The 115,343-nt window shown below is 38.2% G+C and carries 101 protein-coding genes, 6 pseudogenes, 1 CRISPR repeat array and 1 riboswitch (2 of these 109 only partly in view); of the genes and pseudogenes, 71 read left to right on the forward strand and 36 right to left on the reverse strand.

Features of this window, described 5'->3' with window-relative positions; genetic code table 11:
• The 6 genes from MUA90_RS01975 to MUA90_RS02000 all read left to right on the forward strand — a co-directional run.
• Positions 1-137, forward strand: the 3' end of a protein-coding gene (locus MUA90_RS01975; protein ID WP_262587987.1) for a glycosyltransferase. Its footprint begins 2,362 nt before the window's first position; 137 of the gene's 2,499 nt are visible here — the last part of the coding sequence; the start codon falls outside the window, past its left edge; its stop codon occupies positions 135-137.
• A gap of 242 nt (positions 138-379) precedes the next feature.
• Positions 380-1,480, forward strand: a complete 1,101-nt coding sequence (locus tag MUA90_RS01980; RefSeq protein ID WP_262587989.1) for an acyltransferase family protein — start codon at positions 380-382, stop codon at positions 1,478-1,480.
• A 523-nt stretch (positions 1,481-2,003) separates the two neighbouring features.
• The gene (locus tag MUA90_RS01985; protein WP_262587991.1) at positions 2,004-3,332 is read left to right on the forward strand and encodes an APC family permease; all 1,329 of its coding nucleotides are present in this window, start codon (positions 2,004-2,006) and stop codon (positions 3,330-3,332) included.
• A gap of 157 nt (positions 3,333-3,489) precedes the next feature.
• A complete protein-coding gene (locus tag MUA90_RS01990; RefSeq protein ID WP_262587993.1) occupies positions 3,490-4,422 on the forward strand; it encodes a ketopantoate reductase family protein in 933 nt (310 codons plus the stop codon).
• Positions 4,423-4,630: 208 nt separating this feature from the next.
• On the forward strand, positions 4,631-6,118 hold the full coding sequence (locus MUA90_RS01995; protein ID WP_262587994.1) for an aldehyde dehydrogenase family protein: 1,488 nt from the start codon (positions 4,631-4,633) through the stop codon (positions 6,116-6,118).
• Between the two features lie 322 nt (positions 6,119-6,440).
• Complete coding sequence (locus MUA90_RS02000) at positions 6,441-7,586, forward strand: glycosyltransferase family 2 protein (RefSeq protein ID WP_114604453.1); 1,146 nt, start codon at positions 6,441-6,443, stop codon at positions 7,584-7,586.
• A 56-nt stretch (positions 7,587-7,642) separates the two neighbouring features.
• On the opposite strand, the gene MUA90_RS02005 is transcribed toward MUA90_RS02000, so the two are convergent.
• Both MUA90_RS02005 and MUA90_RS02010 read right to left on the reverse strand, forming a co-directional pair.
• Positions 7,643-7,900, reverse strand: coding sequence for a hypothetical protein (locus tag MUA90_RS02005; RefSeq protein ID WP_262587997.1), 258 nt, complete (start codon positions 7,898-7,900; stop codon positions 7,643-7,645).
• 422 nt (positions 7,901-8,322) lie between these two features.
• On the reverse strand, positions 8,323-8,580 hold the full coding sequence (locus tag MUA90_RS02010; protein WP_114604456.1) for a hypothetical protein: 258 nt from the start codon (positions 8,578-8,580) through the stop codon (positions 8,323-8,325).
• A 166-nt stretch (positions 8,581-8,746) separates the two neighbouring features.
• Between MUA90_RS02010 and MUA90_RS02015 the strand changes: the two genes are divergently transcribed.
• From MUA90_RS02015 to MUA90_RS02035, 5 genes and pseudogenes are all read left to right on the forward strand, one after another.
• The gene (locus MUA90_RS02015; RefSeq protein WP_398577364.1) at positions 8,747-9,487 is read left to right on the forward strand and encodes an ABC transporter ATP-binding protein; all 741 of its coding nucleotides are present in this window, start codon (positions 8,747-8,749) and stop codon (positions 9,485-9,487) included.
• Positions 9,477-10,592, forward strand: coding sequence for an ABC transporter permease (locus MUA90_RS02020; protein WP_262588001.1), 1,116 nt, complete (start codon positions 9,477-9,479; stop codon positions 10,590-10,592). Before MUA90_RS02015 ends, MUA90_RS02020 begins: the two co-directional genes overlap by 11 nt.
• A 269-nt stretch (positions 10,593-10,861) precedes the next feature.
• Positions 10,862-12,472, forward strand: a complete 1,611-nt coding sequence (locus tag MUA90_RS02025) for a xylulokinase (protein WP_262588003.1) — start codon at positions 10,862-10,864, stop codon at positions 12,470-12,472.
• Positions 12,473-13,741, forward strand: a pseudogene (locus MUA90_RS02030) (MFS transporter).
• A gap of 17 nt (positions 13,742-13,758) precedes the next feature.
• Positions 13,759-14,538 (forward strand): glucose 1-dehydrogenase, encoded by a 780-nt coding sequence (locus MUA90_RS02035; RefSeq protein WP_262588004.1) that lies wholly within the window; start codon positions 13,759-13,761, stop codon positions 14,536-14,538.
• Between the two features lie 103 nt (positions 14,539-14,641).
• Here MUA90_RS02035 and MUA90_RS13945 read toward each other — a convergent pair whose 3' ends face one another.
• From MUA90_RS13945 to MUA90_RS02055, 5 genes and pseudogenes are all read right to left on the reverse strand, one after another.
• Complete coding sequence (locus MUA90_RS13945) at positions 14,642-15,649, reverse strand: LPXTG cell wall anchor domain-containing protein (RefSeq protein ID WP_398577378.1); 1,008 nt, start codon at positions 15,647-15,649, stop codon at positions 14,642-14,644.
• Positions 15,632-15,754: pseudogene (locus MUA90_RS14025) on the reverse strand (hypothetical protein); the annotation flags it as partial. The gene MUA90_RS13945 and the pseudogene MUA90_RS14025, both read right to left, overlap by 18 nt.
• 14 nt (positions 15,755-15,768) lie before the next feature.
• Positions 15,769-16,650, reverse strand: a complete 882-nt coding sequence (locus tag MUA90_RS02045) for an MSCRAMM family adhesin SdrC (protein WP_262588006.1) — start codon at positions 16,648-16,650, stop codon at positions 15,769-15,771.
• 315 nt (positions 16,651-16,965) lie between these two features.
• Positions 16,966-18,237: a YSIRK-type signal peptide-containing protein gene (locus MUA90_RS02050; protein WP_262588008.1), complete on the reverse strand. Its 1,272-nt coding sequence runs from the start codon at positions 18,235-18,237 to the stop codon at positions 16,966-16,968.
• Positions 18,238-18,573: 336 nt separating this feature from the next.
• Positions 18,574-19,458: a helix-turn-helix transcriptional regulator gene (locus MUA90_RS02055; RefSeq protein ID WP_262588010.1), complete on the reverse strand. Its 885-nt coding sequence runs from the start codon at positions 19,456-19,458 to the stop codon at positions 18,574-18,576.
• A gap of 270 nt (positions 19,459-19,728) precedes the next feature.
• Between MUA90_RS02055 and MUA90_RS02060 the strand changes: the two genes are divergently transcribed.
• The 6 genes from MUA90_RS02060 to MUA90_RS02085 all read left to right on the forward strand — a co-directional run bounded on the left by MUA90_RS02060 (position 19,729) and on the right by MUA90_RS02085 (position 27,240).
• Positions 19,729-21,105 (forward strand): AMP-binding protein, encoded by a 1,377-nt coding sequence (locus tag MUA90_RS02060; protein ID WP_262588011.1) that lies wholly within the window; start codon positions 19,729-19,731, stop codon positions 21,103-21,105.
• On the forward strand, positions 21,105-22,256 hold the full coding sequence (locus MUA90_RS02065) for a thiolase family protein (protein ID WP_262588012.1): 1,152 nt from the start codon (positions 21,105-21,107) through the stop codon (positions 22,254-22,256). Before MUA90_RS02060 ends, MUA90_RS02065 begins: the two co-directional genes overlap by 1 nt.
• Entirely contained in the window at positions 22,257-22,943 is a 687-nt protein-coding gene (locus MUA90_RS02070) for a hypothetical protein (protein ID WP_262588014.1), read from the forward strand.
• A 482-nt stretch (positions 22,944-23,425) separates the two neighbouring features.
• Positions 23,426-24,661: an arginine deiminase gene (gene arcA, locus MUA90_RS02075; RefSeq protein ID WP_262588016.1), complete on the forward strand. Its 1,236-nt coding sequence runs from the start codon at positions 23,426-23,428 to the stop codon at positions 24,659-24,661.
• 273 nt (positions 24,662-24,934) lie between these two features.
• Positions 24,935-26,359, forward strand: a complete 1,425-nt coding sequence (arcD, locus tag MUA90_RS02080; protein ID WP_398577365.1) for an arginine-ornithine antiporter — start codon at positions 24,935-24,937, stop codon at positions 26,357-26,359.
• A 209-nt stretch (positions 26,360-26,568) separates the two neighbouring features.
• Positions 26,569-27,240, forward strand: coding sequence for a Crp/Fnr family transcriptional regulator (locus MUA90_RS02085; RefSeq protein WP_105994171.1), 672 nt, complete (start codon positions 26,569-26,571; stop codon positions 27,238-27,240).
• 90 nt (positions 27,241-27,330) lie between these two features.
• Here MUA90_RS02085 and MUA90_RS02090 read toward each other — a convergent pair whose 3' ends face one another.
• The gene (locus MUA90_RS02090; RefSeq protein ID WP_262588020.1) at positions 27,331-27,783 is read right to left on the reverse strand and encodes an arginine repressor; all 453 of its coding nucleotides are present in this window, start codon (positions 27,781-27,783) and stop codon (positions 27,331-27,333) included.
• 190 nt (positions 27,784-27,973) lie between these two features.
• Here MUA90_RS02090 and MUA90_RS02095 point away from each other — a divergent pair, with 190 nt between their 5' ends.
• Positions 27,974-29,293: an ISL3 family transposase gene (locus tag MUA90_RS02095; RefSeq protein ID WP_262586250.1), complete on the forward strand. Its 1,320-nt coding sequence runs from the start codon at positions 27,974-27,976 to the stop codon at positions 29,291-29,293.
• Between the two features lie 261 nt (positions 29,294-29,554).
• Here the strand turns inward: MUA90_RS02095 and MUA90_RS02100 are convergent, their stop codons facing one another.
• The 8 genes from MUA90_RS02100 to panB form a co-directional block, all read right to left on the reverse strand.
• A complete protein-coding gene (locus MUA90_RS02100; RefSeq protein ID WP_262588021.1) occupies positions 29,555-30,583 on the reverse strand; it encodes a ThiF family adenylyltransferase in 1,029 nt (342 codons plus the stop codon).
• Positions 30,583-31,350 carry a thiazole synthase gene (locus MUA90_RS02105; RefSeq protein ID WP_262588023.1) on the reverse strand — a complete coding sequence of 256 codons (768 nt, stop codon included), beginning with the start codon at positions 31,348-31,350 and terminating at the stop codon, positions 30,583-30,585. The genes MUA90_RS02100 and MUA90_RS02105 overlap by 1 nt, the downstream gene beginning before the upstream one ends.
• 1 nt (position 31,351) lies before the next feature.
• Positions 31,352-31,552: a sulfur carrier protein ThiS gene (thiS, locus tag MUA90_RS02110; protein WP_262588025.1), complete on the reverse strand. Its 201-nt coding sequence runs from the start codon at positions 31,550-31,552 to the stop codon at positions 31,352-31,354.
• Positions 31,536-32,666, reverse strand: a complete 1,131-nt coding sequence (locus MUA90_RS02115; protein WP_262588027.1) for an NAD(P)/FAD-dependent oxidoreductase — start codon at positions 32,664-32,666, stop codon at positions 31,536-31,538. The genes thiS and MUA90_RS02115 overlap by 17 nt, the downstream gene beginning before the upstream one ends.
• 2 nt (positions 32,667-32,668) lie before the next feature.
• The gene (locus tag MUA90_RS02120; RefSeq protein ID WP_262588029.1) at positions 32,669-33,232 is read right to left on the reverse strand and encodes a thiamine phosphate synthase; all 564 of its coding nucleotides are present in this window, start codon (positions 33,230-33,232) and stop codon (positions 32,669-32,671) included.
• Positions 33,233-33,315: 83 nt separating this feature from the next.
• Positions 33,316-33,427: riboswitch (TPP riboswitch) on the reverse strand.
• 260 nt (positions 33,428-33,687) lie between these two features.
• The gene (gene panD, locus MUA90_RS02125; protein ID WP_105994179.1) at positions 33,688-34,071 is read right to left on the reverse strand and encodes an aspartate 1-decarboxylase; all 384 of its coding nucleotides are present in this window, start codon (positions 34,069-34,071) and stop codon (positions 33,688-33,690) included.
• 1 nt (position 34,072) lies between these two features.
• Positions 34,073-34,927 (reverse strand): pantoate--beta-alanine ligase, encoded by an 855-nt coding sequence (panC, locus tag MUA90_RS02130; RefSeq protein ID WP_262588031.1) that lies wholly within the window; start codon positions 34,925-34,927, stop codon positions 34,073-34,075.
• A complete protein-coding gene (gene panB / locus MUA90_RS02135; RefSeq protein WP_262588033.1) occupies positions 34,927-35,736 on the reverse strand; it encodes a 3-methyl-2-oxobutanoate hydroxymethyltransferase in 810 nt (269 codons plus the stop codon). Before panB ends, panC begins: the two co-directional genes overlap by 1 nt.
• Before the next feature lie 67 nt (positions 35,737-35,803).
• Between panB and MUA90_RS02140 the strand changes: the two genes are divergently transcribed.
• The 6 genes from MUA90_RS02140 to MUA90_RS02165 all read left to right on the forward strand — a co-directional run bounded on the left by MUA90_RS02140 (position 35,804) and on the right by MUA90_RS02165 (position 42,081).
• Positions 35,804-36,661, forward strand: coding sequence for an oxidoreductase (locus tag MUA90_RS02140; RefSeq protein WP_262588035.1), 858 nt, complete (start codon positions 35,804-35,806; stop codon positions 36,659-36,661).
• Between the two features lie 236 nt (positions 36,662-36,897).
• Entirely contained in the window at positions 36,898-37,410 is a 513-nt protein-coding gene (locus tag MUA90_RS02145) for a hypothetical protein (RefSeq protein WP_262588037.1), read from the forward strand.
• Between the two features lie 36 nt (positions 37,411-37,446).
• Entirely contained in the window at positions 37,447-37,818 is a 372-nt protein-coding gene (locus MUA90_RS02150; RefSeq protein WP_262588039.1) for a coiled-coil domain-containing protein, read from the forward strand.
• A 147-nt stretch (positions 37,819-37,965) separates the two neighbouring features.
• Entirely contained in the window at positions 37,966-39,129 is a 1,164-nt protein-coding gene (gene nagA, locus MUA90_RS02155; protein WP_262588041.1) for an N-acetylglucosamine-6-phosphate deacetylase, read from the forward strand.
• A 368-nt stretch (positions 39,130-39,497) separates the two neighbouring features.
• Positions 39,498-41,294, forward strand: a complete 1,797-nt coding sequence (locus MUA90_RS02160; RefSeq protein ID WP_262588789.1) for a purple acid phosphatase family protein — start codon at positions 39,498-39,500, stop codon at positions 41,292-41,294.
• 94 nt (positions 41,295-41,388) lie between these two features.
• Positions 41,389-42,081, forward strand: coding sequence for a hypothetical protein (locus MUA90_RS02165; RefSeq protein ID WP_262588043.1), 693 nt, complete (start codon positions 41,389-41,391; stop codon positions 42,079-42,081).
• Between the two features lie 87 nt (positions 42,082-42,168).
• Here the strand turns inward: MUA90_RS02165 and MUA90_RS02170 are convergent, their stop codons facing one another.
• The 3 genes from MUA90_RS02170 to MUA90_RS02180 all read right to left on the reverse strand — a co-directional run bounded on the left by MUA90_RS02170 (position 42,169) and on the right by MUA90_RS02180 (position 46,210).
• Positions 42,169-43,332 (reverse strand): cupin domain-containing protein, encoded by a 1,164-nt coding sequence (locus MUA90_RS02170; protein ID WP_262588045.1) that lies wholly within the window; start codon positions 43,330-43,332, stop codon positions 42,169-42,171.
• Between the two features lie 37 nt (positions 43,333-43,369).
• Complete coding sequence (gene ggt, locus MUA90_RS02175; protein WP_262588047.1) at positions 43,370-44,983, reverse strand: gamma-glutamyltransferase; 1,614 nt, start codon at positions 44,981-44,983, stop codon at positions 43,370-43,372.
• A 294-nt stretch (positions 44,984-45,277) separates the two neighbouring features.
• On the reverse strand, positions 45,278-46,210 hold the full coding sequence (locus tag MUA90_RS02180; protein ID WP_262588049.1) for an NAD-dependent epimerase/dehydratase family protein: 933 nt from the start codon (positions 46,208-46,210) through the stop codon (positions 45,278-45,280).
• A gap of 279 nt (positions 46,211-46,489) precedes the next feature.
• On the opposite strand from MUA90_RS02180, the gene MUA90_RS02185 reads away from it, so the two are divergent.
• On the forward strand, positions 46,490-47,200 hold the full coding sequence (locus tag MUA90_RS02185; RefSeq protein WP_262588051.1) for a MerR family transcriptional regulator: 711 nt from the start codon (positions 46,490-46,492) through the stop codon (positions 47,198-47,200).
• Positions 47,201-47,283: 83 nt separating this feature from the next.
• Here MUA90_RS02185 and MUA90_RS02190 read toward each other — a convergent pair whose 3' ends face one another.
• Entirely contained in the window at positions 47,284-48,528 is a 1,245-nt protein-coding gene (locus MUA90_RS02190; protein WP_262588052.1) for a M20 family metallo-hydrolase, read from the reverse strand.
• Positions 48,529-48,622: 94 nt separating this feature from the next.
• Positions 48,623-50,248, reverse strand: coding sequence for a PucR family transcriptional regulator (locus tag MUA90_RS02195; RefSeq protein WP_262588054.1), 1,626 nt, complete (start codon positions 50,246-50,248; stop codon positions 48,623-48,625).
• Between the two features lie 192 nt (positions 50,249-50,440).
• Between MUA90_RS02195 and MUA90_RS02200 the strand changes: the two are divergent.
• Positions 50,441-51,934, forward strand: a pseudogene (locus tag MUA90_RS02200) (putative allantoin permease).
• Positions 51,924-53,285: an allantoinase AllB gene (gene allB, locus MUA90_RS02205; protein WP_262588056.1), complete on the forward strand. Its 1,362-nt coding sequence runs from the start codon at positions 51,924-51,926 to the stop codon at positions 53,283-53,285. Before MUA90_RS02200 ends, allB begins: the two are co-directional and overlap by 11 nt.
• Positions 53,286-53,342: 57 nt before the next feature.
• Here allB and MUA90_RS02210 read toward each other — a convergent pair whose 3' ends face one another.
• Entirely contained in the window at positions 53,343-54,158 is an 816-nt protein-coding gene (locus MUA90_RS02210) for an alpha/beta hydrolase (RefSeq protein ID WP_262588058.1), read from the reverse strand.
• 190 nt (positions 54,159-54,348) lie between these two features.
• Here MUA90_RS02210 and allC point away from each other — a divergent pair.
• From allC to MUA90_RS02260, 10 genes and pseudogenes are all read left to right on the forward strand, one after another.
• Positions 54,349-55,581, forward strand: a pseudogene (gene allC, locus MUA90_RS02215) (allantoate deiminase).
• Positions 55,582-55,605: 24 nt separating this feature from the next.
• Entirely contained in the window at positions 55,606-56,394 is a 789-nt protein-coding gene (allE, locus tag MUA90_RS02220) for a (S)-ureidoglycine aminohydrolase (RefSeq protein ID WP_105994681.1), read from the forward strand.
• A gap of 17 nt (positions 56,395-56,411) precedes the next feature.
• Positions 56,412-57,442 (forward strand): annotated as a pseudogene (gene allD / locus MUA90_RS02225) (ureidoglycolate dehydrogenase).
• A 108-nt stretch (positions 57,443-57,550) separates the two neighbouring features.
• Positions 57,551-58,600, forward strand: coding sequence for an ureidoglycolate dehydrogenase (gene allD, locus MUA90_RS02230; protein ID WP_262588061.1), 1,050 nt, complete (start codon positions 57,551-57,553; stop codon positions 58,598-58,600).
• Positions 58,601-58,615: 15 nt separating this feature from the next.
• Positions 58,616-60,367 carry an acyl-CoA synthetase FdrA gene (locus tag MUA90_RS02235; RefSeq protein WP_262588062.1) on the forward strand — a complete coding sequence of 584 codons (1,752 nt, stop codon included), beginning with the start codon at positions 58,616-58,618 and terminating at the stop codon, positions 60,365-60,367.
• Entirely contained in the window at positions 60,367-61,632 is a 1,266-nt protein-coding gene (locus MUA90_RS02240; RefSeq protein WP_262588063.1) for a YlbE family protein, read from the forward strand. Before MUA90_RS02235 ends, MUA90_RS02240 begins: the two co-directional genes overlap by 1 nt.
• Positions 61,629-62,402 carry an oxamate carbamoyltransferase subunit AllH family protein gene (locus tag MUA90_RS02245; RefSeq protein ID WP_262588065.1) on the forward strand — a complete coding sequence of 258 codons (774 nt, stop codon included), beginning with the start codon at positions 61,629-61,631 and terminating at the stop codon, positions 62,400-62,402. The genes MUA90_RS02240 and MUA90_RS02245 overlap by 4 nt, the downstream gene beginning before the upstream one ends.
• Before the next feature lie 7 nt (positions 62,403-62,409).
• Positions 62,410-63,348 carry a carbamate kinase gene (arcC, locus tag MUA90_RS02250; RefSeq protein WP_262588066.1) on the forward strand — a complete coding sequence of 313 codons (939 nt, stop codon included), beginning with the start codon at positions 62,410-62,412 and terminating at the stop codon, positions 63,346-63,348.
• A 138-nt stretch (positions 63,349-63,486) separates the two neighbouring features.
• Positions 63,487-64,707 (forward strand): CynX/NimT family MFS transporter, encoded by a 1,221-nt coding sequence (locus MUA90_RS02255; protein WP_262588067.1) that lies wholly within the window; start codon positions 63,487-63,489, stop codon positions 64,705-64,707.
• A 159-nt stretch (positions 64,708-64,866) separates the two neighbouring features.
• Positions 64,867-65,244 carry an iron chaperone gene (locus MUA90_RS02260; protein WP_232167902.1) on the forward strand — a complete coding sequence of 126 codons (378 nt, stop codon included), beginning with the start codon at positions 64,867-64,869 and terminating at the stop codon, positions 65,242-65,244.
• A 250-nt stretch (positions 65,245-65,494) separates the two neighbouring features.
• Here MUA90_RS02260 and MUA90_RS02265 read toward each other — a convergent pair whose 3' ends face one another.
• On the reverse strand, positions 65,495-66,850 hold the full coding sequence (locus MUA90_RS02265; protein WP_262588070.1) for a PepSY-associated TM helix domain-containing protein: 1,356 nt from the start codon (positions 66,848-66,850) through the stop codon (positions 65,495-65,497).
• Between the two features lie 307 nt (positions 66,851-67,157).
• Here MUA90_RS02265 and MUA90_RS02270 point away from each other — a divergent pair, with 307 nt between their 5' ends.
• The 15 genes and pseudogenes from MUA90_RS02270 (at position 67,158) to xylB (ending at position 84,363) form a co-directional block, all read left to right on the forward strand.
• Entirely contained in the window at positions 67,158-67,778 is a 621-nt protein-coding gene (locus MUA90_RS02270; protein WP_262588071.1) for an MFS transporter, read from the forward strand.
• A 219-nt stretch (positions 67,779-67,997) separates the two neighbouring features.
• The gene (gene cas9 / locus MUA90_RS02275; RefSeq protein ID WP_262588072.1) at positions 67,998-71,159 is read left to right on the forward strand and encodes a type II CRISPR RNA-guided endonuclease Cas9; all 3,162 of its coding nucleotides are present in this window, start codon (positions 67,998-68,000) and stop codon (positions 71,157-71,159) included.
• 7 nt (positions 71,160-71,166) lie between these two features.
• Positions 71,167-71,481, forward strand: a complete 315-nt coding sequence (locus MUA90_RS02280) for a CRISPR-associated endonuclease Cas1 (protein WP_262588074.1) — start codon at positions 71,167-71,169, stop codon at positions 71,479-71,481.
• 119 nt (positions 71,482-71,600) lie between these two features.
• A pseudogene (locus tag MUA90_RS14030) lies at positions 71,601-71,903 on the forward strand (CRISPR-associated endonuclease Cas1); the annotation flags it as partial.
• A gap of 59 nt (positions 71,904-71,962) precedes the next feature.
• Positions 71,963-72,188: direct repeats of the CRISPR family, unit length 29 nt; unit sequence GTTTTAGTACACTGCAATTTTAGGTATGA.
• Positions 72,189-72,338: 150 nt separating this feature from the next.
• Positions 72,339-72,797 (forward strand): LPXTG cell wall anchor domain-containing protein, encoded by a 459-nt coding sequence (locus tag MUA90_RS02285; protein WP_232167889.1) that lies wholly within the window; start codon positions 72,339-72,341, stop codon positions 72,795-72,797.
• 217 nt (positions 72,798-73,014) lie between these two features.
• Complete coding sequence (locus tag MUA90_RS02290; protein WP_262588076.1) at positions 73,015-74,088, forward strand: PTS sugar transporter subunit IIC; 1,074 nt, start codon at positions 73,015-73,017, stop codon at positions 74,086-74,088.
• 58 nt (positions 74,089-74,146) lie between these two features.
• Positions 74,147-75,217, forward strand: coding sequence for a PTS sugar transporter subunit IIC (locus MUA90_RS02295; protein ID WP_262588077.1), 1,071 nt, complete (start codon positions 74,147-74,149; stop codon positions 75,215-75,217).
• A 240-nt stretch (positions 75,218-75,457) separates the two neighbouring features.
• Positions 75,458-76,531 (forward strand): PTS sugar transporter subunit IIC, encoded by a 1,074-nt coding sequence (locus MUA90_RS02300; protein ID WP_398577366.1) that lies wholly within the window; start codon positions 75,458-75,460, stop codon positions 76,529-76,531.
• A gap of 556 nt (positions 76,532-77,087) precedes the next feature.
• Positions 77,088-77,819, forward strand: a complete 732-nt coding sequence (pxpB, locus tag MUA90_RS02305; protein ID WP_262588078.1) for a 5-oxoprolinase subunit PxpB — start codon at positions 77,088-77,090, stop codon at positions 77,817-77,819.
• The gene (locus tag MUA90_RS02310) at positions 77,809-78,819 is read left to right on the forward strand and encodes a 5-oxoprolinase subunit C family protein (protein ID WP_262588079.1); all 1,011 of its coding nucleotides are present in this window, start codon (positions 77,809-77,811) and stop codon (positions 78,817-78,819) included. The genes pxpB and MUA90_RS02310 overlap by 11 nt, the downstream gene beginning before the upstream one ends.
• Positions 78,816-79,262 (forward strand): acetyl-CoA carboxylase biotin carboxyl carrier protein, encoded by a 447-nt coding sequence (gene accB / locus MUA90_RS02315; RefSeq protein WP_262588080.1) that lies wholly within the window; start codon positions 78,816-78,818, stop codon positions 79,260-79,262. Before MUA90_RS02310 ends, accB begins: the two co-directional genes overlap by 4 nt.
• Positions 79,263-79,279: 17 nt before the next feature.
• Positions 79,280-80,638: an acetyl-CoA carboxylase biotin carboxylase subunit gene (locus MUA90_RS02320; protein WP_262588081.1), complete on the forward strand. Its 1,359-nt coding sequence runs from the start codon at positions 79,280-79,282 to the stop codon at positions 80,636-80,638.
• Position 80,639: 1 nt separating this feature from the next.
• Positions 80,640-81,398: a 5-oxoprolinase subunit PxpA gene (gene pxpA, locus MUA90_RS02325; RefSeq protein ID WP_262588083.1), complete on the forward strand. Its 759-nt coding sequence runs from the start codon at positions 80,640-80,642 to the stop codon at positions 81,396-81,398.
• 3 nt (positions 81,399-81,401) lie between these two features.
• Positions 81,402-82,631 carry an NRAMP family divalent metal transporter gene (locus MUA90_RS02330; protein ID WP_262588084.1) on the forward strand — a complete coding sequence of 410 codons (1,230 nt, stop codon included), beginning with the start codon at positions 81,402-81,404 and terminating at the stop codon, positions 82,629-82,631.
• Positions 82,632-82,866: 235 nt separating this feature from the next.
• Positions 82,867-84,363: a xylulokinase gene (xylB, locus tag MUA90_RS02335; protein ID WP_262588085.1), complete on the forward strand. Its 1,497-nt coding sequence runs from the start codon at positions 82,867-82,869 to the stop codon at positions 84,361-84,363.
• Positions 84,364-84,573: 210 nt separating this feature from the next.
• On the opposite strand, the gene MUA90_RS02340 is transcribed toward xylB, so the two are convergent.
• Positions 84,574-84,753 carry a VraH family peptide resistance protein gene (locus MUA90_RS02340; protein ID WP_105994660.1) on the reverse strand — a complete coding sequence of 60 codons (180 nt, stop codon included), beginning with the start codon at positions 84,751-84,753 and terminating at the stop codon, positions 84,574-84,576.
• 115 nt (positions 84,754-84,868) lie between these two features.
• Here MUA90_RS02340 and MUA90_RS02345 point away from each other — a divergent pair, with 115 nt between their 5' ends.
• On the forward strand, positions 84,869-85,444 hold the full coding sequence (locus MUA90_RS02345) for a GNAT family N-acetyltransferase (protein ID WP_262588086.1): 576 nt from the start codon (positions 84,869-84,871) through the stop codon (positions 85,442-85,444).
• A 112-nt stretch (positions 85,445-85,556) separates the two neighbouring features.
• Positions 85,557-86,165 (forward strand): metallophosphoesterase, encoded by a 609-nt coding sequence (locus MUA90_RS02350; protein WP_262588088.1) that lies wholly within the window; start codon positions 85,557-85,559, stop codon positions 86,163-86,165.
• Between the two features lie 64 nt (positions 86,166-86,229).
• On the opposite strand, the gene MUA90_RS02355 is transcribed toward MUA90_RS02350, so the two are convergent.
• The 5 genes from MUA90_RS02355 to MUA90_RS02375 all read right to left on the reverse strand — a co-directional run bounded on the left by MUA90_RS02355 (position 86,230) and on the right by MUA90_RS02375 (position 89,879).
• Entirely contained in the window at positions 86,230-86,991 is a 762-nt protein-coding gene (locus MUA90_RS02355) for a hypothetical protein (protein WP_262588089.1), read from the reverse strand.
• The gene (locus tag MUA90_RS02360; protein WP_114604511.1) at positions 86,981-87,319 is read right to left on the reverse strand and encodes a PadR family transcriptional regulator; all 339 of its coding nucleotides are present in this window, start codon (positions 87,317-87,319) and stop codon (positions 86,981-86,983) included. The genes MUA90_RS02355 and MUA90_RS02360 overlap by 11 nt, the downstream gene beginning before the upstream one ends.
• Before the next feature lie 147 nt (positions 87,320-87,466).
• Positions 87,467-87,643, reverse strand: a complete 177-nt coding sequence (locus MUA90_RS02365) for a FeoB-associated Cys-rich membrane protein (protein WP_105994655.1) — start codon at positions 87,641-87,643, stop codon at positions 87,467-87,469.
• Between the two features lie 12 nt (positions 87,644-87,655).
• On the reverse strand, positions 87,656-89,650 hold the full coding sequence (gene feoB, locus MUA90_RS02370) for a ferrous iron transport protein B (protein ID WP_262588091.1): 1,995 nt from the start codon (positions 89,648-89,650) through the stop codon (positions 87,656-87,658).
• The gene (locus tag MUA90_RS02375) at positions 89,643-89,879 is read right to left on the reverse strand and encodes a FeoA family protein (protein ID WP_105994653.1); all 237 of its coding nucleotides are present in this window, start codon (positions 89,877-89,879) and stop codon (positions 89,643-89,645) included. Before MUA90_RS02375 ends, feoB begins: the two co-directional genes overlap by 8 nt.
• Positions 89,880-90,636: 757 nt before the next feature.
• On the opposite strand from MUA90_RS02375, the gene MUA90_RS02380 reads away from it, so the two are divergent.
• The 6 genes from MUA90_RS02380 (at position 90,637) to MUA90_RS02405 (ending at position 96,882) form a co-directional block, all read left to right on the forward strand.
• Entirely contained in the window at positions 90,637-91,341 is a 705-nt protein-coding gene (locus MUA90_RS02380; protein WP_105994652.1) for a YveK family protein, read from the forward strand.
• Between the two features lie 140 nt (positions 91,342-91,481).
• Positions 91,482-93,365 carry a polysaccharide biosynthesis protein gene (locus MUA90_RS02385; protein WP_262588093.1) on the forward strand — a complete coding sequence of 628 codons (1,884 nt, stop codon included), beginning with the start codon at positions 91,482-91,484 and terminating at the stop codon, positions 93,363-93,365.
• A 226-nt stretch (positions 93,366-93,591) separates the two neighbouring features.
• Positions 93,592-94,458 (forward strand): UTP--glucose-1-phosphate uridylyltransferase GalU, encoded by an 867-nt coding sequence (gene galU / locus MUA90_RS02390; protein WP_262588095.1) that lies wholly within the window; start codon positions 93,592-93,594, stop codon positions 94,456-94,458.
• 144 nt (positions 94,459-94,602) lie between these two features.
• Complete coding sequence (locus MUA90_RS02395) at positions 94,603-95,025, forward strand: universal stress protein (RefSeq protein ID WP_114604515.1); 423 nt, start codon at positions 94,603-94,605, stop codon at positions 95,023-95,025.
• Between the two features lie 129 nt (positions 95,026-95,154).
• Complete coding sequence (locus MUA90_RS02400; RefSeq protein ID WP_262588097.1) at positions 95,155-96,072, forward strand: DUF5996 family protein; 918 nt, start codon at positions 95,155-95,157, stop codon at positions 96,070-96,072.
• Positions 96,073-96,141: 69 nt separating this feature from the next.
• Positions 96,142-96,882: an epoxyqueuosine reductase QueH gene (locus MUA90_RS02405; RefSeq protein ID WP_114604517.1), complete on the forward strand. Its 741-nt coding sequence runs from the start codon at positions 96,142-96,144 to the stop codon at positions 96,880-96,882.
• Positions 96,883-96,909: 27 nt separating this feature from the next.
• Here MUA90_RS02405 and MUA90_RS02410 read toward each other — a convergent pair whose 3' ends face one another.
• Both MUA90_RS02410 and MUA90_RS02415 read right to left on the reverse strand, forming a co-directional pair.
• Positions 96,910-97,368 carry a DUF3021 domain-containing protein gene (locus MUA90_RS02410; protein WP_262588100.1) on the reverse strand — a complete coding sequence of 153 codons (459 nt, stop codon included), beginning with the start codon at positions 97,366-97,368 and terminating at the stop codon, positions 96,910-96,912.
• A complete protein-coding gene (locus MUA90_RS02415; protein WP_262588102.1) occupies positions 97,365-97,805 on the reverse strand; it encodes a LytTR family DNA-binding domain-containing protein in 441 nt (146 codons plus the stop codon). Before MUA90_RS02415 ends, MUA90_RS02410 begins: the two co-directional genes overlap by 4 nt.
• 1,264 nt (positions 97,806-99,069) lie before the next feature.
• On the opposite strand from MUA90_RS02415, the gene MUA90_RS02420 reads away from it, so the two are divergent.
• From MUA90_RS02420 to MUA90_RS02435, 4 genes are all read left to right on the forward strand, one after another.
• Positions 99,070-99,441, forward strand: a complete 372-nt coding sequence (locus tag MUA90_RS02420; protein ID WP_262588104.1) for a DUF488 domain-containing protein — start codon at positions 99,070-99,072, stop codon at positions 99,439-99,441.
• 317 nt (positions 99,442-99,758) lie between these two features.
• Positions 99,759-102,008, forward strand: coding sequence for a formate C-acetyltransferase (gene pflB / locus MUA90_RS02425; protein WP_262588106.1), 2,250 nt, complete (start codon positions 99,759-99,761; stop codon positions 102,006-102,008).
• An 87-nt stretch (positions 102,009-102,095) separates the two neighbouring features.
• A complete protein-coding gene (gene pflA, locus MUA90_RS02430) occupies positions 102,096-102,851 on the forward strand; it encodes a pyruvate formate-lyase-activating protein (protein ID WP_262588791.1) in 756 nt (251 codons plus the stop codon).
• 203 nt (positions 102,852-103,054) lie between these two features.
• Complete coding sequence (locus MUA90_RS02435) at positions 103,055-103,456, forward strand: sporulation protein (protein ID WP_262588108.1); 402 nt, start codon at positions 103,055-103,057, stop codon at positions 103,454-103,456.
• Positions 103,457-103,537: 81 nt separating this feature from the next.
• On the opposite strand, the gene MUA90_RS02440 is transcribed toward MUA90_RS02435, so the two are convergent.
• Positions 103,538-104,548: an NADP-dependent oxidoreductase gene (locus MUA90_RS02440; protein WP_262588110.1), complete on the reverse strand. Its 1,011-nt coding sequence runs from the start codon at positions 104,546-104,548 to the stop codon at positions 103,538-103,540.
• 173 nt (positions 104,549-104,721) lie between these two features.
• Between MUA90_RS02440 and MUA90_RS02445 the strand changes: the two genes are divergently transcribed.
• Entirely contained in the window at positions 104,722-106,023 is a 1,302-nt protein-coding gene (locus MUA90_RS02445; protein WP_262588112.1) for a pyrimidine-nucleoside phosphorylase, read from the forward strand.
• A gap of 35 nt (positions 106,024-106,058) precedes the next feature.
• Complete coding sequence (gene deoB, locus MUA90_RS02450; protein WP_262588114.1) at positions 106,059-107,252, forward strand: phosphopentomutase; 1,194 nt, start codon at positions 106,059-106,061, stop codon at positions 107,250-107,252.
• 109 nt (positions 107,253-107,361) lie between these two features.
• Here deoB and MUA90_RS02455 read toward each other — a convergent pair whose 3' ends face one another.
• Positions 107,362-108,384 carry a PTS sugar transporter subunit IIC gene (locus tag MUA90_RS02455; protein WP_262588116.1) on the reverse strand — a complete coding sequence of 341 codons (1,023 nt, stop codon included), beginning with the start codon at positions 108,382-108,384 and terminating at the stop codon, positions 107,362-107,364.
• Between the two features lie 204 nt (positions 108,385-108,588).
• Between MUA90_RS02455 and MUA90_RS02460 the strand changes: the two genes are divergently transcribed.
• The 3 genes from MUA90_RS02460 (at position 108,589) to MUA90_RS02470 (ending at position 112,084) form a co-directional block, all read left to right on the forward strand.
• The gene (locus tag MUA90_RS02460; protein WP_262588118.1) at positions 108,589-109,458 is read left to right on the forward strand and encodes a fructosamine kinase family protein; all 870 of its coding nucleotides are present in this window, start codon (positions 108,589-108,591) and stop codon (positions 109,456-109,458) included.
• Positions 109,459-109,609: 151 nt separating this feature from the next.
• The gene (locus MUA90_RS02465) at positions 109,610-111,040 is read left to right on the forward strand and encodes a phosphate--AMP phosphotransferase (protein ID WP_262588120.1); all 1,431 of its coding nucleotides are present in this window, start codon (positions 109,610-109,612) and stop codon (positions 111,038-111,040) included.
• A gap of 84 nt (positions 111,041-111,124) precedes the next feature.
• Positions 111,125-112,084 (forward strand): cation diffusion facilitator family transporter, encoded by a 960-nt coding sequence (locus MUA90_RS02470; protein ID WP_262588123.1) that lies wholly within the window; start codon positions 111,125-111,127, stop codon positions 112,082-112,084.
• A 255-nt stretch (positions 112,085-112,339) separates the two neighbouring features.
• Here MUA90_RS02470 and MUA90_RS02475 read toward each other — a convergent pair whose 3' ends face one another.
• On the reverse strand, positions 112,340-112,966 hold the full coding sequence (locus tag MUA90_RS02475) for an FMN-dependent NADH-azoreductase (protein ID WP_114604528.1): 627 nt from the start codon (positions 112,964-112,966) through the stop codon (positions 112,340-112,342).
• Positions 112,967-113,166: 200 nt separating this feature from the next.
• On the opposite strand from MUA90_RS02475, the gene MUA90_RS02480 reads away from it, so the two are divergent.
• Positions 113,167-113,466, forward strand: coding sequence for a hypothetical protein (locus MUA90_RS02480; protein ID WP_114604529.1), 300 nt, complete (start codon positions 113,167-113,169; stop codon positions 113,464-113,466).
• Between the two features lie 49 nt (positions 113,467-113,515).
• Here the strand turns inward: MUA90_RS02480 and MUA90_RS02485 are convergent, their stop codons facing one another.
• Positions 113,516-113,752, reverse strand: coding sequence for a hypothetical protein (locus MUA90_RS02485; RefSeq protein ID WP_114604530.1), 237 nt, complete (start codon positions 113,750-113,752; stop codon positions 113,516-113,518).
• Between the two features lie 149 nt (positions 113,753-113,901).
• On the opposite strand from MUA90_RS02485, the gene srtA reads away from it, so the two are divergent.
• Positions 113,902-114,510, forward strand: coding sequence for a class A sortase SrtA (gene srtA / locus MUA90_RS02490; protein ID WP_262588125.1), 609 nt, complete (start codon positions 113,902-113,904; stop codon positions 114,508-114,510).
• Between the two features lie 61 nt (positions 114,511-114,571).
• Here srtA and bioB read toward each other — a convergent pair whose 3' ends face one another.
• Positions 114,572-115,343: the 3' portion of a biotin synthase BioB gene (gene bioB / locus MUA90_RS02495; RefSeq protein WP_262588127.1), read on the reverse strand. The gene runs 242 nt beyond the window's last position; only the last 772 of its 1,014 coding nucleotides appear in the window; its start codon lies off the right edge, out of view — the gene reads right to left on this strand; the stop codon is at positions 114,572-114,574.

Here is a 115,343-nt window from a genome sequence, read left to right on the forward strand (position 1 = left end):
TGCTGACGGAGAATACACCGACAGCTGTAGGTGAAAGTATTAAGAGCTTTATGAATGGTCAAATTCCGCCATATGAAACATTTAAAGGTCAAAAGCACAATGAAATTGCGCTGCAAGAATTATATGATTTACTATAAATTTTTCTAAAAGGTTTGTACGTGAGTGCAAGCCTTTTTTAATGCGCTTTAAAAATCGAAGAGAACTTAATAATATTGCGATTTATATTGCGGAAACTTTGATTTTTACATACAATAAAGAGGATTATGTACATTTGATAGAAGTAAGCACCTTTTAAATATTTCATTGGAGATATTTAAAGGCTTTTTTATGTGCTGAAATAAGAAAGCGTTTTAAAAATTTGAAAGAAGGAGTCGTCAAAGTGAAGAAGAAAATAGAACTGACTTATGCACGGACCATTTTCTGTGTGATTATTGTAATTGTGCATGCGATGACCGGCTTTATCAATGATCCGCATATTTCTGAATTCCAAAAGAAAGCCGTTAGTTATACTCAAGTAATTTTGTTAAGTGCAACACCATGTTTCATCATGCTATCTGAGATGCTGCTGGGTATGCGCTACTCTAATTCCATACCCAAGAACTTTTTGACCAAACGCATCAAGTTTATTTTAGTGCCTTATCTTTGTTTTGCATTGTTTGTCATCTTTGAAATTTATTTTGACCCGAGCAAGCATTTCACACTGAAATATTTGTTGATTAACATATTGCTGGAAGGAAAATTCTTCGGATGGTTTGTGTTGGTTATCTTCCAATTCTTTGTTTTGCACATGTTATTTTACAAAGTTCTAAACAAGATGAAACCATTACTTCCGATAGTGATATCGCTGATTATCAGTTTTACTCATGCAGTATTAATGTATTACAGTACAGCGTATTTGCATTTTTGGGATCAGTTTTATCCGCCGTATAATCGTACGATTATTTTAAACTGGCTCTTTTATTTTGTTGTCGGCTTTTATTTAGGAAAGTACTACGATACAGTGATGGCCTATGTCAAAGCTAAAATTTGGTATGTTGTTTTAATACTCGTGCTCAGCGCGTTAGTGATTGCGTTTGACTTCTTCTATTTGGAAATTAAATTAAACGAGTCGAATCGTGCGGACTTATTTATCTTTACAGTCGCATTCTTCTTGCTTGTGGTTGCTTTATCGAAAATGCTGGGTCGCTTCCACTTAACAGCGTTTTATATGATCAGTGAGATATCGTTTTTCATTTACTTGTCGCATCAGATTATTGTAGAACATATTTCAAGAGGCTTAGCATCATTTGTAAAATATCCAGTGCTCTTCTTCCCGCTGACAACTATTTTTACGTTAGGCTTTTGTGTGGGACTTGCGATTGTCTTGTCTTTCTTCCCTTATATCAGAATTATTGTCGGAAGAAATACTTTATACCCAATGGTATTGAATAACTATGCGGTGAAAGAAGAAAAAGCTGCGACTTTAGAAAATAAAATATAACTGAAAATGAAGGTATCCAATTGCTTGTACAGCAGAGGGTGCCTTCATTTTATATGTGTGAAATAAAAATTTTTGTGATTAATATGTCGTGATAAGTGGAAATACAACCTGTGTAAGAAATTTGAAAAGCCGTCAATTTTAAAAGGAGATGCAAAATAACAAATAAAATGGATGGCGATATAGTATTAAGATGTTAATGATATGTGATTGAAATAGGTTTAAACATATTGTTATTGCCGTTTATACTGGCGTACGTTAAACTGTAAAAGAATGCGTTGTTCACACATTATAGAAGGGGAAAAAGTAACCAGAGACAAATAGGAGTTATTTTTCAGTATAACAGCGAATTCAACGGGGTTAGTAAAATGAGCGGCTGTGTAACACAACAGATGGTATCGATCTTATTTCATCGGATAGAAGTTGTGCGAGCGGTCTTTTATTTTTGCTGCGACATACTGTCTTAATAATGTAAGGCGTCTCTCTAGTTGCTTATCATGCATGAGTAAATGGAGGATAGATAGAAATGAGTAATCAGAATGAGCTAAAACGAAATTTAGGTTTTTTCTCAGCGATTTCTATAGTAATGGGAACTGTAATAGGCGCAGGCGTCTTCTTCAAAGTTTCCAGTGTAGCCGAAGCGACAGGCTCAACAAGTATGGCAATGTTTGTATGGCTGCTGGGTGGTTTGGTGACCATTTGTGCAGGTTTAACAGCAGCTGAATTAGCAGCCGCAATCCCAGAAACAGGCGGACTTGTCAAATACATCGAGTATACTTACGGCAACTTCTGGGGTTATTTATCAGGCTGGGCGCAAGCATTTATTTATTTCCCGGCCAATATTGCAGCATTAGCAATCGTCTTTGCGACACAATTTGTAAACTTGTTTGATATGAAAGACAGTTTAATTGTTCCTGTCGCAATGTTGACGGCGTTATCGATTTATTTCATTAACTGCTTAGGTTCAAAGGCTGGCGGAATGCTTCAGTCTATTACGCTCATAATCAAATTGATTCCGATTATCTTGATTGTAGCCGTAGGCTTCTTCCAAGATACGACAGTTGAATTCTCGCTCTTCCCTATTGATTCAGGTCAGCATCAAGGCTTCTTTACAGCGTTAGGTGCAGGCTTGCTTGCAACAATGTTCGCTTATGACGGCTGGATGCACGTCGGAACAATTGCAGGAGAGTTGAAGAATCCTAAACGCGACTTGCCGGGTGCGATTACAATCGGACTAGGGGCAGTAATGGTTGTTTATCTATTAATCAATGCTGTCTTCTTAATGACGTTGCCGGTATCAGAAATCAGCGGCAACTTAAACGCTGCAAGCGAAGCATCAAGAATGATCTTCGGTGACGGCGGAGGCAAGATTGTCACAATCGGTATTATGGTGTCAGTTTATGGTGCGCTTAACGGTTATTTAATGACAGGTATGCGTGTACCGTATGCAATGGCTGAACGTAATGGATTGCCGTTCAAAAACTTCTTCTTAAAATTAACACCAGGCCAAGCACCTTGGGCCAGTGGTTTAGTACAATTGATTATTGCTTATATTATGATGTCATTAGGTGCGTTCGATACAATTACGAATATGTTGATTTTCGTAATCTGGACATTCTACACAATGGCATTCGTGGCAGTCATTTTGTTGAGAAGAAGAGAACCTGAAATGGAACGTCCTTACAAAGTACCGCTTTATCCGATTGTACCTTTAATCGCAATTGTTTCCGGTATCTTTGTGTTAATTAATACATTGTTCACACAAACATTACTTGCGATGATCGGTATTGTGATTACATTATTAGGTATTCCAATCTATTATTATACGAAGAAGAAAGAACAAAATAACTCATAAATAGTAGGGTTAAGCCGGCAAAATGCCGGCTTATTTTTAACTTGTAGTTGTCATAAAATTCTAACAAAGTAAAATGATTGTGCTAAAATGTAAATGAACACCATTAGATTCGATAGAAATGTTTCTATCGAAATAACAAAATAAGGAGCAGATTCAAATGAAAATTGCAGTTGCCGGAGCAGGCGCTATGGGTGGCCGTGTAGGGACACAAATTCAACAAGCAGGTTATGATGTTACATTTATCGATGATTGGAAACCACATGTAGAAGCTGTTCAAAAAAACGGCTTTGAAATTCAAACAGAAACAGATACGTATACTGTAGATGCCAATATGATTACACCTGATGATGTTAAACATTCATATGACTTAGTGATTATCTTAACAAAAGCGATGCATTCAATTGAAATGTTAACGCAATTAAAAGACAAAGGTGCCATTACAAAAGATACAGCAGTCTTAACAATGATGAACGGTTTAGGACATGACGAACGCTTTTCAAAAGTAGTACCGCCAGAACAAATCTACCTTGCAGTAACAATGTGGACTGCCGGATTAAGAGGACCGGGCCAATTGTTATTAGAAGGTACAGGTACAATTGATTTCCAACGTATCGACGGCAAAGAAAGCGAACGTACACATGAAATCAATAAAGTCTTTGAAGATGCAGGTTTGAATCCTAAAGTCAGTCAGCAAGTGATGCAGTCAGTATGGTATAAAGCAGCATTGAACTGTGTATTGAATCCGCTTTGCACGATTTTAGATAAAAATCTGATCGAGTTTGCGCAATACAAAGCATCAAGAGAAATGGTTCAACTAGTTGTAAGTGAAATTGTTGCGGTCGCAAAAGCCAAAGGTATTGAACTTGATAACGATACGATTATCCATAAAATCGAAGGTGCGTATCCAGCTGATAAACAAGGTTTGCATCATCCGTCAATGCACCAAGATTTATACAGCGGCCGTCTTACAGAGGTAGATTACCTTAACGGTCAAATCGAAGCTTATGGCGAACAAGTCGGTATTCCGACACCAACAAATGCGATGTTGAAACATCTTGTGCATCAATTAGAATTAACACATGTTAAATAATCTGATCGACACTTTTAAACTCTGCTGTTGCGGCAGAGTTTTTTCGTTGTATTTCAGTTTGTAAGCACTTTATATGACGAACATATTTAGTTATGTGATAATTAAAATACAACGAAAAACGAATTACCCACGGTTTTAACAAGGTGAATGTCTTATTTCTATCGCCTTGAGCTATAAATCAATCAACTTTATGAGGAGGATTTCAATCATGAGTGTAAATGTTAGAGATTATATCCAAGACAGTTATGATTTATTTATTAATGGTGATTTTGTACCAAGTGATTCAGGAAGTACAATTGAAGTATCCAATCCAGCAACAGGTGAAGTTTTAACAAAAGTTGCGAAAGCATCTGAAAAAGATGTAGATAAAGCAGTAAAAGCTGCACAAACAGCTTTTGACAGCTGGAGTAAAACACCAAAAGAAGAACGTGTAACATTATTGCGTCAAATCGCATATAAATTACGCGAACAAAAAGACCGTTTCGCAATGATTGAAACATTAAATAACGGTAAACCGATCCGTGAAACATCAACAATCGATATTCCATTAGCAGCACGCCACTTCGAATACTTCGCAAGTGTCATCGATACAGATGAAGGAACAGTCAATGATATGAGCGAGGATGTCATGAGTATTGTACGCCATGAACCTATCGGTGTTGTAGGTGCAGTAGTTGCATGGAACTTCCCAATGTTATTAGCAGCATGGAAGTTGGCACCAGCACTTGCGGCAGGTAATACAGTTGTAATTCAACCATCATCTTCTACACCGCTCAGCTTAATTGAATTAGCTAAAATCTTCCAAGAAGTATTACCGAACGGTGTTGTGAACGTCTTAACTGGTAAAGGTTCTGAATCTGGTAATGCAATCTTCAACCATGAAGGTGTCGACAAATTATCATTCACTGGTTCAACAGATGTCGGCTATCAAGTTGCGGATGCAGCAGCAAAACGTCTTGTTCCTGCAACATTAGAACTTGGCGGTAAATCAGCCAACATTATTTTAGACGATGCAAACTTAGATGTTGCTGTTGAAGGTATCCAATTAGGTATCTTATTCAACCAAGGCGAAGTCTGCAGTGCAGGTTCAAGATTACTTGTACAAGAAGGCATCTATGATAAATTAATGGATCGTCTTAAAGATGCATTCGCACGTATTAAAGTCGGCGACCCATTAGATGAAAGTATCCAAATGGGTTCTCAAACAGGTAAAGCACAAATGGATAAAATCCAAAGCTATGTAGATTACGCAAAAGAATCAGGTGCTGAAATCTTAGTCGGCGGCAATCGTAAAACAGAAGGCGAATTAGCGAACGGCTACTTCTTCGAACCAACAATCATTGCTGTAGACAATAACGATAACAAATTAGCACAAGAAGAAATCTTCGGGCCTGTTTTAACAGTAATTAAAGTAAAAGACGAAGAAGAAGCAATTAAAGTCGCGAACGATTCAGAATATGGTCTTGCCGGCGGTGTATTCACAGAAAACATCAACCGTGCATTAAAAGTTGCGCGCGCAGTAAGAACAGGCCGTATGTGGGTCAACACTTACAACCAAGTACCTGAAGGCGCACCATTCGGCGGCTACAAAAAATCAGGTATCGGCCGTGAAACTTACAAAGCAGCTATCCAAAACTATCAACAAGTTAAAAATATCTATATCGATACAAGCAACCAAACAAAAGGCTTATATTAAGAGCCTGTCATCCTTTGAAAAGGTAGATTTTCAGCCTGAAGGCAAACGGTACAGCCCTTGCCTTCGGGCTTTTTTTATGCTTTTCTATCTTAATTCTAAGGCTATTATTTCAATGAGATTAATAATATTTAGTTTCTGTAAAAATGTAAGGTTTTATTAGAAAAAACCTAGAGCTATCACGTATAATGTGAATCAAAATCATAGATATGCATTGAAAAGCAGGAGATGTTTAAATTTAATGTTCAAAAGCGGGTATAGTATGAAATAACCCATAATGATGTATATTAAGTGGCGACATTTTAAAATAGAACGGAGCTATAGAATGGTTAAAGTAAGAATGTTAATCCCATGTTTTAATGAGGAAGATGTTATCAATTACACATACAAAGAACTAAGAAAAGTATTAGACCAAGATTCTAAAGCGAAACATTACGATTACGATCTGCTCTTTGTGGATGACGGCAGTAAAGATCGTACGATTGAAATGGTGAAAGATTATAGTAAGTATGATTCACATGTAAAATATATCGAATTCAGCCGAAACTTCGGCAAAGAAGCAGCAATGTATGCTGGTTTGGAACAAAGCCAAGATGTAGATGCGGTCATTATCTTAGACGGTGATTTGCAGCACCCGCCTGAATTGATTCCGCAAATGATTGAAAAGTATTTAGAAAATGGTACAGACCAAGTTATCGCAAAACGCAACAGAGAAGGCGAAAAAGCGACGCGTAAATTGATGACGCATTGTTATTATAAATTGATTAACCGCTTTGTAGATGTACCGATTGAAGACGGTGTCGGAGATTTCCGCTTGCTTAGCCAGCGTGTTGTCAAAACATTGGCTGAATTAGATGAAACACAGCGTTTCTCTAAAGGATTATTCTCTTGGGTCGGTTATAAAACCGAAACAATTGAATATGAAAACCAAGAGCGTATTGCAGGGGATTCTAAGTGGTCCTTCTTTAAACTATTAGATTACGGCGTAGACGGTATTATTTCATTTAACAATAAGCCGCTGCGTACGATTATGTATTTCGGTATTGGTATCTTTGGTATCAGTATCATTTATCTATTAATCAACTTCTTGTTAATCCTATTTAACGGCATTAAAGCACCAGGTTACTTCACAACTATTTTTGCGATTCTATTCTTAGGCAGTATTCAATTAATTTCACTCGGTGTTATGGGAGAATATATCGGACGTATTTATTATGAAGTGAAGAACCGTCCGAAATATCTTCAGCAAGATTCTAATCTAAATGAAGCATCAGAAGAAAAGAAACGCAGAGAACATTTCTATGCGGTCAACAGCAGAGATAAACGCCATCGCAATATTGAACCGCTGCATCACGCAATGGCTAAACCAGAAGAGCCGGTATCCTATAAAACGAATTTGCAAGAGCGTGAACAAAGAGAAGCAGATGAAAAGACAGAACAAGCACATAGAATTAAACAAATGAATTTTTAAAGATTTGATAAACAAAGGAGAAGCAGCACAATGTATGTGTCGCTTCTCCTTTGTTTTTAGGCGGTTTCATCATGTGAACGGTCGGATTTATAACCTTGCGATACGATAAAGAATTCGCCCAATACGATCAAAATGATTGTTGAAGAAAGTGATGAGAGATGGGCAATATAAAAGCCAATCATCACAATTAAATAAATGACAGGAACGATAAATTTCCAATTGCCTCCGAGTTTGGATGCGACCAGCTTTTGTAAAATGACCGCAATGATAAGTGCCAAAATCGGAATAATCCAGTGCATAACACTATCTGACATAATTAAGATGCTCCTTTATTTAAGATCTGATTTCTCGTTATGTTCTTTCTTCTTAGCCAAAGCTTTATTTTGTTTATTACGTTTGAGTTGCTGTTCTAAACCAAAAAGCTGCAAGGCACCTATTACTGAGAAAATGATAAAAGTAGAAAACGTAATGATTTTTGTTAAAAGCAAGACCAGCATAATTATCAAGAAGAGTATGGGGACCACAAACTTATATTTTTTGTTAGTATGCTGGATAATATAATTCTGTCAAAAGAATGCCGCTAGATACAATACAACAACACCTACAAGACTAAACGCAAGACGCATGATGCTACCCTCCTTTACCGCTTTTACTATGATTATCGTATCATAATTCACCAGACAGTCTGAAATGCATAAAAAAACATACCCAATTTGATTGGATATGTTGAAGAGATTTAGCGCTGAAATCCTTTAAACCCTTTGACTGTACCGTCTGATAAGTTATATACAAAGAAAGCACTGACAATAATAAAGAGTATAAAGAATGGAATATTCAATACATTTGTGATAAACAGACCTGTCATTAATAAGACTGCAATGACTGGAACGATTAAGTTAAAGTCGCCTTTAATGCGTTTCATTAGTGTCGCTTCGGCACCGATAACAATCGCAAAAATGATAAGTGAAACAATCCAACTTAACACTGGAGACATGGATACATCCTCCTTTCATAATGTGCTTTAACACTTATATTCATTGTAAAGCCAGATTATAGGTTAAGCAAATCAATCAGATTTTAATACAATGCACATAAGCATTTCGTTTATGTACAAATCTATTATAATGAAGGTAAGAGATGCAAAGTAAAGAAATGAGGGGATGCAATTGGATAAAGTTGTAGCACAGTTAGCGCATGCACATAAAGCTTTTGGTAAACAAAAAGTACTTGAAGATATATCGATTGCTTTAAAGAAAGGTCAAATTATGGGACTAATCGGTCCAAGCGGATCAGGTAAAACGACCGCAATTAAATGCTGGCTGGGTATGGAAGCTTTGGATAAAGGGGAAGCTGAAATCTATGACCAGCCTATGCCGAATCGAAAGGTATTGAGCCATGTCGGTTATATGGGACAGACCCTTGCTCTTTATGAAAATTTAAGCGCAAAAGAGAATTTAGTGTTCTTTGGGAATCTGAAAGGTTTGTCAGGACAAAAGCTCAATGATGAAATCAAGCGTTATATGCAGTTGGTGGATTTAGAAGATAAATTGACGCAAATTGTCCATCAGTTTTCAGACGGTATGAAACGCAGACTCTCTTTAGCGGTCACATTATTAGGTCATCCGGATTTGTTGATTTTAGATGAACCGACTGTAGGGATTGACCCGAGTCTGCGTCAAAAAATCTGGCATGAATTGCGCCAACTCGCAAAACAAGGTCAAACCATACTGATGACTACACATGTTATGGACGAAGCGGAACGATGCGACCAAGTCGGATTGTTAGTGGATGGCGAAATCTTTGCCTTAGGCTCTCCAAAAGACTTGAAACAAAAATTCAATGCACAAAGTATCGAAGAAGTGTTCTTAAAAGCAGAGGAGGCGAAAGGGCATGAGATTTAAAGCGATATTAAAACGTGTTATTACAGACTTAATCCGTGATAAAAGAACATTGGCACTGATGTTTCTTGTCCCTTTAGTCATCCTTACGATTATGTTCTTCTTGTTTAACAGCGATAATGAAGAACAATTAGAAATCGGTTTTGCGAAAGACGTACCGCATTCGCTTGTTAATGCTTTGCCTGATGATAAAGCACATACACATACGTACCAAAAGACCAACAAGGTACAAGATGTAATCGAACAACATCATTTAGATGCTTATGTGGAGAAGAAAGGTGACCAGCTAGTAGTTACTTATACCAACGAAAATCCAAGTAAAACGTCGGCTGTAAAACAATTACTCGCAAGTGCGCTTCAAAAAGAGAAAATGCAGACAGTCGAACATCAAATGAAATCTATCCAAACAAAAATGTCTCAAATGCCTGGAGACAAGCCTAAACAATCAACAGCACAATCTGAGATGCCGTCATTAAAAGCACATTATTTATACGGTGATCAAGACAGCAGTTATTTTGATAAAATGTTCCCAATCTTAATGGGGTTCTTTGTATTCTTATTTGTCTTCTTGATTTCAGGTATTGCTTTATTAAGAGAGCGTACTTCAGGGACACTAGAACGTATCCTTGCGACATCTGTTAAGCGCAGCGAGATTGTCTTTGGTTATCTTGCAGGCTATGGTATCTTTGCGGTCGTACAAACATTGATTATTGTCTTATTCTCAATATACTTATTGAAAGTCGAGATGGCAGGCAATTTATTATGGGTACTGTTGATTAACATACTTATCGCCTTCGCCGCATTATCTATGGGATTATTCATATCTACATTTGCAAATTCAGAATTTCAAATGCTGCAATTCATTCCGATAATTGTAGTTCCGCAAGTTTTATTCTCGGGTATTATTCCGCTCGATAATGTGAACCGCTTTATCGCAAGTATCGGATATTTATTCCCATTACGTTATGCAGGAGATGCTTTGACTAAAATCATGATTAAAGCACAAGGTATCGGAGACTTCTGGTTTGATGTGGGAATGCTGCTGCTGTTTATTCTCGTCTTTACTACACTGAACATTGTAGGATTAAAACGCTATAGAAAAGTATAAGGTAAATCAGGTCTGCTTCTTTGATGGGGGCAGACCATTTTTTCTATTATCCTCATTAATTTGTGGTCACTCTAAATAAAAAAACAAAACAAGTGATTATAACTTAAATATGCACACAAAATATAAAGTAACTAGAAAGTTATTGTGTAAATATATACACTGGAGTGTGATTATATTGACAACGCTTACTTGTTACTCTAATATTTATGCAAACGCTAACATATACATAGAGTTTGCCTTAAATTGATAATTAAGAGTAGGTGGATACAGTGAATACTATCAAACAACAAATTGAAGCAGGCAATATCAGTGTGGGGATTGAATTAGGTTCGACACGTATTAAAACAGTCGCAGTAAACGAAGCATGTGAAACAATAGCGACGGGATCGTTTGAATGGGAGAACGTGTTTAAAGATGGATTTTGGACCTATTCATTAAATGATGTATGGAATGGCCTGCAGATCAGCTACAGTGCCATGACAGATGCGATTAAAGCAGAATATGGTACAACGGTTAAACAAATTCAATCATTGGGTATCAGCGGTATGATGCATGGTTATCTTGCATTTGATGAAAAGGATGATTTACTCGTTCCGTTTCGTACTTGGAGAAATAATAATGCGCATGATGCCGCAAGACAATTAACAGAAGCTTTCGGTGTGAATATACCTGAACGATGGAGTATAGCGCAGCTTTATGATGCAGCACTTCAAGATGCACCGCATACAAGCAAAGTCCGTTACATGACTACTTTATCAGGTTATGTACATTGGTATCTCACTGGAGAACGTGTATTAGGTGTGGGCGATGCTTCAGGTATGTTCCCAATTGATCCTAAGACACATGCTTTTCGTGAAGATTTATTAGACCATTTTAATGAGCTGTATCATGCACAAGGCTATACACAAGATGTGCGTGATGTGCTGCCTAAGGTTTTAACATCTGGCGAGGATGCAGGGTATCTGACAGAAATCGGCGCAAAACTTATTGATCCGAATCATGAGTTAGAATCGGGTTGTCCTATGTGTGCACCTGAAGGAGATGCGGCGACTGGAATGGTCGCAACGAACAGTGTAGCACCAAGAACGGGTAATGTATCTGCCGGAACAAGCATCTTCTCTATGATTGTATTAGATCATCAGCTTAAACGTTTATATCCTGAAGTAGATTTAGTCACAACACCAGCCGGTGATGAGGTCGCAATGATTCATGCTAATAACTGTACTTCTGATATCAATGCATGGATGAATCTCTTTGCGGAAGTATTAGATACCATGGGGACAAAATATACAAAAGAAGACCTGTTTACACGTATGTTTGAGAAAGCATTAGAAGGTGATGAGGCTTTAGGACACTTGCTTTCTTATGGTTATGTATCTGGTGAATTCATCACTGATGTCAAACAAGGTTATCCTATGTTCATCCGCAGTGTAGACAGTCAATTCAACTTAGCGAATGTGATGAAAACACATATCTTCAGTGCGTTCAGTACGCTGAAAATCGGTATTGATTTATTAAAACAAAATGAAGCACTCGAAATAGACAGTATGATTGGACATGGCGGTATCTTCAAGACAGAACGCGTTGCACAGAGCTTCTTAGCTGCAGCGTTAGAAAGTCCGGTCAGTGTTATGCAGACGGCAAGCGAGGGTGGTGCTTGGGGTATTGCTGTGCTTGCACGCTACCTAGTAGACGGAAACGATAAAAAGTTATCGGACTATCTTAACCAACAAGCATTCAAAGGCACAGATGACCTAGTCATCAACCCTAAACAAGAAGATATAGAAAGCTTTAAAAACTATGTTCAACGATTTGAAGCAGGTTTACCGCTTGAAAGAAATGCGGAGCAATATTTTGAAGATTTTAAGTCAGAAAAATAGATGAAGGTGAATAAATTGAAAACTATAGAGAGAAATCAATCGAAACAGTTTTTAGGACTGCCCATGACTTTAATATGGGGTTATGTGGCAGTCGCTGTATTCATGACCGGTGATGGTATTGAACAAGCATTCTTATCTAAGTACATACAACATATAGGCTTCAGTGCTAGCCAAGCTTCTACAGTACTCACAACGTACGGGCTGGTTGTAGCGATTGCATCATGGTTATCCGGTGTTTTAGCAGAAGTATTCAGTCCAAGACGATTGATGACTTTTGCATTTATAACATGGATAGTGTTCCATGTAGGATTTTTAGTTTTGGGCTTAGAGACACAAAACTATATGATGATGGTAATTATGTATAGTATCCGAGGACTAGCTTATCCGATGTTTATCTACAGTTTTTTTGTATGGATTACATACTCTGCTCCACCGCAACGCCTTGCATCTGCAATGGGATGGTTTTGAGCTATGTATTCAGTAGGTATTGGAGTATTAGGTTCTTACTTACCAAGCTTTACAATACCGTTTATTGGATTCATGGGAACACTGTGGAGTTCAATAATCTTTATTGCAATAGGCGGTTTAATGGCATTTTTCTTAGTTAAAGATCAAAAAGGTAAAGTTAAAGAAAGTGATAAACTCAATGCTAAAGAGATGTTTGGTGAAATACTTCGAGGCGTGACAATATTACGCAACCCTCAAATTGCAATTGCATGTGTAGTTCGAATTATTAATCAGCTTTCTTTATTTGGTTTAGTTGCTTTCATGCCATCGGTATTTACTGATGACTTTGGATTCAGTACATCTCAATGGCTTCAAATTTGGGGCTTCATGTATATTGTGACAATTTTTACTAACCTATTTTGGGGGATTGTTGGTGATAAAATTGGTTGGGTTAAGCAAATAAGGTGGTTTGGCTGTATAGGTATGGCAGTTTCTACACTAGCATTTTACTATGTACCGTTGTGGTTCGGACCTAATTTTTGGATAACATGTATCGTTGCAATTGCATTTGGATTTGCTGTAGCAGCATTTGTACCGATGTCCGCAATATTCCCTACACTTGAGCCGACACATAAAGGTGCAGCTGTTTCAATTCACAATTTATCAGCAGGGTTAAGTAACTTCTTAGGACCTGCAATAGCAACAATAGTACTTATGTTTAGTAATGCTTTAACAACAATTTGGGTCTATGCGGCTATCTATTGTATAGGATTTGTTTTGACCTTCTTTATGAAAGTTAAGCAACCATCACTACAAAAATAAATAGAAAGGTGATTTATATGAATATTTTAGAACAGTTCAGATTAGATGATAAAGTAGCAATTGTAACTGGAGGAGCAATGGGATTAGGACAAGCAATGGCAACAGCACTTGCACAAGCAGGTGCAAATATTGTGATTGCAGATATCCAAGAAGATGTTGCTGCAGCTACTGCAACAACTATTCGAGAAACTGAGGGTGTTAAGGCAACATCATTAAAAGTAGACGTTACAAATCCTGATGATGTCCAAAAAATGGTGGATGATGTTGTAGATGAGTTTGGTAAAATTGATATTTTGATTAATAATGCTGGAATGACTATAAATGCTAAAGCCGAAGAAATGACTTATGAACAATGGAACAAAGTGATTAATTTAAATTTAAATGGAGTCTTTTTAGTTGCCCAAGCAGTTGGCCGTCAAATGATTGAACAAGGCTATGGCAATATTATTAATATTTCAAGTATGTCAGGTATTATTGCTAATAAACCCCAAGAACAATGTTCATACAATGCTTCAAAAGCAGGCGTAATTATGTTGACTAAAAGTTTAGCGATGGAATGGTCAAAATATAATATTAAAGTAAATACGATTGCACCAGGATATATGAAAACAGAATTGACTAAACCATTTTTTGAACAAGGAGGAGCAATGATTGATGATTGGATGGGCTTCACTCCTATGGGACGACCTGGTTTACCTGAAGAACTAGGCGGCATAGTTGTTTACTTAGCCTCAGATGCATCATCATTTGCACAAGGTAGTGTTTTTACAATTGATGGAGGCTACACAGCACTTTAAATTAAAAGAAATAAACGAAAACCCGACGAGAAACGGTGTTAAACTATTTCCCAGTCGGGTTTTGTTATAGGTGGGTTAAATTATGGAAAGAATAATGAATTGATTATTCGTTTTCTTTACGACGACGTGCATTTAATAAGAATAATGTACCAGCACTTGCGATTACTGAACCAGAAAGTAAACCGAATAATACTTGATCTTGTTCACCAGTTGCAGGTAATTGTTTTTTAGCGTCTTTAGCTTTTTGAGCAGCAGCAGCTTTTTGGTCTGCAGCTTTTTGAGGAGTTTTTACGCCTTGAGCAGGTGCTTTTTTACCGTCTTTAGTTACTTGGTCTTTACCAGTAGTTTTTCCTGAGTTATCTACTTTATTTGTAGTTTTAGCAGGAGTTGTAGTAGTTGCTTTTTTATCATCTTTTTTAACAACTTTAGCTTTTAATGCGTCTGCATCTTTAGCAGCTTTAACAATTGCTTGTAAATCTTTTCCTTGGTGTGCAGCTTCAGCAATTTCAGTTTGGAAAGCAGCTTTTTCTGCAGGTGTTAAGTTTTTCAAAGCAGCTACAGCTTTGTGTGCTGCGTTTGCTTTATCTAAAACAGCTTTAGAAAGAGCTTGTGAAGAACCTGCTTCTTTAACGTTTTTGTCTTTAGCATTTAAGACTCTAGCGTTGTTTAAGATGTTTTCAAGGTTAGCAGAGTTGTTGTTAGCGATGTCGCTGTTGATTTGTTTATTGAATGCGCCTTTTTGTTGATCAGTTAAGTTAGTTAAACCGCTGATAGTGTCAAAAGCGTATTGAGCTAAATCTTGAGTAGTTTTAGGTGCATCTTGTGAATGATCTTCTTTAACGTTTTTGTCTTTAGCATTTTTAGCGTTTAAGACTCTAGCGTTGTTTAAGATGTTTTCAAGGTTAGCAGAGTTGTTGTTAGCGATGTCGCTGTTGATTTGTTTGTTGAAAGCACCTTTTTGTTGATCAGTTAAGTTAGTTAAACCGCTGATAGTATCAAAAGCGTGTTGAGCTAAATCTTGAGTAGTTTTAGGTGCATCTTGTGAATGATCTTCTTTAACGTTTTTGTCTTTAGCGTTTTTAGCATTTAAGACTCTAGCGTTGTTTAAGATGTTTTCAAGGTTAGCAGAGTTGTTGTTAGCGATGTCGCTGTTGATTTGTTTGTTGAAAGCACCTTTTTGTTGATCAGTTAAGTTAGTTAAACCGCTGATAGTATCAAAAGCGTGTTGAGCTAAATCTTGAGTAGTTTTAGGTGCGTCTTGTGAATGGTTTTCTTTAACATTTTTTCTTCGCCGTTGATTTTATCAAGTTGTGTAGCATCTTTAACTACAGATTCAACAGCAGCACCAACTTGTGCATTACGTTTCACTTGGTTGTAGAAACCATTTTTTTGTTGGTCAGTTAAGTTGTGTAAAGCAGCGATTTTAGCTGTAGCACCATTGATTGCATCTAATTGTTTAGCGTCTTTAAGAACTGGTTCAGTTGATTGTCCAACTTCAACGTTTCTAAGAACTTGTTTGTGGAAACCAGCTTTTTCTTTAGCTGAAAGGTTTTTCAATGCGTCGATTGAGCGTTGAGTTTGACCTGCAGCTTTTTGTTTTTGTTCTTGTTCTTTAGCAGCATTTTTAGCAAGTTGAACTTGAGCATCTACTGCTTTAGCATCTTTAACGATACCAGGGATTTCAGCTACACCAGCTTTAGCAATTTTAGCATTGTAGATAGCTTTGTTTTCTTTAGAGATGTTAGCTAATTTGTTAACTTCAGCTTGTGCTTTTTTAACTTGTTCTTTAGCTACATTTTGAGCAGTTTGAACTTGTTTTTTAACAGCAGCTTGGTTAGCGTTTGCTTGGTCTGCTTGAACTGCATCGTTAAGTACTGCTTCAACAGGTGGTTGTTGAGTTTGAGCACTTTGTTCGATACGTTTTTTGAAGTTTGCTTTTTCTTGAGGTGTTAAGTGTTGTAAAGCGTCTACTTTTTGATAAGCAGCTTGAGCAGGGCTGCTTTGAGTTTCGGCTTGTGCACTGCTTCCTCCGAATACTAATGCTGTACCTAATGATACAGATGCGATACCGACTGATAATTTACGTAAAGAAAATAGTTGTTTTTTCTTCATGATGTTATTCCTCCTATAGTAACTATGCATAGTAACAGTGATAAATATATGGATAATATATAGATATGTAACTATTTTACACAACATACATAGACGGATATGTGCACTATACAAAATATTATGAAAATTTTATGTAAATTTAACGCTTGTTTTCATTCATAGAGTGACATATTATGACACTTATAGTTGATTTATAAGTGGAATACTTAATTTTGCTGTCAAAGAGAGAAGCCTGACAAATCATTTGCCAGACTTCAAAGGGATATTGGGGAGTTATTTTTTAAGACTTATTACAAATAGAGGGATTATACTTAATTATTTTTCGTTGCGACGACGTGCATTCAATAAGAATAAAGTTCCTGCACTTGCAAATAGTGAACCTGAAAGCAATCCGAATAATACTTGATCATTTTCACCAGTCGCAGGTAATTCTTTTACTTTGTTTTCTTCTTTTTTGCCATCAGCTTTTGTTGCTTCAGCAGCAGCTTGTTCTTTAGCAGCAGCTGCTGGTGCTTTTGTATCTTTCACAGCATCAGCTTGATCATTTAATTGTTTAGCATCAGCTAAGATAGCTTCGATTTTAGAACCTTTCTCTTTTTTTTGGGATTTGGCAACTTGTGTATGGAAAGTATCTTTTTGTTTTTGAGATAAGTTTTCTAATTTGTCGATTGCATCATGTGCTTTTTCAGCTTTTTCATCTAATGATTGCGCCTCGTCAGCTTTTGGCGCTTCTGCTTTATCATCAGCTTTTGCATTCTCTTCAGCTGCTTTATCTTCTTTTGTTGTAGTTTCATCTGTTGTTTTGTCTTCTGCTTTATTCTCTTCAGCAGGAGCTTGTTCTTCTGTAGGTGCTTGTTCTTCAGTTGGTGTTTGTTCTTCGGCTGGAGCTTGTTCTTCAGCAGAAGCTTGTTGTGCATTTAAGTTTTGAGCATCAGCTAAGATAGCGTCGAATCTTTGTGTGCTGTTTTGTCCGCTTTCGACTAAGATTTGTTGGTTGAATGCATCTTTTTGTGCATCCGATAAGTTTGGCAAGTTGTTGATGACTGCGTAAGCATCTGCAGTTTTTTGGTTTAACTCTTCAACTGCAGCTTGTTGTGCTTGTGCGTTTTGATCGTTCAAGTTTTGAGCATCAGCTAAGATAGCATCAAATTTTTGCGTGCTGTTTTGTCCGCTTTCGACTAAGATTTGTTGGTTGAATGCATCTTTTTGTGCATCAGACAGACTAGGCAAGTTGTTGATGACTGCGTAAGCATCTGCAGTTTTTTGATTCAATTCTTCAGCTGCCGCTTGTTGTGCTTGTGCGTTTTGTGAATTCATGTTTTGAGCATCAGCTAAAATAGCATCGAATTTTTGTGTGCTGTTTTGCCCGCTTTCAACTAAAATTTGCTGATTGTACGCATCTTTTTGTGCGTCAGACAGACTTGGCAAGTTATTGATCGTGTTGTAAGCTTCTTGAGTTGCTTGGTTCAAGTCTTGTGTTTCCGCATTTACAGCTTGGCTTCCCCCTAAAAATACAAGTGTCCCTAATGAAACTGATGCAATACCCGCAGAAAATTTGCGTAAAGAAAATATTTGTTTCTTTTTCATTTTCTAATCCTCCTAAATAAAGTGAGTATACATTGATAGACTTACAAAGATGAAATAAATATAAATTGCTTATGTATTAATTCTACACAACGCCTATAGACACGTATTTTCATTTATTAGAAAAATGAATACGTTTTTTTATTAAATTGTTTTGCTCTTATCCACAGTGTATGACACATAATGTCATAAGATGACCTGATGAATAACATTGCTATAATTATCTTGTTGTTCATGACTATGTAGTGGGAGAATATCTAGAATTCATATATATAGGAAAGAACTGAAAATGAAAAAAGCTGCAGATACTCATTGTTTTGAGTACTTGCAGCTAGCGGGTTAATATTCGCTGTTGCTTAAACGCGTAAACAGATAAGACTCTTGGAGTTTTAATAATTCCTTCATCACAATTTGATACGTACTTTCTGGTCCTATGAGACGTGCTTGATTTCTTGCAGTGAAACAAAAGTTAATCGCGTCTTCTACACACATTTTGATACGGATGACATAATACTTTTTATCTACTAATTTAATAATTTCATGCGGGTATTTATGACGGATTAATTGGTAAAGCTCAGGCACAAGTTCAAACGTAACCCAGTGAATCGTGTTATAAATAGATTGAGCATGAAAATGGTTAGGACTCAGAGTGATGGTTTTTTGGTTTAAATCTGTGGATTGAATATGATCGTCTATCTTATACATTAGTTTGAAAGTGAAGTTATTATACTGGATTCCGATAGGAGTAATTTCTTTATTTGAATCCACATAGATCTTGCGAGAGGTGTGAATCGCTCTAGAAGCAAGTACAATGTTACTTAACTGTTCATACCGCTTAACAACCTTTAGTTTGGATAAATGTGTACGTAATTCTGTTTCATGTTGGGTATGGAAGGTTGTAATCAGTAATTCTAAATAATTGTAGAGATGCTGATCGATTTCAGGTGAAACGGTTTCTAATAGCGCCAGCAAGAAATACAGCGAAACTTCGTGATTGGAAATCGAACTGTCCATTTCATAGGTGCCCATTCTATGATTATAGGTGATTTCTTTTCGGTAACCATGCCATTCATCGGTGTCATATAGAAAATTCCGAATATTATCGATATCACGCTGTATCGTTCTCGAAGAGACACCCCATTCATTTGAAAGTTCGTGCTTATTAACCACTTTTTGCTGAATCAGACGTGTATAGATGCTCAATATTCTATGTGCTTGTTCCATAAACGACCTCCATTTCTTAAGATGATACTTCTAGTTTGAGAGGATAAAACATTGTATGTGAATAAAATAGGATGTGGGTCATCTTATTTTATTTGTAAAAAAACTTTTTCTAAATTCTTATTCAAGGTTAGTATACAATAATTTTAGTGACGTGGATATAAGGAATCAAAAGTATTTTATATTTAAATTTGTACTAATTAAGATTGATTTAAAGGAAATATGCTAAAATAAAAATGATTATTTTATAGCAAAGAGGAAGGTGGAAAGACAATGTCTTTGAATGTGGTTCAAACTGAAGCAAGCCGATTAACACAGTCAGAGCTGAATCATTATTTGAAATCAGATGTACCGTTTATACAACAATGGGCAGCACATGAACGTATCGGTATTTTAATACAAGATCCCGCTCAATTTATGCGTGTTTATCAAGCAATTCAAGGGGCAGGCTACTTGCCTGTGGTATTAGATTCAAAATGGACATCCGAACAGCTGCATGAAATATTAGCGCATTACCAAGTGACACAAGTGATTGCGGATAAACAGATTGAAGATGTACATACAGTCAGACTGGAACAATTAAATGAAGCAGAAGCTTCAGAGGAACTGCATGAATTGCATATGCCGCCAGATGGCTTATTGCACATTGGTTTTACTTCAGGCACAACTGGCATGCCTAAAGCCTATTACCGCAATCGTCATTCATGGGATGTCAGTTATGATGCCAACGATGCAATTTTAGAGACGAAGCCTTCTTGTATTATTGCACCGGGGCCATTGGCTCATTCTTTAACGCTTTATGCGATGATGTATGCTTATCATTCAGAATTGACATGCTATATGCAGATGGATTATCACCCTGTGCAGCTGCTGCATCAATTACAAGAACAAAATGGTGCGGCCGTTTTTATTGTACCTTCGGTACTAGAACAGCTATTACATTTTGATGCGAAACAATTATCCGAAGTTTCAGTAACGTTTTTATCTTCAGGCGCAAAGTTAGAACCGCATACCATTCAGAAATTCAAACAGAAACTGCCGAATGCACAAGTGATTGAATTCTTCGGTACGAGTGAAGCGAGTTTTATTTCATATCACCATGTAACAGATTACGCACCGAAAAATGTCGGAAAGTTATTTAAAGGCGTGAAAGTTATATTAACAGATGACAGCGGAAAGCAATTGCCTGATTCTAAACAAGTCGGTCAGCTGCACGTACAAAGCGAAATGGTCTTTTCAGGTTATGTAGGCGCTGAATCTATTTCAAGCAAAGATACCATTGCGACAGGAGACTATGCCAGAATGACAGATGACCAAGAACTGATTTTAGAAGGTCGTGTAAATAATAAGGTCATTGTCGGCGGTATGAATGTCTATCCTGAAGAAGTTGAACGTGTGATTACTGAAACGACACCGATTCAACATGTTATGGTTAATGGCGTACCGCATTATGAACTTGGAGAAGTACTGATTGCTTACTATCAATCAGAAACGGATTTAGAGATTCGTGAAGTGAAACAAATATTACGCAATCATTTAGAACGTTATAAAGTACCGATGCGATTTATTAGAGTTCCAGAAATGCTCTGGACTTCCAGCGGTAAAGTTGCACGTCAGCAAATGATTGAAAAATACGGGAGGCAATCATAATGAGAGAAGCAGTGATTATTGAGGTAAAACGTACGCCTATCGGTCAATACGGAGGCTTATTCAAACACTTAGAACCAGAAGACTTGCTTCAACCGTTGATAAAGCATATGACACAGCTGCATCCTGCTATTGCAGAAAATATTAATGATGTCATTATAGGCAATACAGTCGGCAACGGCGGTAATATCGCACGCAAATCACTGCTGCATGCTGGCCTTTCATATCATATTCCAGGTATGACAGTAGATCGCCAATGCGGTTCAGGTTTAGAAGCTGTCAATATCGCATGCCATATGGTACAAGCTGGCGCAGGCGACATCTATTTAGCTGGCGGTGTCGAGTCTGTCAGCCGTGCACCTTGGAAAATTCAAAAACCGCAATCACTGTATGAGAAACATCCTCCAGAGATTTATGAACGTGCACCGTTCACACCAGAAACTATGGGAGATCCGAGTATGTTAGAAGCAGCTGAAAATGTCGCACAAGTTTATCAAGTTTCGCGAGAACGCCAAGATGCATGGGCTGCACGCAGTCATCATCAATACTTTGCTTATCAATCCCAAATCCAGCAAGAAATTGTACCGTTAACGGTTCATGGCGAAGCAGTAACGCAAGATGAATCACCAAAACAAAAGATGACAGCGCAACGGTTATTACGTTTAAAACCATTATTTAAAGACGGAACTGTTACAGTAGGGAATGCATGTCCGAAAAGCGATGGTGCCGCATTAGTGTTGATTATGTCGAAAGAAAAAGCAGAAGCTTTAGGCTTAAAGCCCTTACTTAAATTTACAGATGCACAAACTGCAGGGGTGAATCCTAAACTACTCGGCATCGGTCCTGTTCCAGCAACAGAACAATTATTGATGCGCCGTAATCTGTCAGTTGCTGATATAGATTGGACAGCGTTTAATGAAGCATTCAGTTCTCAAGTATTAGCTTCGATAGATTTATTAGGATTAGATGAACAAAAAGTAAATCCGTTCGGCGGTGCTTTAGCAGAAGGACATCCTTACGGTGCCAGCGGTGCTAATTTAGTAGCACGTCTGCTTTCTATTCAAACTTATTCCCCGGGTAATCAATTGTTAGCCGCAATTGGTATCGGAGGCGGTTTAGGTATCGCAACCTTATTTGAAAAGGCAGAAGATTAAATGAAACAAACATTGATATGGGAATCGCCGAAATCAGCGCATCGTTCATTAAATCTAGATGCCTTTTATCTGACGAAGGTATGGCATGCTTTTGATGACTTTCAACAACAGCACCAAGCACCTTTGATTTTAAGAAACAAAGTCATCTGTCAATATGCACCTTTAATTGAAGGGGAAAGCTATGAAGCAGAATTAATTTGCAGATCACAAAGGAAACTTCGACAGTTTACACACTACTGTTATGTACTTACAATGACATCATTGCGTGACAATAAAACGTGTATGGAAATAACAACAACATTCATTGAACAGCCTGATTCATCATTTAAGATAGAACAAAAGGCAAAACAACCAAGCAACCCTTCAACAATATCATCTCAATATATTCCTTTAGCTATAGACTGGGAAGATGTATTAGATTATTTGAAACAAGTGAATGATTATAACCCGATACATCTTCAAAACCATATTTTGCCGGGCGACTATATTGTAATGGCCGCATTAGAGACATTGTCTAAGCATCAAGAAAATTTAAACACTGTTCAAGAAATAGAAGTGAAATACAAGAAGATGATGCATCGAACAGATCAACTATGGATGAACTTGAAAGAAGAGCGTTCATTGATTAAGATTCAAATCGTTAATCAATCAGCGGAGACTTGTGTTGAAGTGTGGATTAAAGTGTGACATACAACTCAATAGGAAAGGTTCAACAAGGAAATTGCATATGCAGTTTCCTTGTTTTTTTAAGCTATATTATGTGCAATTTTAAAATAATGTAAATTATCTGTATTTCTGCGTTAGCAGGGTATAGCCACATTAGGAGGGATTGTTTATAAAGTAATGCTCAATTTTATTCTTGCGCCCTCATTAGGATTGTGGGTTTATGGTGTTAATTCAGCCACATAAGTGAAATCGAATAAGGATAATGCATAGATTCTCTAAAAAATGAATAAAATATTTTATTTGAGAATTATGACTCTGTAAATCAAGGGATTATTCGTTTTTTATGCATGTAAAACCCATGAAAATGTATTAAATATACAAAAACATGCAATGAATAAAAGAATAAGTGTGAAATATAAAACACTTATAATGTGATTTAATTCACATGAGCAATAGTTGAAAGGGCTTACACTATAGATAAATAAAACAAGGAGGTTTCACAAATGAATGAACATCCAATTAAAGTAAACAGTGAGATCGGTAAATTGAAAACGGTATTGCTTAAACGCCCTGGGAAAGAATTAGAAAATTTAGTACCTGAGTATCTAGAAGGATTGTTATTTGATGATATCCCGTACTTGAAAGTAGCGCAAGAAGAGCATGATAAATTTGCACAAGTGCTACGCGATGAAGGTGTAGAAGTTGTATACCTTGAAGACTTAGCAGCAGAAGCAATTGAAGATCCTGAAGTGCGCAAACAATTCATTGAAGACGTTTTAGCTGAATCTGAAGACACATTATTAGGACATGAAGATGCAGTTAGAAAATTATTCGATGGTTTAAATAACCAAGACTTAGTTGAAAAAGTAATGGCAGGTGTACGTAAAGAAGAAGTTGAAACTGGTAAATCACACTTAGTGGAATACCTAGATGACTCTTATCCATTCTATATGAACCCAATGCCTAACCTTTACTTTACACGTGACCCGCAAGCATCAATCGGAAATGGTATGACAATCAACCGTATGTTCTGGCCGGCACGTCGCAGAGAATCTATCTTCTTCACTTATATCTTAAAACATCACCCAAGATTCAAAGATGCAGATGTACCTGTATGGTTAGACAGAAACTCTGATTACAACATTGAAGGCGGAGACGAATTAGTGCTTTCTGAAGAAGTTGTAGCAGTAGGTATCTCTGAAAGAACATCAGCACAAGCAATTGAAAAATTAGCACGCCAAATCTTTGCGAACCCTGAATCTAAAATTAAAAAAGTTGTAGCAATTGAAATTGCGAATACACGTGCATTCATGCACTTAGACACAGTATTTACAATGATTGACTACGATAAATTCACAATTCACTCAGCAATCGAGAAAAAAGGCGACGATATGAATATCTTCACTCTTGAGCCAACAGAAGATGGAAAAGATATTACTATCACACGTACTACAGACTTGAAAGAAACATTAAAAGACGCATTGCACTTAGATCATATCGAATTCATTCCTACTGGTAACGGCGACACAATCGTTGGTCCTCGTGAACAATGGAATGATGGTTCTAACACATTGACTATCCGTCCAGGTGTTGTTGTCACTTATGACCGTAACTATGTATCAAACCAATTATTACGCGACAAAGGTATTAAAGTTATTGAAATCACTGGTAGTGAATTGGTTCGCGGACGCGGGGGCCCACGTTGCATGAGTCAACCGCTATACCGTGAAGATATCTAAATCTGAATACAGCAACGCTTTAAGTGGTAAGGATTGCATCAATAGAAGTGGTTCGACGTCATCACTTAAAGCTTTGCCTTTAGATTGAAATACTGCTTTGAAATAAAAATGATACCTATTCACGGCAACGTGTTTAAAACATGGCCTATGATTTTGAAAATGAGCAAGAGGCACATGCCCTTAACATCAATTAAAGCAGTATAGCGTCAAAAAATTAAATAAATTGACAAGACATGCTTTGAGGCAATCTCGAGCATTAAAGGAGTTTTGAAAATGAGCGGAGAACAAAATAAACTCAATAAAACGGCTTTAATCGGTTTGGTCATTGGTTCAATGATCGGCGGCGGTGCCTTCAATATTATTTCAGACATGGGCAGCAATGCCGGCGGATTGGCGATTATTATCGGTTGGATTATTACCGCAGTCGGTATGATATCACTCGCATTCGTCTTCCAGAATTTAACAAATAAACGACCGGATTTAGACGGCGGTATTTACAGTTACGCACGTGCAGGTTTCGGTGACTTCGTCGGTTTCTCTAGTGCATGGGGATACTGGTTCGCAGCATTCTTAGGAAACGTCGCTTATGCTACGTTGCTGATGTCAGCAGTCGGCAACTTCTTCCCGATATTCAAAGGCGGCAACACACTTCCTAGTATTATCGTAGCCTCCATCTTACTATGGGGTGTACACTTCCTGATCTTGCGCGGAGTCGAAACTGCCGCATTAATCAACAGTATCGTAACAGTGGCTAAATTGATTCCTATCTTCCTTGCGATTGTATGTATGATTGTCGCATTCAACTTTGACACTTTTATGGCTGGATTTGCAGGAATGAAAGACAACATTGCATTACCGATTAACTTCTCTAACATCATGGAACAAGTTAAGAGTACAATGTTGATCACTGTTTGGGTATTTACAGGTATTGAAGGTGCGGTCGTATTCTCTGGCCGTGCGAAAACTAAAAAAGACGTAGGGACAGCAACAGTACTTGGTCTATTGATTGTATTAGTCATCTACTTCTTATTAACAGTACTTGCACAAGGTGTTATCGAACAAAACCAAATCTCTGAATTAAGCAGCCCATCAATGGCAGCATTATTAGCACACATCGTCGGCCCTTGGGGTTCAGTTGTGACAAACATTGGTTTAATCATCTCAGTACTCGGTGCTTGGTTAGGTTGGACATTGCTTGCAGGTGAATTACCATTCATCGTTGCGAAAGATAAAATGTTCCCTAAATGGTTTGCGAAACAAAACGCAAACGGCGCACCTGTCAACTCATTATTAATCACGAATATCTTAGTACAATTATTCTTAGTAAGTATGTTATTCACTGATAGTGCGTACCAATTCGCATTCTCACTCGCATCTAGTGCCATCTTGGTACCTTATGCATTCAGTGCATTCTATCAATTCAAATATACATTACAACAAGATCGCAACAGCACAGTACAAATGGCCGTAGGTATTATCGCATCTATATATGCTATCTGGCTCATTTACGCAGCGGGTGTGGACTACTTGCTGTTGACAATGCTGTTATATGTACCAGGACTTTTCGTTTACATGTTTGTTCAAAAGAACAACGGTATCAAACTTATCACAAGAGACTATGTGTTAATGGGATTCATTGTAATCTTTGCCATCTTAGGTTTAATAAGATTATTCAGCGGTGCGGTAAGTGTCTTCTAAAGCTCCCTTGCGCATGATCCTGATATAACATCAGAAATGGCAGCTTACAGGTTACTCCACCTCCTGTAGGCTGCTGTTTTTATACATAAGAATGTGTGGACTGCCTTGAATATGATACAATAATAACAATGCTTGCAAGGCTTTTTGAGCCTTTGCGCAAAACGAACGCACATTCATTATTAAACGATAAAGAGATGAGGTGAACGTGTATGAGCAATAGTACTGAAGCTTACCAAACATCGATACAAGCATTATCTAAAATACTAGAAGTACCCTCAGGACTGATTGTTCCTCATCTTTCTGAGATTTATGTGAGAAATTATGAAAAGGGACAAGTGATTTACTATCAAGGATCAGAAGCAGACAGCATTTATTTACTCTTAGAGGGTTATGTTTCTAGAGAGCTGCTCAATGAAAACGGAGATGACTACCTATTATTAAATAAGCCGGTCACTATGTTTCCATTGAATCATTTATTCCATTCAGACCATTACCATGAATCTTGTACCGCTTTAACGAGCAGTTTAATCGTCAGAGTTCCAAAGAACGTCATCGAATACCTATGCAAGAATAATGAAGATACGTTTATTAAAATCTATGACTTAATGCGTATGGAAGCACAGCAAAGTATCGAGCGCAATATGGCACTGCTTGGACGCAATGCTGAACAAAAGGTCGTTAATACATTGCGTGTCATGTGCGAAACAGTAGGTACCGATCATGGCGCTTATTATGAAATGGACAAAATTATGACCGTCACATTGCTGAGTGAATTAGCAGGCGTATCGCGAGAAAAAGCGAGTCATATCATCAGAGATTTAAGCAAGAGAAATCTAGTACTGAAGAATCATCAAACGTGGACAGTAAGCAAATCATTATAAACAAGGCATTAAAATGATGAAATAATAAAACAGTAAAACAATAAAACGGAGGATCAGGTGCATAAGTGTGCATCTGATCCTCCGTTGCTTTTATGGTTTTAACAATAAATAGCGGATATATTCTGCTTCTTCATGTGATTTCATCAACATCATAATGACGTCATTGCCGCTGACTGTGCCAAGCACATGCGGCAGCTGCATTTGGTCGATGCAGTAATTAATCGTACGCGCAAAACCAGGTTCTGTCTTAATTAAAATATAGCTGTCTTTCACAATAATGGAATTGATACTGTCATCACGATATTTCTTGAAAGCTTCTCGAAACGTATTCGCAGCGCTCTTTTCAGGCAACACATAATAAGATGGTTCAGAGCCGTTAGGCACCTTAGTCACATTTAATTGCTGCAGGTCCTTTGCGACTGTTGTCATGCTGAAAATCAAGTTGTATTGTTCTTCCATGATTTTCGCAAGTTCACGCACTGTCGAAATACGATTGTTCTTCAACAATAATTTAATTAATTCAAGACGTTTCTCTCTTTCCATAGCTTCATCCCTCAATTAATAATTATACAGTTTAATTGTATTCTATAAGGTAAATGAACTCAAATCATTTTGGTTCTTCATCTTTTATGGTGGGAAGGTAAAACTTCCCGCCTTTTTCGATACACAAAAAGCGCAATTGCCTCTATAATTTAAAGTGACCAAACCCAAATTAAAGGAGACAAGTGCGCCTATGTGTAATGATACATTAGAAATACTAAGAATAAAAGATAAAAATATCAAATTTGTTAGCCAAGATATTGATGTAATAGTAAAAGGAAAGAAGTCTACGGTTGTTAATGCTGTACTTACGTATAAGCCTTCGGCTTGTCCTTGCTGCGGAATTAAAAATGAAGGACAAATTCATAAGCATGGTAAACGAGTTTCTCGTATTACCTTGCTTAAAACTCAAGGCTATAATACATATCTAAACTTAGCCAAACAGCGCTTTAAGTGTTTAGAGTGTAATACAACTTTTACTGCTGAAACTGATGTCGTAGATAAGACACGATTTATTTCTAATTATGTGAATCAAAAAATAATTGAAGAAGCCACGAAAGTCAAAACAGAAATAGATACTGCAGAAGACAACTGTGTTTCTCCATCTACAGTACGTCGTATTCGAAATAAAGCAGTCAATACTTTACTTATCAAGCCTTTCGATAATCTACCTGAACATTTGGCAATGGATGAATTTAGAAGTGTAAAGAGTGTGACTGGCTTAATGAGTTTTATATTTATTAACAATGACACACATGAATTTCTAGATGTCTTAGAAAACAGAACTTCGGGTTATTTAAAAGCTTATTTTGAACGCTTTGATCGAAAAAATAGACTTAAAGTTAAAACAATTACCATTGATATGTTTGAACCCTATTTATTCTTATTTAAAAAGCTCTTTTTTAATGCATCTATAATCTTTGATAGATTTCATATCGTTCAGCACATGAATAGAGAGTTAAACTTCTATCGCAGAGAAGTAATGAATCGTTATAAAGACAAAGAAGGAAGGGAATACCCTGTTTTAAAGAACAAATGGAGACTTCTTTTAACAGACAAACGTAAACTCTTCATGATGGATGGTATTTGGGATGGTTCCTTTAGATGTTATAAAAAAGGTTATGATCTAGTGAATTTTATGCTTCAAACAGATGAAAAGTTAAAAAATTCATACGAACTAGTACATGATTTACGCGAAAGTTTAAAATTATGTAATTGGAAAGATTTTATCAATCGTTTGAACGATGTTGATAAAAACTCAATCAGTAAAAACATATGGAAAGTAGTAACATTTTTTAGAAAGCACCAAGAAATACTTCGAAATACGATTTACAATCCCTTATTAAATAACGGTGCAATAGAGGGTATTAACAATAAAATAAAGTTAATTAAGCGAATTTCATATGGATACAGAAGCTTTAATAACTTAAGAAACCGTATAATGCTGGTATTTAGTTTATTTAAAAACAAAAAGAAAAAGACAACCAGACCCGTACATCGGATGGTTGTCTAAATGATAGAATTCGAAGAATTCCAATCAAAATTAAGTTCTTTAAATTATTCACCCACCACAAATGGTGGAGAACCATCATTTTTACATATAACATCAATATTCTTACTAAGTATTTGACTGGATATGTATCTTCCTTATAGAAAATCACTTTGCTTGAACAAATGGTTATAAATTCGACTATGTATTATAGGATACCCCATACTAGATAACTTAAAGGAAAGAAGTGCACATCTTATCATCAATGTACACTTCTTTAAGGGATTATTTCATTGTTTTTAATAAGTTTTGATATAGCATTTCTGCTGTGTTGTCATCTTCTAAATGATGTACATTCATACGTCCATCTTTGAATAATGTTGCGTGATAGCCGTTGACCTCTAATTGTTTAACGTAAGGATTGGCTTTATTGATTTTCCCGGGAAATAATTCTGCATGGTCAAAGTGTTCTGGTTTGAAACGAAAGACATAAGTGTCACCGCAGCTGCCTTCGATGTTTTTAGGCTGATGTCGGCCTAGGTAATCATATTGCCCTTTACTGCATACTGGACAATCCGGGTTTTTCATACGGCTGACATCCATACTTTGCTGCTTCAAATCAAAAGGTGACACGGTAATCAGTTTGCCTGAGAAACCTTTGCCTGAAACAAAGCGCATCAGTTCTGCGATCTGATAGCTGACAACTTGCATAATCACAGGCGGAATAACGCCGTTGATTGCACAGCTTTCAGCGGTTTCAGGTGCTTCTTCCATTAAACAGCGCAAGCAAGGACCTGTATAATCAATCGCATAAACAGAGCCTTTACCTCCGACTGCTGCGCCGTATATCCAAGGCAGGTTCAGTTTGTGACAGACTTCATTGAATAAGAAGCGAATCGCAAAGTGGTCCATGCCATCCATTAAAATATCAGGTTGTGCTTCTGAAATCATACGTTCGATATTGGTCGTCGTAATTTCTTGGTAGATGGGATGAATCTTTACATTTGAATTAATCGCTTTTAATTTATTTTCGAGTGCGAAGACTTTAGGACGCATTTCCTTCACATCTGTTTCATCAAAGAGTGTTTGACGATGCAGGTTGGACATTTCAACAATATCCATATCGACGATAGTCAATGTGCCGACACCCATGCGCACGAGATATTCTGCGAGATGGCTTCCGAGTGCACCGGCACCCATTACTATGACATGTGTCTGTTCAAGTGCCTTTTGACCTTGTGCGCCAAAGGGCGCAAAGCGAGATTGGCGGCTATATCGTTCATCGATGTCAGGCATATTGTCTGACTGATGCATCATAGGAATCCTAAACCTTCGCTAGGGCTTGAAGCTTGTGCTGTATATTTAACAGGAATACGGCCTGCTTCATAGCTTAAACGTCCAGCTTCTACACCAAGTTTCATTGCTTCTGCCATTTTCACAGGATCTTTGGCACGTGAAACTGCTGAGTTTAATAAGATACCATCTGCACCGAGTTCCATCGCTTGTGCCGCATCTTTAGCTGAGCCGATACCAGCATCGACGATAATCGGTACATTCGCATTTTTGATGATATAGCTTAAGTTAAGCGGGTTGTTGATACCGCGGCCGGTACCGATAGGCGAAGCTAACGGCATTACAGCGTGTACACCTAATTCTTCTAAACGTTTTGCGAGTACAGGATCTTCTGAGATATAAGGACATACAATATAGCCGCGTTCTAGTAAGATTTTACATGCTTCGTATGTCGCAATCGGGTCAGGCAATAATGTTTCGTCATCTCCGATAATCTCAACTTTAATCATGTCGCATACACCCGCATGTTTAGCAATTTCTGCGATACGTACTGCTTCTTCAACAGTTTTAGCACCAGCAGTATTCGGGAAAGTCACAAAATCTTTCAAGTTGACATTCGCAAGCGGGTTAGGCAGGTTTTTGTCATATAAGTTCATTCGACGTACCGCAAATGTCAGTACGTTTGTGCCTGAAGCTTCGATTGCTTTCGTTTGTACTTCTTCATTATCAAATTTTCCAGTTCCAAGTAATAATCTTGATTCCATTTCATAAGGTCCGATTTTTAACATTTTATCCGCCTCCAACAAATTCTAATAATTCTAAACGATCATCTTCGCGCACTATTTGATGCGCAAAGTCATCACGTTGTATTAAGTTTTGGTTATGCTCCGCAATCACACGTTTCGGATCAAGTTCAAGCTGTTCTAAAATACTTTGAATGCTTAAAGCTTCGTCAAATGTGAAAGGGTCGCCATTAATGATGCACTTCATAATGTTCCCTCCTGTTTTTATGAAATGGTTCTAAAGCTTTTGGACAAGTATCTGTGATAATCCACTCTGCCATCAGTTCTCCGATAATCGGTGATAATAAAATACCGTTGCGGTAATGGCCGGTGATAATCCATAAGTTGTCTTGGACTTCATCCATAATCGGCTGTTCTCCTTCTGTCCACGGTCTGACACCTGACCAATGTTTGAGTGCTTTGCTGTGTTTAAGTTTTGGAACACGTTCTACAGCTTGATTCAACAGCCATGTTTTGCCTTGGTCAGATACACCGACAGAATAATCGTCGAAGTAGCTTGTGGCACCGATTAGGAAACGGTGGGGCGGTTTCGGTACGATATAACAGCCGTTGGTCATAAACAAAGTTTGTTTTAAATCTAAATTTTCATTTTCGACTAATAAGACTTCGCCTTTAACACCGCTGACAGTTGCTTGAATGTCAGGCTGTTCTGTAACATTGCCGGCCCATGCACCTGCTGTTTCGATAATTTTATAGGCGCGTGTAATGGTGCGGCGGCCATTACGTTCTGCTTCGATTTCATAACCGTCGCCGACACGGTGGATGGCAGTGACATTGGTGTTGGTGAAGCGGTCGATGTTCGGCTCATCCTTCAATGAGGCATGCAGTGCTTTCGTATAATGATTCGCATTAATTTGATGGTCATGCGGCACAAACATCATTGCTTCTGTACCTTTGACTAAACCATGCGTTAATTGATTTAAGTCTGCTTCTGTTAGTGTACGGACATCCGGATCATTGTCGTTCAAGAATGCATATTGTTGTTGAAGTGATGGGATATCTGCTTTAGAAGCGGCTAATTTGATTAAACCGTTTTGCTGGTACTGGATATCGATACCTGTTTCAGCCAATAAAGCTTTGCTTAAAGCATCGAATTTTGAACGTGATGCCAGTGCTAGACGAAACAGGGGACTGTCTTCGGTAAATTCATTTTGTGCCCCTAACATGCCTCCGGCTTTATAAGACGCATGTTTGCCTTCAATATCTCTATCTATTAATGCAATACTCAGACCGCTGTCTTTTAAATGACGTGCAATGGACATACCCATTACACCAGCACCGATAATTGCTGCATCATACATAGTTATTCACCTTCCTTTAATGAACTTAGTGTGTGTAAATCGTGATGTGCGAAGAGTGAAATTGCTGCGATACCTGAGAAGCCTTGTGGTACTTCAGATAAAGTATCGAAGTTGATACCGCCTAACGCAATCACTGGAATATCTGCGGTTAAAACTGAATCGATTTCTTCTTGTGCGCGCGGCGGCAGACCAGGTTTAGATGCTGTTTTGAATAAATGTCCGAACAAGACATAATCTAAATGATGGCGTTTTGCTGCTTGTGCACTTGCTTGACTATGTGTAGACATGCTGACACATAAATCTGGATGTGTTTGTTTCAAGTGAAAGGCACGTTCATCCATTTCTTTAAAGTGAATATGCGTTAAGTTGAATCGATTTAAAACTTCACTGTCTGAATGTACTGTTATTTTATCTTTCGGGAAATCATTTTTGAGTAATGCTTCTATTGCTTTCACTTGTTCTTTTGGACGCGTACGTAAAATTAATTGATCTATTATAGGTTCAATCGCCGCGTACTGTTTTATTAATTCAGGGGTTATTGTTTGTTTAGAAATCGCAACCCACATTGCCTTCACCCTTTGAAAAGTCTCTACTGGAAATAAAACAAATAAAAAAGCGCTATTTCCGTACAGGAAAACAGCGCATTAAAAAGTGCAATACGCCACTTTCCTACGCCAGTATGAACTGGATCAGGTTCCAAGAATTTCCTCATCAAACACGAGGATCTCAGCCTGTAGGAACAGGCACTTCCAGTGGACTTATTGTATTATTCAATTCTTAGTAGAATAAGAAAGCATCAAACATCAATACTTTAACAATTCGTGTAGCGAGGCGTTAACGTATTGGACTGTAATTTTCATTCTTGAAATTACTAATTTCTTTTCATTACAAAATCATCATAAATCACTTTGATAGAAAAAGCAATAGCAGACCAAGTCTATACCAGGAATTCAGGGGATGACAGGGACTGGCTTTATAGAATCAGTGAAAAAAGATGACAAATAAAACCAATTTATTGTGATTACAATACGATAGAGTTTTCTTTTTCATGAATCATTTCAACAATTTCATTATGTGCATTCATTACAGCAACTTTAGGAGTGTGGTGTTTGAGTTCTTCTTCATTCAGTTGTGCATATGTCATAATAATGACGATGTCATCGACTTCAACTAAACGTGAAGCAGCACCGTTTAAACAGATTTTTCCGCTGCCTCTTTCACCTTTAATTACGTAAGTTTCAAAGCGTGCACCATTATTATTGTTTACAATCGCAACTTTCTCATTCGGTAAAATATCTACCGCTTCTAATATTGCCTCATCAATCGTAATACTCCCTACGTAATTCAAATTCGATTCTGTCACACGTGCACGGTGAATTTTAGCGTTCATCATAGTTCTTATCATTTTATTGGTCATCTCCAAGAATAATATTATCGATCAAGCGTGCTTTAGAAAATTTAACTGCGAGCGAAATGAAAAATCGGCCTTCAATGTGCGACTGCTCGACCAGCTCTGGATAGCTGTATACAGCCACTTCATCAATATGGCCGCTTGTATGTTGCTGTAAATAATCTGTGATGCGGTCGATAATGACTTTACTGTCTCTTTCGCCGTTTAGATAGTATTGTTTTGCCAGCTGCAGGCTCTCTTGCAGAGCAGGAGCTTCTTCGCGTTCTTGTTCAGTTAAATATACATTGCGAGAACTCTTTGCAAGACCGTCTGCTTCACGTACAATCGCTTGTCCCACAATTTCAATCGGGTGATTAAAGTCTTTCACCATTTTTTCTACAATAGCTAATTGCTGCGCATCTTTTTGTCCGAAATAAGCACGGTCAGGCTGAACGATATTAAAGAGTTTATTGACAACAGTGGCTACACCATTGAAGTGAATCGGACGCTGTGCACCTTCTAACACTTCAGCAAGACGCCCGACTTTAAGGGCAATACCGATTTCATCTGGATACATAGCTTCTGCACTGGGGTGAAAGATATAATCCACACCAGCAGATTGTGCCGATTCAGTATCTTGTTCAATTTGTCTAGGATAGGCGTCATAATCTTCATCAGGTGCGAATTGAAGCGGATTAACAAACACACTCGCGACCGTAACATCATTTTCTTTAGTTGAACGTGTCATCATAGTCAAGTGGCCGTCATGCAACGCACCCATTGTCGGAATAAAGCCGATTGTTTTGCCTTGGCGCTTGAATGATTGAGCCAGCTGCTGCATCTCTGAGATAGAGGTAATAACTTGTACCATTACTCTAATTCCCCCAGTATTTGTTTCTTATACGTATGGGCATCAGAAGGGAATTGTCCAGCACGTACTTCTTCATGATAGTGTTTTAAAGCTGAAACACCTTGTGAGAAATCACCATATTGTTTAACGAATTTAGCATGATGATCCTGACCATAATTCAGCATGTCATGATAGACCAGTACTTGTCCGTCAGTGGCTTTGCCTGCGCCGATACCGATGACTGGAATCGTTAAACGTTCTGAAATAAGGGCTGCTAAATCGCTTGGAACGGCTTCTAGTACTAATATCACTGCACCCGCTTCTTTCACAGCCTGTGCATCATTTAATAACTGTAATGCATCTTCTTTGGTCGCACCTTGCATTTTATACCCCATTACACCGACACTTTGCGGCGTCAGTCCTAAATGCGAAACTACAGGGATGCCCATTGCACGCGCTTTTGTAATAAAGCTGATTAAATGTGCACCTTCTGCTTTTAAAGCATTCGCATCAGTTGCTTGATACAATTTCAACGCATTTTTCAAGTCGCTCTCATCATTAATACCGACTGCGCCGATAGGCAGATCTACTACGATAAATGTGTCTGGTGCACCGCGGCGAACGGCTTTAGCATGATGAATCATATCAGAAAGTGTCACTTGTACTATGCTCTCATATCCAAGAACAGTCATACCAAGCGAGTCACCGACTAAAATTGTATCAATACCAGCTGCTTCAACTTGTTTGGCACTTGGATAATCATACGCAGTAACCATTGAAATTTTCTCTTTGTTGCTTTTCATTTCAAATAAATTGTTTAAATGTTTCATAACACCAATTCCTTTATTTAATGTAATATTAGAATAACACATTAATTGAAAATTAGAGGTGGTTTGAGTGGATTTACATTTCGGTGTTATCGGACCTGGTGCTGTCGGTACTACGATTGCTTATGAGCTGATGCAGTCATTCGATCTTGCACACGTACACTTATTCGGAAAACAAGAAGGCAGTGTCTCTTATCAACAAAGGGATACTCATGATACTGCTGTGCTGCATTATACACCCATCACACACTTTGAAGGACATTTGGATGTTTTGTTTATTGCGGTCAAAACACCGCAGTTAGATCAAGTTATTTTGCAGATGGAACATGTGATTGATGATGAAACAATTATTATTTTAGCGCAGAACGGACATGGTCAAATTGATAAAATAGAACATCCGCATGTTTATCAAGCTGTTGTTTATATCAGCGGTCAAAAACAAGATTCAAAAGTGATACATTATCGTGATCGTATCCTCCAGCTTCAACAAGATGATACAACAGAATGGTTAAAAGAAGAATTGCAGACAACAAATTTAGAACTGCAGCTCAAAGAAGACATAGAAGAATATATTTGGTATAAACTTCTTGTTAATTTAGGGATTAATTCCATCACAGCAGTAAGCAGACATCCTGTAGCCATATTAAAATCGCCAGAAGCACGCAATTTATGCCGTAATCTGCTTGAAGAAGGACAGCGTATCGCAGCGGCACATGAGGTAAATCTGCCTGAAACAATAGTAGAAGATATTATGAAAATATATACAGGCTACCCTGAAGATATGGGAACGAGTATGTATTACGATATTCTTGCCGGCAGACCTTTAGAAGTCGATGCAATACAAGGTTATATCTATCAAACCGGACAGTCTCATGGTTTGTATACACCTTACCTTGAAACCATCTTCTGCATCCTTAAATTCACTTAAAAAGTAAACTAAAAGTGATAGCTCTCTTCGGCCATCTATAGTATAATAATTTTAATAAATATCCAAACATATTATAAATGGAAAATGGCGAAAGGCGGTTAATAGCTTATGAATAAGATACAGCGTAATTTCATTCTCAAATTGAATATTGAATGCGTGAAACCTTCATAGCGATTAACTCAAATCCTAAATTTACAGGTACTTCACAAAAATTATAGAAGAAAGAAGGAAACAACATGAGTGCATCACACCAAATCAATCGACAAAAACCGCAAATTTCTGAACTCGCCACAAGAATAGAACGTCTGGAAGAGAACCAAAAGTACAACAACCTTCAAGTTGTGACAGAACGCATTGACTGGCTCATTGAGAGACAAAACAATGACCATGACACATTTAATAAAAAGTTCGAAAAAATAGATGAGAACTTCAAAGAAGTAAGAGGGGAAATCAAGCGCCTCGATGAAAAGATAGATAATAGATTCGAGAAGTCAGACGAAAAGATCAACAACCTAAGACAAGACATGGTTATAGGTTTTGAGAAAATAGATAAAAGATTTGAGAAAATAGATAAAAGATTTGAGAAAATAGATAAAAGATTTGAGAAGATAGATAATAGATTTGAAAAGACAGATGAAAAGATAAGCGGTTTAAGAAAAGAAATGAGAGATGATTTAAAACTAACGGTTGGGCTGATAACAGGCTTCATGACTATATTGACAGTGATCCAACGTATGATTTTTGGTTAATAAACAAATGATATCAATGAGAAAGAAGGAAACAACATGAGTGCATCACACCAAATCAATCGACAAAAGCCGCAAATCTCTGAACTTGCCATTAGAATAGAACGTCTGGAAGAGAACCAAAAGTACAACAAAATTCAGGTTGTGACAGAAAGAATTGACTGGTTAATTGAAAAACAAAACAATGACCATGATATATTTAATAAAAAATTCGAAAAAATAGATGAGAACTTCAAAGAACTAAAAGGAGAAATCAAGCACCTCGATGAAAAGATAGATAAAAAGTATGACAAATTAGATGAAAAGATTGATAGAAAAATAGATGGTTTGAAAAGTGATTTGAAATTAATAGCAGGGGTCATCATTGGTTTTATGTCAATTTTAACTGCCTTTCAACATTTCTTCTTATAATCAAGACAGTTATAGCAGTAGTAAAGCACAGAGGTCTTTTTGGGACTTCTGTTTTTTTATTGCGTTTTGAAATTAATTTTCAAATTACAGGGTGAGGTTTGTGATAAAATATTGATGATATCTATTATGATAAAAGAGGGATAAAACATGGTTGAATATGTAATAGCAAACGGTAAGGTTTATACAGAAGAAGGTGTCTTAGATCCTGGTTATGTCAAGATTTCTGAAGGAAAGATTTCAGAAGTCGGTCAAGGTGAATATAAGGGCAATTTAGAAGTTGTGGATGCGTCAGGCAGACATGTTTTGCCGGGATTCATTGATATTCATATTCATGGCGGTTACGGAGAAGATGCTATGGATGCATCTTATGATGGTTTGAAACATTTATCTGAGTCTTTATTATCTGAAGGCACAACTTCTTACTTAGCAACTACAATGACACAATCTAAAGAAAATATTGATCGTGCTTTAACTAATATTGTGAAATATAAAAGCAGCCAGAATAAAGAAGAAGCGGCTGAAATTGCAGGTGTGCATTTAGAAGGGCCGTTTATCTCAGAACATAAAGTAGGAGCTCAAAATCCTAAGTATGTACAACGTCCTTCAGTAGAAGCGATTGAACATTTCCAACATACTGCAGAGGGCAATATTAAAATTATTACTTTCGCAGCAGAAGTGGAAGGTGCACAAGCAGTATTAGAAAAGTTATCAGATGAAATTATCTTTTCTATGGGACATACTGTAGCGACATTCGATGAAGTGAATGAAGCGGTGGAACATGGCGCAAAACATGCGACACATCTTTATAATGCAGGTACACCGTTTGAGCATCGCCATCCAGGTTTATTCGGTGCAGCATGGACGAATGACGGTATTCATACAGAACTTATCGCAGATGGTATACATTCGCATCCAGCCGCTGTCAAAATTGCCTATACGATGAAAGGAAATCAGCGCTTCTATTTAATTACTGATGCAATGCGCGCAAAAGGCATGAGTGACGGAGAATATGATTTAGGCGGACAAAATGTCATTGTGAAAGGTTCCGAGGCACGCTTAGCTTCAGGTGCTTTAGCCGGAAGTATTTTAAAAATGAATGACGGTTTACGCAATATGCTCAACTTTACAGGTGCATCTTTAGAAGAGATGTGGCGTGTTGCAAGTTTAAACCAAGCCATCGCCTTAGGTATTGATCAGCAAAAAGGCAGTATTCAAAAAGAAAAAGATGCGGATATCGTAGTATTAGATAATGAAATGAATGTAAGTACGACCATTAAAAATGGTAAGCTACATGATTTTAAAACACAATAGAACGTAAATCAGTACTCGCTTTAGAAAGCGAGTGCTTTTTTTATGGGTTCGATATATTGATAGCGATATTACTACATAAAATTGTATGTAAACGGTTGCAATTATTTCATAGAAACATGATTATTTTCTATACAGTATCAGCGGGCATAGTTCGACTTCTTATTTATTATCATTTTGCTTAAATAAAATTTACAATTCAAACACCATCTTAATAATAGCTTAACGATGAGTTGCTACAATTTGAATTGAGAGGAAGTGAGAGCCAGTTGACGGCTGATGTCAGGGTGTCTATTAATTTTATGAAAAAATTTTAGAACTTCCTTTAAATAACAACCTATTTTGGAGGTAGCGCATTGAAAAATATCAAGATGACTAAAATTGTAGCAGGAAGTATGGCAAGTTTAATGCTTTTATTAGCAACTGGGACAGCTAATAGTGCAGATGCGAGCGGTAAAGCAGCACCACAAGCGCAACAGCAGCAACAACCTCAAGCTCAACAACAAAACGGTATTAAATTATTAAAAGAAAAACCAAAAGTTGCACCAGTTCCTAAGAAAAACAGCCCGAACCGTATTATTACTAACTTTAATGGTGACACTAAAACACAAATGGGCTTTAACTGGTTCACTACTGATAAAGCAGAAGATGCACAAGTATGGGTATCAACTTCTAAAAATATGAAAGATGCTAAAACTTTCACAGCAAAAGCTGAACAAGTGGATTCTCAATACATAGAAAGAGACCAATCCGGCCACTTCATTTTCGCAGATGTTGAAAAAGATGATAACGGCAAAACAGTTAAAGATGAAAACGGCAAACCAAAAGTCAAAGGCTACTACACTGATAAAGGTGCCGGCGGTCCAGAATGGACAAGCGGCGACCAGCACGGTAAAGCTTCTTTAACAAACGTCAAAGAATACAACTACAAAGCACAAGCAACAGGTTTAAAACCTAATACAACATACTACTACAAAGTAGGAAGCAAAAAAGGCAAACAAAGCCAAGTGGGTACTTTCAGAACATCTGGTAATGCTGGCGATCCATTCAAATTCGTACAATATACGGATACACAAAATGCTTACTGGAACGAACATGTACGCAACGAAGCAAAATTCGGTGCGAACACAATCGCAGAGGCAATCAAAACTGCAGGCAACCCTAACTTTGCATTGCATACAGGGGACTTCGTAGAAAACTCGCAAGTCGAAGATGAGTGGAATGATATCTACGATCAATCTCGTCCATCATTCATGTCATTACCATTAGCAGCAGCTGCCGGCAACCATGATGAATATGCATTCGATGAAAAAGATAAAAAGTTATTAGACCGTTTCAACCGTCACGTTAACGTACCAAAAGAAAACAATGCGGTGAATGGTGGTTCATACTACTCATTCGATTACAATGGTGCGCACATGGTAGTCGCAAATACTAACGACAATAAAAAAGGCGAAGACAACCCTGAAGGTAAAGCAATCGGTAAAAAACAAATGGAATGGATTAAACAAGATATCAAAAAAGCCCGCGAAAATGGTTCTAAATGGGTAATCTTGAACTTGCATAAACCAATGTACTCTAAGTCTTACCACTCTTTAGAAGATGAAGACATTAAGAAATTACGTGCTGAATTAACGAAAGAAATCGATGATTTAGATGTAGACTTAGTATTACAAGGTCATGACCATGTATTAGCAAGAACTAAGATGCTTCAACATACTTCTACAAATAACAGTTTCGTCAACGCTAAAATCGAAGACGCTAAACAAGTTAAAGGTGAAGATGGTGTGACATATTACGATAATCCAAAAGGTTCTGTGTATGTATTGCCGAACACAGGCGGTACAAAAGCATATGATGATATCTACAGCAAATCATTAGACCACATCAAGAAAATCCGTCCGAAATTAAGCTGGTTAACAGAAGCGCAACGCCAAGAGTACAACAACTTATTCGCAGTAGGTGAACAACCTCAAAAAACAGATGCGTTCAACACAAGCCATGAGAACAACCGTGACTCTTCAGCACAAAACTTCTCAGTTTATGAAGTGAAAGGCGACAAATTGATTGTGAAAATCTATCAATTACGCGGCGACATCAGCAAAGGTGAACCAAGAACAGTTAAATTGATTGACCAATTCGGTATTTCAAAAACTGCCAAAAAATAAGCACAACTAAATAGGCACACATAGGCAATTGAACTAAGGTATGGACTCGTGTATATATACGAGTCCTCTACCTTTATACATAGGAGGCAACAAAATGAAGAAATTTTTAACATATACAACAGCAGTCGCAAGTTTAAGTTTGGTTTTAACTGGGTGCAGCGGCCAACAAGAGAAAAAGACAAGTGATGCTAAAGCACAGACCGAGCAAACTCAAGCTGCCTCAACTTCTAAAGCTATCAAAATCAATAAAGAAAAATTATCTGAAAAAGATATGAAAAATATGAAGGCAGAAGTCATGAAATGGGCAGATCAGCGTGCCAAACAAGAAGGGTTAGCTGCTTCTAACCGCTACTTCGGTGCGGGAGAAATTACAACAGGAGACTGGTATGCGATGACACCTAAAGGCGAGGTGCAAGTCAGCAATCAAAATGATCCGGGACCTAAAGCCTTCGAACGTCATAATTTAGTCGGTGTGGTAATGTATCATTCGAATAAAGGTGTTACAGGTTTTGATGAAAATGCGAAAGATTTATCTAATGTTGAAGGGTATCGCAATGTTGCTGATTTAACCCAACCCGTCACAAAATACTTATTTACAGACGATGGGAAAGTCTATGAATGCCAATTTGATTCAGGCCAACAAGTGACATTATCTTCAGGTTTTGCGCCGAAGGATCATAATGGCAAAGATCCTAACTTAAGACCAGACGAATTATTCAAAGTCAGTGAAGATGAGTCAGCATCAGAATTAATGAGTCGTTTAGTCAAAACCTACGGTAAACAATAATAAGGTTTCTCATTCATATGTATTAAAAAGGCAGAGCGTGTGCTCTGCCTTTACTATGAGTGTACTGATTGATGGTACGCTTATTCTTTATTGTTCGTCATGTTTAACGTTTGGATGTTTATCATGTGATAAATGATTGTTGATAAAGTCATCATCCAGCGTAAGATGTTCTTTGAGTAAATCTTTCGGTGTATTTGCCATCCATTGATTTAATGAAATGTCTGCGAAGTGGTCGCTCTTGAACATTTCTAGGAATACTAAAGGTTCATCACCGATATTCTCAACATAGTGTCCCATCGCAAATGGTACATAACCAACGTCTCCAGCTCTATAGTTGAATGTACGTGCGTGGCTTTCAGCGGCGAAGACTGTCATACGTGCTTGGCCTTGAATATAATATTGCCATTCAGATGCGTTAGGATGCCAATGCATTTCACGCATGCCGCCTGGTTCTACCTCGACTAAAGCACCTGTCACAGTTGTTGAAGCTTTGAAGTTGTTAGAATCCGCAATCCATACTTGACCGCCGCTTGTTTGGATAGGTTCTACTTCATCTTTAAGTTTGAACGTAAATGGGTTAGGTACTTGTTCAACTGCTTTTAAGATATTTTCTTCTTCTTCTTTAGAAGGTTGTTCGCCTTGATAAATATACGTTTCACCTTTAGGGAAACCTTCAAATGATTCTGGCGGTACACCGAAGTTTTTCGCTAAAACATCATTTGGTGTAGATGAGAACCAGTCTGTAATAGAGAAAGTACTGTTTTCTGAGAAGCCGCCATCATCAAAGACAAGCAAGAATTCTGCGCCGTCTTCCATACCTTTTAATGAATGCGGGATACCTGCAGGGAAGTACCATAATTCATTTTTACGTACAATGTCGATCCATACTTTGCCGTCTTGGTCGACTGATGTGACGCGGACTGCGCCATTTAATACAATGGCCCATTCTGCTTCTTTGTGCCAATGCAGTTCACGTACACCGCCTGGTGTTAAGCGCATATTAACAGAAGCAATCGGTTCAGAAATCGGTAATTCGCGTTTAGTGACTTCTCGAGACCAACCGCCTTCTTCTAATCGAACGTGAACGTCAGAGAAAGAGAATTTCATATTGTCTAACGTACCGCCGTCTGTTTCTGGAGGTACAATCATATCTGGGTTCTGTAAATCTCTTTCAATATTTCTAGGTCCATTGTCTGTTGCGCCTTTATTGCCTCTGATTGGTTCTGGTCTGTTTTGATTAAATTGTGTCATTCATAAAAACTCCTTTTCAAAATTTTTCTCATGACTGTTAATAACCTAAAGCTAAGCCTAATGCACGAGGGTCTGCGGCTGCTTCGACATGGTCTTTGAAGATTTGAATTGCCTGAGAGTGGCCGACAAGGTCACTGTAAGGATGAATAAAGGAGACATGTCGGTGTCCTTTTTTCTCAAGCTTTTCAATAATATCGCTGCCGAAGCGGTCTTCTACACGCAATCCGTTGGATTTCTCGCCCCATGTTCTGCCCAGCAGCCATCTTGGACGATCGATTGCGTTTTGTACATTATATTTTTGATCAACAATGCGTGAGACCAGCATCGCTTGTGTTTGCGGTTGGCCATCTCCGCCCATAGAACCTAAAATGATTTCCGGTCGATTGTTTCTTGAAACCATTGTGCACGTTAATGTGTGTGCCGGTCGTTTGTTAGGTTCTAAGAAGTTGCGTACATCCGGATCTAATGAGAATGAAGTACCTCTGTTCTGCATCACAAAGCCCATGTCATCCGGAACGAAAGCAGAGCCCCATTCCCAATAAACACTTTGGATGACACCGACAACGTTGCCTACTTCATCACACGCACAACTGAAAGTTGTATCGCCGTCTGCGTTAATATATGTTTCAGGTGTTTCCGGATAATTGTAAAAGATGTTTTCGGCACGATTATATAAATAATCTTCTTGGAGTAATGTTTCTGTCGGCACTTCATAGAAGTCCGGATCTGAAACATAGTGGTTGCGGTCGATAAATGCCAGCTCAGTCGCTCTGGTGAAGATATCGATGAAGGCATCGTGAGAGCGATGCAGCTTTTCAGGTGAGAATTTATTTAACATACCTAACACTTGCAAGGTCGCAATGCCTTCTGAGTTAGGCGGTGGTGAAGAAATGATATAGTCTCTGTATTGAACAGAAATCGGACGTGTCCATTCAGCTTCATAGTTCTCAAAATCCTGAGCAGTAAGGTAACCGCCATGAGCTTGAATGGATTGTGCGATGCGTTTAGGAATTTCCCCTTTATAAAATGCATCTCTGCCATGTTCTGCAATTTCAGATAATAAATCAGCAATATTTTCATTTCTCATGATTTGGCCGATTCTATATGGCGCTACGCCATCTTTTAAGAAAGTTTTCGCTGTTTCTTCGAAAGAGCGCAATGTGTTGAGTTTGGATTCAGAAAAGCACGCTAACGAAGTACTTACTGGAAAACCTTCGCGTGCATAATAGATGGCCGGTGCTAAACAATCTTTAAAAGGTAATTTGCCAAAGTGTTTATGCGCTTTGTACCAACCGTCGACTGCACCAGGTACTGTAATAGCTGCACGTGCACCGCGGTTTGGAATTTCATTTTTATCTTTAAAGAGTTCAGCTTGGACATGCTGCCCGCTGTGTCCTGTCGCATTCAACACGTATTGCTGCTTCGTTTCTGCGTCGTAAATCAACCAGAAACTATCTCCGCCGATACCTGTCATATGCGGAAAGACAACACTCAGTGCCGCATTGACTGCGACCATCGTATCGATAGCATTCCCGCCTTTAAGCGAGATATTATGTCCTACAATTGTCGCAATATCATTCGGACTTGCGACAGCGGCAGAACGACCGATAAACGGTTTACCATATCTTGGGTCTTTCACTTGATCCCCCATAATGAACAACTCCCTTTAAATTGTCACATTACAAGTTCATTGTACTCGTGTATATATATGTGTTTAGCCCAATCTATTGTTAAAATAACACAAAGAACAGACAGAAATTTTAAAATATTTGTACAAAGTGCACATATAACTAAGCAGGGAGGTGTGCTATGATACGTAACAGAAGTTGATTTCTTATTAGTACCCTAATGAATTGAAATGCTGAAATTCCCAAGCGAACGATTGCCGCTTGGGAATTTTTTTTGCTTATTTAACTGTTATTTTCTATATTTCTATTTTGACTATTTATTGTTCGTTGTAGTCCAAGTAAGCTGCGATACCTTTGTTAATAGGGTAGTTTGGTTGATAGCCTAATGCTTTTAATGGAGATACATCAGAGTAGGAATATTTGATATCGCCTTTACGTGCATCTTCAAATGAATAAGGTACTTCATAACCGAAGTATTCTGCGAAAGCATTGAAGACTGTTCTTAATTCAGTTTGATCGCCAGTACCTGCATTATAAATTTTGCCATTGGTTTGTTCATCATTAATGACTAACCAAATTGCTTGAAGCAAATCTTTGATATAAATAAAGTCGCGTGTTTGTTTACCGTCTCCGAAGAAAGTAAAAGGCGCTTTATTTAAGAATTTCTGATTCAAGATGGAAAGTACACCTGAATAGTCTGACTCTGGATTTTGTCTAGGACCGTATACGTTGAAGAAACGTAATGATACTGTAGGCAATCCATAAAGGGTATGATAGATTTTTGTGTATTGTTCACTTGCAAATTTTTGTACTGCATAAGGTGACAAAGGATTGATTTTAGAATCCGTTGATTTCGGCAAATCAGGCAAGTCGCCGTAAATAGCAGCTGAAGATGCGAATAAGAATTTTTTCAAATTCGAGTTATGTTCACGATTGGCTTCTAATAAGTGAATCGTTGAATCGATATTATCTCCGTTTGATGCTACAGGTTTTTCTACAGTTTCAACTACACTGACCATAGCAGCTAGATGAAAGACATAATCGAATTGATGCACCTTTACTAGTTCAGATAATAATTCAAAGTCTTTCACATCATTTTGATAGAAATGGTCATCATCGATAAATGACACATTTTCTCTTTTGCCGGTAGATAGATTATCGACAATAAAAACCTCTCCGCCTTCATTATTAAACTTTTCAGCAATATGCGAACCAATAAAACCAGCTCCGCCGGTAATCAATATTTTCATAATATGGACCATCCTTGTTTACTTTATTTATCACTCTTTTTCTATTATGTATATGTTAAAGTGTAGCATTATACTATAGAAGATGAAAGATAAAACCTAATATATAAGTTTAAAAATCTGTAAAGGCGCAAATTGTGCAACTACAAGCGTTACAAGACGGTCGGCAGTCTTAAATATGTAATTATTTTTAATAAAGTACTTGCATGTCACGTTGCGTCATAGCGTACATTGGAGACAGGATGAATCACATAATAATCATAGAAGCGGAGGCGTTGAATTATGGAATATTCAACAGGCGAACTCGCAAAAGCGTGCGACGTATCAGTCAGAACAGTACAGTATTATGATCAAAAAGGATTGCTTCGACCAAGTCGTGTGGAACATCAGCGCAGAATATACAGTGAAACAGATAAAACACAGTTAGAAAGCATAGTCTTATTAAAAAGCATGGGTGTATCGCTGCAAGAAATTCATCATATTCTGAATGAAGCAGAAGATACCGCGACATTAAAAGTATTGCTGAAAAAGAAGGAAACAGAATTAAAGCATGCTTTAGCACAAACAAAACAGCAATTAGACCGACTTCAAAAATTAGATGAATTGGTAGGGGGAAATGACCCAAGTATCTTAGATAATGCGCAGCAATTCGAAGTAATATCAGAGCGGATGGATCAAATGAGTAAAATACGCCGCAATATGTTAATCGCAGGTATTGCGGTTGGAGGATATCAAGTCAGTATTTTAGTACGCGCACTCACTCAAAAAGATTGGAAGGTATGGGCACGAGCAATTCCATTCAGAATGTTATTTGCGGCAGGCTTCACAGCGTATTACTACAAAAACGTCAATTATGTTTGCCCTAATTGCCAAACGGTCTTCAAACCTAAATTAAGTCACATGATTTTTGCCAATCATACGTTTAAAACACGCAGATTAACTTGTCCTCACTGCGGCGAAACGCATTATTGTATTGAAATCGCTGCGCAGTAATTAAATCATGGTTAATATGTAAAAAGGGAAAGGCTCTTATTGAACCTTTCCCATTTATATTTATGAAACTATTGAATTATTGGCTAGAATTTAACCTCAGTTTTCGCAACTTCAATCACTGTTTCAATCAATGTTTGAATCCCTTTTTCGATTTCTTCTGGTTCTACCGATTCTTTAGGCGAGTGGCTGATACCGTCTTTACAAGGAATGAAAATCATACTTGTTGGACAGATTAATGCCATGTTCATGGAGTCATGACCGGCACCGCTGAACATAAAGCGGTAGCTGTAGCCTAAGCGGTCGCAGACATTTTTGGTGATTTTTGAGATATCTCTGTCTAAGTTGACCGGTACTTCTTGACCTAAGTCAGTGACTTCAGCATGAATTTGTCTGTTTTGTGTGATTGCTGTAATTGCTTGTTCTACTTCTGTGACGACTTGTTCGCGAGATTCTAATTCTTTGCCTCTGATATCAATCAGCAATGTGACTTCTCCTGGAATGGCATTCATGATGTTAGGGAAAGCATTCAGATGGCCGACTGTCGCAACGACACCTGCTTTATGATAGTGCTGAGCAATGGCTTCGACTTTCAAAATGATTTCTGAAGCAGCTGTCAATGCATCATAACGCATCGGCATCGGTGTTGAACCTGAATGGCTGGTTTCACCTGTCAGCTGAACTTTGAAACGGTGGGGCGCAGCAATATGTGTCACAATCCCGATATCTTTATGTTTGTTTTGCAAGATAGGACCTTGTTCGATATGCAATTCTAAGAAGGCTTTAATGTCGCCTTTACCGTAAATATCTTTATCTGAAGGCATGCTTTGTTTTAATGTATCGACTAAATGGAAAAGTGTTTTGCCTTCATTGTCGGTAATATTTTTCATGGCTTCTTGCGATAAGTCGCCGATCATATATTTACTGCCGAGTGTCGCAGTATTAAAACGTGCAGATTCTTCTGCAGTAAATGCGACGATTTCAATCGGGTGATCGGTTTCGATTTGATGTTCGTTCAAGTGCATCATGAGTTGAAGTGCTGCGACGACACCTAATAAGCCGTCGTAGCGGCCGCCGTCTTTAACTGTATCGATGTGAGAACCGATCATAACCGGCGGTAAATCATTGTATTTGCCTGGTCTTCTTGCGATGACATTGCCGAAGTAGTCGAAGCGGACTTCTAAACCAGCTTCTCGGCATAACATTGAAAATTTCAATGCGGCTAAACGTTCTGCGTGGCGAAAGGCAATACGGTTGGTACCGCCGGTTTCAGTATTAAAACCGTAATTGTTAAAAGTATCTAAATGAGACATGACTGTATCTATATTCATGCGTCTTCCCCCTGTTTATTGGATGCTTGATTTATCTTATTTTAGCACATCATTGCGTGCGATATATCTTAATAATGCTTTATTTGATTTTTTCTTAATCATCAAACGTAATTTCTTCTGAAGCAAAGAGTGCTAAGCGGATATTTAAGGAGTTGAATGGTTCTTCAACGCTGCATCCTAAAATTTCTTCGCAGTTTTTAATACGGTATTTCACCGTATTTCTATGAATATACATTTTCTTAGCCGTCTTGGTAATATCGCATTGATAGTCCATATAGATTCTTAATGTATCTTTCAACTCTTCATCCTTTTTCGTTTTAGGATAACTGAGATCTCCTAATGTATGCTGGATGAAAGGCTTTAATTTGCTTGGCGGTATCAATTGAAGCAGTTCTTTCATGCTTTTCGATTGATAGAAGTTCATGAATTCTTTGCGCATTTTATCTAAGCCGCCTTCGTAAGCTTCATTCGCTTCCATAAAGGAAGTAGATAATTGCGTAAACTCTGTGACTTTATTGCCGATACCGAATGAGATACTGCTGTCGAAGAATTCATGGTATTCTTTTTGGATATGTTTGAGATAGTTTAAGTAATATTCGTGTTGTGATTGTAATAAGATTGCGAATCTGCGGTTGCTTGGCAGGCTGTAGACACTGATACGTGTATCAAGATCTGTCAGTTTGTGCTGCAGCCAGGCATAGACGAATTGATAGCGCTCTTCAACGTATTGGCTGTTTTCTAAATTGTCCGTCGGATCGATGGCACATATAATTACCTGATAATAATCAGAAGGGTAAATGCCGTATTGTTTAAATAAGATAGGATGATTATGTACAGATAACGACTCGTCAGAACCATTGGTGATGAGAGATTCGAAGAAGCGGTTGATGTCTAGATGTTCAGCCTCTTCAATCTTTTTATTTTTATAAATCGCAAAGCTGAGTGTTGTTACAATCTGTTCTATCGTTAATAAACTGAATGGGTAAGAAAGCTTATTAATATCTGCCACCATTAAATAATATGGGAAGTAGGCATAAGCTTGAACTTTAAAGATTGCGATATCATTTGTGAACTTTGTTTGGTTGCGTGTAATCGTATTTTTATTTTCGGCACGCAAATACTCTAAGAAGTATTTAATGTGTGCTTGTCGCAAGATATTATCTTGCTGATAATGCCAACTTTGCGAATCAATCATACAAAATGGATTGAACAGCAGGACCGGTACACCTAAAATACGGCTCATTCTTTCAATCATCGTTTCAACGCCGAACCCTTTAATCAGCATATCGTTGAGTTCTTGTTGAATATTCAAGGCATAGTTGAGTTTAGCTGTTTTCTCATCAGAGATGTAGGTTGAAACCTGTCTTGTGATTTCGCCTAAATTCCATTCTTCAGAGATTTCAATCAGCGGAAATTCTAATTGGTTAGCATAATCAATCACGTCTTGATCGATTTGTTTCAAGTAGCGTGATGTTTTGATGCCTAAACCAGCTGTATTGATGTCATCGAGTTCTTTAATCATCTTTTTAAGCCCTTGCTGATCCTCTTGAAACAAGAGTCCGGTTGTGAGGATAAAAGATTGCTCAGCTGTATAGTCTTTGATATCCACATTTTCTGTGATATCCAAGTGTTTTACCTCTCTTTGCAAATCACCGTTTTGATTGATAAGTTCCAATCCGGCAAACCTCGGTGCTGCTAAAATATTTTGTAATGTCGGCATGTTATCACCTTCCTTATTTCTCTTTTTCTGAAATAAATTCTAACACGAATACTATTATTTGTCCGAAATCGATAATTTTTAAAAAAATAACTGTCATTCTGCACAAAGAAAAACAAATCTGCCCAATGTAAAATTTAAGTTAAAGATTATACGTATAGTCATTATTTATTCCAATTCAAAGGAGATATAGCAATGACGAAACAGGGGCAAAAGCAAAGCGGCACGTTTGATGCGGCTTTCTTTGAACGCAGGGGTTATAACAAGGATGTTATGCCTAAAACATCCGAACAAAGAAATAACACGACATTCAACTTTTTCACGCTTTGGATGGGCGCTGTGCATAATATTCCCAATTATACTGCTGTAGGCGGATTTTTACTCTTAGGACTTTCTCCGTTGCAAGTCATTTTCGCATTGATTTTCAGTTCGTTTATCATTGCAGCGTTATTGGCTGTAAACGGATATGCAGGTTCTAAATACGGCATTCCATTTGCGATGCAATTACGTCAAACGTATGGAGACATCGGGGCAAAACTACCAGGCGTTTTACGTGGTGTAATTGCAGGTATCGGCTGGTTCGGTCTGCAGACCTTTGCAGGTTCGCAAGCCTTACTCATTTTGCTGATTAAATTCTTCCCGGGGTTCGAGCATTTGGGTAATGGTACAACAATCTTAGGTATTACAATACCTGGATTAATTGCATTCTTAGCATTCTGGGCGATCAACTTCGCAATCGGTATCGGCGGCGGAGAAACGCTGAATAAATTTACAGCCGTCTTAAACCCGTTGATTTACATTGTATTCGGCGGAATGGCAATCTGGGGATTTGTGGTTGCCGGCGGATGGCACAACATCATGACGTATGAAATTCATACGAAATCATCAGGTATTATTTATCCGGCTATCCTATCATTCATTTTGATTTTCAACTCAATGATGGGTGTATGGGCTGGACCAGGTTCAAGTGTTGCTGACTTTACACAAAAAGCAGTCTCAACACGTTCACAAATTATCGGACAAGTTTCAGGTATTGTTGTTGCGCACTTACTGTTTGCATTCAGCAGTGTCTTCATTATCATCGGCGGTTCTATCTTCTTGGGTCACCAAGAATGGAATATCTTGACGATTATTAATAACTGGGACAATGTTTGGATGATTTTAATCGCAACAGGTGTATTATTAATGACAACGATATCTACTAACGCGACAAGCAACATTATTCCGGCAGCTTATCAATTAAGTGTATTGATGCCGAAATGAATTAATTACCGTCGCGGTGTTATCTTAGCTTCTGTAGTCAGTATTTTGATTATGCCATGGAAATTAATGGAAAATGAAGATAGTATTTTCGTTTTCTTAAACATGATCGGTGCAATCTTAGGACCTGTTTCTGGTGTGCTGATTGTGCATTTCTACTTAATCAACAGATGCAAGGTAGACATTGATAGATTGTACTTTGATTTAAATGATCCGAATCATAATGGATTAAGATTCAACTTTTCAGCCTATGTGGCAACAATCTTAGGTGTTGTTGTATCACTGTTAGGTTTCATTCCGAAATTCCAAGTCATTTCTGACTTCTCATGGTTTATCGGATTTATCATCGCAGGCGTTTCTTACATTATTTTATATCTTTTAGAGAAGAGATTTAGAAAAAACAAAGGAGAGAAAGCCAATGAAATATGATTTACTAATTAAAAACGGCCGTGTCATTTTAGATGAAGGCGAACAAGAAGTAGAAGTTGCTGTCAAAGACGGCAAAATTGTAAGCATCGGACATGACTTAGGAGATGCAGAAAAAGTAATCGATGCTAAAGGACAAATCGTAGCACCAGGTATGGTTGATGCACACGTACACATCACTGAACCAGGCGGCGGCTACCGCGACAGCTGGGAAGGTTATGAAACTGGATTGAAAGGTGCTGCTAAAGGCGGTGTAACAACAATCGTTGAAATGCCTTTAAACCAAGTGCCTGCAACAACAGATAAAGCATCTTTCGACGAGAAAGTCGAAGCTGGTAAAGGCAAATTGTCTGCAGATGTTGCAAGCTACGGCGGTTTAGTTCCTTATAACTTAGACGGCGGCATTCAAGAGTTAGACAAAGAAGGCGTTGTAGCATACAAAGCATTCTTAGCAACTTGCGGTGACCGTTCTATCGAAGGCGACTTCCAAAATGTGGACGATTACTCACTTTATGAAGGTATGAAACAAATCGCTAAAACAGGCAAAATCTTATCTGTACACGCAGAAAACGCAGATATCACTGACCGTTTAGGCGAAATTGCATATAAAAACGGCGAAACTTCAATGGCAGCATACGTTGAATCAAGACCTGTCTTCACAGAAGTTGAACCAATCCGCAAATTAATCTTATTTGCGAAAGAAACAGGCTGCCGCTTGCACATCGTACACGTTGCATGCGAAGAAGGCGTCAATGAAATCATCAAAGCACAACAAGAAGGTGTAGACGTTACTTGCGAAACTTGTACACACTATCTATACTTCTACAAAGAAGAATTAGATGATATCGGTGCCGTTGCAAAATGTTCACCGCCGATTCGTGAAAAATCACGTTTAGAAGGTATGTGGGATCGTGTTCTTAAAGGCGATATCAACTTCGTAACTTCAGACCACTTACCATGTACACCTGATTTAAAAGATACTGACAATGCATTTGAAGCATGGGGCGGTATCGCTGGTATCCAAAACAACGTGGACATTTTATTCGATGAAGGTGTTCAAAAACGCAATATGCCATTATCACGATTTGCGGAAATTATTGCGGCTGAACCTGCTAAACGCTTTGGTTTAGAAAACAAAGGCAGTATCTCAGTAGGTAAAGATGCAGACTTCGTATTCATTCAACCAGAAACTGCATATACGTTAGAAGCAGATGATTTAGAATACCGTAATAAATTAAGTCCTTATGTCGGACGTACAATCAACGCACAAGTTGCGAGAACAATCTTGCGCGGTGAAGAAACGTACAACTTAGAAGATGGCGTTTCAGAAGACTTCCGCGGTGAATTTATCTAAGGACAATTATATAAGCAAAACAAAAGACCTCCTGCTCTGGAGGTCTTTTTGTTTTGCTTAAACCAATTGGTCTAAGAATGATTTAGCTTGTTGATAGATATCTAGGTTAAAGTCAGAGACTTCTCGGTCAAAATCATGTTCATTATTATCTAAAGCAATGAACGTTGTATCCGGAATCAATCGATCTAAATGCTGCCCTTCGCTGAAAGGAACATCTGGATCTTGTTTGCCATGCACAATAAATGTCGGCGGAAAGCTTTTAAGTGTCTTAGGCATGATGTTGTAAGCAGCATCAGAAGATTGCTGGATGCCAAGCAGATCAAGCCATTGGTTTTGTCCGCGCGCATAAAGGTAAATGAGATAACGTGTCTGCAAATCACCTTGTGTGAGCGGTTCGCTTTGAATCATCTGATTCAATAATTGCGGTGTGATTTGTGCAGACATTGCTTTGTATTGCGGATTCGGACGCAAGAACTGCGGTACATGGAAACGGCTGTAACCGTAAAAGTCTAATATACCTTGAACTTCGCGTTTGGATGCAATCATCAGTGATAAAAATGCACCTGCAGAACGGCCGAAGACAAATATCGGCATGTCAGGATAGTTTGCTTTAACTGCATCGAATTGTGTTAATGCATCTTGAATAATCGTATCAATCTTGCTTTCAGGCGCAAGCCGATAGTCGGCAGAAATGAAGATATAGTCTTCAGTTAAGATATCGATATAGCTTTTCGGCAAATCATCAGGCTGGCCGAAAATCAAACCGCCGCCGTGAAAGTAGAGGATAATGCCTTTTGCTTTATTTTTGGCTGGTGTCGTCAATTGTTTTAATTGGAATTGATCGGGTGTAGTGATTTGAATCGTTTCAGACAACAAGAGCGCCTCCTTTAATTCATCATTGTTTTTAAATTCCATATTTACCCAAAATAATTATCACAAATCTTTTATTGCGCGTATTTGTACAAAATGAATAAATACGCCGTGTTTTCTTGTAGGAAATGTTGATGTAGTAACAAAAGTAAACATTTATAATAGGTAGTGAGATGAAAAGGAGTTGTTGAATATGAACATCCGTTCCTCTTTTGAAGCTTTAGACAACCAATTTACTGCTTACGGCGGTTTAATTGGCGGAGGAATTACACGCTTGCTTTATTCAAATGAATGGCAGCAAGCAGTGCACGCTTTAAAAGAAACATTGGAATCATCTGGTTTTGAAACAAAATTCGACGACATCGGCAATATCACAGGTCGTTTAGAAGGCAGCAAATATCCAGATGAAACAATTGTTTCGGGTTCACATATTGATACCGTTGTTGAAGGCGGTCACTTAGATGGTCAATATGGAATCTTAGCAGCTGTAACAGCTATGAAAGCACTGAAAGAAGAATACGGCCAGCCGCTTCGTTCACTTGAAGTACTAGGCCTAGCCGAAGAAGAAGGCAGCCGTTTCCCATTCGCATTCTGGGGCAGTAAAAACTTCTTCAACCTTGTAGACAAGAAAGAAGTTGAAGAGATTGCGGACGCTGAAGGCGTACGCTTTGAAGATGCGATGAGAGATTCAGGCTTCGATTACAGAAAGCAAGACAATAACCACGATGACATCAAAGCCTTTGTTGAAGTTCACATCGAGCAGGGGAAAGTGCTTGAAACTGAAAACAAATCAATTGGTGTTGTAAACGGGATTGTCGGACAAAAACGTTACACAATTACCCTTAAAGGCGAAGCCAACCATGCAGGTACGACACCGATGGGCTTAAGAAAAGACGCGGTTGTCGGCTTCAGCGAAATCGCTTCTAAATTGACACAACGTGCTAGAGAAATCGGCGATCCGTTAGTACTGACTTTCGGTAGAGTCGATCCTGTACCGAACACAGTAAACGTTGTGCCGGGTGAAATTGTCTTCAGTATTGATACACGCCACATTGATCAAGATGTCTTGAATCAATTCGCAGAAGAAATTTCACAAACTATCCAATCTGTTTCTGAACAAGAAGGTTTAGAATACGACATTGATTTATGGATGGACGAAGCACCTGTACTGATGGATGAAAACTTAGTCGATAAGATTGAGCAATCAGCTGACAGTGTAGTGGGTAAAGACCAATATAAAGTGATGGCATCTGGTGCTGGACACGATTCGCAAATCTTTGCGAAATTCGTACCGACAGCAATGTTATTTGTGCCATCTATCAATGGTATCAGTCATAACGTTGAAGAAGAAACAAACATCTAAGACTTAGTTAAAGGAATCGAAGTATTAAAAGAAGTTTTATATGAATTAGCTTATAAAGAATAATTAATGTAAAAGGAGATTTTAATAATGGGTTACTTAAATCATAATCAAGGTTATAGAGAAGGTTTATTAGAAACAAGAGCAGTGATCAAGAAAGATAATTACGCAGTAATTACTCCAGACGGCTTAGTGAACAACGTTGTTCCTAACTTTGACGACTGCGACGTTACAATTTTAGGTTCACCTCGTTTAGGTGCACGTTTCGTTGACTACTTAGTTACATTGAAAGACCAAGGCGGCAACATGGCAGGATTCGGCGGAGACGGTATCCAAACATTTATCTATGTTGTATACGGAAACATCAATGCTTACGCTGGAGACGAAAAATACGAATTATCACAAGGCGGCTACTTATATGTACCAGCTGACCAAGTGATGAAATTCGAAAACAATAACAACAATGAAGACAGTCGTGTGTTCTTATACAAAAAACGTTACCAACCACTTGAAGGCCACAAACCAGAAGTAGTAACTGGCAACGTTAACAACTTACCCAAAGAACCATATGAAGGCATGAAAGAAGTTACAGTACAAGACTTATTACCAAAAGATATCGCTTATGACATGAACATTCATATCTTAGCGTTCGAACCAGGTGCTTCACATGGTTATATCGAAACACACGTTCAAGAACACGGTGCTTACGTATTAAGCGGCCGCGGTATGTACAACCTTGACAATGACTGGCAACCAGTAGACAAAGGCGACTACATCTTCATGGGCGCTTATGCACCACAAGCAACTTATGCGATCGGATTAGAAGAACCATTCGCATATATCTACTCTAAAGATGCGAACCGCGACATCGAACTATAAGAGAGGGTTTCTAAAACATGAGTGAAGAAAATTTAGTTTACGTTGGCTTTGATGAATTACGCCAATTATTTACAGATAAACTAATGCTTGCAGGTATGCCGAAGAAGTACGCAGATAAAGTTGCGGAACTGATGATGTTTGCGGATGCACGCGGTATCCATTCACATGGTGCCGTGCGTCTGCAATATTACGCAGAACGTACAGCAAAAGGCGGGTTCAATCTAGAACCGAATATCAAGTTTGAAAAACAGGACCATCCAGCGGGATTTACTACGCAGATAATACTGTCGGCCATTACGCTGCTTACCATGCAATGGAAGAAGCGATTAAAATGGCGAAAGAAAACGGTATTGCGGCTGTCGGTGTAAAAGAAATGGGCCATAGCGGTGCTATCGGTTATTACACTAAAATGGCAGCTGAGCAAGGCTTAGTCTCACTAAGTGTGTGCCAATCTGACCCGATGGTCGTACCATTCGGCGGTTCTAAACCGTACTTCGGTACGAACCCTATCGCGTTCGGCGCACCAAGAAAAGACGGCAAAGCCATCGTCTTTGATATGGCGACGACAGTACAAGCGTGGGGCAAAATCTTGGATGCACGTTCTAAAAATCATTCTATCCCAGATACTTGGGCAGTGGATGATAAAGGCGAACCGACAACAGATCCTTATAAAGTAAGTGCCTTGCTTCCGGTTGCCGGACCGAAAGGCTACGGCTTGATGATGATGGTAGACATCTTATCAGGCAGCTTGCTTGGATTGCCGTTTGGACAACATGTGTCTTCAATGTATGAAGATTACAGTGCATATCGTCGTTTAGGCCAATTCCACTTGGTCATTAATCCAAGCTACTTTGGCGACGAAACACAATTCTTGTCCCAAATGGAACAAATGGTTCAAGAACTTCACGACATTGATCCTGCAAAAGGCTTTGATCAAGTTTACTACCCAGGAGAAATACAAGAAGATGTGGAAAGCAAATACAAAGAAACAGGTATTCCGATTCCGCAATCTATCTATGACTATATGAAGTCAGAACAAGTTTACTAATTGAAATTGAATGAGCGGTGCTGGTCGTTGCACCGGCACCGCTTATTTTCTTGATTTTGCAGATTAATAAATTAATAGAATATTCAAATAAGTCAGGAGGGTTTTGTGATGCGTGTTACTAAAAAAGAGCTTTATGAGTTAATGAAAAATAAATTAATGAAAGCTGGCCTTCAAGAAGATGCGGCAAGCGATGTATCAGATGTATTAACATTTGCGGACCATCGCGGTATTCATTCTCATGGTGCAGTACGTGTTGAATACTATGCAGAACGTATAGCAAAAGGCGGCATTAATGCACATCCTAATTATGAGTTTGAAAAAACAGGCCCATCTTCAGCGGTGTTCCACGGCGACAACGGCCCAGGACATCAAGCAGCGAAACAAGCAATGGATAAAGCGATTGAAATGGCGAAAGAAAACGGCATTGCAGTAGTCGGCGTGAAAAACATCAGTCACAGCGGTGCGTTAGGTTATTTCGTAGAAATGGCTGCAGACCAAGATATGGTCGGTATCAGTATGTGTCAATCTGACCCGATGGTTGTACCATTCGGCGGAACTGAACCCTACTTCGGTACAAACCCTATTGCATTCAGTGCACCGACAAATGATGATCGCGTGATTACATTTGATATGGCGACAACTGTACAAGCATGGGGCAAAGTATTAGATGCACGTTCTAAAGGCCAATCTATTCCAGATACTTGGGCAGTAGATGAGAATGGCGAGCCTACAACTGATTCTCGTGCAGTACATGCTTTAGTACCTGTTGCTGGTCCTAAAGGCTACGGCTTGATGATGATGGTAGACATCTTATCAGGCAGCTTGCTCGGCTTGCCGTTTGGCGGTCATGTTTCATCTATGTATAAAGATTTAACAAAAGGCAGAGATTTAGGCCAATTGCACGTAGTAATCAACCCGGCGTACTTCACAGACACAAAACAATTCAAAGCACAGCTTTCTACAATGCTCGATGAGCTGAAAGCACAACCTGCAGAAAAAGGTTACGGCGAAGTTTACTATCCAGGTGAACGCGGCCGCTTGCGCAGTGAAAAATACGACCAAGATGGTATTGAAATTGTTGATGATATCTATGACTACTTAAAGTCAGATGATGTTCATTACGACCGTTATCACGGTAAAAACAGATTTGCAGAATAATAATGGAGGACAGTTATGTTATATACAATTATTAAAGAGAATACGTATCAAGACTCTATTGTATTGATGTTGTTATCGAACAAATTATCAGCAATGGATGGCGTTAACAAAGTATCAATTATGATGGGTACACCCGCAAACAAAGATATCTTCAGAGCTTCAGGTTTCGATTCACCAGAATTAGACGAAGCAAAACCAAACGACATCGTTATCATGATTGATACAGACGATGAGTCAATGGTTGATGAAGTGAATCAACAAGTTGAAGACGAGTTGAAAGGCAAAGGCGAAGATGATAAAGCTGACAAACAACAAGAAGTGTCTAACTGGAACCAAGCGTTAGATAAAGCAAATAATCCGAACCTTGCATTGATTTCAGTTCCTGGACAATATGCGGCAATGGAAGCTGAAACAGCATTAAGAAACAACTTGCATGTCTTCATGTTCAGTGACAACGTACCTAAAGATGATGAAGTACGTTTGAAAGAAATGGCACATGACAAAGGGTTATTAGTAATGGGTCCTGACTGCGGTACAGGTATTATCCACTCATTGCCATTAGCATTCACAAACATCGTCAACAAAGGCGACATCGGTATCGTAGGTGCTTCAGGTACAGGTATCCAAGAAGTAACTACAATTGTTGACCGCGAAGGCAAAGGTGTAACAAACGCAATCGGTACAGGCGGCCGCGACTTATCAACAGAAGTCGGCGCTATCACAATGATGGATAGTATCAAAGCGTTAGCACAAGATCCAGCTGTTAAAGTCATTACAGTTGTTTCAAAACCGCCAGCTAAAGAAGTAGAAGAAAAAGTATTGAACTTGCTTCGTAATATCGACAAACCAGTTGTGACATTATTCTTAGGCCACAAACCAGAATATACTGAAGCAAACATTTACCATGCTTATACTTTAGAAGAAGCTGCACGTGTATCAGTTCAACTTTCTAATGGCGAAAAACCTGAATTCAAACCAGCAACAAAAGCAATCAAAGCTTCATTGAAAGATGGCCAAGACGGCATCAAAGGTTACTACTCAGGCGGTACATTAGCAAGTGAAGCAGCAATGCTTGTTAAAGACGCGTTTGACGGCTTGAAAGATGAAACTACAGAAGGTTTCACTTACAAAGCAGGCAACCATGAAATCATTGACTTAGGTGATGACATGTATACACAAGGCCGTCCTCACCCAATGATCGACCCAGGCAAACGTATCGAAAAATTACAAGAAGCAGCTAAAGACGAAAACACTGCAGTCATCATGTTAGACAACGTGATCGGTTACGGCAGCCATGAAGATATGGCAAGTCAATTAGCACCAGCAATTGAAGATATCATCAGCGAAGCAAAAGCTGCTGGACGCGACATTGCTGTACTTGCGACTGTTGTAGGTACAGAACACGATCCTCAAAACTATGAACAACAAATCAAAACATTAGAAGCAGCAGGTGCACAAATCTGCGAAACAAACGACCAAATGGTACGATCAGCAATCGAATTAACAGGTCATAAAGCTGAACAACCTGAATTGAAAGAAGAGTCATTCGAAGCAACACCGGTTGACTTATCAGTAGATGATAAGATTCTTCAATTAATCAACACAACACCAAGCGTTATCAACGTTGGACTGAAAAGCTTTGCGACAGCAATTGACGAAAGCGGCGCAGACGTTGTGCAATTCAACTGGAGACCGGTTGCTGGCGGAAATGAAAAACTAATGAAAGTATTACAATTCTTAAACAACTTCGAAGGAGAGTCTGTATAATGGGTTACCAAACAATTGATGAAGCAAACCAAGCTGTCATAGATAAAATGATTGCAGCGGCACCATTCCTAGTTGACGTGGTACCTGCAAAAGATAAAATTTCTGAACTGAAAGAGCGTGTTTTATTACATGCCGGCCCGCCGATTAAATATGAAAACATGACAGATCCTATGAAAGGTGCATGTGTCGGCGCTATCCTATTTGAAGGATGGGCAAAAGACGAAGAAGGTGCACGTGAATTATTAGAAAACGACGAAATCACGTTCATCCCTTGTCACCATGTTAATGCAGTAGGACCAATGGGCGGTATTACTTCAATGAACATGCCTGTATTGGTTGTTGAAAACAGAGAAAGCGGCAATGAAGCATATTGTCAAATGAACGAAGGTATCGGGGCAGTATTACGTTTCGGTGCTTACAATGAAACAGTTGTGAATCGTTTACACTGGATGAAAGATGTATTAGGTCCGGTATTAGGCAAAGCGGTTCGTCAAATGGAAGATGGTTTAAACGTTAACGTATTAATCGCAAAAGCAATTGCGATGGGCGACGAATTCCACCAACGTAATATTGCAGCTTCATTAGCATTCTTAAAAGAAGTGGCACCAATCATCTCTGAATTAGAAGATGTTGCGCCTGAAAAACGTACAGAAGTAATTCAGTTCTTAGCAGACACTGACCAATTCTTCTTAAACGTAGCTATGGCTACAGGTAAAGCAATGATGGATGCTGCACGTGAAATCCAACATGGTACAATCGTTACAGCGATGTGCCGTAACGGTGAAAACTTCGGTATCCGTATTGCAGGTATGGGCGACGAATGGTTCACAGCACCTGTTAATACACCGCAAGGTTTATATTTCACTGGCTATTCAGCAGACGATGCGAACCCTGATATCGGCGACTCAGCGATTACTGAGACAATCGGTGTCGGCGGTATGGCAATGATCGCAGCACCAGCAGTAACACGTTTCGTTGGTACTGGCGGATTCCAAGATGCTTTAGCAACATCAGATGAAATGACTGAAATCTGTGTAGGCGAGAACCCTAACTTCTCAATTCCTACATGGGACTTCAAAGGTGCTTGCTTAGGTATCGATGCACGTTTAGTTGTTGAGAAAGGTATCACACCAGTTATCAACACAGGTATTGCACACAAAATTGCAGGCTTCGGAAAAATCGGTGCGGGTACAGTACACCCTCCAATCGAATGCTTCGAAAAAGCAATCACAGCTTATGCTGAAAAATTAGGATTTAATGGATGATTTTAGCAGCACAAGCTATCGGAGCAAGTGCAATTAAGATAATTAACAATACAACAGAACTTAAAGTGCATAGTCGCTTTAATAAAGGTTTTAATGTGGTGGATAAAGATGACAATCTCATCTTTATCGGAACCACAGAAAATGGTATGTTTCCATTTGGAGTTGTAGTCGATGCGTATACAAGAGACCAGTTGCTCGCATCGGTTTCAGTCGGTCAAACGCTGAAAGTCAGACCAACAGCTTTAGCGTTTGATCGTCATCTGCAACTCAGTTTAAATGCTGAAGTTTATAAAGGGAGTCAAAATTTCGAGCAGGCTGATGTCAATGCATTAAAATCAAATATCCAAGCATTTGATTTCAGTGAATATGCCGACGGTGATTTCGACAAAGCTAAAATCCTGTCTGTGTACGAAGCGTTGTCAAACCCACATGGAGATGCGAAGTCTGAATTAACTTATTTGATTGGGCGAGGACAAGGTTTGACGCCCTCAGGCGATGATATATTAGTCGGATTGTTATTCATTCATTTTATCCAGCCTTTCATCACCAAAGCGCATATGGCACAAATTGAACAACTTGTCTCACAACCTTTAACGACATTAGTCAGCCAAACCTTTTTATCTTATGCGATTCAAGGTATTTTTAGTTCTAGATTAACTGATTTGATGGAAGATGCCTCTCAGTCAACATTGAAACAACTCCTCCAAGTAGGCTCATCATCAGGTAAAGACACATTATACGGAATGTATACAGCTTTATTGAAGGAGTGAAAGAAGAATGGGTAAATATGTTGTTTTAGCACTTGGCGGTAACGCAATCTTGCAGCCTGGCCAAGAAACAACTTTTGAAAATCAATATAACAACGTTAAAAATGCAGCGAGCAGAATGGCTGATATTAAAGAAAGCGGCCACCAAATCGTTGTAACACATGGTAACGGACCGCAAGTCGGAAACATTATCGTGCAAAATGAAGCCGCAAAAGATCAAGTTGCGCCAATGCCGATTGATGTGTGCAACGCTGAATCACAAGGTTTCATCGGTTATATGTTAGAAAGTGCACTTAAAAATGATTTGATCCGACGCAATATGGATCCAAGAGTCGTATCATTATTGACTATGGTAGAAGTAGACAAAGATGATCCGGCATTCAAAAATCCATCAAAACCAATCGGTGTGTTCTTCACTGAAGAACAAGCAAGATTGATGGAAGAAGAAGAAGGATTCACTATGGTTGAAGATGCTGGCCGCGGCTACCGTCGTGTAGTACCTTCACCAGAACCGATGGTAATTAACGGTGTAGATGCGATTAAACGCTTAATGGAAGACACTGTTGTTATTTCATCAGGCGGCGGTATTCCTGTATATCGTGATGATAATAATGAAATTCACGGTTTAGAAGCGGTTATCGATAAAGACCGTTCAGGCTTGAAATTAGCTGAACAAGTGAATGCGGATACGTTCATCATGTTGACAGATGTACCGAATGTTTATATTAACTACGGCAAAGAAAATGAAGCAAAACTTGAAACGATTACAGTGGATGAAGCGAAAAAACATGTGGCTGACGGACAATTCCCAGCTGGAAGCATGTTGCCGAAAATCCAAGCTGCTATCGAATTTGCGGAAACAGGCAAAGAATCAATTATTTGCGCATTAGCTGATGCTGTAGAAGCTTTAGAAGGTAAAGCAGGTACACGTATCGTTCCGAATAAATAAGCTTAATCTTTCATGCAAGGGTTGATATGAGATAAGCCATAAAATAAAGTTAAATCAATGAGGTGGGTAGATTTTAAAATCTGTCCTGCCTCTCTCTTTATTTACAAATGAACCTATATAGGAAGAAAGGGTGAGCACATGGCACAGAATGAACTCTACCAAAAACATAGATTAAGAGATTCATGGTTGATTGTTTTAGCGATGGTCTTTGTCGCGTCTACTTTGCGTGCACCATTAACGTCTGTAGGACCGGTCATTGATCAGATTAAAGATGCACTCTCAATCAACAATAGTGTGGCAGGGATTCTGACTACAATTCCTTTATTAATCTTCGGGATTGTGTCTCCATTTGTATCAAAAGTATCATCACGCTTAACAATGTCTAAGACAGTATTCTTTTCTACAATTGTCGTTATTCTCGCTTTAATTATACGTGTGTCAGGAGGCTTTCCGATATTCATCCTAGGGACAATCTTGCTAGGTGTCGGTATTGCATTCGGCAACGTTGTATTACCAAGTTACGTTAAATGGAAATTCCCGCTTCAAATCGGTTTAATGACTGGTTTATACAGCGGTACAATGAACTTTACAGCCGGCTTAGGCGGCGGACTCAGCTTCCCATTATCTCAAGTGGATACATATCGTCTGTCACTTGCATTCTGGTTAATCTTTGCGGCGATTGCGATTGTGCTATGGATTCCGCAAATGCTTTCAGGCACTAAACAAGAGAAAGCTATGCTGGCAGAAGCTGCACAAACAGAACGCAAGAAGTTTAAAATCAGTCGTTCTAAACTCGCTTGGACAGTCGCATTGATGATGGGCTTCCAATCTATGATTTTCTACACAGTTGTCGCATGGGTACCTTCTATTCTAGTAGATAGAGGTGTAGATCAATCTACTGCAGGCTACTTGCTGATGTTAAACCAATTCGCACAAGTACCTATGACCTTTATCTTCCCGATTTTAGCGTCACGTATGAAGAACCAAAAATTATTAGTGACAATCGTTTCCGCATTCTTTGTGGTCGGATTTGCACTCTTCTTCTCACAATCCTTTACATTACTGATTATCGGTATGATTTTAGCAGGTTTCGGTATGGGATCAGGATTTAGTCTATGTATGACATTCTTCTCTATTCGTGCACGTACAAGCGACGGCAGTATTGCCTTATCAGGCTTCGGCCAATCTATCGGTTACTTTGTCGCAGCTGTCGGTCCGTTCTTAATCGGATTCTTGCATGATGCGACAGGCAGCTGGCTATCAGGTATTATTTCACTTGTTGTAATGGGCATCTTATTCTATGTGTTTGCGATGCTGTCTTCAGCTGGTGAAGTAGAAGATGAATTAACTGCTAAGTAAAGAGATAACTCATTATTTTAATAACAAGATATAAGTGAAAGAGAAGCGGTAAAATCGGACAGTATTTTACCGCTTCTCTTTTTATTCCTTTTTCATAAGAATAGCACTTTCTAATACACTCTTTTATAATAAAGACATCAATTGATAAAGGTGGATGACATGGAGAATTTTAATGAATATTTAAACCAAATAGAAGATCCGAAACAAAAAGAAATCATGACGACAGTCTTTAACTTTGTGGATGAAAACTTTCCAGATTTAGAGAAAGTGATTAAATGGAATCAGCCGATGTATACACATCACGGTACTTATATTATCGGTTTCAGCCGAGCAAAAGCACATTTTTCAATTAATCCTGAAGCAGCAGGTATGAAACCGTTTATTGAACGTTTTGACCAAAACGGTTATACGTATACTGAAAATCTGTTTCGTATTAAATGGACACAAGATATCGATTTCGACTTGTTGAAAGATATGATTCAATACAATTTAGAAGATAAAGCTGAGATTACTACTTTTTGGCGTCATTATAAATAAGATTGAAGAAGTTTTGAAGTAGATTTTGAGCTGAATTTATTCTGACTTTAAGTTGATAAATACTATTATAACAAGGTTGTCTAACTCTCAGGCGTCATTAATAAAAAAATAGGCGACGATAGTCAATACCTAAAAAGCCCCCCTTACTACTGCAATAGTAAGGGGGTTATTTCATGTGGAATTCCTTGTTAATTAAATTATAGTATCAGACTTAAACAAATAAAATTGATAATTTAATTTATAAGCTATCTTATTTAAAAGAAGTGGTTTGCTTACGTTGATCTTTAAAGTAAAGCAGTCCTTCTATGATAAAGACAATAATTAATGAGAAGCCGAATAACGGCATTAAGATACCAAGTATAATCAGCACAATGATTAAGGAAATAGACATAGGTTTTTTAATGCGTTTTGGCAATGGATCTGGTGTTTTCATGCGGTTTAAGCGTTTCAGCCAAGAAACAAAGCCGAATACAATGCCTGCTAAAAAGGCGATACAAACCAGCAGATTAATGATTTTATTAGGTGTGCCGAAGAGATGGCCTTCGTGAAGCGGGATGCCCCAAGTAAGCCATTTTGCTAGAATACCGTACTCTTGGTAATCTACTTTGCCTAAACACTTGCCTGTATATTGATCCATGTATTGTGTTGTTTCTTTCTCAGGTGATACGTCAAAACCAGTCACACCGCTGTTGCTGGCTTTAGATAAAGTAAAGGAACCATCAGCACTTGTCGGATACACAATCGCAAACGGACGTGTCAGACCTTGCTGTTCAGCTTTTTGAATAACTTTGTCTAAAGATAATTGACCTGGTGTATTGGTCATCGGCATGGCCATATCACCGTGGTGACCGCCGCTATTGTTTGAATTCGGTGCAGTTTTTTGACGCATAGCCCAAGGAATTTCGTTAGCTTCTGACTTAGGAGGATTTGCGACAAGTTCTGTTTGACCTAGTGCCGGATAAGTTGTCGCGACTTTATTGATTTTATCTCCCATAAAAGCAGACCATGGCAAGCCGGTAAAGACTAAAATCAACATAGGAATTGCGACAATCAATCCAAGTATAGCGTGCCACTTTTGGAACTTAAGTGCTTTGCTTTTGGAAGTGAATAATTTCTTTCGTACCAGCATATAAATACCAGATAATATCATGAACACTGTCCAGCATGCTGTGAGTTCTACTAAATAATTGATGACTGTATTTTCTGTGGAAAGCGAACTATGTATGCTTCTTGTCATATTGGAATAAGTGTATTTAGCATTCTGCTGGGCAACAATCTGGTTATGTTCATCAAGGAAAATGTAATAGGAATTGCCTTGCATGTCACCGATCGTAATACGATTGTTGTATGGTGATTCCATAACACTGACTTTATTAATGGTAAAGCCTGGGTGCTGCTTTTCAATTTGTTTGATAGCATCTGTCATGGTTTGATGCGATTTGTGCTCGCTTTGTCCGAACAATTCTTGTTTATAAAGATTATGTTCGACTTCAGGAAAGAACAAATAAGCAATACCTGACAGGGTTAAAGTAATTAATAATGGTGTAATAAAAATAGCTGCATAGAAGTGCAAACGTTGCAAAGGATTAAATGTGTTGTGTTTCATTGTGTACCTCTTATCTTTCTATATTGTAGTTATTACGATTTAGAGAATTGCTATGATTTATTATTACAAATTTCAAAAGATATGAAAGTGTATATATTTAGCATAATTTGAAAGTTTTATGTCTAATGTGTGACAATTCTAAACTTATCTTATAAATACATTAAAATAAATCTTGCTTTTTTGCACTTTAATTATTAAATGTATAAAACAGTCAAAAAGCAAAGTGTAAATTGGAAGAAATGACAATGCTATTATTTGCTTTTTTAGCTATGCTTAAGATGAAAGAAATAGTAAAGGAGCAAACGTTATGAATAACAACAAAGCAACTCAAGTTAGTAATCGTTATTGGATGAAACTTGTTGCTGTATTTACGTTAGGTTGGTTAGTTATTTATGCTGCGCGTACGATTTTGAATCCGATTATGGGGGATATCAAATCAGAATTTACATTAGATAATGCGCAGTTAGGTTTAATTATGAGTTTATTCTTCATCGGATACACAGTCACACAGATTCCATCGGGTATTTTAGGGGATAAGATCGGCAGAAAGAAAATATTAGTACCCAGCTTTTTAATCTTCGGTATTTTCATGGTTATTACAGGTATGATGCCGAGTTACTTCCTATTTATAATTGCATGGGTGATTGTCGGATTAGCACAAGGGATGTTCTATGGTCCGCAATATGCACTCTCATCAGAAGCAATAACAGAAAAGAATATCACGCTTGGCAGTGCTTTGATTAACAGCGGTATGGCTTTTGGTACTTCTATCGGTTATTTCATTTCAAGTATTACAGTTGCTGAAATGGGAATGAGTTGGAGAATGCCGTTCTATATTATGGCAGTACCGATTATTATTATCGCATTCTTAATGTATCGTATTATCAAGGAACGTCCGCGTAAACAAGCACAAGCAAAAGTTGCGTAAGTAATAATATAGAGGTATAAAGACTCACTAAAACACTTGACGTGCCACGCTTAATAAAATGTAATTTAAGTACAATACAACGTATATGTATTGTACTTATACCTAAAATTGCAGTATCTACTAAAACAAGGCAAAATGCCGTGTTTATCTCGTCAACTTGTTGGCGAGATTTTTTTATCATTAAATAGTTTCAATATTCAAACTTTAAGGAGTGGTGAGATGAGCAAGAATTATATTTTAGGTCTGGATATTGGTATTACTTCTGTAGGTTATGGAATTATTGATTATGAAACGCGAGAAGTAGTTGATGCGGGGGTACGTTTGTTTAAAGAAGCAAATGTAGAAAACAATGAAGGACGTCGTTCAAAACGTGGTGCACGCAGACTTAAAAGACGCCGCAGACATAGATTGCAGCGTGTGAAAAAATTGATTTTTGATTACCATTTGATTGATGAAAATACAGAATTAGAAATAATTAATCCTTATAAGGCGCGTGTAAAAGGCTTATATAATATTTTAACCAAAGCAGAATTATCCGCTGCATTATTACATTTAGCTAAACGCAGAGGTGTACATAACGTAAATGAAGTTGAAGAAGACACAGGTAATGAACTATCTACCAAAGAACAAATTGCGAGAAATAATAAGGCATTAAGTGACAAGTATGTTGCTGAACTTCAGCTAGAACGCTTAAATGAGACCGGTGAGGTACGTGGTGCCTCGAATAGATTCAAAACTTCAGATTACGTAAAAGAAGCTAGAAAAATATTAAGTATGCAAAAGGAATATCATCAATTAGATCAATCATTTATTGATAAGTATATAGAACTATTAGAAACAAGAAGAACTTATTATGAAGGCCCAGGTGAAGGCAGTCCGTTTGGTTGGAAAGATATCAAAGAATGGTATGCCATGTTAATGGGGCATTGTACATATTTCCCAGAAGAATTGAGAAGTGTAAAGTATGCGTACAGTGCAGATTTATATAATGCACTTAATGATTTGAATAACTTAATTATTGAACGAGATGAAAATGATAAATTGGAGTATTATGAAAAATTCCAAATCATTGAAAATGTTTTTAAACAAAAGAAAAAGCCAACGCTTAAACAAATTGCAGATGAAATATCTGTTAATCCAGAGGATATTAAAGGATTCCGTGTGACAAGTACTGGGAAACCAGAATTTACTACGTTTAAAATTTATCACGATATTAAAAAAGTGACATCAAGAAAAGAAGTCTTAGAAGATACTGTACTTTTAGATCAAATCGCTGAGTTGTTGACAATTTATCAATCTCCTGAAGATATCCAAGAAGAATTAGAAACATTGGATACGGTTCTAACAAACGATGAAATTAATGATATTTCACAATTAACAGGTTATACAGGAACACATCGTCTTTCTTTAAAAGCAATTCGGCTTATATTAGATGAATTATGGCATTCAACAGATAATCAAATGGCAATTTTCAATCGTTTAAAACTTGTTCCGAAAAAGGTTGATTTAAGTAAACAAGATGAAATTCCAACGATTTTAGTAGAGGACTTTATATTATCACCAGTTGTTAAGCGTGCATTTATTCAATCAATTAAAGTTGTGAATGCGGTGATTAAAAAGTACGGTTTGCCTAAAGACATTATTATTGAACTTGCGAGAGAAAAGAATTCTGACGATGCTCGAAAATACATTAGAGAATTGCAAAAGAGAAATAAAAAGACCAATGAACGTATTGAAGAAATTATAAAAAGTACAGGCAAGGAAAAGGCAAAATACTTAGTTGAAAAAATTAAATTGCACGATATGCAAGAAGGCAGATGTCTTTATTCGTTAGAGCCGATTCCTTTAGAGGATTTGTTAAATAATCCTAATCATTATGAAGTGGATCATATTATTCCGCGTTCAGTATCGTTTGATAATTCTTTCAACAACAAAGTGCTAGTGAAGCAAGAAGAAAATAGTAAAAAAGGAAATCGAACACCATTCCAATATTTAAGTTCTGCGGATTCAAAAATCAGCTATGACCAATTTAAAAAACATGTTCTAAACTTATCAAAAGGCAAGGATAGAATTTCTAAAAAGAAGAAAGAATATTTACTTGAAGAAAGAGATATCAATCGTTTCAATGTTCAAAAAGAGTTTATTAACAGAAACTTGGTAGATACGAGATATGCGACAAGAGAATTAATGAACTTATTGAGATCTTACTTTAAAGTGAATGATTTAGATGTGAAAGTTAAGTCCATAAACGGCGGATTTACAAGTTTCTTAAGAAGAAAATGGAAGTTTAAGAAAGAGAGAAACCAGGGTTATAAGCATCATGCTGAAGATGAATTAATTATTGCGAATGCTGACTTTGTCTTTAAAGAATGGAAAAAATTAGAAAAGCAAAATAAAGTTTTAGAGAATCAGCCTATTGAAGAAAAAGAAGCAGAAAATATGACAAATATTGAGTCGGATGAAAAATACGAAGAGATTTTTGTTACACCACATCAAATACAGGGCATCAAGGACTTCAAAGACTATAAGTTCTCACATAGAGTAGATAAAAAAGCAAATAGAGAACTTGTTAATGATACGTTGTATTCTACGCGTAAAGATGAGAAAGGTGATACGTATACCATTAATAACATCAAGAATCTATATGATAAAGATAATGATAGTTTGAAAAAATTAATACAAAAATCACCAGAAAAGTTATTGATGTATCATCATGATCCACAAACTTATAAAAAGTTGAAAACAATTATGGACCAGTATAGTAATGAGAAAAACCCATTATATAAATACCATGAGGAAACAGGCAGCTATTTAACAAAATATAGTAAAAAGAATAATGCCCCAATCATTAAAAAAATAAAATATAAAGGTAAAAAGTTAAATGCGCATTTAGATATCACAGGTGATTACCCAGGTAGTAATAATAAAATAGTTAAACTTTCCTTAAAACCTTACCGTTTTGACGTATATCTAGATAATAATCAATATAAATTTGTAACAGTTAAAAACTTAGATGTAATCAAAAAAGAAGGTTTTTATGAAATTGATGCTGAAAAATATAAAGAAGCTAAAGTTAATAAAAAAATAAGTGAAAATGCTCAATTTGTGGATAGCTTCTATAACAATGATTTGATTAAGGTAGATGGAGAGTTGTATAGAGTAATAGGTGTTAATAATGATTTAACAAATAGGGTGGAACTTAATTTAGTTGAAATAACATATAAGCAACTTTTAGATAATCTAAATGATAAAAGTACTCCAAGGATTTTAAAGACGATTTCAAAAAACATTTCATCGATTGAAAAGTATACTACCGACATCTTAGGTAACTTATACAAAGCTAAAAGCAAGAAGTCACCACAAATGATAATGAAAGGGTGATAAATGAATGGCATGGAGGATCGTGTATCTTTCGGAAGTTGATAAACTTGCTTTGAACTTAAATAATTTAAAGGTCGCAAAAGGGGATTTAGAAGTTAAAATTCCCTTGAGCGATATCTTTGCGATTGTGATTGAAGACCTAACAACTACTATTACTTCTAGACTTATGATTGAATTATCGAAATATAATATCTTGGTTGTATTTTGTAATCAGGAACACTTACCTGAATGTATGGTCCATCCAATTAATGGCCATTTTAATCAGTATGGGCAAATGAAGGAACAGCTCCAATGGGGTGAAACGCAAAAAGGAGAATTGTAGAAACATATCTTGATTCAAAAAATACAAAATCAGATACAATGTATGAAATATATGGAGATATCTGAGAAAGAATAATCAAAATGAAGCAGCTGCAATCTTTAGTCACTCCCAAAGATGAAATGAATATTGAGGGACAAGCTGCAAAGTATTATTTTAATTCTTTCTTCAAAGATTTTAGAAGAGATGATGATTTTCTAATTGAAAATATGGTGCTGAATTTTGGCTATACTATTTTAAATTCGGCTATAGCGAGAACAATTGTCGCTAAAGGTTTAATCCCAGCATTAGTTATTCATCATATCGGTGCACGTAATCACTTTAATTTAGCATCCGATATGATTGAAGTATTCAGACCATTGGTTGATTTATATTTACTAAAGCACCCTCCGAAAGAGGAATTTATGACTAAAGAATATAGGTTGGAACTTGTGAACTTAATGCATGCAAGGGTACAAATGGATGGTAAGCAACATACAGTTATGTTTTAGTACACTGCAATTTTAGGTATGAGTGATTCTGTAAGAGGTATCCAAAAACAACGTATACGTTTTAGTACACTGCAATTTTAGGTATGAATGATTCTACTTCACTATGCGTTCCACTACCTCTATTGTTTTAGTACACTGCAATTTTAGGTATGAGTGATTCAAAAGCGAAAAGAGAATGAATTTTTCAGTGGTTTTAGTACACTGCAATTTTAGGTAATTAGTATTATATTGTTTGTTGGCAGCTTCGGCTGCTTTTTTTAATGTCTTATCAAGTTTGTATAGATACTGTAAAGCGGGTTTATTCTGCAGGTTGTATCGGTTACTTTAGAAGTGTGTCATTATCATTATTTTTAGGGTAGGAGGCTTATCATGAAAAGATTGAGTATGATCGGTACGGCATTAGTAGCAAGTGCATTAATCTTCAGCGGTATTGAAGATGTGGCAGATGGTGCAGAAGCTTATGCGGCAAAAGCGGTGACAGGTGAAGAGTTGCCGGATTCGACTGATCCAGATGGCGATGGATGGGCAAATATCGGTTTTGAAAATCTGCAGTTAGATGAACCTTATCAATCTCAATTACTCGAGTTAACTAAAATGAAAGATTCTGGTCAACTTGAACAAGCGGAATATAATGAAAAAGTCGCTGAACTTGTTTCGAAAGCGAGAGAAGTCAGCGGTAATGAAGCCAATGCTCAAGCATCAGCGCAACAACTGCCGGATTCTGGCGAAGCAGATCAGAATTTAGTTTGGGCAAGTGTCGGTTTATTAGTAGCTATTGCAGGTGCAGGTTTAACGTTCTCTGCACGCACTAAAAATAATAAAGAATAATTATTAAAGTACACTGTGTATTGAATGGTTATACGATGTGTATTAAACGTATCAATATGATGACAATAATGTATAGAAGATATAAGAGGAGCTGAATTTGTAAAATGCTTCTCTTATTTTATTTTGCACCATTGACTTATACAACAATAAGCACTACAATTATTCTGAAAATTACAAAAACATAAATGTCTTTTTGCATCACGAGAGGAGAATTTTTATGGAACAAACAGCACCTACACGACCCGGGACTAAAATCGGTCCTAAATACTTTCTTTTTAATCTTCTTAATGGGGTAGCAATCGGAATTGTAGCCGGATTGATCCCTAATGCAATTTTAGGTGAAATTTTAAAAGCCTTAGTGCCTTTTCATCCTGTCTTTACTCAATTACTGCATGTTACAACAGCCATTCAATTTGCGGTTCCCTGTTTAATCGGTGCGTTAGTTGCGTATCGATTAAAATTTACACCTCTAGGTATAGCAGTCGTCTCAGCGGCTTCTTTTATGGGGAGCGGCGCAGTTGTCTTAAAAGGGCATACTTGGGTTATTACCGGTATCGGTGATTTGATTAATACAATGTTTGCGGCTGCGCTTGCTTCATTGATGATTTTATTTATCGGTGAACGCTTCGGCAGTTTGAACTTGATTATCTTGCCGACATTTGTGGCAGTATTAACCGGTTATATCGCTTTGCATACTCTGCCTTATGTTAAATTAGTGACTTCTGCGATTGGTCATATGGTTAATAGCTTCACAGAATTACAACCGATTCCGATGTGTATATTAATTTCATTAGTTTATGCATCTATCGTTATTTCGCCGATTTCCACCGCCGCATTATCGATGGCCATCGGTATAGAAGGTTTAGCTGCAGGTTCTGCTTCAATCGGTATCGCTGCAGTAGAAGCAGTATTGACTGTAGGGACTTTAGGAGTCAACCGCTTAGGTGTTCCGATGACTATCTTCTTAGGCGGTGTAAAAATGATGCTTCCTAACTTAGTGCGTCATCCTATCATTTTCTTGCCGATTACAACGACAGCCGCAGTTACCGGATTTGTGGCGAGTTTGATTGGTATCGGCGGTACGAAAGAATCTGCCGGTTTCGGTATTATCGGTCTTGTCGGTCCAATTAATGCCTTTCGTTTCTTAGGAAACGGCAACTTCATGATTAAAACTGTTTTAGTTGCACTTGCATTCTTTGTTGTACCATTTATTACCGCAATCATTGCACACTTTATTTATAGTAAAGTGTTGAAATTATACGATAAAGAAATCTTCAGATTTATTGATTAACAGAAATTGAACGAATCATTTAAGGAATATAAGTTGAAATGTTGAAGGAGCAGACATCATGAAAAGTACACTCACACGACCAGGGACGAAAGTCAGTCCCAAATTATTTCTATTTAATGTTTTGAATGGGGTCGCTTTTGCGATCGTAGCCGGATTAATCCCGAATGCGATATTAGGAGAGTTATTAAAAGCATTAGCACCGCATTTTAAAATCGCTGTTGTTTTGCATCAAATTACAACAGCAATTCAATTTTCAGTTCCAATGCTTGTCGGAGCTTTGGTAGGACATCGTTTTAAATTCAGTCCGCTTGGTATCGCAGTGGTTTCTGCCTCTTCATTTATCGGCAGCGGGGCTGCAGTATTTAAGAACGGAGCTTGGGTTATTACCGGTATCGGCGACTTGGTCAACACAATGTTAGCCGCATCGATTGCATCATTATTGATTTTATTCTTTGGTGAACGTTTCGGCAGTTTGAACTTAATTATTTTACCGACATTTGTGGCAGTATTTACAGGCTTTGTTACTTTGGTTACATTACCTTACGTTAAACTTGTAACGGCCGCAATCGGAACAATGATCAATACTTTTACAGAAATGCAGCCGGTATTAATGTGTATGCTGATTGCGATTGTTTATAGTATGACCATTATCTCGCCGATATCGACCGTCGCAACATCTATGGCAATCGGTATTGCCGGTTTAGCCGCAGGTTTTGCTTCAGAAGGGATTACCGCTGCAGAAGCCGTACTTGCCTTTGGTACATGGAAAGTCAATCGCTTAGGTGTACCTGCTACGATTATACTTGGCGGTGTAAAAATGATGCTTCCGAACATGGTACGTTATCCGATTATGCTGGTACCTATCGTCACAACAGCTGCTATTTCAGGTATTATCGGCAGCTTTATCGGTGTCGGCGGAACAAAAGAATCTGCCGGGTTTGGTATTATCGGTTTAGTGGGACCTATCAATGCTTTCAGATTCTTGCATATAGATGATGTATGGTTGAAAGTGCTTTTAGTATTTATCGCATTCTTTGTCGTACCATTTACCGTCGCATATATCGCACACTTTGTTTATATGAAAATATTCAAACTCTATACTAAAGATATATTCAAATTCTTAGGATAACTCAAAGCAATGGCAGAAGCGCATTCCATGTTTCAGCCATTGTTTTTTATTGAGAAAGAATTGCTATTAATTCAGTTTTATAGCTTTCGTTTATACACATTTAGTATCTTCCTACTATTAATCGATAGTTAGTAACATATTTAATTTGAATAGTTATTGACTTTATATTGATTAGATATTAGAATTATCAGAATATTAAGAAATAATTCTAATTCAAATTAATCGATAGGGGGAAAATAAATGACAGCTAGCAATATGACACGACCTGGTACAAAGGTTACTGTGAAAACTTTTTTATATAATGTCTTAAATGGGGTGGCCTTTGCGATTATTGCTGGGCTGGTTCCTAATGCGGTGTTAGGTGAGATTTTAAAAGCGTTGGCACCGCATTTTAAAGTGGCGCAAACTTTCTTGCAGATTACGACAGCTATTCAGTTTGCTGTACCTATGCTTGTAGGTGCTTTGGTTGCACATCGATTCAACTTTACACCGTTAGGGATAGCGGTTGTAGCTTCAGCATCGTTTATCGGGAGCGGCGCTGTACAATTTAAAGAGGGTGCTTGGGTCATTACTGGTATTGGAGACTTGATCAATACAATGCTTGCGGCTTCTATTGCATCACTTTTGATTCTTTTGATCGGCGAACGCTTCGGCAGTTTGAACTTAATCATCTTACCAACGTTTGTGGCAGTCATTACAGGGTTTATTGCCTTGCAGACGCTGCCATATGTACAATTAGTTACAACAGGTATCGGCAATATGATCAATACTTTTACAGAAATGCAGCCGATATTGATGTGTATGCTGATTGCAATTGCTTATAGTATCATTATCATTTCTCCGATTTCGACAGTTGCGACATCTATGGACATCGGTATCAGCGGTTTAGCCGCAGGTTCTGCGTCTATCGGTATTACTGCAGCTGAAGCAGTATTAGTCATCGGTACATTAAAGGTCAATCGTTTTGGCGTACCGGTTACAATTTTATTAGGCGGCGTGAAAATGATGCTGCCGAATATGGTGCGCTATCCTATGATGTTGATTCCGATTACCTTTACTGCTGCTATTTCAGGTATTGTCGCAAGCTTTATCGGCATCGGCGGTACAAAAGAATCTGCAGGTTTCGGTATCATTGGTTTAGTAGGTCCGATTAATGCGTTGCGATTTTTAGAAACAGATTTGATCTTTGTGAAATTAGCATTAATTATTGTCGCATTCTTTGTGGTACCTTTTATCGTCGCTCATATTGCGCACTTCATCTGCATGAAAGTGCTCAAATTGTATGACAAAGAAATTTTCAGATTCCTTGGCTAATCTAACTTTCAGTAGAAAAATAATAATTTTTTTATCGAGAGAAAAACAGCGCAAATCCTGTTATATCAAGCACTACCAAATGGGACTCAATTTAAAGTGAGAAACTATTTCAAAAAAAGACTTTTACTTTAGCGGATTATGTATTATATTATAACAATATGCATGGAAAGGCTTTCAAAGGAATTGTCAAAATACTTTTGCACTTTTAGTGAGCTGACACAATAATTAGAAATATTTCAATATCAATTAAGAATTAAAATAAATTTAATATCCTTCTTAATCGATTTGCATGTATCAGAGATGTTATAATTGGATTTGTTGATTATTTTGCCTATAGGTAAAGTCAACAATAAAAAAACGAAATACAACACAAAGAGATAACGGGATTGAATGAAATTGACTGCATGATCGATAGAGCTATCGGTTGATGCGGTCAAGTTAATAAATAAAGGAAAGAACGTACTAGGCATTGTGCTTTCTTTCTTTAATAAACAATGGGGTGACGTCATCATTCAGATGGGCTGCAGTCACCGAAATTCAAAGGGGAGGCTATGTGATGAATTACCAAATCATCAGCGAACAAGCGATTTTGGTTCGATTCGAATCGCGCATCGATCCGAAAACGTTTAAGAAAGTACAACAATTGGTCGTTTATCTTGAGCGCTTAGCACATGATGCGATTAATGAAATTGTACTTTCTTACCGTGCGGTTATGATTCATTTTGATGACCGTAAAACGGATGCGAAATCGCTTATTGAAGATTTGAAGCTGGATACACTGGATATCAGTGATATCGAAACTTCAGAAAGTTCTAAAGTGGTACGTATTCCGGTAATTTATGGGGGTAAATACGGACCAGATTTAGAAGAAGTTGCCAAACACAACAATCTGTCGGTAGAAGAAGTGATTCAATTACATACAGCACCGACTTATTTAATTTACATGCTAGGTTTCATGCCTGGTTTCCCATATCTCGGGGGATTAGATGAGCGTCTGTATACACCGAGAAGGGATGAACCTAGAGTTCGTATCGATGCAGGCTCTGTAGGAATTGCGAAAAATCAAACAGGCTTGTATCCGAAAGATTCGCCAGGCGGATGGCAGATTATCGGCCGCACACCGTTAGATGTGTTCGACTTGGATCGTGAACCGATGACACTTTACGAAGCAGGAGACAATATTCAGTTCTATCAGATTTCGCAAGAAACGTATGATGAAATTATTGAAAAGAAATATGATCCTGATTTTGACATAGAAAGATGGGTGACAATTCAAGATGAGCATTAGAATAGAAAAACCTGGACTGTTTTCAACAATCCAAGATATCGGACGTTACGGCTATCAAAAAGAAGGTTTCTCAAGTGCAGGCGCATTAGACAGATACAGTTACCGCTTAGGCCGCCAATTAATCGGCAATAACGGACCAGCAATCGAAGCAACAATTATCGGACCGACACTTCAATTCTTAGAAGATAATACAGTTGTGATTGCAGGAGTTGAGTTTAATGCGACACTCAACGGCAATCCGTTTCCGCATCAAACAGTAGTACAAGTCTATAAAGGCGATGTACTGGCTTTAAATGCGTCAATTAAAGGTGCCCGCGGTTATTTATTCTTCGGTCATCCGATTGATGTGCCTGAAGTAGCTGGAAGCTATGCGACACATACACGTACAAAAATGGGCGGCTTCCATGGCCGTGCATTGAAGAAAGGCGATATGGTTCCTGTTCAATATAATGACGACTATCGCAAACATGTGGGATTTGCCAGCGACTTAGACTTGATTCACGAAGATACAGATGCAATCAGAGTAGTAGAAGGACCGCAATATGAAAGCTTTCCGGACGAAAGCCATGAAGGGCTTGTTTCAGAACCCTTCGAGATTTCTGAACAGTCAGACCGTATGGGCTTCAGATTGAAAGGACCTTCAATTCCGCCGAAAAACAGTGCGGATATCATTTCAGAACCTGTAGCACTCGGCAGTGTACAAGTTCCAAATGATGGTAACCCGATTGTATTAATGAATGATAAGCAGACTGTCGGCGGTTACACAAAAATTGCGACAGTATGCCAATCTGATTTAAGTGTACTAGCACAAAAGAAACCCGGTCAAAAAGTGAATTTTGAATGGGTAACTGTTGAAGAAGCAATTCAGCATTTAGCAGACTATAATAAAGGCTTTGAAGCTGCTTTAGAAGCAGTAGATAAAGAACCGTTGTTTGACATTCGGGAAATGAGAACAACGTCAAGACGTATCAGCGAATTATTAGAGGGGGATCAATCATGAAATTAGAAGAGATTAAAGATTTAATTAACTTAGTAAAAGAGAACAAAGTCAATAAATTCAAATATAAAGATGAAGCACATGAAATCGAATTGGATTTCTCAGCGCCGCAACAAGCACAGCCGGCAACACAGGTCCAAACACATGCGACATCTAACCCTGCACCAGAAGCTCAAGCAGAGCAGTCTCAAGGTGCTGAACAAGCATCAGGCGAAACTGTCAATGCGCCGATGGTAGGTACATTCTTCTTGCAAGATACAAAAGAATTAACAGAACCTTTAGTTAAAGTCGGAGATAAAATTCAAAAAGGCGATGTTATCGGCTATATCGAAGCAATGAAAGTGATGAACGAAGTGGCAAGCGAAGTCGACGGCGAAGTGGCAGATATCTTAGTAGATCACGGCACGAATGTCGAATATGACCAGGCATTAATTGAAGTTAAGTAAAGGGGTGAGAAATTATCATGTATCGTTGTTTAATTGCAAATAGAGGTGAAATCGCAGTACGAATCATTCGTGCATGCCGCGAAGCTGGAGTGGAAACTGTAGCCGTATATGCGAAAGGAGACGAAAAAAGTCTGCATGTGAGTCTTGCAGACGAAGCCATCTGTATTGGCGAAGCGAATCCGTTAGACAGCTATTTAAATATTCCTCGTATCATCGCAGCAGCAGAAATTACAGGGGCCAATGCCATCCATCCAGGTTATGGATTCTTATCAGAAAGCTCTGAGTTTGCGCAAAAAGTAGAAGAGAATGATATTTACTTTATCGGTCCGACAAAACGTACGATGGAAATGATGGGTGATAAAATCACTGCACGTCAGACAGTTGAATCTGCAGACGTTCCAATTATTCCTGGTTCTATCGGTGCTGTGCATTCTGTAGAAGAGATTGAAGAAATCGCAAAAGATATCGGTTATCCGGTTGTACTTAAAGCCGCAAGCGGCGGCGGAGGTAAAGGTATCCGTATCGTAAAAGATCCGAAAGATCTAGAGAAATCTTTCAAAGAGGCACAAAGCGAAGGCGAAAAATACTTCGGCGACGATCGTATTTATGTGGAAGCCTTTATCCCGGTTGCTAAGCACGTAGAGATACAAGTTATCGGTGACGGTAAAGACAACTACGTTCACTTAGGCGAACGTGACTGTTCAGTACAACGTAAAAACCAAAAATTGATTGAAGAATCACCATGTGCAGCATTAACTGAAGAAAAACGTACTAAAATCTGTGAAGATGCGGTTAAAGTCGCAAGAGCTTCAAATTACCGCAGTGCTGGGACAATCGAATTCTTAGTAACAGATGATGCGTACTACTTTATCGAAATGAACGCACGTATCCAAGTAGAGCATACAGTAACTGAAATGCGTGCAGACCGCGACTTGTTAAAAGCACAATTAGACTTATGGAAGAGCGGCACATTACCGTTCAGCCAAGAAGATATTCACTTTACAGGCCACGTGATTGAAGCACGTATCAACGCTGAAAATCCAGAACGCAAATTCCAACCTTCACCAGGCAAAGTGAAAGGGCTGCACTTGCCTCAAGGTTTTAATGTGCGTGTCGATTCATTGTTATATCCTGGCTATGTGGTATCACCTTATTACGATTCGCTTGTCGCAAAAGTGATTGTTAAAGGTGCTGACCGTACACATGCGATTAACAAATTGAAAGCAACATTAGATGAAATGGTGATTGACGGTTTCACAACAACTGCAGACTTCTTATATGCGGTATTATCTTATCCAGCTTACGCAGAAGGAGATGCAAAAGATGTCGATATCAAATTCTTAGATCGTCATCATATTATTAAGGGGGCTTCTTAAAATGCAAGTAGATTTAAATTGTGATTTAGGCGAAGCATTCGGTAATTATTCATTCGGCGGAGACCATCAAATTATTCCGCTGATTACTTCAGCAAACATTGCTTGCGGTTTTCACGCAGGCGATGAAAATGTGATGCATGAAACAGTTAAACTGGCAAAAGAACATGGTGTCGGCATTGGTGCACACCCTGGCTTTAATGATTTGCAAGGCTTCGGCCGACGCAAAATGGATTTATCGCTAGATGAGATTTACACACTTGTGGCATATCAAATCGGTGCGTTATCCGCATTCTGCCGTATACACGATGTCAAAATCAATCATGTGAAACCACATGGTGCCTTATACAACATGGGTGCGCGTGACAAAGATATTGCACACGCAATCGCACAAGCGGTATATGACGTGGACCCATCACTCATCTTAGTCGGCTTATCTAATACATTATTAGTATCTGAAGCAGAAGCTGTAGGCTTAAAAGCAGCCAATGAAGTGTTTGCGGACAGACGTTATGAAGAAGACGGCCAATTAGTCAGCCGTAAAGAATCAGACGCAGTCTTAACAGATACTGAAGAAGCAATTGAACAAGCAGTTAAGATGGTTAAAGAAAATAAAGTCACTTCGAAAACAGGTAAAGAAATTGATTTAAAAGCAGATACAATTTGCGTGCATGGCGATGGGGCACATGCATTGGAATTCGTGTCGAAAATCAGAGAAAGATTAACGAAAGAAGGTATTTCGATTACGAAATTAGGGGGTTAACATATGGGAGAGAACAAACAAGGCAAGTCGGAATTCGAGTTCACAAAGGAGCATAAGAGACTCTTATTAGGGTCAGTCTTCTTAATGGCGACATCAGCCATCGGACCTGCGTTCTTAACACAAACTGCAGTCTTCACTCAGCAATTCGCTGCAAGTTTCGCTTTTGCGATCTTGTTATCAATCATTATTGATATCGGAGCGCAAATTAATATTTGGCGTATTTTAGTAGTAACAGGTCTTCGTGGACAAGAAATCGCAAATAAGATGGTTTCAGGATTAGGGACCTTTATTTCCATCTTGGTTGCGATAGGCGGCCTTGCCTTCAACATTGGTAACGTGGCTGGTGCCGGTTTAGGTTTAAACGCTATCTTCGGCATCGATGTCAAATGGGGCGCCGCAATCACTGCAATCTTGGCGATTGCTGTGTTTATCAGTAAGAGCGGTCAAAAAATCATGGACTTCGTTACAATGATCTTAGGGGTAATGATGATTGGTATTACTGCTTATGTAATGGTGGCATCTAATCCGCCGTACTTAGAAGCAGCTGAGAAAATGGTATTGCCTGAACAACCAGGCGCATTAGTATTGCCGATTATCACATTAATCGGGGGTACAGTAGGCGGATACATCACATTCGCTGGTGCCCACAGAATCTTGGACTCAGGTATCAAAGGCAAACACTATCTGCCTTTCGTTAACCATTCAGCGATCGCTGGTATTTTAACAACAGGTGTTATGCGCGGACTTTTATTCTTAGCAGTATTAGGTGTTGTCGCAACAGGTGTTGCATTAAACCCTGAGAACCCGCCAGCATCAGTATTCGAACATGCACTTGGACCAATCGGCAAGAATATCTTCGGTATCGTATTATTCGCTGCCGCTTTATCTTCTGTTATCGGTTCAGCATACACAAGTGCAACGTTCTTGAAAACATTAAGCAAATCACTTATGAAACGCAGTAATATCATTGTGATTATTTTCATTGTAGTTTCTACAATTACATTCTTATTAATCGGTAAACCAGTTAAACTATTAATCATCGCAGGTGCATTAAACGGTTTAATCTTACCAATTACATTAGGTGTTATTTTAATCGCAAGTAAGAAAAAATCAATTGTCGGCGACTACAAACATCCGACTTGGATGTTATTATTCGGTGTACTTGCTGTACTCGTAACAATTGTGACAGGGTTCTTATCATTCCAAGGTTTAGCGGAATTATGGAACTCATAATAGAAATATATACAAACACACGGGCTGATTTTGCTCGTGTGTTTTTTGAATGGATTCTTTTCGCAAATGTTGTCTATTCTTATCGTGTACTTGTACGTTTAACATCACATTTTATGACAACTTTAATATATTTATTGTTGAAAAAGCGATATACTATAATCAATTAAGACAGAGACAATTCTTTTCATGATATTACAATAAACCTATCGTTTATCACAGAGAAAGGAAGATGTATATGACAAAAGAAGCGGTAATAGGAATCGACTTAGGTACGAGCGCAATTAAACTGATTGCAGTTGACCGCTCGGGCAACGTCATCGGCACACAAAGCGAACCGCTTAAACTTTATCAACCGTACCCGGGTTATTCAGAACAAGATCCGACAGAATGGCATGACGCAGCTGTTTTAGGATTAAAACATTTACTCAAACAAGAAGCCGTCACAAAGCATGAGATTAAAGGCATTTCATTCTCAGGACAAATGCATGGACTTGTGATGATTAATCAAGATGGGAAGCCATTAAGAAGAGCGATTCTATGGAACGATACACGTACAACACCGCAATGCGAACAAATCAAAGCAAAATACGGCGAACAAGTGCTAGGCAACCCGGTCGTAGAAGGTTTTACGCTGACAAAATTACTATGGGTAAAACAAAATGAGCCAGAATTATGGTCGCAACTCGATATATTTATGCTGCCGAAAGACTATTTGCGCTATAGTTTAACAGGCGAAGTACATACAGAATATTCGGATGCAGCAGCGACAATGTTATTGAAACCGCAAACGAAACAATGGGATAAAGCATTAGGTGCTGCGTTTGATATTCCGGACCATATCTATCCAGATCTGCTTCAATCACATGATCAAGCAGGCAGCCTTACAGAAGCGTTGAAGAAAGAGTTGAATCTCACAGAAGACGTTCCAGTATTTGCAGGGGGTGCGGATAATGCTTGTGCTGCACTAGGTTCAGGTGTCATCAGACCGAATGATGCGATTTGCAGTATCGGAACGTCCGGTGTGTTATTAATCTGTGAACCGATGGGAGAAGCAGAGGGGTATGGCCATAAAATTCATTTAATGAATCATGCTGTACCGGATGTAAACTATTTAATGGGCGTGACACTCAGTGCTGGTCACAGTTTAAGTTGGTTCAAGCGCGAATTCTATCCTGACGATGACTTTAATACATTGATGGAGGACGCCAAAGCATCTGATATCGGTGCCCATGGTTTGATTTTCACACCTTACTTAGTCGGTGAACGTACACCGCATGGCGATGCTTCCATTCGAGGCAGCTTTATCGGTATTACAAGCAGCCATACTCGCGGTGATTTCGGCCGTGCAGTTGTCGAAGGTATTACGTATTCTTTATATGATTCTCTGATTTATTTACGCAGTATCGGAAGAAATGTGACTAAGATTGTCTCAACAGGCGGCGGTGCAAAAAATGATTTCTGGCTTCAGCTTCAAGCCGATGTCTTTAATGCGGAAATCTATAAACTTAAACATGAAGAAGGACCAAGCATGGGAGCAGCAATGTTAGCCGCATACAGTTTAGGCTGGTATCCGACACTCAAAGACTGCGCAAAAGCCTTTATTCATTATGCTAAAACCTTCCAACCTGATTTGAAACGTCATATGGCATATGAGTCATACTTCAAAATTTATCAACAAGCCTACCAAGCTACACGCCGTATGACCAGCGAATTATTAGAACTGCAAAAATGAAAACATATCCTCTGATACTAAAACTATCAGGGGATATGTTTATCATCTGTGTGCAATAACACTGAACAATTGCTTATCGCACTTAATGCTATCCGGCTCTAAGCAATAGCGTTTTCGATAATAAGGCGAAGGGCGTAAAAACTAAAATACAGTTTCCACTTCCTTCTTCTTATTACTCAAACGCTGAACAATTGCTTATCGCACTTAATATTATTTGCCGTTTTTTTCTAGGTAGTATCCGATCCAAGCTGCTAATGGCAGACCGATAATAGGTGTTGTGATTGCGCTTAATGCGATAGCTGAAACAATCATGATAATACCGTTTTTAGAACCGAAACGCATGTGTTTGACTGTTTCGATAACGTCTTGTACATATTCTTTAAATGACATAAAAAGCCCTCCCTTTAAGAGTTGTTGTTAGATTATTCACATATAATATAACACTTTTTGAAACGTTTAGACATTAAAAGGGTAGTGCCTGATAAAAATAGAAAGAAGTGAAGGTATGGAATTTGAATATTTGTCTGAAGAGACCGAGCGGTTAGTGATTCGACCGCTGGAAGAAAAAGATTATGACATGTGGATGAAAGGTTTTTGCGGCAGAGATGTATCACAAAATCCATATGATGAAGGAAAGTTGGATATGTCTGTTTGTACAAGGAAATGGTACAAGCAGCTGATAGAAAAACATCAACGCTTGTTAAAAGCAGATGATATTTATATTTTTGGTATTTTCCGTAAATCAGATGGAGTACATATCGGCAACTTAGATGTTGTGACTTTGTCGCGCCAATATTTTCAGTGGGCTGAATGCGGTTATGCGATACATAATCAATTTTGGAGACAAGGCTATGGTTATGAAGCATTAGCAGCGATGTTGAAAATTGCGGAGCGTCGTTTAAAATACCATCGTATTGAAGCACATGTCAATATCGGTAATGAACCGTCTATCGGTTTATTAGAAAAAGCGGGATTCAGATACGAATGTACACGTGAACAATTCTTATTTGAAAACGGAGAATGGACAGACCACTATGTCTATTTTAAGAATTTAAATTCACAACCGCCAATTAATTTCTAAACCTATCAATTTTACAAAAAATTAAGAAACAAATTGCAAAATATTAGGTATACTATAGACAAGCAGTATTCTTGAAGGGGAAGTTCGAAAAAAGGAGGGGCACTCTGTCATCATGAAGGGCAGACTATTAGTATCATCAGACATTCATGGCCATGGAGAAGCCTTGGCCAAATTACTTGAATATGTAGACTATAATCCTAAACGAGACCAATTGGTATTACTCGGTGACTATGTAAATAACGGTCCGGATTCTGCAGGAACACTTAAAATGGTGCAGCAGTTACATAATGAAGGCGCAATTGTCTTGCTGGGGAATCATGATGTCCGCTGGATGAAGTCTAAAGAGAAACGCAAACGCAAATGGAAATCCGTATTAAAAGAGTTTGACAGTATGGCTAAGATTGATCACTATCTTTTTGTACATGCCGGCGTGAATCCCAAAAAATGTTTATCCAAACAAAAGATCACAGAAGTGACAGGCTTTGAATCTGATGCAAAACTGTCACGCAAGATTAAAGGAAAATGCGTCGTACACGGCCATGTACCTACAAGACGATATGGTGCTAAGAAGCATCGTATTCATGTCGAAGCACATACGATTGATATCGATACAGGTGCAGGACACGGCAAACGACTCTCGCTTGTTGATTTAACCCATCAGCATGTCTGTGCAGTAGAAGTCGACCGTTTGAAGAAAATACATGAATACAGTTATGCGTAAAAATAAACCAAAGGACATTTAAATCCTTTGGTTTATTTTTCATGCTCATCTTTAGCAACATATTTCATATATATATAAAGCTGATTATCATGAACAAAAGAAAACATGAAAGGGTTAACCATGCATCTGTTGTCGCAGCTGCCTTAGATTGTGTTGTACCGTAGATAGCTTGAGTAATGATAGATGGTAATACGACGATAATAATAACAAGAGCTAATTGCCAATATTTGAAGACAGCAGCAATAATTATTCCGAGTAAAGCAATAAAGCAACCGGTAATGAAACTTGTTTTAGGAGATAGAACCATAAATGTGTAGAGTTTGAAGTGTTTTGAAAGGAAAACACTTCCTAAGAGCACTGCCATTATCACGATACCGTTAATCACGCTGAAAATATAGAATTTAGCGGGTAAAGGGTCATCCGGATTCAATACGCTGCCCCATTTCACAACATAATATTTTATTAATTTCCAACTTATTATTCCTGTCGCAAGCACTATGATAAAGTGAATCAGTTTTCCGAGTGTCAGCGCAAAGCTGCCGGAAAAGAAGTCGGGGAGTATAGTGATAATAAATAAAATGCCTACAATCATCGCAATAAGGCGTTTCCATTTATGATCTTTTGGGACTTCTTGCGAAATTTGGTTAATGTAATGTTCAACAGAACCGCCTGTCACATCATCAACGCTATGCCCATGTGCTTCTGCTTCAGTTAAATGGTCTCTGAGTTCATCTTCGATTTCATTAATGGATTGGTCATCTTTTCCGCGTTCCATTAATGTAATACGCAGTTTCATCAAGAATGATTCTGCTTCTTTACTTAACATCTTTGTCACTCCTTAATAGATTATTCATACCTTGGTTGAGCGCAAACCATTTATTTCTGAAGTTGTCGAGTTCTGCTTGTCCTTCTTGTGTAATCGTGTAGTATTTTCTTCTTGGACCACCGGTGTCAGATTTGCGTGTTTCGCTTTGGATGTATGCTTTTTTGCTTAAACGCAGTAGGACAGGATAAATACTGCCGTCGCTGATCTCAGGGAAATTTTTCTCTTTCAGCTTCTCAAGTATTTCATAACCGTAAGTTTCACCTTGTGCAATTAAAGCTAAAATAGCGCCATCCAATAAGCCTTTCATCATTTGATTAGAAATTGTCATAATGTCACCTCGTTAAGATAGAGGAAAGTTTAACTATCTTATAATGTAAGATAGTCTATTTTCTGTTCTTTGTCAACTATCTTATAATAAAAGATAGTAGGATGCAAAAACAGCACACGTCCATAGTCTAGTACGTGTGCTGCTGGATTATGATGCTTTGTTTTGATGTTTTTTCATGGCTTTCGGCATGGAATGTCCGCAGCCTTTATTGATTTCGCAAGCTGCGCATTTGCCTTGTTTGGATTTCTTGAAGAAGCGGATAATTGTAAATGCCGCATAGCCTAAAATGAGTAGTAGAATAATACCATTGATTAATAATGTCATATTGATTGCTCCTTAACTAAAGAGTTGGCTTGCTTGATAGAATACGAATGCAAGGATGTAGGCGATCGCAATCGGATAAAGCGTTGCGATGGCTGTCCATTTCCATGAGACGGTTTCTTTTCGAATGGCCGCAACAGTGGATAGACACGGAATGTACAATAAGATAAACAACATAAATGCATAAGCAGATGCAGGTGTGAAATGGCTCGCAATCATATTAGTCAAACCTTGGCTGTCTACTGCGTAAATGATAGCCATAGCACTTACAACAACCTCTTTAGCTAAGAAGCCTGGGATTAATGTAGCGCTGGTCTGCCATGAACTAAAGCCTAATGGAATTAATAATGGCGCAATCGCTGCCCCGATTAAATGCAAGAAACTTTGATCCACATCTACACCGAAACCTCCTGGGCCTGCATAGTTTAACAGCCAAATGACAACAGAACCGCCGAAGATAAATGTACCTGCTTTTTTCACAAAGCCTTTTGCTTTTTCCCAAGTACTTCTCCATAATGTTTTCGCAGAAGGCAGACGATACGGCGGCAATTCAATCACAAAGACTGAGTTTTCTTTTTTCAAAATTGTTTTCGTCATCACAAAGCTGACGATTAAAGCAACGACAATACCGATGACATAAAGGCTTAAGACAATCAATGCTTGGTGAGTCTTAAAGAATACACCGACAAATAGGGCATATACCGGAAGACGTGCCGAACATGACATAAATGGAGTAATTAATATCGTTGTCAGGCGTTCTTTCTCTTGTTCAATCGAACGTGTTGCCATAACACCCGGCACATTACAGCCGAAGCCGATAATCATAGGGATGAACGATTTGCCGTTCAAACCTAAACCTTCCATAATTTTATCCATGATTAATGCAATACGTGCCATGTAGCCTGAATCTTCTAATACAGAGATGAAGAAGAATAATATTAAGATTTGCGGTACAAAGACGAGTACTGCACCTACACCGGCGATAATACCATCTGTAATTAAGGCATGAAGGAACGGATAAAGTCCTAAAGCATTCATACCTTGATTGATCCAATCGGTAAACGTACCACCGATAAATGCGTCGAGCTGATCGGATAACGGCGTGCCTATCCATGAGAATGTCGCTTGGAAAATCAGCCACATAATTACAAGGAAAATCGGGATGCCGACATATTTATTCGTTAAAATTTTATCGATTCGATCAGTAAGGTATTGTTTCTTTTTATCTGGATGTGAAATAACATCTTCAATGAGGGTATCGATAAATTCGGTTCTTGAACGGCGCATGCTGTCTACAATAGAAAAGTCTAATTGTTGTGCAAGCTGCGTTCTGATTGCTTTTAAAGCGTCGATGTTGTGAGCGCCGATAAATTGTTCAATCGCAGGATTGCCGAGCAGATATTGTACTGCGATGAAACGATGGCGTTTTTCTGGGAGGTCTAGATGTTGTTTTAAATAGTGCTGAATTTCAGCAAGTGCATGTTCTACGTGATGTTCATAAGGAATTTTCAGAGGCTGTGATGTCGATAATGTATCTTCTTTTAATAATTCCAAAATGCTTTCGATGCCTTGGCCGCTTATTGCGACAATCGGCAATATCGGTAATTTCAACCGGCGCATCAATAAATTGCGGTCAATCATAATACCGCGCTTCTCAGCAACGTCGCCCATATTCAGACATAATAACAAAGGAGCACCGAACTCCATAAGCTGTGTAGTCAAAAGCAGGTTGCGCTTTAATTGGACGGCATCTACGATATTGATGATTTTCGAGAAATCATCGTGCAGCAAGTAGTCTGTAACGACAGTTTCATCCTTTGAAATAGGGAGTAAGTCATAAATACCAGGCAGATCGACTAAATCGCCTTGTTTATCTGTTAATAGACCGACTTTCTTTTCAACGGTTACACCGCTCCAGTTTCCTACATATTCATAAGAACCGGTTAATGCGTTGAAGAGTGTAGTTTTGCCGACATTCGGATTGCCGACAATACAATACGTATTAGACATCAGCTTGCTCCAAAGTGATATTGCATGCATCGCAATGTCTGATTCCGATACATTGTCCATCCATTTCTAATGTGCATGGGCCTTTCATAAAGAACTTCTGACGTACTTTAATCTTACTTCCGACAGTAAAACCAAGTGCGCTTAAACGGTGCGCAAGCTTTGTATTATCAAATTGCATATTGATAATCTTATAAGTTAAACCAGTTTTTGCGTTCGCCGCATCTATCATAATCAACACCTCTTCCAATACTTCTAATTGATAATTGTTATCAATGATATTTTACACTAATTAAAAGACTACTACAATATAAAATGATACAAATAATTCGAACTTTGTTTGAACAATCATTGGAATATTTGTCTCACCCCTTTTGATTGAGCAAATGATTGAAATATAAATCATTGAAATTTAATGTTTTGGTAACTTTAAGCCTATTGCCTTTTTACTTTATCCTATATTTTAATTTAGTTTATTGAGACTTAATGTTTTTAAAGATTGAATTCAGTGCTGCACTGTCATGCTGGGATAGATGTCATCTAACAGAGTTCGGCACATGAAAGCCGTCTGGACTGTTATGTGCTGGTGCTGGTATTGATCTTATTTTGAATGTTTCCATATTACAGATGATGTCTTCTGATGGGAAGATTGTTTTGCTAGAAAGGCTGGCACGTTTGATTTCTGATAATTGACACAAATAGATGTGCAGATGAAGGCAGAATTATATATTGAATGTGAAGCGGATATGAAGCAGACGTTGCGTTATTCTTAATTTGATGTGATTTTAATTGCGATTGTCATTAATTGTGATTAAAGAATGTAAATTAAGTGTAAAACTTATGCAACGATTCAATTAATATGAATGCATTTAGAATGTTTTCTATTATAATGAATCACAAGCGGTCGGATTCGTCGTGAAAGCAAAGCAGCAGCAACGCTTCTGACATGTAGCATTCAATTTTCCGCATTACGGAGGTAACGAAGCAATATGGAAGAAAATAATAATTTTGATTTTTCAAAAACATTGGAGATAATCAAACGCAATTTAAAGTGGTTGATTATTTTACCCATTGTGGGGCTCTTATTAAGTGTGGTGCTGACGGCATTTGTTGCACAACCTAAATTCGAAGCAACATCACAAGTGCTCATTAAAAAGAGCGATAAAGGTGATTTGACAATGGCTGAGAAGTTCCAAGCCGATTCACAAATTGTGGCTACATACACTGATATCGCTAAAAGCCCGCGTGTATTAGGTAAGGTGGCAGAGGAAGTAGGCAACGATGAAGACGCAAAATCTATCAAAGAAAAAGTTGAAGTCAACAATCAGCCTAACTCGCAAGTGCTGAACTTTACCGCAACAGCAGAAAGTGAAAAAGACGCTAAGAAAATTGCGGATGCTTCCGCAGAGGTCTTTAAACAAGAAGTAGGGGATTTATCGCAAGATGGCGGCATTGATATTTTGTCTAAGTCAGGCGATGATGTGAAAGAAATTTCATCAAGTATCGGCAAGAATGCAGTTGTAGGATTCGTCGCAGGTTTCATTATTGCGGTGATTGTCGCATTAATCCGAGAATTTTTGAAGAAGACTAAAACCCCTGCATCACATACAAGCAAACAACAGACACAACATACAAATCAACGCAGACGAACAAAAAGAGAAGATTTAACACAAGATGACTTTGAAACTAGATAATCAGCTAGTTTATCAATAATCATTTTAGAGGAACAGCGGGTTGGGATGGCAGATATTCCCAACCTTTTCCTGTTCAAACGTACATACTTTATATTCGGCACCTAGTTCAGACAGAGATCAATTAATTGAGGTGAAATATAGTGTCAAAAATTTCAGCAAGACAACAGCGGCTGATGTTACTGCTTGTGACCGACTCCATCATTGTCGCATTTTCTGTCTTCTTAAGTTACTTAATTCTCGAACCGTATTTCCGCGGTTATTCTTTAACATTGCTTATCCTATCTTCACTGGTATTGCTCTTCTCGCATCATATCTTTGCCAGTGTGTTCAATCTCTATCACCGTGCATGGGAATATGCCAGTGTCAATGAAATGATCGTCATAGTCAAAGCGGTCACTTGTTCCATGGCGATGACAATCTTGATTGTGCCTTTCTTTACACATGAAGGACCTTTCTTAAGATTGTACTTCATCACTTGGATGATGCATGTGTTGTTAATCGGCGGTTCAAGACTGTCATGGCGTTTATTCCGCAGAACATTGAAGACAAAAGGCAAGAAGCGTCAAAATACTTTAGTCATCGGTGCAGGCGAAGGCGGTTCAATGTTAATGAATCAAATGTTGAAACGTCCGACAATGGGATTAGAACCTGTTGTTGTAGTCGACGATGATCCGAAAAAACAAAAATTGACGATTACAGAAGGGGTTAAAGTACAAGGTGTCATTGATGACATTCCGGACTTAGTACGCAAGTATCGTATTAAGAAAATCATTATTGCGATTCCGACTTTAACACAACAGCGTCTAAGAGAAATCAATGATATTTGCGAAAACTTAAGCGCAACGGTATTGAAAATGCCGAATATTGAAGAGGTTATGTCTGGTAAATTAGAAGTCAGCCAGCTGAAAAAAGTAGAAGTGGAAGACTTGTTAGGGCGCGACCCGGTTGAATTAGATATGGAAATGATTTCTAAGGAATTAACACATCAAACAATTATGGTTACCGGCGCAGGCGGTTCTATCGGTTCAGAAATCTGCCGACAAGTCTGCCGCTTCGCACCAGCACGTATCATCTTATTAGGTCATGGTGAAAACAGTATTTACTTAATTCACCAAGAACTTCAAAAGCAATACGGCGATCAAATCGATATTGTGCCGGTCATTGCGGATATTCAAGACCGTTCAAGAATGTTTAAAATCATCGAGCATTACCAACCCTATGTGGTATATCACGCAGCGGCACATAAACATGTACCGATGATGGAATACAATCCAAGCGAAGCGATTAAGAACAATGTTCTCGGTACCAAAAATGTGGCAGAAGCTGCACGCAATGCGCGCGTTTCTAAATTCGTAATGATTTCAACAGATAAGGCAGTTAATCCGCCGAACGTTATGGGTGCGTCTAAACGTGCTGCAGAAATGATTGTACAAAGTATGAATGAAGCAGACTGCAAAACAGACTTTGTGGCGGTTCGTTTCGGCAACGTATTAGGTTCACGCGGTTCTGTAATTCCATTATTCAAGAAACAAATCGAAGCCGGCGGTCCGGTGACAGTAACGCACCCTGAAATCACACGTTACTTTATGACCATTCCTGAAGCTGCACGTCTGGTATTGCAAGCAGGTGCGATTGCAGAAGGCGGAGAGGTCTTCGTATTGGATATGGGAGAACCTGTGAAGATTGTCGACCTTGCGAAGAACTTGATTCGCTTAAGCGGTTATAAAGACGGCGATATCGAAATCAAGTTCAGCGGTCTCAGACCGGGTGAAAAACTATATGAAGAATTATTAGATGAAGATGAAATTCATCCTGAACAAGTCTACGAAAAAATCTATCGCGGAAAAGTAGAGAGAATGAAAAACGATGATGTACTCCGCATCTTGGATGAAATCATTCATAGTAAAGACTATAAACAAAAATTAATTGATCTTGCGAATCATCGCTATGAAGAACAAAACGGCAAATCGGCGAAGGAAGATGAAGGTAATACAGACATCCCGCCCTTTCGTCTAATCAAATAAAATGAATCAAAAGTATCTGATTATCATAAAGATGACCAGATACTTTTGTTTGTATTTGACTATTATAGGTTAAAACCCTAATATTAGCAGTGATGTTAACGTAACAAATGAGGTAATATCACAACTTGATAACACATAAGTTAAAGACATTAATAAGTGGTGATAAGTGACTTATACATAAAGAATCAGTTGCGCTTAATACCACCTTTTAAAAAGGAGATTTTTCATGACGAAGATTAAAAAAGCAGTTATTCCAGCGGCAGGTTTAGGTACACGTTTCTTACCTGCGACAAAAGCAATGCCGAAAGAAATGTTGCCGATACTTGATAAACCGACAATTCAATACATTGTAGAGGAAGCCTATCGTGCCGGCATTGAAGACATTATTATTGTTACAGGCAAACATAAACGTGCCATTGAGGATCACTTTGATAATCAAGTAGAACTTGAAAATAATCTGAGAGAAAAAGGTAAGATGGACTTATTAGAAAAGGTGCAGCATTCAACGCACTTAGCGAATGTCTTCTATGTCCGTCAGCGTGAACAAAAAGGCTTAGGCCATGCGATTTGGACAGCGCGCCAATTCATAGGCAACGAACCGTTTGCGGTTTTATTAGGGGATGACATTGTAGAATCAGAAACCCCAGCCATCAAACAATTAATGAATGTCTATGATGAAACAGGCAAATCTGTTATCGGTGTACAGACTGTTCCAGAGAAAGATACACACCGTTACGGTATTGTAAAACCTGAAAAACAAAACGGACGTTTATACGAAGTAGAAAAATTTGTGGAAAAACCAGCACCAGGTACAGCACCTTCTAATCTTGCGATTATGGGCCGTTATGTTTTAACACCGGAAATCTTTGATTATCTGTCTACACAAGATAAAGGCAGCGGCGGAGAAATCCAATTAACAGATGCCATTGAACGTTTGAACCATGATGATGACGTTTATGCATATGATTTTGAAGGTCAGCGCTTTGATGTCGGAGAGAAAACTGGTTTTGTGAAAACAACCATTGCATATGCATTAAAAGATGAAGACATGAAAGAAGATATTAAGTCATTTATCAAATCACTTAATCTATAAACGAAACAAATAACAGAGGGCTGAGAGGTCCTCTGTTTTTTAGTGCCGTTATACTTAAAGATTTGGTTATATATTAACTTTTTAGGGTATATTAATAATGAATAGATTATGACTAAACTTTTTCATAGAAAGAAGTGAAATTTTATGTATGATAAAATTCTAGTACCCTATGATTTCGGAAACGCATTTAATAATGTACCTGAGCAACTAGCTAAATTAACGAATAATAGTAAAGATGCGAAAATCACGGTTTATCATGTAATTTCTGAAAATGATTTAGCCAATTATGTACGTTATCAAAACAAACATTTTGAAGAAGTAGCAAAAGAAAAAGAAGCAGACATGAAACCGTTTATTCAAAAGCTGGAAGAAAGAGATTTGAATTATGAAATTGTCTTTACGACAGGTCCGGCAACGAGAGAAATTTTAGATGAATTAGAGAAAAACGACTATGACGTTGTTGTGATGAGTAACAAACGTTCTCGCATAGAAATTAAACACGTCTTAGGTCATGTGACACATAAAGTCGCAAAACGTGCACATGTTCCTGTTCTGATTGTGAAGTAACAAAATCAGCGTTGAATCAGATGTACACACGACAATGTTATGAAAGTATTAAGGAAACCGCTTCGGCGGTTTCTTTTATGTTTATGCGCGAAAAAACGGGTAGAGAATATCTAAAGGGGAGGAATTTCCATGGAAATATTGAAATATAATGAATGGAAAGATGAACAGCAAACATTACAATTAATTACGCAAATCTTAGGCAAATACAAACTCGCTTGCAACTATCAAGCTCCGCAATGGGAACATCTGACATTAACGATTACATCAGAAGGTTATACGACAGGCTTGATGTATTATGGCGAAAAGTATTTCTCAATCAGCATCAACTTATTAGATGACCAGATTGAAGTACGTGTTAATGATGAAATGACCACATTCCCATTAAAAGACGGCAAAACAATTCAAGATTATTATGAACAAATCACAGGTACTGTAAAACAATATGATATTCAAGTAGAACTGAATAAAGTACCGCAAGGGATGAACACAACAACACCATTTGATGAAGATACAGAACACCATCACTATGATCATGATAAAGCAGTGAAAGCACTGCGATTAATGCAGCATGCTAATCGTGCATTAGAACGTTTTGTGAATCCTCTGCGCGCAAGAATCGAAGGACCCGGCTTATTCTGGGGTAATTTCGATATCTCTGCCATCGTGGTGTATAACGAAATGTATGAAACATTCAAGCCGTATCAAGTGATAGAATACGGCTGCTTCGATGAAAGATTTGTGGAATTCGGCTTTTGGTTCGGCGACGATAATTTTGAAGGTCCGACTTTCTTCGTCTTGCCTTATCCGTTTGTGGACAGCGATTTCGAATATGAAGGCAAACTACCTGAAGGTGCCTACTTTGATCAGCAGCTGACAGAGTTTGTCTACGAATTGAAACAAGGTGATTTAGCAGAACTTGATGTTATTGATGAAACATTCAAACGCGGCTTTGACATCTTCAGCAAGCATCAAGGATGGGAAGGTACAGACCATTTTACGATTCCGCTCAGAATGCCGAAGAACGCTTTATCAGATGATGAGGCATAGCACGGTGAAATAAAGTTCGCTATAATAAAGACAATAACGAATCGACCTAAGAGAAGGAGCGGCACATCAATGATAGAGATGGATGGCATTGTAGCCAAAATGAAAAATCAAAAGATAAACTATGATAGAGTACTAAAGAAAATGATTAACCAATGGGAACGTGCAAATGAACGGCCTAAAATTATGCTGCACAGTTGTTGTGCACCTTGCAGCACCTATGTATTAGAATTCTTGTCTGAATATGCGGATCTTGCGATTTATTTTGCGAATCCTAATATTCATCCAAAGAAAGAATATGAACGCCGTGCTTATGTACAAAAGACATTTATTGAAGACTTCAATGAAAAGAACGGTACACATGTCCGTTATATCGAAGCACCTTATAAACCGCATGAGTTTATGAAAATGGCTAAAGCGAAAGGTGTCACAGATGAACCTGAAGGCGGTCTCCGCTGCAAAGCCTGTTTTGAAATGCGTTTAGATATGGTCGCAGAAGCGGCTGTGGAATATGGTTATGATTACTTCGGCAGTGCATTAACGTTGTCGCCGAAGAAAAATGCGCAAATGATTAACGAGTTAGGTGCAGAAGTTCAAAAGCTTTATGATGTGAATTATCTGCCAAGCGACTTTAAAAAGAATAAAGGTTATGAACGTTCGCTTGAAATGTGCAGAGACTACAATATCTACAGACAATGTTATTGCGGCTGTGTCTTTGCGGCACAAGCACAAGGCATTGATTTCAAAGAAGTGAATAAGTCTGCACAAGCGTTCTTTGATGAACTGAAAGCAAATGAAGCAGCACGTCCTTAAGCGGGCGGCTGCTTTTTTGCTGTATGCTTATTTTAATTTTTGGTTCACCATATCGATAAAACGTTTGTTCTTTACATAGTTGATCATCCAAATGATTAAATAGACCAGCATAAAGATGAGTGTGAAAACTAAGAAGTTCAATATATCAAGCGGAAACCAGCCGGCTAAAATTGCGAGCGGCAAGAAGCCTGCATAACTTAAAATACTGTGAATGAGCGTCATTTTAAGGAGACTCCAGTCTGTTTGCGTAAAGATGAAATCTGTTAAAGTAAACAAAATGCCGATACATCCCCAGATTATGACACAGAGCAGCATAATCATAGGTTCTGACAGGTGCTGATGGTAAAGTTCACCCATGGTTGAAACGGGAGATAGCGGTACATACTGTCCCTGACCAAAGATAAAAGAGAATATCAGCGACAATGCAATACCGATGGTGATGCCGATCATGAAACCGGATGCTAGAGATTGCAGGAATTGTTTCATTGGAATAACCTCGCTTTCAATTGTTTAAGATAGCGGCGTGAAGAATAAGTGTCATCGCCATGTTTCATTTCAATATGAATCATACCGTTCGGACTTAAGCTGAGCTGGCGGATATTATGCATATTGATGATTTCAGATTTAGATATTCTGATGAACTGATCTGGAAGTTTGGTTTCAAGCTGATACAGGCGCGCTTGGATATGAATGCGGTGCGACTTTGTATAGGCGAATAATTTGCGCTGTTCTGAACGGATGTAGAGAATCTCTTCGATTGGGAAGCGGTAAGTCTTATCATTTTCTTTACCGCAAAGTGTCGCAATACCAGTGACTGTTGTTGCGGCGTGAATAATCGCATCTACCATTTGATTATGTGTTTGTGCGTAAATATCTACATGCTCATCTTTATGGCTGTGATCAATATAGGTGTTGACTTTCATTGGCCTGCCTCCTTTGTTAATTCCATTAAAGCAGACATTCAATCTGATGAGAATACTTTTAACACCAACGGTATAAAGTGTGTGACGAACGGCAAAAGAGAAAAGAAAAACAAAAAAAGAGAAGGTCTGGGGAAACCTTCTCTCGATTACAGTGATTTCAAAAATGATGGGGAGTCATTTTTGGTACTTGTAATAACAATATCAATTTTTTTATAAGGGGTTTGTTTTAAGTGAGATACATTCAGGGGAAAACGTATCTGCACTTTCTAACTGTGTATATTTCTATAAGAGTTCATCAATATGATTGGTTATATTTTTCTTCCGATACTTACTTAGCCTACAATTTTTAAGGAGTGGATTGAGCAGTTAATGAGATGCAAGACGTTGAATCCTCTATCATCCAATCTATCTGTATCATTAACACTCAACTTTTGAATATACCAATTACTCATTTTCAGAGATAAGCCGTTCTATGATTCAATATTGTTTTGGGCACACAATAAATCGCGCTGTATACAATTAGTTGGGAGTGGAAAAGCAATAGGTTGGGGAGCCTGTCTGCTTTTTTCAGCACGTATTCTATTGAGTTTGAATGCTTTGAGCGTCAGGGGAAACGCTTGTTCATTTTATATTGAATCACTTGCGTTGGTATTGAATCTGAGATGGGGTAATCTCATTTTTGATTCATCAACCTGCTATGCACAACTCACCTCCTGAAATATACTGCAATTGATGCACAATCATTTCAGATGCGGGGAGCATCATTTATGATCGATGCAGCAACATGACAGAAATCCTACCACAGACTGACTGTCATAATGACATTTCTAGGTGTTGTTCTGAGATGTACTCGTTCACTGTAAAGCGTCGCATTATTGTCTTTTTATAATGCCGCCAGATTAAGAGTTTAAATAGATAGCGTTGTTATAAGCACTTATCTATCCACTGTTCATTTCTCTAGGTCTCTTGAACAGCAACATCGCTTGCAACAACTTTGTTATCTATTTCACATACTACAATAACAGACTTTGTGATTAAAATCACTAAATATGGTGCATAACTTTTTAGAGTTGTGACATTATTGTGAATCTGTCCGAGCAACTGTTGTATTGTGAAAGCGCTGTATTACCACAGAAATATAGTGCACAATGTGAATATAAGGAGTTGTTTCCTATTTATATAGGGCTGAATGCTTGTTTGCAGGGGATAGGACAGGGTAGATTAGAAATGAAACAGTGCTGTAAATGAAAGGATGATGAGATTTATGGCAATCAAAGTGAAACGTATATATGAAGATAAAGCAGAAAATGAGGGTATCAGAATATTAGTCGACCGTGTTTGGCCGCGCGGTATATCAAAAGAAAATGCGAATCTGGATGAGTGGATAAAAGAAATCGGTCCTACTCAATCACTCAGAAAATGGTTCGGTCATGATCCGGATAAGTTCGAAGCGTTTGAAAAGAAATATATAGAAGAACTTAAAAATAATGAAGAACAGAATGAAGCATTCAAAACGCTTGAAGGTATAATTAAAAATGCGCGCAAAGATGTTGTGTTATTATTCGGTGCAAAAGATGAAAAACACAATCAAGCAGTCGTACTTAAATCCTATTTAAAAGAATTAGGTTATAAATAAGTAATAACTTTCATTAAATCCAAAATACATTGAGTTGAAAAGGAATAGTATACAGAAATCGGTGTGATTAGTTCGTCCGGCCTTGCAGTTACTGCATTGCCGGATTATTTTTGTTTTGAAAACAAATCACCAACTGTTCTAATACACATGATATAGAATGTAACACTGACTCTAACAGATTCACAGACTCGTCACATGTTGCATGAAACGCTTTCATATTTTAGTGGTTTATTTCACAAAGCAAGATATAATGGTATGTGAAAAGGTGAACAAACTTAATAACCTAAAAATACAAACTATCCATCGGAGGGATAATCATGATTGAATCTAAATCAAAAAAGCAATCAGCATGGTCAGGTTTTGCGACAGGTAAATGGACTTCAGAAGTGGATGTAAGAAACTTTATTCAATTGAACTACACAATGTATAACGGAGATTCTTCTTTCTTAGAATCACCAACAAGAGCAACAAGCGATCTTTGGGAACAAGTGATGCAATTAACAAAAGAAGAACGTGAACGCGGCGGCATGTGGGACATGGATACAAAAGTCGCTTCAACGATTACTTCACACGATGCAGGCTACTTAAATAAAGATAAAGAACAAATTGTCGGTGTTCAAACAGAGAAACCATTCAAACGTTCAATGCAGCCGTTCGGCGGTATCCGTATGGCAAAAGCAGCTTGTGAAGCATATGGTTATGAATTAGATAAAGAAACAGAACGTATCTTCACAGATTTACGTAAAACACATAACCAAGGTGTATTCGATGCATACACTAAAGAAATGTTAGCTTGCCGTAAAGCAGGTATCATCACTGGTCTTCCAGATGCTTACGGACGCGGCCGTATTATCGGTGACTATCGCCGAGTAGCTTTATACGGTGTAGATTACTTAATTGAAGAAAAAGTAAATGACTTCAATAACATGTCTAGCCAAATGGATGAAGCAACAATCCGTTTACGCGAAGAATTATCAGAACAACATCGTGCATTGCATGAGTTGAAACAATTAGCTGAAACTTACGGTTATGACATCAGCAAACCGGCAACTAATTTTAAAGAAGCGGTACAATGGTTATACTTCGGCTACTTAGCAGCAATCAAAGAACAAAACGGTGCCGCAATGAGCTTAGGCCGTACGTCTACTTTCTTAGACATTTACGCTGAACGCGACTTGCAAAATGGCGACATTACTGAACGTGAAGTACAAGAAATTGTGGATCACTTCATTATGAAATTACGTCTTGTAAAATTCGCAAGAACACCAGATTACAATGAATTATTCTCAGGCGACCCTACTTGGGTAACTGAATCTATCGGCGGTGTAGGTATTGACGGACGTCATATGGTAACGAAAAACTCATTCCGTTTCTTACACACTTTAGATAACTTAGGACCAGCACCAGAACCAAACTTAACAGTTTTATGGTCACAACGTTTACCAGAAAACTTCAAAATTTTCTGTGCTGAAATGAGTATTAAATCTAGTGCAATCCAATACGAAAACGATGACTTAATGCGTGAAAGCTATGGCGACGACTACGGTATTGCATGTTGTGTATCTGCAATGCGTATCGGTAAACAAATGCAATTCTTCGGTGCACGTGCGAACTTAGCAAAAACATTGCTTTATGCAATCAACGGCGGTAAAGATGAAAAATCAGGCAAACAAGTCGGACCAGAATTCGTACCTGTAACTTCTGAAGTATTGGACTATGATGAAGTTTATGCGAAGTTCGATCAAATGATGGAATGGTTAGCAGGCGTTTATATCAACTCACTTAACATCATCCACTACATGCACGATAAATACAGCTATGAACGTATTGAAATGGCATTGCATGATACAGATGTATTACGCACAATGGCAACAGGTATCGCAGGCTTATCTGTAGCAGCTGACTCATTATCAGCAATCAAATACGGCGAAGTTCGCGCAATCCGCAACGAAGAAGGCTTAGCAGTTGATTTCGAAACAACTGGCGACTTCCCTAAATACGGCAACAACGACAAACGTGTCGATGATATTGCGATTGAATTAGTGAAAACATTCATGAAAAAATTACGCAAACACAAAACTTACCGTGATTCAGAACACACTATGAGTGTCTTAACAATCACTTCAAACGTAGTATATGGTAAGAAAACTGGTAATACACCAGATGGACGTAAAGAAGGCGAACCATTCGCACCAGGTGCTAACCCAATGCACGGCCGCGATGAGCACGGTGCTTTAGCATCATTATCATCAGTTGCGAAAATCCCTTACGAATACTGTAAAGACGGTATCTCAAACACATTCAGTATCGTACCGAAATCATTAGGTAAAACAGATATGGAACAAAACCATAACTTAGTTTCTGTATTAGATGGTTATGCAATGCAGCAAGGTCATCACCTTAACATTAACGTATTCAACAGAGACACATTATTAGATGCGATGGAACATCCTGAAGAATATCCGCAATTAACAATCCGTGTATCTGGATACGCAGTTAACTTCATCAAATTAACAAGAGAACAACAATTAGACGTTATCTCAAGAACATTCCACGAAAGAATGTAGTCACTATCAGGGAATTAAAGCCGTCAATCGTGCGGCTTTCCCTTTTAAATAAAGCATAAGGATCACATAAATAAAGAAAGGACGATTATTATGGAAGGAAGAATTCACTCAGTAGAAAGTTTAGGGACAGTTGACGGACCAGGGCTTCGCTACATTATATTTACACAAGGGTGTTTATTGAGATGCCTGTACTGTCACAACCCTGATACTTGGGGGTTAACAGATGCACCGCGCAAAGCAACTGTTGACGAATTGGTGGATGAAATTCTTCCTTATCGTCCTTACTTTTCAGTTTCAGGCGGTGGTGTCACTGTAAGCGGCGGAGAGCCGCTGCTTCAAATGCCGTTTATCGAAGCACTATTTCAAAAGCTTAAGCAAGCAGGTATTCATACATGTATTGATACTTCGGCAGGATGTGTGAATGAAACCCCTGCATTCCTTTCCCATTTAGACAATCTGCTTGAGCATACAGGTTTAGTTTTGCTGGATTTAAAACACATGGATGAAGCAAAGCATATTGAGCTTACAGGCAAACCGAATACGCATATTATTAAATTTGCGAAGATGCTTTCAGAACGCAAGCAGCCTGTATGGATCCGTCACGTCCTTGTGCCGGGGTATACAGATGATGAAGCACATTTAAGAAAACTAGGCGAATTTATCAATACTTTAGATAATGTGGAACGTTTTGAAATTCTGCCTTACCATCAATTAGGTGTGCATAAGTATGAAGCTTTAGAGCTTGCGTACCCGTTAGAAGGTGTACAAGAGCCGACGAACGAAGAAGTGGTACGTGCTTATAATTTAGTGAATTTTAAAGGAATTACACCCGTAAGTGTATAATCGAATGAAACAGACGTTGGGCAGCAATTTGCTCAGCGTCTTTTTTAACCTGTCTTTGTTGACAAGAAATCTGTGATTTCTTTAAAATACTTGTGTTATTGAAATATATCTTCATTTCATGAATGAAACACCTTGCTTACGGGAAATAGAAGTAGGGTGAACAGTGATATATCAATTTCATCATTTCAAGGAGGATTCTCATCATGTTTGAAAAATTACTAACATCTTTAGGCGTTGGGGCTTTAACAATCGAAACACGTCTAGAAAAAGAAGCATTTGATGCTAATGAATTAATTAAAGGGAAAGTTGTGCTTAAAGGCGGAGACGCTGATCAGCAAATCTCTAAAATTAAATTGTCACTGATTGAACATGTTAAAAATTCAACAGAGCATAGTGACTTTGATGAAATGGAAAATGTGCTGCAAGAATATGAAATTCAAAGCAAACAAGTAGTTGAAGCTGGGGAAACTACTGAAAAAGCATTCGAATTCCCATTAGAAAAATTCAATTTCGAAAAAGGCACAGATGCACTGACATTAAGAACTTATGTTTATATCGACAGCGGTGCAGATGCTGAAGAAGATGCTGAAATCAGAATTCAATAAATTGAAATAGAAAGACACCGTCTTCCTTATAACAAACAGATGCGTTTGTAAGGAAGACGGTGTCTTTTGTATTCATAAAGCTTAACGTGAAATACGGATGACTACTTTGCCAGCAGCATGTCCTTGTTTAAGATAATCCAAAGCACTATTTATCTCTTCAAAATCAAATGTTACATTAATTACTGGACGGATTTTTCCGCTTTCTACTAATTGACGTAATTTATTGAGCGTTTTACGGCTGTTATGCATAAAGAGAAAATGATATGCGGCGTGATGTTCGCGTGCTATGCGATGGATTTTGCGTGCTCCCCATTGCAGCAACCATCTTTTCCATAGCGGCATACCGAATTGAATTGCATTTTCACCGTCAGGTTTACCGTTGATAGAAACGACTTTTCCGAGCGGTTTTATTATTTTAAAGGCATCTAATAAATATGTACCGCCTAATGTATCTAAGACGCCATCGTAGTCTTTTAAGATTTCAGTGAAGTTTTGACGGTGGTAATCGATAACAATATCGGCACCCAGCGCTTTAACTAATTCCCGGTTTTTAGCACTCGTTGTTGTCGCAACGTGTGCACCTAATACTTTTGCGATTTGAACAGCTAATGTACCCACACCGCCAGAACCTGCTTGAATTAAGACGTTTTGGCCGCGTGTGACATGCATTGTATCATTGAGCGCTTGATACGCTGTTAAACCTGCCATAGGGAGCGCAGCGGCGTGTGCATAGCTTAAATTGCGCGGCATGGCAGCTATTTCATTTTGTGTTGCGGCAGTATATTCTGCTAAGGCACCTGGTTTTGTACCGTACACTGCATCACCGATTTGAAATGCAACAACATGTTTGCCGACGGCGACGACTTCGCCTGCGAAATCATGCCCCATAATATACGGAGTTTTATAATTAAAGAACATACGGATAGCGCCGCCTTGTGCAATTTTATAGTCGACAGGGTTTAAACTTGCCGCATGGACTTTGACTAAGACTTGATTGTCTTCAATTTTCGGACGTTCTACTGTTTCAATTTTTGCTTGTTGTGCTTTTTTATATTTATGTATCACTACAGCTTGCATTTTATCGTTTGTCATGACTCACACTTCCAATTTCCAATATACTTCATTATACACCCCAATTCCCTTTGTAGAAGTTGATTAATCTAGAATTCACCAGTTTGTGAAATTGTATTTCATGCATGGTAAAATAAAGGTAAGGCAAGTCACAAAGAACAGATGAAAGAGAAAACTTGAAGGAGTGACAGATAATGAGAATGGTGGATTTGATCGATAAGAAGCGTGATGGGAAGGCATTGACGACAGAGGAAATGAATTGGATGATCGAACATTATACCAATGGCGACATTCCTGATTATCAGATGTCGAGTTTTGCGATGGCGACTTATTTCCAAGATATGAATGATGAGGAACGTGCTGCATTAACGATGGCTATGGTGCATTCGGGAGATGTGATTGACTTATCCGCAATAGAAGGGATTAAAGTAGATAAGCATTCGACAGGCGGTGTCGGCGATACAACGACATTAGTATTAGCACCTTTAGTTGCGGCTGTAGGTGTACCTGTAGCTAAAATGAGCGGCCGCGGTTTAGGCCATACAGGCGGTACGATTGATAAATTAGAATCTGTAGAAGGTTTCCACGTTGAAATTTCAGAAGATGAATTTATCCGTCTTGTAAATGAAGATAAATTAGCAGTTATCGGACAAACAGGGAATTTAACACCGGCAGACAAGAAAATTTATGCGCTGCGTGATGTGACAGGGACAGTTAATTCCATTCCGTTAATCGCATCTTCGATTATGAGCAAGAAGATTGCGGCAGGTGCTGATGCGATTGTATTAGATGTTAAAACAGGCAACGGTGCCTTTATGAAAACATTAGAAGATGCGAAAGCTTTAGCACATGCGATGGTGAAAATCGGCAATCATGTCGGCAGACAAACAATGGCGATTATTTCTGATATGAGCCAACCGCTCGGCAATGCGATCGGCAACGCTTTAGAATTACAAGAAGCGATTGATACTTTGCGCGGCAAAGGCCCAGAAGATTTAACTGAACTTGTGATGTCTTTAGGTTCTCAAATGGTTGTCTTAGGCGGTAAAGCAGAAACTTTAGATGAAGCACGCACATTGCTTAAAGAAGCCATCGACAGCGGTGCGGCTTTAGATAAGTTCCGTACATTCTTGCAAAACCAAGGGGGTAATCCAGAAGTAGTGGATAAACCTGAATTATTGCCGCAAGCAAAATACCATATTGAACTGCCAGCGCAATCAAGCGGTGTAGTGACTGAAATTGTCGCAAATGAAATGGGTATCGCATCCATGATGCTTGGCGCAGGCCGTCAAACAAAAGACGATGACATTGATTTGAGTGTCGGCTTGATGCTGCATAAGAAAGTCGGAGATAAAGTGTCAGAAGGTGAAAGCTTAATGACCATTTACAGTAATAACGAAGACATTGATGATGTCAAAGCGAAACTTTATGATAATATTACGATTGCACAATCAGGTGAGACACCAACACTCATCCATACTGTGATTACTGAATAAACGTATGAATTTAAGATAGATAGGAGCGAGCGCGTATGACAACGCCATTTAAACGTATACATTTAATTGTGATGGACTCTGTAGGTATCGGTGAAGGCCCGGATGCGGCCGCATTCAACGATGAAGGCAGCCACACTTTAAAACACACATTAGAAGGATTTGAACAAGATTTACCGAACTTAGAAAGATTAGGATTAGGTAATATCGATAAGCTTCCAGTCGTGCATGAAGTTGAACACCCAGAAGCATTTTACACTAAGATGAGCGAAGCTTCTGTAGGTAAAGATACGATGACAGGACATTGGGAAATTATGGGCTTGAATATCATGCAACCGTTTAAAGTATATCCTGACGGCTTCCCAGATGAGTTAGTCAAAGAAATCGAAGAGATGACTGGACGTAAAATTGTCGCTAACCGTCCGGCATCAGGTACGCAAATCATTGATGAGTGGGGCGAACACCAAATGAAAACAGGCGATTTAATCGTCTACACTTCTGCAGACCCTGTGCTTCAAATTGCGGCGCATGAAGATATCATCCCGCTTGAAGAGTTATATGATATTTGCGAAAAGGTACGTGAACTGACTAAAGACCCTAAATATTTAATCGGACGAATTATTGCACGTCCTTATGTCGGCGAACCCGGCAACTTTACACGTACTTCTAACCGCCATGACTATGCTTTGAAACCATTCGGACGTACTGTAATGAATGAACTGAAAGATAATGACTATGATGTGATAGCTATCGGTAAAATCAATGATATCTATGATGGTGAAGGTGTCACAAAAGCGATTCGTACTAAAAATAATATGGATGGCATGGATCAATTGATTGATGTCGTACAACAAGACTTTAACGGTATCAGCTTCTTAAACCTTGTTGATTTTGATGCGTTATACGGACATCGCAGAGACAAAGAAGGCTATGCACAAGCCATCAAAGACTTTGATGAACGCTTGCCTGAGCTCTTTGAGCACTTGCAAGAGGATGATTTAGTAATTATTACAGCAGATCACGGTAATGACCCGATTGCGCCAGGTACAGACCATACACGCGAATATATCCCTGTATTGTTCTATAGCCCTAAATTAAAAACAAAAGCTCATGAACTCAGCGGTGATACAACGTTTAGTTCAATCGGTGCGACAATCGCAGACAACTTTGGTGTGAAAATGCCTGAATTCGGACGCAGTTATTTATCAGAAATGGATGTAGACAAACAATAAAATCAGCACATCAGACAGCTGAAGTGAATCATTGAAAGCATAAAAAATAACGTTTCATCCCTTTGCTGGGTGAAACGTTATTTGTATTTAGGAAACCATTGTTATAGCGTTAACTTGCAGTTTTCTTGTCTCCGATATGAATCTTTTGATCGCCGTCTTTAATCCATCCTGCATTGCGGCATACTTTATAAAGCAAGTAGCTGACTATAGCAGGTAATGCGATTTGGAAGATGACAATCAATAACCATGTTTTAGTAGAAGCCCCCATAGTGTTGATGGTCATGATTTGTCCGATGAATCCGCTCGTTCCCATACCAGCACCTGCCGCATTGTTTGTCATTGGGAAGAGTGTTGTCATGATAGGTGCGACAATAGCACTTGTGACAGTAGGCGGAATCAAAATGGCAGGATTCATCAAGATGTTCGGAACTTGAAGCATACTTGTACCGATTCCGATAGAGATAATACCGCCTACGCCGTTATCTTTATAGCTGGTTACCGCAAAACCGACCATTTGTGCACAACAGCCGATTGTTGCGGCACCGGCAGCTAAACCTGATAAGTCGAGCATTAAAGCTAGGGCTGCACTGGAAATCGGAGCTGTCAAAGCCAAACCGAAAATGACTGCCACTAAAATACCCATAACCAGCGGACGCTGATCTGTCGCAAGCATAATCATTTTGCCTAGCGAAACCATAAAATCGTTTAAGAAAGGTCCGATAAATTTAGCAACTGCGCCCCCGATAATTAAAGTGAGCAGCGGAGAAATAATAATATCAATTTTTGTTTTAGCCGCATAAAAACGACTGAGTTCAGTTGCGATTAACGTCGCCACAAAAGCACCGACAGCACCGCCTCCAAATTTATCATAGCCGAGAGACCCGACGATAATACAAGAGAAAATGACTAAAGGCTGTGCGCCTAAACCATAGGCAATGGCACCCCCGATAGCAGCGCCGGTTAATCCCATTGCGACTGTACCGATATCAGATAAGAAATGTAAATTTAAAGCAGGAACTAAAGATTGTTTACCGATAGTCTGCAGGATTAAACCGATAATGAGTGAACCGAACAGACCTAATGTCATATAACTTAGGCCTTGTATAAACCAACGATGTAGAAGTTTTTTCATTTAGGATTTCGACCTCCATTTATTTGCCATTAGTATAGCATAAAAGGTAACGAAAAAAGGATTGTTATTTTGAATAACACATCATTGTAAAATGAAATAAATAAAAGTAATAAAGTGTGAAGGCGGATAGGGTAAGGAAAGTTATAAATATGAGCAAGGTGGTATATATTATATATAGAACAATTAAGAACGGGGGAAGACATGATGGACAAGTTATGGCAGCAAAATCTACCAATCTCTGGTATTAAAGATATCGTACCGATTGCCGGCGGTGATGTGAATGATGCTTACCGCATTGATACAGAAGCAGGAGAGGTTTTCTTTTTACTCGTACAACCTGATAGTCCTTATGATTTCTATGCGGCTGAAGCGGAAGGATTAAAAGACTTTGAATATGCAGAAATTACAGCACCGCGTGTTATTGCGAACGGCGAAATCGGCGGAGACGCTTATTTAATTTTAAGCTGGTTAGAAGAGGGACCGCGCGGCAGCCAGGCAGAACTCGGCAAACTCGTCGCAAAACTGCATGATTTCCATAATCCGGATAAACGTTTTGGTTATGATTATCCGTATGAAGGCAGAGATATTTCATTCAATAATGAATGGACAGATTCTTGGAAAGAAATCTTTGTGAATCGCCGATTAGATCATTTAAGAGAAACAATCGTAGAAAAAGGGTTATGGAATGTAGACCAGCTTAATAAATTCGATAACGTCCGAGAAGTGATTGTACAGGCTTTAGACAATCATAAAAGCAAACCTTCTTTATTGCATGGCGACTTATGGGGCGGCAATTATATGTTCTTAGAAAACGGAGAACCTGCCTTATTCGACCCTGCACCATTATATGGCGATAGAGAATTTGATTTAGGTGCGACAATCACATTCGGCGGCTTCTCAGAAGAATTTTATGAAGCTTATGATAAAGCATATCCTTTAGATGAAGGCGCTTATCAGCGTATTGAATTCTATAAATTCTATTTACTGCTTGTTCATTTAGTAAAATTCGGTACGATGTACGAGGGCAGTGTAGATGCTTCAATGGATAAAATTTTAAGTGATGCGAATTTCTAAGCGAAATGGATAAATCCATCGGGCGGCTTGCTTTTATAGTGAGCCGCTTTCTTTATACATAATGATTTGATTGAGTGGAATTTTACTCCTTTACGCAATTCAGTCTGAAAAAGTGTTAATTTAGAAGTAAGTTTATAAATGGGGTGAGAATATGTCAACTAAGATTAAAGAACTTGAGTTAAAAGCATCTGAGCTAACAAGAACAACGCATCAGCTAGGGATACCGGTTATGATTGTATTCGAAGGGGTGCCGGCAGCAGGAAAGACACGTTTGTCTAATGAATTACTACTTACGTTGGATGCTAAATATTCCAGCTTTATTGCGACAGCATCGCCGACTCAAGAAAATCTGCGCTATCAATTTCTTCAAAAGTATTGGAATACCTTACCGGGTAAAGGCGAAATCAATATCTATTTCAGAAGCTGGTATGCACACTATATTGATTACAAAGTCAATGGTATAAAGCATTTGCAGTATAAAGATTATGATGTGCTGCGCGACCAGATCGCAGGCTTTGAAACTATGCTTGAAAATGATAACTATGAAATTATCAAATTCTATATTGAGATAGATGAACAAAAACGACAAGAACATATTTTACAGACGAAAGAGAATCCGTTAACACGCTGGAAAGCACAAGAATATGAAAATGTAATTCCTGATGATATTTATCTTGAAGAGATGAGCCGTATTTTAAATGATCCGAAACAAAAAGATTGGCAAGTGATTGATTATACGGATAGAGAAGCGGCTACGATTCGTATGTATGAACATATTATCAAACGCTTGAAAAAAGCGATTAAAGCTTATCACGAACGTGTCAAAACACGTGACGGCTTATTTACACCTGACTTTAAAACAGATTTATTTGATAATCTATTGCCTAAAGTCAGCAAAGCAGACTATAATGCACAAATTGAAAAGCTGCAAGCACGTATGCTGGAAATTCAATTTGCGTTATATGAAAGAAAAATCCCATTGATTCTAGTCTTTGAAGGTATGGACGCAGCGGGTAAAGGCGGCAATATCAAACGTATTCGCGAAAAATTAGATCCGACAGGTTATGAAGTCAATGCGATCAGTGCACCGACTGATGTTGAACTGGCACATCAATATTTATGGCGTTTTGCCCATGATATGCCGAGAACCGGACATATTGAAATGTTTGACCGCAGCTGGTATGGCCGAGTACTTGTGGAACGTGTGGAAGGTTTTGCGACTACAGATGAATGGCAGCGTGCGTATCATGAAATCAACGACTTTGAAAAAATGTGGACAGATGAAGGTGCAATCATCTTGAAATTCTTCCTCAGCTTAGATAAAGATGTACAGTTAGAACGCTTTAAAGCGAGAGAAGACAATCCAGATAAACAATGGAAAATCACAGATGAAGATTGGCGCAACCGTGAAAAATGGGATTTATATTTAGAAGCAAGTGCGGATATGGTTAATAAAACGAATACTTCTAATGCGCCATGGTACATTGTACCTGCTGATCATAAGAAAACAGCACGTATTGCGGTATTGAAGCGTATTATTAAAACATGTGAAACAGCGCTGTGGGGCGTTCATCACGATTAGTAAAAATCGAGTATAATGGATGTAGCTAACATACATTCAAAGTGATAGATTTATTTACGGACTATGTAAACGGGAGGGCAAGTAATGGCAAGAAATTATTCTAGGACTTATTATTTCCATCATGTGGAGCATCGAAAAATTCAACAAAGCTCTAAAAAAACACTATGGTTATCATTAATCATTACATTGTTCTTCACTATTGTTGAATTCGTCGGAGGGATTGTCTCCAATTCCTTAGCACTATTATCAGACTCATTTCATATGCTGAGTGACGTATTGGCATTAGGTTTATCAATGGTCGCGATATATTTTTCAAGCAAGCGTCCGACGAATCATTTTACTTACGGCTTTTTAAGGTTTGAGGTAGTTGCGGCATTCCTTAATGGTTTGGCATTGGTAGTCATTTCATTATGGATTTTCTACGAAGCGATTATGCGTATGATTTTCCCAAGGGAAATCGAAAGCGGCCTAATGTTTTGGATTGCGGTCATTGGTTTGATAGTCAATATCGTACTGACATGGTTGTTGTATCATTCTTTGAAATCTGAAGATAACATCAATATCCAAAGTGCGCTTTGGCATTTCTTAGGCGACTTGCTTAACTCGGTCGGTGTCATTGTAGCGGTAATTTTAATTAAAATTACCGGCATTCAAATGATTGACCCGATTTTAAGTATTGTCATTTCATGCGTATTATTAAACGGCGGTTATAAAATCTTAAAGAATGCTTGGCTTATTTTAATGGAAGCAGTACCGAGCGGTTTAGATGTGGATCAGATTATGGAGGATATGAAGAAAGCAGATCGTGTCATCGATGTGCATGAATTCCACCTTTGGAGTGTTACTTCAGACCAATATTCATTATCTGCACATGTGGTGCTAGACAGTAAAGACAGCCAAGATGCTTATAGTATCATCAACCAATTAGAAAAATTGCTGAAAACAAAATACGGTTTGCATCACACAACATTGCAAATTGAACATCTGGATTTAAACCATTTGGATGAGAATTATTTTGAGCAATTCGAAAATGAAAAAGAATAATAGTGTGTTATTGAATAAGAAAACGGGTAGATTAAGAAATAACATTCAGAGTTGAAATCTGAATGATGAAATTTGCCTAAAGGAGGCTTATTCAATGGCTGAAGAGAAAAAAGGTTCTATTTCAGGTCGTGTTGTAGAAACGACGAAAGAAGAAGCAAAAAAACAAAAAGAGAAGTTAGAAAAGAAAAACGATAAGTAACACATAAAAAAACGGGCAGTTCCATTATTAAGGAGCTGTCCGTTTTCATGTTAAGATTAAAATTCTTTTGCGAATGATTGTGCGTTTTGAATCGCATTCAATTTAATTTCTTCAGCATTTTCAGGTTCTGCATTATGACCTTCGATTGCGATTAAGTTAATGTTTGGTACACCCATGAATGCTAGGATAGTACGTACATAACGGTCGCCTAATTCGAAGTCTGCAGCTGGGCCTTCGCTGTAGTAGCCGCCGCGTGATTGAATGTGTAATGCTGTTTTATCTGTAAGCAGCCCTTGTGGTCCTTCAGAAGAGTATTTGAAAGTTTTGCCTGCAACTGTTACAGCATCGAAGTAACGTTTAACAGCAGGAGGGAATGATAAGTTCCACATTGGAGTAACAAAGACATATTTGTCAGCTGCTACGAATTGATCAACAAGTTCAGTTAAGCGATTTACTTTTTGTTGTTCTGAATCAGTAAGTGTTTCGCCAGATTGTAATTTACCCCAGCCTGAGAAAACTTCAGCATCGATTTCTGGTACATCGTCTTTGAATAAATCAATATGAACCACTTCGTCTTCAGGGTGTTCTGATTGATAGCTTTCGATAAAGGCTTTACCAACTGCCATTGAGTTTGAAACCATTTCATCTAATGGGTGTGCAGTAATATATAATACTTGTGACATTAATAATCATCCTTTTACATGTAATTTAAGATATATTTATTATACTCGATACAATTTGTATATGAAAGTGTAAATTTTACACTTTTGAAAAATATCTGTTGTGCAAAATAGGAACGTTTGGTGAACAATGGTTTTGGATGATACAAACTGCTTTGTTGAGGCGTATAATACTTGTGATATGAAATAGCAGAGGTGAAGAGATGAAGAATTTGCTGATAGGAACTTGCCTATTCTTGCTTGTAATCGGATCAGGTTTATATACGATTAAGGCGGAAATTCAAAATGATGCAGAAGCCGCATTGCATCAAAAGAAAAAATTAAAAGGGATAACATCTGAAAAACAATTAAAAGCATTTTTCAATGATGCGAAGAAAACTGAAGCCCAAAAATTAAGCGCGTATGAAAGTGCCGTTGAAAATAAAGTCATTCCGCGCAGTCCGCATTTTCAAAATGCAGATGCCGCATATAAAGAATCGATGGATTTGAAACATCATCATTAAAAAAGCAATCATTTATTGAGTGTGACAGACTCTGTAAATGATTGCTTTGCTATAGATTAAAGAATGCTTTGATTTCATTGTATGAAGGTAAATGGTCAGCAGCGTGCTGCAAGTTTTGCAATGATGGTATATCGTTGGACCATGTTTGTATTTGATTGAAGAAAGTGCCGTCGAAAATACTGCTGTAAAAGTTTAGAAAGTTATTTAAATAATTGCCGTCTTGCCATACTTTATAGGTACCGATCAGTGCGAGTATAAATATGAGCCCTTTAAATAAATTCCACATCGTCTTTCTCCTTAAAAACATTTTAGTATCTAATTAATTGTATAACATTTTAATCTTGATTGCCAGTGCATACTAAAGGATATATGCAAAGTGAAAATCATGGTATAATAGACGAAATTCACATCATGAACTTAATTAGGAGGTTGACAATGGGCAAGTGGAAATCACGGTTATTTACGATTATTGGAGTCGTACTGATTTTAGTCGGTATCTTCATAGTGTTTAAACCGCAAATCGATCATTATATCGCTGGAAAACAAAATGATGCAAAAATTGAACATTATGATAAAAAACAAGCGGAACAGAAAAAAGATAAAAAAGAAGTACCGAAAGTTCCTAAAGATAAATCACAATTAGTAGGTTATATCGATATTCCGAGCGTTAAAATCAAGGAAGCGGTGTATCCTGGTCCTGCTACACCAGAGCAGTTGAACAGAGGTGTCAGCTTGGCAGAAGAAGATGAATCGTTAGATCAGCAGAACATTGCGATTGCCGGACATACGAACACCAGCGGCAATTATCAGTTTACTAATCTGCACAAAGCTAAAAAGGGTGCAAAGGTAACATTTAAAGTAGGGAATGAAACAAGAAAATATAAAATCACTTCTATTAGAGATGTTAAACCTGACGAAGTCAGTGTATTAGATGAACATAAAAATAGTAAAGAGCAGCTTACATTAATCACTTGTGATGATTATAATGCGCAAACAGGCGAGTGGGAGACGCGCAGTATCTATAAAGCAGAACGTGTAGATTAATCAAATGAAACAGACCTGAGACAGTATGATAGATTTATCATGTCTCAGGTCTGTTTGTGTTTTATTGAACTTCTAATTCTTTTGTAATTTGTTCAGCAGTATCTTCTGGCAAGTTGCTGTTGTCGATTTCGAAACCTAAATCTTGAATCATTCTAAAGTCCATATCATTAGGTTGGCCGCCAGTGATAAGATAATCGCCGACAAAGATTGAGTTCGCAGCAAGCAATGCAAGCGGCTGTAATGATTGTAAATTGACTTCTCTGCCGCCAGCGATACGGATTTCTTTCGTTGGATTCACTAGTCTGAATAATGCGATGATACGTAAACATTTCATAGGTGTTAATTCATCCATGCCGCCAAACTTAGTACCTTGAATAGGGTGAAGGAAGTTGATTGGAATACTGTCCGCATCAAGTTCTTTCAACTCAAAGGCCATATCAATTCTGTCTTGTGCTGTTTCACCCATTCCGCAAATAACACCTGAACAAGGTGAGATGTTATGTGCTTTCATAATTTCAACCGTATGCACACGGTCTTCATATGAATGTGTTGTAACTACTGTGTCGTGATAGTTTTCACTGGTATTCAGGTTATGGTTATAACGATCGACACCCGCATCTTTTAAGCGTTGTGCTTGTTCATCATTCGCAATACCTAAACAAGCACAGATTTTTAATTGCGGATGATTGTGTTTGATTTGTTTTACGGATTCAGTAATATGGTTGACTTCTTTATCACTTGGACCTCGTCCGCTCATAACAATACAATATGTACCGATTTGATGTTCAGCTGCCGCATCTGCACCTGCAATAATGTCATTTTCTGGAATTAAA

Source organism: Staphylococcus sp. IVB6181, from assembly GCF_025561445.1.
In the GTDB taxonomy this organism is placed as follows: domain Bacteria; phylum Bacillota; class Bacilli; order Staphylococcales; family Staphylococcaceae; genus Staphylococcus; species Staphylococcus simulans_B.

Bases quoted from the DNA above. Each gene is read 5' to 3' on its own strand.
- MUA90_RS02420 (WP_262588104.1), top strand. From the start codon at position 99,070: ATGGCAATCAAAGTGAAACGTATATATGAAGATAAAGCAGAAAATGAG.
- MUA90_RS02470 (WP_262588123.1), top strand. From the start codon at position 111,125: ATGGCAAGAAATTATTCTAGGACTTATTATTTCCATCATGTGGAGCAT.
- MUA90_RS02290 (WP_262588076.1), top strand. From the start codon at position 73,015: ATGGAACAAACAGCACCTACACGACCCGGGACTAAAATCGGTCCTAAA.
- MUA90_RS02485 (WP_114604530.1), bottom strand. From the start codon at position 113,752: ATGTGGAATTTATTTAAAGGGCTCATATTTATACTCGCACTGATCGGT.
- MUA90_RS02280 (WP_262588074.1), top strand. From the start codon at position 71,167: ATGGCATGGAGGATCGTGTATCTTTCGGAAGTTGATAAACTTGCTTTG.
- arcA (WP_262588016.1), top strand. From the start codon at position 23,426: ATGAATGAACATCCAATTAAAGTAAACAGTGAGATCGGTAAATTGAAA.
- MUA90_RS02185 (WP_262588051.1), top strand. From the start codon at position 46,490: ATGGAATATTCAACAGGCGAACTCGCAAAAGCGTGCGACGTATCAGTC.
- MUA90_RS02095 (WP_262586250.1), top strand. From the start codon at position 27,974: ATGTGTAATGATACATTAGAAATACTAAGAATAAAAGATAAAAATATC.
- MUA90_RS01995 (WP_262587994.1), top strand. From the start codon at position 4,631: ATGAGTGTAAATGTTAGAGATTATATCCAAGACAGTTATGATTTATTT.
- xylB (WP_262588085.1), top strand. From the start codon at position 82,867: ATGACAAAAGAAGCGGTAATAGGAATCGACTTAGGTACGAGCGCAATT.
- MUA90_RS02255 (WP_262588067.1), top strand. From the start codon at position 63,487: ATGGCACAGAATGAACTCTACCAAAAACATAGATTAAGAGATTCATGG.
- MUA90_RS02050 (WP_262588008.1), bottom strand. From the start codon at position 18,237: ATGAAAAAGAAACAAATATTTTCTTTACGCAAATTTTCTGCGGGTATT.
- MUA90_RS02235 (WP_262588062.1), top strand. From the start codon at position 58,616: ATGTTATATACAATTATTAAAGAGAATACGTATCAAGACTCTATTGTA.
- MUA90_RS02270 (WP_262588071.1), top strand. From the start codon at position 67,158: ATGAATAACAACAAAGCAACTCAAGTTAGTAATCGTTATTGGATGAAA.
- MUA90_RS02105 (WP_262588023.1), bottom strand. From the start codon at position 31,350: ATGTTAAAAATCGGACCTTATGAAATGGAATCAAGATTATTACTTGGA.
- MUA90_RS02415 (WP_262588102.1), bottom strand. From the start codon at position 97,805: ATGAAAGTCAACACCTATATTGATCACAGCCATAAAGATGAGCATGTA.
- MUA90_RS01990 (WP_262587993.1), top strand. From the start codon at position 3,490: ATGAAAATTGCAGTTGCCGGAGCAGGCGCTATGGGTGGCCGTGTAGGG.
- MUA90_RS02060 (WP_262588011.1), top strand. From the start codon at position 19,729: ATGTCTTTGAATGTGGTTCAAACTGAAGCAAGCCGATTAACACAGTCA.
- MUA90_RS02465 (WP_262588120.1), top strand. From the start codon at position 109,610: ATGTCAACTAAGATTAAAGAACTTGAGTTAAAAGCATCTGAGCTAACA.
- MUA90_RS02480 (WP_114604529.1), top strand. From the start codon at position 113,167: ATGAAGAATTTGCTGATAGGAACTTGCCTATTCTTGCTTGTAATCGGA.
- MUA90_RS02365 (WP_105994655.1), bottom strand. From the start codon at position 87,643: ATGACATTATTAATCAATGGTATTATTCTACTACTCATTTTAGGCTAT.
- MUA90_RS02400 (WP_262588097.1), top strand. From the start codon at position 95,155: ATGGAAATATTGAAATATAATGAATGGAAAGATGAACAGCAAACATTA.
- MUA90_RS02085 (WP_105994171.1), top strand. From the start codon at position 26,569: ATGAGCAATAGTACTGAAGCTTACCAAACATCGATACAAGCATTATCT.
- MUA90_RS02360 (WP_114604511.1), bottom strand. From the start codon at position 87,319: ATGACAATTTCTAATCAAATGATGAAAGGCTTATTGGATGGCGCTATT.
- MUA90_RS02160 (WP_262588789.1), top strand. From the start codon at position 39,498: ATGACTAAAATTGTAGCAGGAAGTATGGCAAGTTTAATGCTTTTATTA.
- MUA90_RS02150 (WP_262588039.1), top strand. From the start codon at position 37,447: ATGAGTGCATCACACCAAATCAATCGACAAAAGCCGCAAATCTCTGAA.
- panD (WP_105994179.1), bottom strand. From the start codon at position 34,071: ATGATAAGAACTATGATGAACGCTAAAATTCACCGTGCACGTGTGACA.
- cas9 (WP_262588072.1), top strand. From the start codon at position 67,998: ATGAGCAAGAATTATATTTTAGGTCTGGATATTGGTATTACTTCTGTA.
- MUA90_RS02245 (WP_262588065.1), top strand. From the start codon at position 61,629: ATGATTTTAGCAGCACAAGCTATCGGAGCAAGTGCAATTAAGATAATT.
- MUA90_RS02445 (WP_262588112.1), top strand. From the start codon at position 104,722: ATGAGAATGGTGGATTTGATCGATAAGAAGCGTGATGGGAAGGCATTG.
- panC (WP_262588031.1), bottom strand. From the start codon at position 34,927: ATGGTACAAGTTATTACCTCTATCTCAGAGATGCAGCAGCTGGCTCAA.
- MUA90_RS01985 (WP_262587991.1), top strand. From the start codon at position 2,004: ATGAGTAATCAGAATGAGCTAAAACGAAATTTAGGTTTTTTCTCAGCG.
- panB (WP_262588033.1), bottom strand. From the start codon at position 35,736: ATGAAACATTTAAACAATTTATTTGAAATGAAAAGCAACAAAGAGAAA.
- MUA90_RS02435 (WP_262588108.1), top strand. From the start codon at position 103,055: ATGTTTGAAAAATTACTAACATCTTTAGGCGTTGGGGCTTTAACAATC.
- MUA90_RS02455 (WP_262588116.1), bottom strand. From the start codon at position 108,384: ATGAAAAAACTTCTACATCGTTGGTTTATACAAGGCCTAAGTTATATG.
- MUA90_RS02045 (WP_262588006.1), bottom strand. From the start codon at position 16,650: ATGAAGAAAAAACAACTATTTTCTTTACGTAAATTATCAGTCGGTATC.
- galU (WP_262588095.1), top strand. From the start codon at position 93,592: ATGACGAAGATTAAAAAAGCAGTTATTCCAGCGGCAGGTTTAGGTACA.
- MUA90_RS02005 (WP_262587997.1), bottom strand. From the start codon at position 7,900: ATGTCAGATAGTGTTATGCACTGGATTATTCCGATTTTGGCACTTATC.
- MUA90_RS02410 (WP_262588100.1), bottom strand. From the start codon at position 97,368: ATGAAACAATTCCTGCAATCTCTAGCATCCGGTTTCATGATCGGCATC.
- MUA90_RS02405 (WP_114604517.1), top strand. From the start codon at position 96,142: ATGATAGAGATGGATGGCATTGTAGCCAAAATGAAAAATCAAAAGATA.
- srtA (WP_262588125.1), top strand. From the start codon at position 113,902: ATGGGCAAGTGGAAATCACGGTTATTTACGATTATTGGAGTCGTACTG.
- MUA90_RS02285 (WP_232167889.1), top strand. From the start codon at position 72,339: ATGAAAAGATTGAGTATGATCGGTACGGCATTAGTAGCAAGTGCATTA.
- MUA90_RS02000 (WP_114604453.1), top strand. From the start codon at position 6,441: ATGGTTAAAGTAAGAATGTTAATCCCATGTTTTAATGAGGAAGATGTT.
- MUA90_RS02055 (WP_262588010.1), bottom strand. From the start codon at position 19,458: ATGGAACAAGCACATAGAATATTGAGCATCTATACACGTCTGATTCAG.
- MUA90_RS02190 (WP_262588052.1), bottom strand. From the start codon at position 48,528: ATGAATATAGATACAGTCATGTCTCATTTAGATACTTTTAACAATTAC.
- nagA (WP_262588041.1), top strand. From the start codon at position 37,966: ATGGTTGAATATGTAATAGCAAACGGTAAGGTTTATACAGAAGAAGGT.
- ggt (WP_262588047.1), bottom strand. From the start codon at position 44,983: ATGGGGGATCAAGTGAAAGACCCAAGATATGGTAAACCGTTTATCGGT.
- pflB (WP_262588106.1), top strand. From the start codon at position 99,759: ATGATTGAATCTAAATCAAAAAAGCAATCAGCATGGTCAGGTTTTGCG.
- MUA90_RS02350 (WP_262588088.1), top strand. From the start codon at position 85,557: ATGAAGGGCAGACTATTAGTATCATCAGACATTCATGGCCATGGAGAA.
- MUA90_RS02375 (WP_105994653.1), bottom strand. From the start codon at position 89,879: ATGATAGATGCGGCGAACGCAAAAACTGGTTTAACTTATAAGATTATC.
- MUA90_RS02330 (WP_262588084.1), top strand. From the start codon at position 81,402: ATGGGAGAGAACAAACAAGGCAAGTCGGAATTCGAGTTCACAAAGGAG.
- MUA90_RS02440 (WP_262588110.1), bottom strand. From the start codon at position 104,548: ATGACAAACGATAAAATGCAAGCTGTAGTGATACATAAATATAAAAAA.
- allB (WP_262588056.1), top strand. From the start codon at position 51,924: ATGAAATATGATTTACTAATTAAAAACGGCCGTGTCATTTTAGATGAA.
- MUA90_RS02015 (WP_398577364.1), top strand. From the start codon at position 8,747: ATGCAATTGGATAAAGTTGTAGCACAGTTAGCGCATGCACATAAAGCT.
- accB (WP_262588080.1), top strand. From the start codon at position 78,816: ATGAAATTAGAAGAGATTAAAGATTTAATTAACTTAGTAAAAGAGAAC.
- MUA90_RS02295 (WP_262588077.1), top strand. From the start codon at position 74,147: ATGAAAAGTACACTCACACGACCAGGGACGAAAGTCAGTCCCAAATTA.
- arcC (WP_262588066.1), top strand. From the start codon at position 62,410: ATGGGTAAATATGTTGTTTTAGCACTTGGCGGTAACGCAATCTTGCAG.
- arcD (WP_398577365.1), top strand. From the start codon at position 24,935: ATGAGCGGAGAACAAAATAAACTCAATAAAACGGCTTTAATCGGTTTG.
- MUA90_RS02320 (WP_262588081.1), top strand. From the start codon at position 79,280: ATGTATCGTTGTTTAATTGCAAATAGAGGTGAAATCGCAGTACGAATC.
- MUA90_RS02340 (WP_105994660.1), bottom strand. From the start codon at position 84,753: ATGTCATTTAAAGAATATGTACAAGACGTTATCGAAACAGTCAAACAC.
- MUA90_RS02395 (WP_114604515.1), top strand. From the start codon at position 94,603: ATGTATGATAAAATTCTAGTACCCTATGATTTCGGAAACGCATTTAAT.
- deoB (WP_262588114.1), top strand. From the start codon at position 106,059: ATGACAACGCCATTTAAACGTATACATTTAATTGTGATGGACTCTGTA.
- MUA90_RS02355 (WP_262588089.1), bottom strand. From the start codon at position 86,991: ATGTTAAGTAAAGAAGCAGAATCATTCTTGATGAAACTGCGTATTACA.
- MUA90_RS02310 (WP_262588079.1), top strand. From the start codon at position 77,809: ATGAGCATTAGAATAGAAAAACCTGGACTGTTTTCAACAATCCAAGAT.
- MUA90_RS02070 (WP_262588014.1), top strand. From the start codon at position 22,257: ATGAAACAAACATTGATATGGGAATCGCCGAAATCAGCGCATCGTTCA.
- MUA90_RS02180 (WP_262588049.1), bottom strand. From the start codon at position 46,210: ATGAAAATATTGATTACCGGCGGAGCTGGTTTTATTGGTTCGCATATT.
- MUA90_RS02170 (WP_262588045.1), bottom strand. From the start codon at position 43,332: ATGACACAATTTAATCAAAACAGACCAGAACCAATCAGAGGCAATAAA.
- allE (WP_105994681.1), top strand. From the start codon at position 55,606: ATGGGTTACTTAAATCATAATCAAGGTTATAGAGAAGGTTTATTAGAA.
- MUA90_RS02345 (WP_262588086.1), top strand. From the start codon at position 84,869: ATGGAATTTGAATATTTGTCTGAAGAGACCGAGCGGTTAGTGATTCGA.
- MUA90_RS02010 (WP_114604456.1), bottom strand. From the start codon at position 8,580: ATGTCTCCAGTGTTAAGTTGGATTGTTTCACTTATCATTTTTGCGATT.
- MUA90_RS02265 (WP_262588070.1), bottom strand. From the start codon at position 66,850: ATGAAACACAACACATTTAATCCTTTGCAACGTTTGCACTTCTATGCA.
- MUA90_RS02065 (WP_262588012.1), top strand. From the start codon at position 21,105: ATGAGAGAAGCAGTGATTATTGAGGTAAAACGTACGCCTATCGGTCAA.
- MUA90_RS02195 (WP_262588054.1), bottom strand. From the start codon at position 50,248: ATGCCGACATTACAAAATATTTTAGCAGCACCGAGGTTTGCCGGATTG.
- MUA90_RS02260 (WP_232167902.1), top strand. From the start codon at position 64,867: ATGGAGAATTTTAATGAATATTTAAACCAAATAGAAGATCCGAAACAA.
- MUA90_RS02240 (WP_262588063.1), top strand. From the start codon at position 60,367: ATGGGTTACCAAACAATTGATGAAGCAAACCAAGCTGTCATAGATAAA.
- MUA90_RS02460 (WP_262588118.1), top strand. From the start codon at position 108,589: ATGGACAAGTTATGGCAGCAAAATCTACCAATCTCTGGTATTAAAGAT.
- MUA90_RS02165 (WP_262588043.1), top strand. From the start codon at position 41,389: ATGAAGAAATTTTTAACATATACAACAGCAGTCGCAAGTTTAAGTTTG.
- MUA90_RS02020 (WP_262588001.1), top strand. From the start codon at position 9,477: ATGAGATTTAAAGCGATATTAAAACGTGTTATTACAGACTTAATCCGT.
- MUA90_RS02090 (WP_262588020.1), bottom strand. From the start codon at position 27,783: ATGGAAAGAGAGAAACGTCTTGAATTAATTAAATTATTGTTGAAGAAC.
- pxpA (WP_262588083.1), top strand. From the start codon at position 80,640: ATGCAAGTAGATTTAAATTGTGATTTAGGCGAAGCATTCGGTAATTAT.
- MUA90_RS02475 (WP_114604528.1), bottom strand. From the start codon at position 112,966: ATGTCACAAGTATTATATATTACTGCACACCCATTAGATGAAATGGTT.
- MUA90_RS02380 (WP_105994652.1), top strand. From the start codon at position 90,637: ATGGAAGAAAATAATAATTTTGATTTTTCAAAAACATTGGAGATAATC.
- pxpB (WP_262588078.1), top strand. From the start codon at position 77,088: ATGAATTACCAAATCATCAGCGAACAAGCGATTTTGGTTCGATTCGAA.
- MUA90_RS02100 (WP_262588021.1), bottom strand. From the start codon at position 30,583: ATGCATCAGTCAGACAATATGCCTGACATCGATGAACGATATAGCCGC.
- MUA90_RS02115 (WP_262588027.1), bottom strand. From the start codon at position 32,666: ATGTATGATGCAGCAATTATCGGTGCTGGTGTAATGGGTATGTCCATT.
- MUA90_RS02300 (WP_398577366.1), top strand. From the start codon at position 75,458: ATGACAGCTAGCAATATGACACGACCTGGTACAAAGGTTACTGTGAAA.
- feoB (WP_262588091.1), bottom strand. From the start codon at position 89,650: ATGTCTAATACGTATTGTATTGTCGGCAATCCGAATGTCGGCAAAACT.
- MUA90_RS02145 (WP_262588037.1), top strand. From the start codon at position 36,898: ATGAGTGCATCACACCAAATCAATCGACAAAAACCGCAAATTTCTGAA.
- MUA90_RS02035 (WP_262588004.1), top strand. From the start codon at position 13,759: ATGAATATTTTAGAACAGTTCAGATTAGATGATAAAGTAGCAATTGTA.
- thiS (WP_262588025.1), bottom strand. From the start codon at position 31,552: ATGAAGTGCATCATTAATGGCGACCCTTTCACATTTGACGAAGCTTTA.
- allD (WP_262588061.1), top strand. From the start codon at position 57,551: ATGCGTGTTACTAAAAAAGAGCTTTATGAGTTAATGAAAAATAAATTA.
- MUA90_RS02120 (WP_262588029.1), bottom strand. From the start codon at position 33,232: ATGTGGGTTGCGATTTCTAAACAAACAATAACCCCTGAATTAATAAAA.